Below are 115,343 nucleotides of genomic sequence, written 5' to 3'. Positions count from 1 at the left end.
GTTCGTTGTGGATTCCATGACGGGTCAGGATGCGGTGAATACAGCGAAAGCATTCAACGATACTTTGAACTTTGATGGTGTTGTTTTAACGAAATTAGACGGTGATACGCGTGGTGGAGCTGCGTTGACAATCCGTTCCGTAGTTGAAAAGCCTATTAAATTCATTTCTACCGGTGAAAAAATGGAAGCGCTGGATCTTTTCTATCCGGAAAGGATGGCAGACAGAATTCTGGGAATGGGAGACGTTGTTTCCCTAGTGGAAAGAGCACAGGAGCAGTTTGACGAAGAAGAAGCTAAAAAACTTCATAAAAAAATTGCCAAAAATGAATTTGGTTTCGATGATTTCCTGAAACAGATCAACCAGATCAAAAAAATGGGAAATATGAAGGATTTGATGGGCATGATTCCCGGGGTTGGAAAAGCAATTAAAGATGTGGAAATCAGTGACGATGCATTCAAGCATATCGAAGCGATCATCTACTCCATGACTCCGGAAGAAAGAAGAAAACCTTCGATCATCAATACCCAGAGAAAAAACAGGATTGCCAAAGGTGCCGGAAGAAAAATTGAAGATGTAAACCAGCTGATGAAGCAGTTTGACCAGATGGGTAAAATGATGAAGATGATGCAGGGACCTCAGGGAAAACAGATGATGCAGATGATGAGCAAAATGCCGAATATGCCTGGAATGGGCGGAATGTTCGGTAAATAAACACAAATCAAATCACTTAAAATATTTTTATGGAAGTCTATGAAAAACAAGGCGGTAATTATAACCAGCCTTACAGATCAGAGAAAAAAGTAGCTGCCGGTATTCTTGCTATCCTTTTGGGCGGACTGGCTATTCATAAATTTTACCTCGGGTATACAAAAACAGGAATTATTCAATTAATTTTAAGTGTTATAACATGCGGTACCGTTGGCGGACTTATCGGTTTAATTGAAGGGATAATTTACCTTACGAAATCTGATGAGGAATTTGACAGAACCTATGTTCAGAACCAGAAAGAATGGTTTTAAATTTTAATGATCATATAAAATCCGGCTCAAATAAATTTGAGCCGGATTTTTTTAGCACTTTGCCAAAGTTTTTAATCTTTGGCAAAGTTTTTATTTATCAGATTTCTGAGCTTTAGCTTTAATGAAATAAGAGAAACCAACGTTTACCCCGAAAGTATTACTTGTAGTTTTATAATCAATTCCGGAATAGGTTTCTTTATTATAGAACTGATCAAAACCAAGACCTAAATTAATCCCTAAAGATTGAGTGGCCATATAAGTAACTCCTGCCTTCGCTTTCCAGGCAAGACCATCCGTTGTTGTATCACCTGACCAAAGCAAAGGATCTGCAATAGCGTTGGAAATATTGAATTTTGTTTTAGTAGATGCATATCCGATCCCCGCTCCTACAAAAGGGAAAAACTTGCTGTCTGTATTAAAATAATAAGTGGCAGTCGGCATAACGGAAAATGTGGATAAAGTTACTTTACTTCCATCGCTTTTGGTAGTATTTGTATTAAAACCCAGATCAATTCCTACAGCCAATCCGTCGATAACAAAATATCCAACAGAAGGAGTAACTGAAAATGAGCTGACTTTAGTTTCGTCATATTTCGTTCCGTTAACCTTCGTATTGGTGTTAATATTGTTGAAACCCATGCCTGTGTTTCCGCTGATAACCCAGTCTCCTTTAGTCATTTGAGCATTTGCTAATCCAAAAAGTGCAACAGCACCTGCCAGTAATAGTTTTTTCATGATTTTTAATTTAAAAAGTTTATGTTAATTTATTAATTCTATTTAGCAAAAATATATTTTACCCCGAAGGTAACCGAAGATAAATTCAGCCCGAAATTGAATGTATCCGTTCCATTTTCATGATCTTTAATCTTCATGTTGTTGTAACCAAATTCTCCGATGGTAGCCTCAATTGTCCAGTTTTTACTGATAAAATAATCTACGCCCGGCTTTACATTTACACCGAAAGAAGTATATTTTTGTTCAAGTGATATACTTTCAGAATAGTAATATCCATATGTATAACTCACATATTCTAATTGTGTATCTAATGTGCGTTTTCCAATCTGGATGGGAACTTCCAGATGTCCGAAGAAATAAAGATTATCGGATAGCATCCAGTATTTCCTGATAAATGGAGCAGCCGTAAAAGCATTCATTTTAACAACAGACCGATACCTTGTTGATTCTGATGAGATCGGGCTGACTATAAAATCTACATATTCTCTCCTATTTCCGGAATATCCGATTCCTGCTCCTACTGCAACGTTAGGCGCAATAAAGATTCCCATTGTAGGGGTGACACTAAAATCCTGGTTTTTAATTTCCGTATTGTTATTTTTTTCCTGAGAAAAACCTGCCTGACCAGACAGATAAAGCGTCCCTGTTTTGATTTGAGCGCCAGAAAGCCCGAAAAGCGCAACGGCTCCGGCTAAGAGTAATTTTTTCATGGTTCTTTTTAGTATATCACTAGGAAAAGCCCTAAGCAAAAGCTTAGGACTTTAGAGTATATATGTTTTGTTTATTATTTAGCAAAAACATATTTAACACCGAAAGTAACTGAAGATAAGTTTAATCCGAAGTTAAAGTTATCAGTGCTTTTGTCAAGATCTTTATACTTGAAGTTGTTGTATCCGAATTCTCCGATTGTAGCTTCAATAGACCAGTTTTTGTTCAAGAAATAATCAACACCTGGCTTGATGTTTACTCCGATTGAAGTGAAATCAGATTCAGTATTGAACTGAGATGCTGTACCGCTGTATTCAGCTTTATCTTTACCAAATGCCATTGGAACTTCCAACTGACCGAAGATGTATAATTTTTCACCTACAGTCCAGTATTTTCTTACGAATGGAGCTACTACGAAGGCATCAGTTGAAAGTTTAGTTTCAACACTAGTTAATGCATTTGTAGTAGTTTCAGAACTGTTTGCATAACCTACCCCTAAACCAACAGCTACATTATTTCCTACGAAATAACCAACAGTAGGTACCACTGTGAAATCTTCTATTTTAGCGTCTGTATTGTTGTTCTGAGTTGAAGAATAACCTACCTGTCCTGATAAGTATGTTGTTCCTTTAGCAATTTGAGCATTAGATAAACCGAAAAGTGCAATAGCACCTGCTAATAATACTTTTTTCATTTTTTTAAAAATTTAATACTTTCTGAGGGCAAATTTACAGTGGCACCCGTTAATATTAAAATTTGTTAATGTGATTAATATCATTGCTTATTTTTGGTTTTTTACAGCTATAAATTGTAATAATAGAAGAGGTTTGAAGTTTTCACAATTATATGAATAAAAAAACTCCAATTTTTCAATTGGAGTTAAATATGATTGATTTTAAAAAATTTACTTAAGGAAGAAATTCGCTCCGAAATTAATAGCTCCGAAGTTGAATCTGTCATTCCCTCTCCAGTAAGGATCCTTATATTTACTTCCGATATTCTGGAATCCAAGATACAGTTCTGTATTTTTCATCTGATATCCCACTCTTGGTGCAACATAGAATCCACTGTTGATATAATCTTTTGTAGAGATAGCCGCTCCAAGATCCAACCCTACAAAAAGAGGAACTTTGCTAAAGGTATATTTCCCGGAAGCTGCAATTGGAATAAAACCGAAATCATCCACATTATTTTTCCCGAAAAAATGAGAATATCCTGTAGTAGCCCCAATATCAAGTCCCTTGATAATATTCCACATATACGCTGCGTCAATACCAATTGTTACGCTCGATGCATCTGCAGCATCCCCAAGCGGAGCACCGATATGACCTCCGAGTCTGAAACCTTCCTGCGCCTGCGCAACACCACCTAAAAGTGCAAAAGCACCCAGTAATAATAGTTTTTTCATTTTAATAAGTTTAAATATTTAATATTTGAATGATTATTCACCAAAAATGTGGTATATAAAACCATAAAAAAGCGGAACAAATTTTGTACCGCTTTATGTTTTTAAGTAAATAATCTTTCTTAGTTACCTCCGAATTTAAAACCTACACCAACCTGGAAAAAGCTGTTTGTTAATTTTTCCCCGTCAGAAGTATTTTTAGCAAGATTAGAAACACCCAAATTGTATCTTGCATCAAAGAACAACCCGTTTTCCAACATAAATTCAGCGCCAAGGAAAGGAGCAATATTTAAAGTATTCATTTGATCTTTGATATCAATTTCATCACTGCTGTTGATTTCAAATCCGGGAATAATCCCTCCTAATCCTAAGTCAGCAGAATATTTTTGTTTAGCCGAAAGAATAACTCCGAAACTTGCACCTGCAGAAATAGAAAATCCTTCAGTAATAAAATATTTAGCAGAAACAGGGATCATCAAAGTATGATAAGTCTGTTTTGCTTTTACATTGAAAAAGTTTGTAGGATCATCAGGATCAACTTCAGCAACTTCTAATTTCCCTCCAAGCGGAGAATATAAAACTTCTCCTTGTAAACCAAATTTGTCACTTATTTTATACTCTGCAATTCCTCCAATGTAAAAAGTGTGTACAGGATCTGATGTTTCAGAATCTGAGTTGTCTTTAAGTTTAACTGTTGAGTAAGAGTAACCGGCTTTAGGACCAAACCTGAATTCCTGAGCTTTTGCGCTCATCCCGATAACAGCAACTGCTGTCAGAAGTAAAAATTTCTTCATTTCGTTAATAGTTTTTTAAGTAATTCGGCACAAAAATACTCTTTTTTTTTAAAATTCCAACATTTGTGAATTTTATTTTAAATTAAAAAAAATACAGGAAATATAACTTCCTGTATAATAATATTTTGATCGAAAAATCTCACAAAAGATTAGTCGTTTCTCTGCCTTTTTTCTTCATCATTGTAAGCTAAGATGATCTTTTTAACCACCGGGTGCCTTACCACATCTTCTTCAGTAAGATGCACAAATCCTATTTCTTTCACTCCTTTCAGAATACGCATTGCTTCTTTAAGACCAGACTGTTGCTTTGGCGGAAGGTCAACCTGGCTTGGGTCTCCTGTAATAATGAACTTAGCATTCATTCCCATTCTGGTTAAAAACATTTTCATCTGAGAATGCGTGGTGTTCTGTGCTTCATCCAGGATAACGAAGGCGTCATCAAGCGTTCTCCCTCTCATAAATGCCAAAGGAGCTACTTCAATTACTTTTTTTTCAATAAATCCTTCCAGTTTTTCGTGAGGAATCATGTCCCGGAGTGCATCGTATAAAGGCTGTAAGTACGGATCCAGCTTTTCCTTAAGATCTCCCGGCAGGAAACCCAGGCTTTCCCCCGCTTCCACAGCAGGTCTTGTAAGAACAATTCTTTTAACAGCCTTATCTCTCAATGCTTTTGCAGCCAATGCGACACTGGTATACGTTTTACCCGTTCCTGCCGGCCCGATGGCAAAAACCATATCTTTTTTTTCGGTTTCTTTCACCAGCTTTTTGAGATTGGTGGTTTTCGCCTTAATGATTTTTCCGTTTACGCCTTTTACGATGATATCCTGATCGAAAACAAGCTGCTTTTCGTTTTCGTCTTTTATATTGAGAATATTTTCAACATCTTTCAGGGTTATAGAATTATTTTTTGAAATATAATTTACAATATCATCCAGTTTCTGCTTGAAGATATCTAGCGCTTCCTGGTTTCCCATAGCGAAGATAAAGTGATCCCTTCCGGTGATTTTAAGGGTCGGAAATGTTGATTTTATTAAATTGAAATATTGGTTATTAACTCCATAGAAGATTTTCGCATCGATATCCTCCAAATCATATGTTAACTCAAACATGCAGTATTTTTATTAATTTTAGATTTTAAATGTAAAGCTTTTTTCGGAAATTTATATCAAATTCTTTTCCACAATCATTCGGGCATTCTTTTTATTTTAAATAAATTTGCATTTCTACTATTCTATAAACAATCAATGTCAATTATTACACTTACTTCAGATTTCGGAAATTTGGATTACAGGGTTGCCGCTGTAAAAGGCAGCATTCTTTCTCTGAATCAGAAAGTTAATATTATTGATATTACCCATGACATTCAGGCTTTCAACCTTGTTCAGACTTCGTACATCGTAAGAAATGCTTACAAGCACTTTCCGAACAACACGGTTCATATACTTTCCGTGGACAGTTTTCATAACAAATCAAGAAAAAATATACTTTATAAAGCAGACGGACATTACTTTATTGCTGCCGACAACGGACTTTTAAGCCTTGTCTTTTTTGATATTAAACCCGAAGCTATCTATGAAATCACTTTGAATAACAGGTTTGATGATATTGTGAACTTTACGTCAACAGATGTTTTTGTTCCCGCGGCAGTACATCTTGCCAACGGCGGACTGCCGGAAGTCATCGGGAGAAAGATTGATTCTGCCAAACAGCTTCTTTTTCCGAAACCTGTTTTTAATGAATCTGAAAAAATGATTATCGGCGAAGTTACCTATATTGATAATTTCGGAAATATAATATCAAATATTAGCAAAGATTTCTTTGAAAGTTCAGGCAAAGGATATGAAAATTTCACGATAAAATTCAGAAATTTAAGTCTTTCACGTATATTTTTAAGTCATACCGAGGTAGTTTCAGATTGGGAAAGAGAGACCGAATTTCACGGTCAATCTGCAGCAATTTTCAATGACAGCCAGCTTTTGGAGTTAACCATCTACAAAGGAAGCAAGAAAAACGGCGCCAAGTCTTTGTTCGGACTGAATGTAGGAGAGAATATTTACATCGAATTTTTCTAAAATTTAATATTTCATAAAAAAATCGATTTTTTTTATATATTTGTCAAAATCTAAAAATTAAAAATGGCAGAGTACAAATTATTGCTTCCTTCTATGGGAGAAGGTGTGATGGAAGCCACCATTATTACCTGGTTATTCAGTGAAGGAGATCATGTGAAAGAAGATGATTCCGTAGTGGAGATTGCAACTGACAAAGTAGATTCAGACGTTCCGACACCGGTTTCGGGGAAAATCGTTAAGATTTTAAAACAGAAAGACGAGGTTGCAAAAGTAGGCGAAGCTATTGCTATTTTAGAAATTGAAGGTGAAGGAGGAAACACTGCTGCTGAAGATACAGCTACTGAAACTTCTGCGCCGGCTCCGGATGCGGAAACTTTAAAAACCATTGAAGAACCGCTAAAAACATCTGCTTCTACAGAGTTTTCGGGAGACCTTTATCTTTCCCCGCTTGTAAAATCAATTGCACAACAGGAAAGTATTTCTGAAACCGAGCTGAAATCCATCAAAGGAAGCGGTTTGGAAGGAAGAATTACCAAAGAAGATATTTTAGCATACGTTAAAAACAGAGGAAACCAACCGGCTCAACAAGCTGCTCCGGTACAACAGGCTGCTCCTGCTGCACAACCTGTGGCAACATCAGCCCCGGCTTCTACTATTACTGCTGCGGCAGGTGATGAGATCATTCCGATGGACAGAATGAGAAAAATCATTGCGGAAAACATGGTGAAAGCCAAACAAATTGCTCCGCATGTAACTTCTTTCATCGAAACAGATGTAACCAACGTTGTAAAATGGAGAAATAAAAATAAATCTCTTTTCGAAAAACGTGAAGGCGAAAAGCTTACCTTCATGCCGATTTTCGTAAGAGCAGTCGTAAAAGCGATCCAGGATTTCCCAATGATCAATGTTTCGGTAAATGGTGAAAACATTATCAAAAAGAAAAACATCAACATCGGTATGGCAACTGCATTACCGGACGGAAACCTTATTGTTCCTGTAATCAAAAATGCAGATCAACTGTCTCTTTCCGGATTGGCAAAGGCGATTAACGACTTAGCTTACAGAGCAAGAAATAAAAAATTAAGACCTGAAGATACCCAGGGTGCAACCTATACGATCTCCAACGTAGGAAGTTTCGGTAACCTGATGGGAACACCAATTATTCCTCAGCCGCAGGTAGCTATTTTAGCAATCGGAGCGATTGTTAAAAAGCCAGCTGTTCTTGAAACGCCTGACGGAGATGTAATTGCGATCAGAAATTTAATGTTTATGTCTCACTCTTACGACCACAGAGTGGTAGACGGTTCTCTTGGAGGAATGATGCTGAAGCATGTTCATGATTACCTTGAAAACTGGGACCTGAACACAGAAATCTAATTATAAAGATGATTGATAAGTTATAATTGATGTAAGATTATCAAAATATCTTTTACAAATACAGACCTTCGGAAAAATCCGGAGGTTTTTTGATAATCTTAACTTCGGCTATTTTAAAACAAATGTTATTTTCATCAGTTTTAAAACTGATCATTGAGCATTTTACGGAAATACATTCTATTTCTCACCAATCTCTTGTATATTACAAATAATTTAAATACTTTTGCACCTCGAAATAATTAACAAATTTATTTAACATTATGAACAATTACGAAACTGTTTTCATTTTAACTCCCGTTCTATCTGAAGCTCAGGTGGAGGAAGCAGTGAACAAGTATGTAGATCTTATCAAAGAAAAGAACTGCGAAATCGTTGCTAAAGAAAACTGGGGATTAAAAAAATTAGCTTACCCGATCCAATTGAAAAAGAACGGATTTTACACTTTAATTGAATTTAAAGGTGAAGGTTCTGTAGTAGCTGATCTAGAATTAGCATTCAAGCGTGACGAGAGAGTAATCCGTTACCTTACTACAAAACTAGACAAACACGCTGTTGACTACGCTGTAACTAGAAGAGCAAAAGTAAAAGCAGCTAAAGCTTAATTATTAACCCTATTTTTTAAAAAAGACAAGACATGGCAATAGACGAAATGGCTAAACAAGCCTCAGCTGGAGGAGAATCTGAAGTAAAATTCCTTACTCCGCTTGATATCAATACAAAATCTGAAAAGAAATATTGTAGATTCAAAAAATACGGAATTAAGCACGTTGATTACAAAGATGCTGATTTCTTATTACAGTTTGTAAACGAACAAGGTAAAATCTTACCAAGAAGATACACAGGAACTTCTTTAAAATATCAGAGAAAAGTTTCTGCTGCAATCAAAAGAGCAAGACACCTTGCCTTACTACCATACGTAGCTGACTTATTGAAATAAAAAATTGCAATTAGCCATTAGCTTCAGCTTTTGGCTTTTTGTTGCTGAATACATAATTAATTCTAACTTGATTTTAGATTTCAGATCTCAGACAAAAGACATTAAGTCTAATTTCTAATATCTCACTTCTAACATCTAAAAAAAGGACAACAACAATGGACATTATCCTAAAAAAAGACGTAGAAAATTTAGGTCTTGAATTCGACACCGTAAGCGTAAAGCCAGGTTATGCTAGAAACTTCTTAATTCCTCAGGGATACGCGCTTTTAGCAACGCCTAAAAACAAAGCAGCTCTTGAAGCTACTTTGGAAGCCAGAAAAGAAGAAGAAGCTAAATTAATCGCTGCTGCAAACGCTGTAGTTGAACAATTGAAAAAAACTTCTATTACGATTCCTGCAAAAGTAGGTTCTGGTGATAAATTATTTGGATCTATCAACAATGCAGATCTTTCTGCAGCGCTTGAAAAAGCTGGAGTTTCTGTTGAGAAGAAATACATCAAAATCCCAGGAAACACAATTAAAAGAACTGGTAAAGTAACTGCTAACATCAGACTACACAGAAATGTAGAATACAATTTCGAATTCGATATCGTATCTGATGCACCGGTTGAAGCTGCTCCTAAAAAGGAAGAAACTAAATCTGAAGAAGCTTAATCTACAAGACTTTTTACAATACAAAACCACTTCAAATTGAAGTGGTTTTTTTAATAGATAAATTCGTGAATTAAGTTTACGACTTTGGGGCCCATTGCTTAAAAAACGCTTTTACTTTTTCAAGGCTGTACCCTTTACCTTCTTCAAAAACGTCACTCTGCTGAACATGGATCATTTTGCCGTTTTTATCAAGAATAATAAACACCGGATACCCAAATTTTTCACCGGGATTTCCATAGGCTGCAAAAACTTTTTCATTTTTGTTATCAGGGGAATAATTGAGGTGATAATATTCGTAGTTTTTGTCAACAATTGATTTCAGCTCCGGTGTTGTTTGTACAAACTGATTGAATCTGAGACACCAGATGCACCAGTTACCACCTGCCTGAATCATGATATTCTTTTTCTCCTTTTTGGCTTTGGCAATAAGATTCTGAATATCTTTTTCAGCATCAGCTTTCGGATCATAGGGCTTCGGCAGTTTTGCCTTCTCTTCCGCAGCCTTTTTTTTAGCGTCAAGCTCAGAATGATCTGGTTTCACCAACAGTGCCTTTTCATCATTCTTTCTTTCTTCTGTTGGCTTTACATTTTGGGAAAAAGCAAAAAAACTGATCCCCAAAAATCCTATTAATGATAATTTTTTCATATTGTAAAATTAAAAAAATATGAGTATTTGCAAGCAAAAATACAACCATATTTTTATTATCCGTAAATTTGCATGTTTTATGAATTTTCTGATCAAAATATTAAACTTAATTTCCAAGCTTCCTCTGAAAATATTATATATTTTTTCAGATATTATGTTCTTTCTGAATTATTATTTAGTAGGCTACCGGAAAAATGTTATTACTAAAAATCTTAAAAACTCCTTTCCTGAAAAATCTGAAAAGGAAATAACAGAAATAAGAAAAAAATTCTACCGCAATTTTTCCGATTATTTGGTAGAGACCATTAAATCTTTTGGTATTTCAGAAACGGAATCAAGAGTAAGGATGCAGCATATTAACCAGGAAGTTTTTCATGAAGCAAAACAAGAAGGTAAAAACATCATCTTACTGGCGGGACATGTATTCAACTGGGAATGGATCAATGCTTTGGCGAAAATAATTCCTCAGGATCACTGCCATCCCGTGTATAGAAAAGTAAACAGTGATTTCTGGGAAAACCAGATGAAAAATGTCCGCAACAAATTCGGGAATGAAGCACTTGAAGCAAAAGAAGTAATCCTTAATATTGTACGATCCAAGAACGATGGAAGCTCAGCATATATGTTTGTAGCGGACCAGACTCCGCATTTTGCCCATATCACCTACGGTTTAGAATTCCTTAATCAGAGAACACCTGTCTTTACTGGCTATGACAGACTGGCAACAAAAATGGATCTTGCGTTTATTTATTGCGAGATGAAGAAGGTGAAACGAGGATTCTATCAGGTGAATTACCACAGAATCTATCCGGATGGAGAAAAATTTGTTGAACATGAGGTGGTAAAAAAATTCCATAAGTTGCTGGAAAATACGATTAACAAACGTCCGGACAATTATCTCTGGTCACACAGAAAATGGAAATACCAGGATTCTATCAAAAATTTTGATTCAGATAAAAAACAAGATTGATGCAAAAAAAATTAGCGGTTGTCATATTAAACTGGAACGGAAAATCATGGTTGGAAAAATTTCTTCCAAGCGTAGTGCGTTTCTCTCCTCAATCTGATATTTATGTGATCGACAATCTTTCAACAGATAATTCTATTGATTTTTTACTGAATTATTTTCCAGAAGTAAAGATTATTAGAAACGATAAAAATTACGGTTTTGCGGGCGGATATAACGAAGGTTTAAAGCATATCGACAACGAAATATACTGCCTTCTGAATTCTGATGTGGAAGTGACTGAAAACTGGACAGGGCCTGCAATTGAATTGCTGGAAAAAAATCCCGAAATAGCAGCAGTACAGCCGAAAATTTTATCCTATGACAGAAAAAATTATTTTGAATTTGCAGGTGCTGCGGGTGGACTGATTGATAATTTAGGATATCCTTACTGCAGGGGAAGAGTTTTCGACGATATTGAACAAGATCATGGACAGTATAATGATGAAGCTGAAATTTTCTGGGCTTCGGGATGCTGTTTATTTATCCGTTCTAAAGATTTTTGGCAACAAAATGGTTTTGACGAGCGATTTTTTGCCCATCAGGAAGAAATCGATCTCTGCTGGAGACTGATCAATGCAGGGAAAAAAATTTTTTATACCGGAAAATCTGAAGTTTTTCATGTTGGCGGTGGAACTTTGAATAAGCAAAGTGCAAAAAAAACGTTTCTTAATATGAGGAATAACCTTGTAATGCTGCTTAAAAATTTACCATTACCACAATTAATCGCCGTAATATTTTCAAGGCTTTGTCTTGACGGACTGGCTGCGGTATATTTTGGTTACAAATACGGAATCTCTCATTTTTGGGCAGTAGGAAGAGCGCATTTTGCATTCTACACTTATATTCCCGGAACATGGAAAAGACGGCAGAAGAATCAAAAACATCAATTTTATCAATCTAAATGGTTGATTTTTAAACATTTTTTGAAATGAAAACAACTTCATTATTCTTATTATTTTTACTTTTCTTTCAGCATGCATTTTCGCAGAAAAATGAATGGTCTGCTATTGATAAAAGTTACAGTATCAAAACAATATCAGAAAAAAGTGTAGAATCTTTAAAAGATACGGATCCCGTAAATGTTAAAATATTTTCATTTCGTGACATTGTCGATAATCTCGATCCTGAAAAAGAAAAGCCGGCCTCCGAAAAGAATCTTTCTTTTAAAGATATTCGTGATAAAGTTGATAAAAAAGGCAAAGTTAATTTCAAAAAAGGTTCTGTTTATCTGGTAAGGCTTAAGGAAGGAATTAATGCCGGAAGATTCCGCATTACCATTACTAAAAATGCAGACAAAAAAACAGCAGAGCTTCTAAATAGATACCTCACTGAAAATATTACGCACGGAAGCATTTTAAAAGAGACTATTGATACACCGGAAAGTAAAAATATTACTACAGGATTTATTATTACGCTAAGTGATAACGATGGTGTTGATATCAACAGCTTAAAACAAAAATACAGCCATATTATTAGCGATATCACGAAAGTTGCCACGAACAAAAGCACACTGTTTTTTAAAATAACCACATAATAATTATGGATTTTTGTGCCATAGATTTTGAAACCGCTACGCATGAGAGAAATTCTGCATGTGAGCTTGGTGTTTGTATTGTTCAGGATTCAAAAATTGTGGAAACAAAGACATGGCTCATTAAACCTCCGAGCTTCCCTTATTTTAATCCGTTTAATATAGATGTACACGGAATTGTACCGGACGACGTAAAAGATGCTCCTACTTTTGATGAAATCTGGTATGAAGCGGAGGAAATGATGTATGGAACACTAATGATTGCCCATAATGCAGGATTCGATGCTGGTGTGTTACGTGGATGCCTGAATCATTACGGCATGTTTGCGCCTAAATTAAATTATTTGTGCAGCATACAGCTTGCAAAGAAATCATGGAATTATTTACCTAGATATGGGTTAAAACATTTGGCAGAATATCATCAGCTAAGCTTTAATCATCACAGAGCTGGCGATGATGCAGAAGTATGTGCAAAGATAGCTTTACTGGCTTTCGAAAAGCTGTTTCTAAGCACTAATGAAGAAATTGCAGATTATATGAAATTAAAGATTAAAAAACTTTAATTTTCTTTTCAAGTAAATAGAATCTAATTCCGGAATACAGAACAAATTTCCATATTACGGAATTTTAGTTACTTAAAACTTCCGATAAGAGATTAAATTTCGGAATATCAATTTCAAAATTTTCCTGGGTTTCCATATTTCTTACAAGATATTTTCCACTCATATTTCCTACTCCGGAACGAAGCATTACATTGGAAAAATAGGCGAAATTTTCACTGACAGCAATCTCCGGGGTTAATCCTATAACACCGTCTCCGATGATTTCCGTATAGCCGAATCCCACATCAAAGATCAGCCATTTTCGCTTTAAAATCTTTATCGGGAAGCTTCCGTCATTTTCGATCGTAATGTTATACTTAAAAACATATCTGTTTTCAGATGGATAACTGTTTTTGCTATCATATTCAGGTACTACTGAAACTTTGATATTGGAGGTCATTTTAGAGAACATCATCTTGGTATTTTCTTAAAATATACAAAAATCTCGCCCTTTTTGGGCGAGATTGAAATTTATAATGTATAATTTATTTTATACTTATAAGCCCAGGCCTTTTCTTTCGTCCCCGTTCATTAGAATTCCTACCGGATTGTCGATGGCTTCTTTTACCGCAACAAGGAATCCAACAGACTCTTTTCCATCGATTATTCTGTGGTCATAAGACATTGCTACATACATCATCGGACGGATTACGACCTGCCCATCAACTGCAACCGGTCTTTGAATGATATTGTGCATTCCAAGAATCGCAGATTGCGGCGGGTTGATAATCGGGGTAGACAGCATAGAACCGAATGTACCACCATTGGTAATGGTGAATGTACCCCCCGTCATTTCGTCTACGGTAATCTTTCCGTCTCTTACTTTGGTAGCAAGATCTTTGATGTTGGCTTCAACGCTTGCAAAAGACATATTTTCGGCATTTCTCAATACCGGAACCATTAATCCTTTAGGACCTGAAACGGCAATCGAAATATCGCAGAAATCATAGTTTACTTTGAAATCTCCGTCGATGGATGCATTTACATCCGGATACATCTGCAATGCTCTTGTAACCGCTTTCGTGAAGAAAGACATGAAACCCAATCCTACTCCGTGTCTCTGAGCAAATTCTTCTTTATATAATTTTCTTAATCTAAAGATTTCAGACATGTCAACTTCGTTGAAAGTCGTTAACATTGCTGTTTCATTTTTAACAGAAACTAATCTCTGCGCTATTTTTCTTCTAAGAACTGAAAGTTTAGTTGTTGTTGTAGATCTGGAACCTGTAGCGGTAACCGGATTTCCTCCCAATGCAGGAACTGCAGCCAATTCAGCATCTGATTTTGTAATTCTGCCATCTCTTCCGCTTCCTGAAACCTGTGAAGCGTCCATTCCTTTTTCATCAAGGATTTTTTTAGCGGCAGGAGACGGAGCGCCCGTTGCATAGGTTTGCGTTGCAGCAGCCACCGGTTGAGCAGCAGCTTGTGGAGCCGGAGCTTCCTGTTTCGCTGGTTCAGCAGCTTTCGGAGATTCTTCCTGCTTTGGAGCTTCAGCAGCTGGAGCAGCACTTCCTGAAGGTTTTGCGGCATCCCTATCGATTAAGCAAACCACTTGTCCTACCTGTACCACATCCCCTTCTTCAGCTTTTAAAGTAATTACACCGCTTTCTTCAGCAGGCAATTCCAACGTTGCTTTGTCTGAGTCTACCTCCGCGATGGGTTGATCTTTCTCTACATAATCACCATCTTTTACAAGCCAGGTTGCAATTTCAACTTCTGTAATTGATTCGCCCGGTGAAGGAACTTTCATTTCTAAAACTGACATATCGTATTTTTTATTTTTTTATTTATTATTTTTTAGATTTTAAGAGAACAGACGATAGATCATAAACTTTTTGAATCTCAGCTTTACGCTTGTACATCTTACTTCTAACATCTCACCTCTCACTTTATTAAAATTAAGCGGTTACAGGTCTTTTTACCGGAGCATCATTTCTGTCGAATACCCTGTTGATTACTGCATTCTGGTTTTTCTCAAACATCTTGTGGCTTCCTGGAGCCGGAGCACCGCTTGGAACCGGAGCAACTACCTGGATTCCCGTATCTCTGAAGTTTCTTAAGATATAAGACCATGCTCCCATGTTTTCAGGTTCTTCTTGAGCCCATACGATTTCTTTTCTGTTTGAATATTTTTCGAAGATGGCTTCAATAGCATCATTCTGTAAAGGATAAAGCTGCTCAAATCTTACCAAGGCAATATTTTCAGCATTTAACTCTTCTTTTTTAGCCAATAATTCGAAGTATAATTTTCCTGAACAAAGCACTAATTTTTCAACTTTTTTAGGGTCTGCATTAGGATCGTCTAAAATCGGCTGGAAACTTCCGTTTGCAAAATCTTCAAGCGGAGAAACTACTTTCGGATGTCTTAATAATGATTTCGGACTCATTACGATTAACGGCTTTCTGAATGACCATTTCAACTGTCTTCTTAGCAAGTGGAAATAGTTCGCAGGAGAAGTAATATTGGCTACTACCATATTTTCATTTGCACAAAGCGTAAGGAATCTTTCCAGTCTTGCGGAAGAGTGTTCCGCTCCCTGACCTTCCGAACCGTGCGGCAACAACATTACCAAACCATCCTGAATTTTCCATTTTTCTTCTGCAGCAGCCAGATATTGGTCTACAATAATCTGGGCACCGTTTACGAAATCTCCGAACTGAGCTTCCCAAATGGTTAATGTGTTAGGAGAAGCCATCGCATATCCATAATCAAAACCTAAAACCCCGTATTCTGAAAGGTGAGAATTGTAAACATCAAATCTGCTTTCTGAAACGTGTCTTAACGGAATATATTCTTCTTCTGTATCTTCAGTCTTTACTACGGCATGTCTGTGTGAGAAAGTTCCTCTCTCTACATCTTCCCCGGAAATTCTTACGTTGTGTCCTTCCACCAAAAGTGTTGCATAAGCCAGCCATTCTCCCAACGCCCAGTCTAAAGAATCTGCTTCGATGGCTTTAATCCTGTTTTCAAAAAGCCTAGTGATTTTATTTATAAACTTCTTATCAGCAGGAAGCGTAGACATTTTAACAGCCAGCTCTTTCAGCTTTTCAAGATTGTATTTTGTATCAACAGCCTCCTGTACTGCGCCTCTTTTAGCAATTGGGTAATTCGTCCAGTCGTCTGCCATGAAAACATCCATTACGTTTTTCTCAATTTCTTTGGATGCATCGAAATCTTTGTCTAAAAGTGCTTTGAATTCCGTTTCCATTTTAGCGATAACATCATTTGAAGTCACGCTGTCCTTCAACAATTTATCTTTATAGATTTCTCTTGGATTCGGATGTTTTGAAATAAGTTTATAAAGGTTCGGCTGCGTAAATCTTGGCTCATCTCCTTCGTTGTGACCGTATTTTCTGTATCCTAATAAATCGATGTAAACATCTTTACCGAATTTTGCTCTGAAATCAGCAGCAAAATGGATCGCATGAACCACAGCTTCTGCATCATCCGCATTTACGTGCATTACAGGAGATTCGGTAACTTTTGCGATATCCGTACAATAGGTTGAAGATCTTGCATCCATGTAATTTGTTGTGAAAGAAACCTGATTATTAACAACGATATGAACCGTACCACCCGTTCTGTAACCTTCCAGTGTCATCATCTGGGCAACTTCGTAAGCAATACCCTGTCCGGCAATAGCACCGTCACCGTGGATTACGATCGGTAAAATTTTAGAATAATCTCCTTTGTATTTATCATCTACTTTTGCACGGCAGATCCCTTCTACAAGAGCAGCAACCGTTTCAAGGTGAGACGGGTTCGGGGTAAGGTTGATGGATACTTCCTCTCCTGAAGCTGTTTTGATTTTTTTAGATGAACCTAAATGGTATTTTACATCTCCTGAAAATACGTCTTCTTCAAATTCTTTTCCTTCAAATTCAGAAAAGATCTGTTTGTATGATTTCCCGAAAATGTTGGTAAGGACATTCAGTCTTCCTCTGTGTGCCATTCCTAAAACAACCTCATCAACGCCCAGCTGTGAAGATCTTGAAATCAACTGATCCAATGCAGGAATCAATGTTTCACCGCCTTCAAGAGAAAACCTTTTTTGTCCGACAAATTTTGTGTGAAGATAATTTTCAAATGCTACAGCCTGATTTAATTTCAATAAAATCTCAGTTTTTTCATTTGCTGAAAGGCTTGGATGGTTTTCGTTAACCTGAATCCATTTTTTAATGAAATCTTTTTCCTCAACATTGTTGATGTGCATATACTCTACCCCGATAGAATCACAATAGATATTCTCAAGGTGAGTGATGAGCTCTTGTAACGTTGCAGGACCTTTCATTCCTGTTTCAACGGCACAGTTGAATTTTGTATTAAGATCTGACTTATCGAGACCGAAATTTTCGATATCTAAAGTTGGGGTATAATGTCTTCTTTCTCTAACAGGGTTTGTCTTCGTAAACAGATGTCCTCTCGTTCTGTACGCTTCGATAAGGTTTACCACCTTAAATTCTTTTTTGATGTGCTCAGGAACTTCACCATTTGATGCAGCCTGTGCTGCCTGCTGTACTACCGGAGCAGAAGCAGCCGGAGCCTGTGTGTATTGAATATAATCATCATCTCCGTAATTCTCCAATGCAAAATCGAAGCCCTGAAAAAAGGCCTTCCATGATGGTTCTAAAGAATCGGGAAATTTTAAATACTGTTGGTATAAATCCTCAATTAACTGAGAATGAGCTGCGTTTAGGAATGAAAATCTGTCCATTATTACAGTTTATCTGTTATTAAAATTTGTTTGTAGAATTAAACTCCAAATTTAATAAAAAAAACCGACTTGGAACAGCCTGTAACTATTAAAAAAACTATAAAAGAAATAAATTTAATGAATTTACTTAAATACTGATAATGAGAGTTTCATATTCACATCTCCATCCTCTACCGGGCGCTCCAAAAACGTCTGCCGGATATCACCAAAACGCATCTCCTCTTTTTTGGCTTTCTGAATCAGCTGCTGGATTGCTTTTACTCTCCCCGCATAATTTCCTTTGTAATACATGATGTAGTTTTGGGTAGGACCCTGTGTCCTGAAACTGAAGTTGTTATCCGTAAGCCCAAATTTTTTAGACAAAGGAATTCCAAGAAAATAAGAAACTTCCTTATCTTTATAATTATCAGCATCTGTGATCAGAACAGGAAAACCGAATTCATCCTCTTTTTTGCCCAGATCCATTGTGGTGTAATTATAGATTTTATTATAATTCATCACAATATTTCTGTACAGCGCATCTTTTTTGTTGGAAGTGCTTACGTTGATTCCTAAGAGAAGTTTTTCTTCCTCATTTTCAACCATCAGGCTGTCATATTTTATAGCTGCCATCTGGTTGTCCTTCTCAACCTTATTGCCTAAAACATTGTTGAGCTTCACCATGCTTTTATCAATATTTTCTGCAAAACGGTCTTCTGTCCAGAAGTTTTCAACGCGTCTCAAAACAGACAGTTTAGGAGTATGTACAATCCAGGTGATTTTTGTTTTTTCTGCGGCAATGGCTTTAAATTTTACATCAACCACAGTAGGACTTTCATTGTTGTCTTCAAAAAGCTGATAACGCAGCGTTCTGTTTGGGTTTTCATAACGCAGAAACATTTCTCCGTTTGTATCATTTTTCGGGTCCGTATAACTTATGGAACTTCCCTGCCCTTCATAGGGTGTATAATAATCAATATCGACGGAACTTGAACTTGTAAAAAAATTATTCCAGCGTGTAAAGTTCTGTAGATTATTAAACTGATTAAAAACTTTTTCTACCGGATAATTGATCTCTTTTTCTATTTTAAAATCTTTGCTTTCATCCACAAAATAATACATGGAAGCCGCATAAGCCCCGATCAGTAATAAAACAATAGCTGCTATGATTTTAAAAAAACGCATCGTACAAATGTATTGAAAATAACAAAAGTGACCAATATGATGATCACTCTGTTTTTAATTTATTTTTGACAAAGTTCAACTGTATGTTTAACTTTTTCAATCTTTTTACCCAATATGAGTTCCAGGTGTAAGAACCGCACCTTTTTTCACTACAATAATTCCGTCCTGAACGGAATACGTACCGTAATCTCCGTCACTGATATGTTTTCCTCCTATGATCCGCACGTTGTCGCCAATGTGGCAGTTTTTATCTAAAATTGCTTTTTCAATATAGCAGTATTTTCCAATTCCCATATTAGGCTGCCCATTTCTGTCATTGTTGATAATTTCTGTAGGATCCTGATAAAAATCGGCACCCATTACATAAGAATTTACAATGGTACTTCCTTTATCGATTCTAGTTCTGTTTCCGATTACGGAGTTTTCAATTTTATCTGCCATGATAATACATCCGTCTCCGAATACTGCTTTGCTTACATACGAACCGTTGATTTTAGACGGCGGGAGCATTCTCGCTCTTGTATAAATCGGTGATGAAGAGAAAAGATTGAACTGAGGAAAATCCTGACAAAGATCCAGATTTGCTTCGTAGAAAGATTCAATGGTTCCGATATCTGTCCAGTATCCTTCGTACTGATAGCTTAGGGTAGTATATTTCCCGATAGAATTAGGAATAATATCTTTTCCGAAATCATCTCCCGCCCCTTCATCAAACATTTTTTTAAGAATGGATTTGGTAAAAATATAAATTCCCATTGAAGCCAGAAATTCTTTTCCTGCATGTTTATTTTCTTCCGAAACTTCGGATTTTAAACCGTCTAAGATATCATATCCCGGCTTTTCAACGAAAGAGGTGATATTACCCTCGTCATCCGAGCTCAAAATTCCAAAACCTGTAGCATCCTTGGCGTTTACCGGAATGGTTGCAATAGTGACATCGCCACCTTTTTCGATATGGAAATCCAGCATTTCCTTGAAATCCATCTGGTAAAGCTGGTCTCCTGAAAGAATCAAGATATAATCATAATCATATTTTTCCAAATGTTTCATTGACTGGCGTACCGCATCAGCCGTTCCCTGATACCAGTTTTCATTCTCAACATTTTGTTCTGCAGCAAGAATATCTACAAAACCTTTGCTGAAAATATCGAAATGGTAAGAGTTTTTAATGTGTGAATTTAAAGAAGCTGAATTAAATTGCGTTAAAACCAGGATTTTATTCATTCCTGAATTTAAACAGTTTGAAATAGGAATATCTACCAATCTGTATTTTCCGGCGATGGGAACAGCCGGTTTAGATCTTGTGTACGTTAGCGGGAACAGTCTTGTTCCTCTACCTCCTCCTAAAACAATGGAAATTACATTGCGATTCATAGTCTATTTTGCGTTTTATTTTATTAAGTTAACTTTTCTGTTTTTGATGTCTACATTTACCGTAAAGGCAATTGTTGAATGATCTTTGTATATATTTACTTTATAAAAATCCGGTCTGTCAAGTTCCTCTGCATCTTTTTCCACATTATCAATTTCTATCTGATGACTGACGAGTTCTTTTCTGAACATTTGATTGGTGATTAAAACATCCATTATATCAACTTGTTTCATCAAAGCTTTTTGAATATCATTTTCATATTTTTCTTTCCAGTTTTTACCATACTTTTTCTGGAGTGCAAGATCTGTTTTTTCATTTTCGGCTCTTACACTGTCCATCAATTCTTGTGTTACGGTACAACCTGCAACGTTCTCATATTTAATTTTCCATTGAGATGAAATCAAATCTTTCAGCTTATCTCTTTCAACATTTGGAAATCCATAAGTTAAAAATCTATAATATCCGTCTTCATGAACCATGGTACCCTCTTTTTTGGTACAGGATAGAATAATCACGAATACAAATACAGAAAACAGTTTTTTCAAATTTTAGTTTTTATATAAAGCTATATATTTTTCCGCTGATTTTTCCCATGAAAAATCAAAATTCATATTGGCATCAATAAGGTTTTCCATGACATCTTTTTGATTGTAAAGCATTAATGCCCTGTTCATGGCGTGAATAACATCGTCTACTCCGGGATAAGTAAAATTGATCCCTGCTCCGCCGGTGGAAATATCTGTTACCGTGTCTCTCAATCCTCCAGTGTATCGTACAATCGGTACTGTTCCGTATCTCATGGAATACATTTGGTTAAGACCGCATGGTTCTACCCTTGAAGGCATCAGCAAAAAATCCGCCGAAGCATATATTTTATGCGAAAGATGTTCCTTATATCCTAAATCCAAAGCAAAATTGGTGTAGGTATAATCGTATTCTTTAAGCTTATTTTCAATATAACTGTTACCGGATCCTAAAACCATGATATTGAGTGCACCGTAGCTTTGTTTAATGCTTTTCCAGACAATATCCGGAATAAGATCTGCACCTTTTTCTGTGGCAAACCTTCCGATGAAGGCAAATAAAGGAAGTTCCGGCTTCAGCCCGTATTCTCTGCAAAGTTTTTCCTTGCCTTTCTTTTTCTGTTCTACAGCGTTTTTAATGTTAAAGTTAAAATCCAGCATCGGATCAGTTTCCGGGTTCCATACTTCGGTATCAATTCCGTTGATAATTCCGTATGCCTTACCAAATTCATCCCTTATAAGACTTTCAAGTCCGCGGAAGCTTATGTACAGCTCTTCAAGATAACCCTGCGAAACCGTTGTAAAAGCGTTGGCGCATTTAATCATGCTTGCTAAAGGGTTGATCAGCCCGTTCCAGTCCATTAACCCCCATTTATACTGATCAAAAGACGGAAGATACCTCGCCATTTCCCAGCTCATCATTCCCTGATATTCGCCGTTATGAATGGTTGCTATGGTTTTTACGCCTTTCAGAGGCGAAAATTCGGGACAATATTCAATCATAAAAGGAACCAGCCCCGTATGATAATCATGACAATGTAAAACATCCGGACGGATATTCATCGCACTTAACCAATGAAGAACACCATGCTGAAAACCTATAAACTGAAAGTTTTCATCCTGATAGCCGTAAGGATTGTCCCTGTCTAAAAGTCCCGGGATTTTTACCATATAAAGTTCGAAGCCCAAAACATCTGATTTCTCCTTTAAAACCTGAACCTGCAGCATATTTCCTCCCTGGTGAATATAGCCATCAAAAACTATGTCAAACTCATGATCATAGACAAAAGATTTGTTGTACCAGGGCATAACAACCTTCGCATCAATATCTTTAATTTTATTCTGATACTTCGGCAAAGCGCCTACTACATCCGCCAGACCGCCTACTTTGGCTACCGGATAACATTCCGTACTTAGATGGTAAATTATCATTTTTATCTTATCTTTTGTGATGTTTAATTCTATTTTGTTTGAATTTTTTATCTTGCCTTTTTAAAACAATCCCTGCCAGCGGAGGAAGATTAAGGCTTATGGATTTCTGATGTCCCAAATATTCTTCATACTGTTCATTAAAAATATCGGCTTTCACGCCGCTTCCTGCATATTGTTCATCATCGGAATTTAGAATCACTTCCCAATGACTAGCTGCGGTTACACCAATTTTGTAATCAATAACTCTTGGAGTGAGGTTAAGAATTACCATATATGAATCATCTTTCCGCTGACCTTTTCTCAGATAAATATAAACCGAATTATCAACATCATCTGCCTGTATCCATTCAAAGCCTTCCGGCGAAAACTGGTTTTCGTAAAAAGCCGTTTCATTCCTGTATAGATGGTTAAGATCTTTTACCAGTTTCTGCAATCCATTATGAACGGGATATACAAGCAAATGCCAGTCCAGACTTTTTTTGAAATTCCATTCATTGGTCTGCCCGAACTCATCGCCCATAAATAAAAGTTTGGCTCCAGGGTGGGTAAACATATACACATACAGTGCCCGGAGATTGGCAAATTTCTGCCATTCATCACCAAACATCTTGTAAATCAGGCTTGATTTGCCATGTACCACCTCATCGTGAGACAGAGGCATCATATAATTTTCATTATACATGTACATGGAAGCAAAAGTGAGTTTATGATGATAAAATTTTCTGTCAATAGGATCTTTTTTAAAATAATCCAGTGTATCATGCATCCAGCCCATCATCCATTTCATCCCGAAACCTACGCCTCCATTATGCACGGGTTTGGTAAGCATGGGGAAATCCGAACTCTCTTCTGCAATAGTAATGATCGTATCACCAAACTCTTTGTACACTGCCGTATTGAATTCCTGTAAGAAGGTTTTTGCTTCGAGATTTACATTTCCTCCATAGATATTGGGTTCCCATTCGCCTTCATTTCTGGAATAATCAAGATGAAGCATGGAAGTAACCGCATCTACCCGAAGTCCGTCTGCATGATAACGTTCCAGCCAAAACATAGCGTTTGAAATTAAAAAGGATTTTACTTCATTTCTTCCGTAGTTGAAAATGTAGGATTTCCAGTCGGGATGAAACCCTTTTCTCGGGTCTTCATGCTCGTAAAGATAAGAACCGTCAAATCGGTGCAATCCGTTGGCATCCCCCGGAAAATGGGAAGGAACCCAATCCAGAATTACCCCGATATCATTGCGGTGGAGTTCATCAATCAGGAACATCAGATCCTGAGGCGATCCGAAACGTGAAGTGGCTGCAAAAAAACCTGTAATCTGATAGCCCCAGCTCGGGTCATACGGATATTCCATGATAGGCATAAATTCTACATGCGTGAATTCCATTTTTTTGATATAAGGAACAAGCTTTTTTGCTATATCGCGATAATTTAAAAACTTTTCAGGGTCATCTTCATTCCTCATCCAGGAACCAATATGCAGCTCATAAACGGAAAGCGGTGCTTTAAGAGTATTTTTTTTCCAGCGTTTCCCCATCCATTCTTTGTCATCCCATTCATACCATGTGGTTGAAAACAATGATGCAGCCTGAATATTCTGTTCCCAGCTTAATGCATACGGATCACTTTTTTCAAGAATTTCTCCTCCGGCAGTTTCTATGGCATATTTATACAAGGTTCCCCAGGTAAGACCGGCAATAAAACCCTCCCAGATTCCGGAGCCGTCCCATCTGGGAAAAAGAATATGATCTTTGGAATTCCAGTTGTTGAAATTTCCAATCACGGAAACTTTTTTGGCATTAGGAGCCCAGACCGAAAAGTAAACGCCGGGTATTCCGTCTTTTTCAGCAGAATGTGCCCCAAATTTATCATACAGCTTATAATGTTTACCTTCTTTGAAAAGATAAATATCATGATCCGTAAAAAGGGTATATGTCTTAACCGAATTCATCACGGTTTTAGTTTAAATTTTATTATTTTTCTGAAAGTACTAAAAAAATCAGAAAGAAAGGTTAATTATTGTTGAATAAATTATTATGTTTAATTGCCCGTCATTACTAGTTTCTATCAAATATAGAGCTTTTTGGGGAGTATAATATCATTTTAAAAATAATTTGCCATAAAAAGATTTTATTATAAATTTATCTTTGAATTGTTAAACACACCTGGATGAGATTTGAACTCCGTACCGAAGAACATGATGAAAGAAATATTTACATTACCGGAAACTTCAATGGCTGGAATCCGAAAGATGAACAGTATAGACTTGATCAGCTGGATCCCGAAACCTATTCCATTGAAATAAAAGATGAATATCTGCCTGGATTAATTGAATATAAATTCACCAAAGGCGGTTGGGAAAATGTGGAGCTTGATCCATACGGAAATATTACACCCAACAGAAAAATTAAAAAATCCGAGGGTACAGCTTCTGATTTTGTAGAAAAGTGGCGACTCAATTGGGGACCTTTTAAAAAAGAGTTTTTTCCTATTGCAGAAGTTATTTCCGAAGCTTTTTATATCCCGCAGCTGGATCGCCGCCGAAAAATATGGGCACTTCTTCCCTACGATTATTATATTTCAGATAAAAACTATCCGGTTCTTTATCTTCAGGATGCCCAGAATCTTTTTAATGAAGGAAGTGATTACGGAAACTGGGAAATCGATAAAAAACTTTCCCTGCTTACAGAATACGGACGCGGTGACATCATCATTATTGCCATTGAACACGGAAGTGAAGACCGGATAAAGGAATATATTTTTGACAACGATCATGTGGCAAATGGCTCCGAGGGAAAGAAATACATCCGTTTCATTACCGATACGCTTAAACCTTTTGTTGATGGGCATTACCGTACTAAAAAAGACCGGGAAAATACTGGAATCGGCGGAAGTTCTCTTGGTGCTCTGATCAGTATTTACAGCGGCTTTCTTTATCCTGAAGTATATTCCAAACTGCTGATTTTTTCACCCTCACTCTGGGTAGAGCCTAATAATAATTTCCCGATAATGAATTTCAGGACTCCTTTTACAATGAAGATCTATTTATACGGCGGGGGTAAGGAAGGTTCTAAAATGGTGAAAAGAATCCATATTTTCGAGGAGTATCTCAAACAGTGGGAAAAGAAAAATCTTTTTGATTTCGAATTCAGGACAAGCATTAATCCGGAAGGCACCCATAGTGAATTTTACTGGTCTCAGGAATTCCCAAGAGCTATCGAATGGCTCTACTATAATAGCAAAGAAAATCCTGCAGAAGTAAAGTCCCAACAAAAAAGCATTAAAAATTAAATTATGAAGCTAGTCAACAAAAAAATAAAAAATTACACTCAGATATTCCATTTTTTTACAGAAGAAGAATGGGCCAGAACCTCTAAAAATTTCAATAAAAATATTAATGCTTTTTTCACGGGTAAAAAACATGAAGTATTTATTAATGTTCAGGAAGAAGGAGTTGCTTATTTTATCGGTCTAGGGAAATCAGACTCACCGGTTTTTGAAATTCAGCAGGTTGCTGTTAAATTTTCTCAGACCTATAAAGAAAAGCTGATGGCAGTTCCAACGCTTGCTGTGGCAGATTTTATGACAGAAAAACAGTTTGAGGAATTTGTAAAAGGACTTCTTTTGGGTACCTACCGTTATCCTTTTGAGAAAACCCATGTCTTCTGGAATCCGAAATTTGAGCTTCATTTTGAAAATTTAAGCCAGAAAAAACTGGATGGTATCAGCCGGAAATCGGAAGCTTTGAGCAATGGACAAATTGCATGTCAGGAATGGCTCAATAAACCGGCAAACCTTAAAAAACCTGAAATTTTCAGTCTTTATTTAAAAACAATATCTAAAAAATACAATCTTAAATACACTTCATTCAACAGGAAAAAATGTGAAGAGCTGGGACTGGGAGCATATCTTTCGGTGAATCAGGGAAGTGCTTATGACGCCGCTTTTACGATTGTTGAATATAAAACGGAGGTTAAAAATGCTAAAACATTCGGGTTAGTAGGAAAATGTGTGCTTTTCGACACGGGCGGAATTTCCCTAAAAAATCCTGACAATATGCACTATATGAAATCGGACATGGGTGGCGCAACAGCTGTTTTAGGAGCCTTAATATATGCAGCAGAAATGCAGCTTCCCGTGAATATCATTGCTATTCTTCCTATTACTGACAACGCGATTTCAGAGAATGCTTTCTTACCAAGCGATATCATTACAGCCTACAACGGAAAAACCATCGAAGTTCTGAATACCGACGCAGAAGGGAGAATGATTCTTGCAGACGGACTTTCATACTTATCAAGAAACTATAAAACAGATATTCTTATTGATCTTGCGACATTAACGGGAAGTTCGGTACGAATGTTTGGTGATACTTGCGGAGCCTTATTCTCCAACAATGAAGAACTGAAAAACCTCCTGATCAAAACCGGTGACAAAACCAACCAGCGTCTTTGGAACCTTCCGCTTTGGGATATCTGGAAAGATGACATCCGTTCTGATGTGGCTGATCTTAAAAACATATCCATGAAACCTATTGGAGACTGTATTATTGCCGCCAAATTTCTCGAGCAATTCATTGAAAACCACCCTAAATGGGCACATCTTGATATTGCCGGCGTTGCTTTCGGAAATGTAGGATACGCTAAAGAGAAAGCAGCTACCGGCTTTGGAGTACAGTTACTGGCAGATTTAATTGAAAATTATCACTAAAAATTAGTTTATTACAAAAATTCTCTGTATAATTGATACCGTATTTTCAAAAATTCATTTTATTTTAATCTTTAACATAAAATAAACAATTAAATATTATTTTTATTTTTGAAAATTCATCAAAAACTAAAAAACATTGTATGGAGAAGAAAACAATAGTATGTATTTCATGCTATTACAAGGGGTATGACTTCATGGATGAGATGAAAAACCTCGGTAATAAGGTAATTTTGGTGACCTCGGAAAACCTGAAAGAAAAAAACTGGCCATGGCATGCTATCGATGAGGTGTTTTATATGCCTGAAATAAAACCTTCCGTATGGAACCTTGAACATCTTATCCAGGGCTTTTCCTACCTTATGCAGACGAGAAAAGTTGATGCCGTGGTTGCCCTTGATGATTATGATGTAGAAAAAGCAGCCCTGATCCGTGAAACATTCCGTATTCCCGGGATGGGTCAGACTACACACCGATATTTCAGAGACAAATTGGCGATGAGACAGAAAGCAAAAGATTCAGGAATTAATGTTCCCGAATTTACAGCTGTTTTCAATAATGATGAGGTAAACAATTTCGCAGATACAGTTTCTCCTCCATGGGTATTAAAGCCCCGCTCCGAAGCCTCCGCATCCGGCATCAAAAAAATTGCTTCCAAAGAAGAACTGTGGGAAGAACTCAATAACCTTGGCGAAGAAAGGCATTTATTTTTATTGGAAAGTTTTAAGCCAGGAGATGTATATCATGTGGACAGCCTTACTTTTAATAAAGAAACAGTTTTTACTTCCGCTTCCAAATATTTAGCCCCTCCAATGCAGGTTTCTCATGAGGGCGGTGTTTTCAGAACAAAAACCCTGGGAAGATATTCCGATGAATTTAAAGCTCTTGAAGCTGCCAATATAAAAGTTCTCTCAAGCTTTGGACTGATGCACGGTGCAACCCATACAGAATTTATCAAAAGCAATGAAGACGGCAAATATTATTTTCTGGAAACTTCTTCACGTGTGGGAGGCGCTCATATTCCGGATCTGGTGGAAGCTTCAAGTAACATCAACATCTGGAGGGAATGGGCCAGAATTGAAAACGCATTGCTGAAAGGAAATCACTATGAAGTTTCAAAACCGACAGGGCATTATTCAGGATTAATTATCGCTCTAATCAAAGAAAAAGACCCGGATTACCGCCAGTTCGACACTCCGGAAACCGTAAAATTCCTCCCCATTGAACATCACGTAGGAATTGTTTATAAATCAAACGATCCAATCGTTATTCAGGAAAGACTTGATAGTGCTGCAGAGAAAATCCTTGCCGAAATGCTGAATATTCTTCCTCCTAAAAGTAAACCGACAAGCTGATGAATTGGTTAGAGAGGTGAGAAGTTGGAAGTGAGAAGTTAGAAGTTAGAAGTTAGAAGTTAGAAGTTAACAAAATACTGATAATCAGTTATCAATTTTAAATCATCATTCATAATAACATGCCGCAAATAGAACATACAGACTACTATTCACATATATTAGGAACAATCATTAAAGTAGAGGTCACCGGACATTACGGTTACCCAATTATTATGTTTCCTACTTCACAGGGTCTTTATACGCAAAACCACGATTTTCAACTAAACGGAAGCATCAACTGGTTTGTGGAGCAGGGAAAAGTTAAGCTTTATAATCTACAGACCATAGACAGCTGGAGTTTTTATGATGATAGTATTTCGCCTCACCAGAGAATTAAAAATTATGAAAGATACGTCCAGTTCCTGATTCAGGAATTCGTGCCTTATATTCAAAAAATTCATAAAACCCATCGCGTTGCTGTTGCAGGTGCAAGCTTTGGAGGCTATCATGCCGCCAATTTTGCTTTCAGATTTCCGGGTGTTGTTTCGCATTTGTTCTGCCTTTCGGGAGCTTTCAGTATCCGGAATTTTATGGATGGATATTCCGATGATCTGGTATACTTTAATTGTCCGAGAGAATTTGTAAAGAATGATGAAGCCTGGAAATACAAACATATGCACATTGTCCTGAGTACTTCCGACCAGGATATCTGCAGGGATAAAAACATTGAAATGGCAGAAATCCTGCGTTTAAAAGGAATTGATTTCTGGTATGACGAAAGAAAATGGATCAACCACGACTGGCCTCTATGGAGAATGGTTTTCCCAACATTTATCGGAGCATTTTTCTCCTAAAATTTAAAATACAGATTAACAAATATTAAAAAAAATACATTATGGTTAAAAAAGTTGGAATACTATTCGGAATGGAAGATACATTTCCATGGGCGTTTATTGATAAGGTAAATGAACTTGGAAAAGGCGAAATTGTTGCAGAACCGGTAAGTATTGATAAACTTGAACAAGGAACAGATTACGGATATGCCGTAATTATTGACAGAATTTCCCAGGATGTTCCGTTTTACAGAGCTTATCTTAAAAATGCTGCGTTAAATGGTACCTATGTGATCAATAACCCGTTTTGGTGGAGTGCCGATGAAAAGTTTTTCAATAATGCGCTGATGACAAAACTCGGAATTCCTCTTCCCAAGACGGTCCTGCTTCCCTCTTATGAAAGGCCGGAAAACACTTCGGAAACTTCTTTTAGAAATTTAAAATTCCCTCACGACTGGGATTATATTTTTAATTATGTAGGATTCCCTGCTTATATGAAACCTCACGATGGCGGAGGCTGGAGAAATGTGTACCGTGTAGAAAGTCCGGAAGATCTTTGGGCAAAACATTCAGAAACGGAACAGCTGGTAATGATGGTACAGGAAGAAATTATTTTCGATGATTATTACAGAGTATATTGTCTGGGCAAAAAATATGTTCACATTATGCCTTATGAGCCCAGAAACGCCCATCACTTACGATATGCAACAACGCATAAAACCCAAGGTGAAGAGCTGGAAAAGCTATTGAAAACCATTCATGATTATACCATTACCATGAATAAAGCCTTGGGTTACGATTTTAATACCGTTGAATTTGCCGTACGGGATGGAATTCCGTATGCCATCGACTTCTGCAACCCGGCTCCGGATGCAGACAGAAATTCTGTGGGTGAAGAAAACTTTGCATGGATTGTTGAACATGCCGCAAAGCTTGCCGTTGAAAAAGCCAAAGAATATGTTCCGGGTAAACCGAATATTTCCTGGGGAACTTTTGTAAAAAATTCTGTACAATAAAAACATTCAAATAAAACACGAAAAAAAATGCATCAATTTACTATCGGGATAGAAGAAGAATATCAAATCATTGATGTTGAGAGCCGCGATCTGGTTTCTCATGTTTCGAAAATTATCGAAGGCGGAAAAGCGGTTTTAAGTGAAAACTTAAAACACGAAATGCACGAATCCATGATTGAAATGGAAACAGGAATCTGCCAGAATATCCAGGAAGCTAAGGCAGAATTAACCAACCTGAGAAGACATCTTATCAAAACAGCTCACGAACAGGGACTTCGCGTTTCCGGAGGCGGAACACACCCTTTTTCAAACTGGGAACATAATACCATCACGAACGGTGAACGATACATCAAAATCGTTGATGATATGGGCGATGTAGCGCGTGGAAATCTTATTTTCGGGCTGCATGTTCATATCGGAATTCCCAACCGTGAAGAAGGCGTAAGAATCCAGAATGTGATGCGGTATTTTCTTCCGCACGTTTATGCGCTGTCTACCAATTCACCATTCTGGATCGGCAGAAATACCGGTTTCAAATCATACAGACAGGAAATTTTCGTAAAGTTCCCAAGAACCGGGATTCCAAGCTTTTTCAATTCTCTGGCGGAGTTTGACAGCTATGTCGATCTTTTGGTAAAAACAGGAACCATCGACAACGCCAAGAAAATATGGTGGGATCTTCGGGTTCATCCGTTCTATCCTACTATTGAATTCAGGATATGCGATATGCCCTTAAGAATAGACGAAACCGTTTGCTTAGCTGCCATTATGCAGGCTCTGGTAGCAAAAATCTACAAACTTCACCAGCAGAATTTAAGTTTCAGAAGCTACAGAAGATTATTGCTGAATGAAAACAAATGGCGGGCCTCCAAAAGTGGAATTGAAGCGCATCTTATCGATTTCGGGAAAGAAGAATCCGTACCGTATCCGGATCTTCTGAAAGAACTTCTTGAATTTATTGATGATGTAGTAGACGAACTGGGATGCCGAAAAGAAGTGGAATATGCCTGGACGATTCTTGAAAACGGAACCGGCGCAGACCGCCAGTTAAAAATATTCAATGAAACCGGCGATCTTACCAAAGTTGTTGATTATATGATCTCTGAAACCGAATACGGCATCACCCACGGAGAAGTTTTACATTCAAATATTTGATACATTTGTATAAAATTTAAGATAAAAATGGATGATATTCGAATTGCTTTGCTTGATATGAACAACAATCAGGTGAATCAGGGATTTAAAAATATTAAAGAAATTTCTGAATCATTCAGGCAGAGCTGCAAAGGTGAAAACGTAAGCATTACAACATTCGATGTGAGGTTTAAAAATGAAATTCCCGATATTGAAGATTTCGACATATTTATTTCTTCGGGAGGTCCCGGAAACCCACACCGTGAAGGGTTTGAATGGGAAGATCAATTCAGTCATTTTTTAGATTCGATTTTCAGTCACAACCGGATCAGTCAGGATAAGAAATACCTTTTCCTGATCTGCCACTCTTTTCAGCTGGCAAGCATTCACTGGAAGCTGGGCAATATCTGTAAACGAAAGTCATATTCTTTCGGAGTAATGCCCGTTCATAAAACAGAAGAAGGGGAAGAGGAATTTTTATTTAAAAATCTTCCGGATCCTTTCTACGCTGTGGATTCCCGTGCCTATCAGTTTATAGAGCCGGATTATGATCGGTTTGAAGAAATGGGAATGAAAATTACGGCGATCGAAAAATTCCGTCCTCATATTGATCTGGAAAGAGCGGTAATGGCAGTAAGGTTTTCTGAAGAGATCTTTGGGACACAGTTTCACCCTGAAGCCAATCCCGAAGGAATGATTGAAAACCTGAAAGACGAAAAAAACAAACTGGCCATGATTGAGAATTTCGGAATGGAAAAGTATCTGGAAACCATCGACAGGATTGATGACGAAGATAAAATTGTACTCACGCAGTCTCAGATCTTACCGAGATTTTTGGATTTTGCGAAACAAAATATTATCAGCAGAGCAAATGTTCTGATTTAGCAAACCATATTTAAATATAATAACATAATCGGGCGCTAGTGTCCGATTTTTTTAAATCACAACGAAAAAAGATTATGATTTCACAATACAGAAAAAAGTTTAATCAGGAGTTTTCTCAGGAAAAATATAATCAGGTTAAAGAATATTTAAAACAGAAAAGCGGACTAGACCCGGTCTTCAGAATTTCTGAAAGCCCTTTGTTTCTTACCAAAGATTTTGAAGCTAAGCTGATTGATGCAAGCAACAGCATTATTGACCAGATAAAAGCGCTGCCTCCGGATCTATTACAAAAGGCTGTACCTGATAATTGCAGAGTACCCAATGATACGGAAAAACCTCATTTCTTCACCATCGACTTCGGAATTTGTAAAAATGAAAACGGAGAAGCAGAACCGCAATTGATTGAACTTCAAGCCTTCCCCTCTTTATATGCTTTTCAAAGAGTATTTGAAAATGCTTTCTGTGAAATTTATCCATTTCTTTCTGAATTAAGACATACAATCTCTCCTGAAGATTTTAAAAATCATCTCAAAGATCTTATTGTTGGAGACGAAAACCCTCAAAATGTGGTGCTGCTGGAAATTTATCCCGAAAAGCAGAAAACAGCTATTGATTTTGTCCTGACAGAGCAATTACTGGGTATAAAAACGGTCTGCCTCACCAAAGTAAAAAAGAACGGGAGAAAATTATATTATGAGAATAATGGCGGATTAACCGAAATTAAACGGATTTACAACCGTGTTATTTTTGATGAGTTAGACCGGATTCCTGATCTCAAAACGGAATTTGATTTCCGTGAAGACATTGATGTAAAATGGATTACCCACCCCAATTGGTTTTTTAAAATTTCTAAATTTTTACTTCCGCTTTTGCAGCATCAATTTGTTCCGAAAAGCTATTTCCTGCATGAATTTCCGGAGACTGAAGATTTGAAAAATTTTGTTTTAAAACCGCTGTTTTCTTTTGCCGGAAGCGGAGTTAATTTAAATCCTACGAAAGAAATTACGGATACCATTGAAGATAAGCAAAACTACATTCTGCAGAGAAAAGTAGAATATGCCCCTATTTTTGAAGATATCAACGGAGATTTTTCAAAAGCAGAGATCCGTTTGTTGTATATCTGGCACGAAAACAGCGACCGTCCTATTTTAATGGAAAATCTGGCAAGAATGACCAAAGCAGCAATGGTGAATGTCGATTTTAATAAGAAAGATGCCATCTGGATCGGAAGCTCGAATGCCTTTTTTGCGGAGGAATAGTTTTATACAACTTAGAATTTTCAACACTACAGAGCTGTAGAAATATAAATATTCAGAATTTAATGTAAAATTTTCGGCGGCATCGAAGATGCCGCCGAAAATTTTTAAGAAAGCCGAAACTTTAAAATAGCATTATAACATTTTATCGTCTTCCATTAATTCCCTGGTCTGATAATCCTGAACCAGATCAATCGCATTGGAAATTACATCGCTTAAAGCGGTGATAAAAGTACCTTCTTCCGCCATACCCATCGCATGCTTCAGGGCTTCAATTTCTTTAGGAATAATTTCATAGCTTACATCTTTACCCGAAGACTGCATTCCCTCAATGATAAGTCCGTTGATTTCATCCTCCGTACGTCCACGGAGATGCTTCTCATTTCGGATGATGATATGATCGAACATTCTTCCAGCAATCTTTCCGCACTCTTTAATATCACTGTCCCTTCTGTCTCCTACTCCTGAAATAATCCCTATTTTTTTCGTTGCCTCTACATTTTTAAGATAATCTTCAATCGCTTCATAGCCGGATGGATTATGTGCAAAATCAATCAGCACTTTGAAATTTTTAAATTTGAATACATTCAACCGTCCCGGTGTAAGCTGGGCACTTGGAATGAAAGTCCGTAAAGAATTGGAAATATCCTCAATTCCGAATCCGTATAAATAGCAGGCGAGACTCGCCGCCAATACGTTTTCGATCATAAATTTAGCTTTGCCTTCCATGGTAATCGGGAAATCTTTTGCTTTTCCGATTCTTATTTTCCAGTCTCCTTTTTTGATGGTAACAAAACCTTCTTCATAAACGCAGGTGATTTTTCCTTCTTTGGCAAATTTCTGGATATGCGGATTATTTTCATTCATGCTGAAAATGGCAACACGACTGTCCAGATCATTAACAATCTTCATGGAATATTCATTATCTGCATTTAGGATACTCCATCCGTTTTTCTTTACGCTGTCAAGCACTACTCTTTTTACACGGGTAAGATCTTTCAGGTTGTGGATGTCATTCATCCCGAGATGATCTTCTTCAATATTGGTTAAAACTCCGATATCACATTGCGAAAATCCAAGTCCGGAACGTAAAATTCCGCCGCGTGCCGTTTCAAGCACGGCAAACTCTACAGTAGGATCTTTCAAAATAAATTCTGCTGATAACGGGCCTGTAGTATCCCCTTTGGTAAGCATGGTATTTTGGATGTAAATTCCGTCCGAAGTAGTAAATCCTACCCTGTATCCATTACTTTTTACAATATGGGAAATCAGTCTTGTGGTAGTCGTTTTACCATTGGTTCCCGTAACCGCAATAATTGGAATCGTAAACGGTTTCCCCGGAGGATACAGCATATCTACCACGGGAGCGGCAACATTTCTCGGAAGCCCTTCACTTGGTGCAAGATGCATTCTAAACCCCGGTGCGGCGTTCACCTCAATAATTGCACCCCCGCTTTCTTTTAAAGGCTGGGTAAGATTTTCAGCCATGATATCAATTCCACAAACATCAAGACCGATTATTTTCGAGATTCTTTCTGCCATGGTAATGTTTTCAGGATGTATCATATCCGTAACATCAATCGAAGTACCTCCTGTTGAAAGATTTGCTGTAGACTTCAGATAAACAACCTCACCTTTCTGTGGAATTGTTTCCAAAGTATAGTTCATTTTCTCCAAAAGTTCGGTAGTATCTTTATCGACATTAATTTCGGTTAAAACATTTTCGTGCCCATACCCTCTTCTCGGATCTTCGTTTTCTTTATCTATCAGTTGCTGAAGATTCAACTCACCATCCCCGACAACATGGGCGGGAACTCTTCTTGCTGCAGCCACCATTTTATTATTAATGACCAATACTCTGAAATCATAACCGGTAATATATTTTTCTACAATAACTTTTTTAGAATATTTTTGGGCATGTTCCAGTCCGATTTTGGCAGATTCCCAATCATTGACATTTATAGATGATCCCTTACCGTGATTTCCGTCCAATGGTTTAATCACCACCGGATAACCGATTTTCCGTACAACACTGTCAAGTCCTTCTTCATCTGTAACCAGATCTCCCATCGGTACGGGAATCGCAGCATCATGCAGCATTCTTTTGGTAAGCTCTTTATTGCAGGCAATATCTACGGCGATGGAACTTGTTTTTCCGGTGATGGTTGCCTGGAATCTCTGCTGGTTCACCCCATATCCAAGCTGTACCAAAGAGTTTGTCCCTAAACGGATCCACGGGATTTTTCTGGAAACCGCTTCTTCTACAATACTTCCCGTGGAAGGTCCCAGACGAACCCTTTCACGGATTTCTTTAAGTTTCTGGATACAGGCATTAAGATCATATTCTTCCCCATTAATCAAAGCTTCTGCTATTTTTACAGATTCTTCCGCAGCATAAATTCCTGCATTTTCTTCAATATAATTAAAAACGACATTATAAACTCCGGGTGTTTTGGTCTCCCGTGTTCTTCCAAAGCCCACTTCCATTCCGGCCAGCGTCTGAATTTCCAGGGCAATGTGTTCAATAACGTGGCCCATCCATGTTCCCGTTTCAACACGATGAAAAAAACCTCCTTCCACACCTTCGGAACATCTGTGCGAAAATAAAGAAGGCAATAACTTTTCTATTCTTTCTCTAAATCCGTCAATTTTATTCGTAGGAAAATTTTCCATCTCTTCCAGATCCAACCTCATCTGTATCAGCTTCTTTCGTCTGATACTCCAAATATTCGGGCCGCGCAATGCCTGTATTTTTTCAATTTTCATAGTCTATTTGCATTTTTAATAGTTAACAATAACTGCATTTAAAATCAAAGATAATGCAAAACCCTAAACAAAACTATACCACGTTTGAATATTTATTAAAAATAATCATTCTTTGGTATTCATTCTAAAATCCTCAAAATCAATTTTATGTACCCTGAAATTTTTTCAGCTGTTAATATTTTTTTAAATTTGCACCCTATGACGAAACCTGTTGGAAAATTAATTGTAATTGGTGGTGCAGTAAACAAAGGAAGTTTTGCAGAAACCGATTTTGATCAGAATATAGAAAAAAACCTGAATTTTTTTGAGCGAGGAATACTTAGAAAAATCATCAACGAGTCTAAGCATAAGGAAAATTCCGTTATTGAAATTATTACCACAGCCTCGCAGATTCCCCAAATTGTAGGCTCAGAATATAAAAAAGCTTTTGAATTTTTAGGAGCAAAAAATGTAAATATACTGGATATTCACAATCGTGAAGAAGCCAATTCCGATGCCATTGTCGCAAGGGCAAATGCTGCAGATGTGGTGATGTTTACAGGTGGAGATCAGCTTCGTCTGACATCCATTCTGGGCGGAACAAGATTTCACGATACCATTTTACTGAAATACCAGGAACAGGATTTTATTTATTCCGGAACTTCTGCAGGAGCTGCCGCAGCTTCCGAAAATATGATCTACCAGGGAAGCAGTTCTGAAGCCCTTCTAAAAGGCGAAATTAAAACCACACAGGGACTCGGACTGATTGATAATGTCATTATTGATACGCACTTTGTACAGAGAGGAAGAATAGGACGACTGTTCCAGGCGGTGGTCAATAATCCGAGAACATTGGGAATTGGTCTTGGAGAAGATACCGGACTTTTCATTTATAACGACGTCATGACGGCCGTAGGTTCCGGACTGGTAATTCTGGTTGACGGAAGATTCATCAAGGATACCAATCTAACCAACATCAACCTCGGAGAACCGATTTCTATTGATAACCTTACCGTGCATGTAATGTCCATGAATGATCATTATGACCTTACAACAAAGGTACTGACGATAGAAAATTCGCAATTCAATCCTATTCCGCAGGAAAAATAGAAAATCATATTTTTCAACGAATATTAATTATCATTCGCAACATCATAACCGGATTTGAAAAATTTGGTTATCTTGTCTCCACAAAATAATTTATAATGAAAGTAATCATTCACGGTGGATTCTTTTCAGAAAGCGATCAGAGTCATGAAGTAAAAACTGCCAAGCAGGAATCTCTGAAAAACATTGCAAAACGGGCTTTTGAATTTTTACAAAGCAATCCCGCCTTTGATACTGCTGCTTTTGCCGTTTCTTTATTAGAAGATGATGAGCTGTATAATGCCGGTACCGGCTCCCAGATCCAAAGCGACGGAATCATCAGGATGAGTGCTGCGATCATGGATGGTGAGACCCAGAAATTAAGCGGTGTGATCAATATCCAGGATGTAAAAAATCCTGTTTTTGTAGCGAAGGAACTGATGAATGAAGACGACAGGGTTTTAGGTGGAAGCGGTGCTAAAAAATATGCAGCTGCTCATGGTTTTGAAAATTATTCTACCGAAATCCCGAAAAGAAGACAGGAATATGAAGAAAAATTACATAACGGCGGAAAAGGAACGGTCGGTTGCGTAGTGATCGATAAAAACGGAAAATTAGCCGTTGCTACCTCTACCGGAGGAAAAGGATTTGAAATCCCCGGCAGAATTTCGGACTCTGCAACGGTAGCCGGAAATTATGCCAATTCTTTCTGTGCTGTGAGCTGTACAGGTGTGGGTGAAGATATTGTAAGTAATGCTACGGCAGCAAAGATTGTCACAAGAGTAACCGATGGAATGTCTCTTAACGAAGCTTTTGATAAAACTTTCGAGGAACTGAAACTTATTGACGGCTTTGCAGGTGCTATTGCCATTGATAAAGATGGAAATCTTGCCCACAGAGACTCTCACCCTACTATGGTTTTTGCAAGTTTTGACGGTGAAAATTTAGAAACCTTCCATTAATTTTAACATTATTTTATAGCTCTGATATTTCTTTTGGCACGTATTTTACATAGTTATTAATAACAAATTTTAATATTAATACTTAAAAAATAGAAATCATGGGAAATAAAACAAAAGGTTTATTGGCACTGGTTGGACTTGGAGCTCTGGCGTACTGGAAATATAAAAACTCAAGTCCTGAGCAACAACAAATGGTAAAAGATAAATTCAATAATGCAAAGGACAACCTAAACAAATGGGGGAATGATATTAAAGACAGAGCCAACAATGTTGCTTCCCAGGTTCAGGAAAAAGCGGATGAATTTAAAAACAAAGCACAGGATACTGTAAATAATGCGCAGGAAACCGTAAGCTAAAAATAGTTATTTAACATTCATATATTCAGAAAGTCATCGTAGTTTGTATTACGATGACTTTTTTTTGCCTCAACGGCGAAAACCAAAGGCAGTTTATTACCAAATTTCGAAATCCTCCACTTCCCTTTTTCAAATTCTTCAACATGCCTTAAACATGGATACGGAGACCAGTCGAATTCTTTAAATTGATGTATTATCAAATGATTATCAATAAGACTTTGTAATACTTCGGCTAAAGAATGATTCCACATTACATATTCCTGAACAATATTTGCAGAAGGATCTGCGTAAGTTCCTTCATACGTTTCTACAATAGGCTTTTCATTAAAATAATTGTATTTTATCCCTTCAAAATCATCATCAAACATCCAGACAGCAGGATGAAATTCTGCCATGATAAATTTTCCGTCAGGTTTTAGAAAACGAGAAATGACTTTTGCCCAGCGGTCAAGATCAGGAAGCCAGCCTATCGTTCCGTAACTGGTAAAAACGATGTCAAATTTTTCATCAAGGACATTGGGAAGATTGTACAGATCTGTACAGATAAATTTCGTGTCTGCCTCACATTTTTGTGCAAGTAGCTTTGCTTCGGCAATTGCTCTGTCTGATAAATCTATACCTGTTACTTTGGCTCCAAGTCTTGACAAAGAGATGGAATCCTGACCAAAATGGCATTGCAGATGCAGAACAGATTTATCTTTTATATCTCCTAAAAGTTCCAGCTCGATAGAATTCAGCGAAGTTCTGCCTTTTAAAAATTCGTCCACAAAATAAAAATCAGATTTCAAATGGGGCTCTACTTTGGCGTTCCACGAATTTCTGTTGATTTCCAAATAGTTTTCCATTAGGTTAATTTTTCCTCTAAATATAAAAATTTAATTATTCTTTCTCAATAACAATGGAAGTATACACACTGTAAAGCTTCCAGCCTAATGACTCATATAGCTTTTTGCCTTCTTCAGTGGCCACTAAAAAGTTCATAGAAAACCCTTCCGAAAGGGCTATTTTTTCAAGCTCTTTCATTAAGAGACTTGCCAGCCCTTTTCTTCGGTGGTCTTTTTCCGTTGAAATCCTGTCGTACACAGCAAGATCATCAACAAAAACAATACGTCCCGATGAAGCCACCTCATTATTTCTCATGATATGTACAACAAAAGTAGAATCATATTGCTGGTATTCAAATCGGTATTCGTAGGGTAAATTTTTATCGGTAAATTTCATTATTGAAGTGCAGTACATCATGTAGCCCTGCGGCTGCACTATCCATCTGTCCGGAATTTTATTTTTAAATTCATCAAAAGAAGCGCACACTTTCAGGAAAATCCAGGGTTCATTAATTGTTTCGGCAAGTTCGATAAAATCACCATTACATTCCGGGAACACATACCGTGTTTTTTGCTTTTCATAGCCTACATTCACCATAAATCCTGACTTATATTGCTCCGGCAAAGGTAATTGCCTGGATAATGACCATGCTGTAAGCCATTTTTTAATGATATCTGGTGAAATTCCTCCGTTCATTACAGTAGAGTTTATAACAAAGTCAGTAAATATCCCATCAGGGAACCTGATACCACAATAAGTGCACTGTTAATTTTTCTGTATCCAAAACTAATAACAAGGCATATCACAGCGATAAGGATCGTGCGCCAGTCGTTAACCGTTTCTATTCCCATGCTGATGCAGACAGAGACAATAATAGCAACAGAAGCTGCATTTACGGCATCCAGGAATACTGAAAAGATTTTCGAGTTTCTCATTTTCTTTACCAACGGATTTAGCAGAGCAACAAACAGGAATGAAGGTAAAAAAATTCCGAGGGTAGAAACAGCAGCTCCGGTCCATCCATTAATCTGATATCCGATAAATGTTACGGATGAAAAAACAGGTCCTGGAGTGAATTGCCCTACTGCAATAGCATCAATCAGCTGTTTCCGGTTCATCATTCCTGTGGTCACAAGTTCGGCATCCAGAAAGGCAAACAGTACATAACCGCTTCCGTAGAGAATTGAACCTACTTTCAGGAAAATCAGAAATAGTTTAAGGTTTAATGCAGATATAACATTATTGTCAGCATTTTGTAAGAAAACAACAGGAATAAGATTTTTCAGATCTCCGGATCGTCCGGAACGGATAAAAAACAGCAATACATAAAGAATTCCAGCACCAAAAAGAAGAAAAATTTCATTGTACCCTAATAAAGATCCCACCAAAACAAGCAATCCTAAAACAATAAGATCTATCGACTTAAAAGATTTTTCCGCTAAGGGAAAGATGGCCGATAAAATCACTGCAATGATCGCCGGCTTGATTCCGTAAACAAATGGCTGAATTTCCGGCAGGGCACCATATTTTTTATAAAGCCAGGCGAATATCCCGGTAATAAAAACTGCAGGAAGTATAAAACATACTCCTGCAGTTAGTAATCCTTTCCAGCCTGCTTTTTCTCTTCCGATGTGGATGGCCATTTCCGTACTGTTGGGTCCGGGAATTAAATTGGTGGCTCCTATCAGATCCAGAAAATGCTGCTGGGACATCCATTTTCTTTTGGTAACCACTTCATTCTGCATCATGGAAATATGAGCAGCGGGTCCTCCGAAACCTATTATTCCCAGCTTGAGAAAAAGTTTTGCTATTTCTTTTAAATCTTCTGTATTTTTCATGGCCTTACAGAATTCTCAGAATATATTAATTGTTTAAAAATTCCTCTAAAGAAACTGTTCTCTGTTCTCCGGCTTCAAGATCTTTATAGGTAACCTTTCCGTTCTTAATTTCTTCTTCTCCAAGGAAAACAAGATTTTTAATTCCTTTCTTTTCGGCGTAAGTAAACTGTTTTCCGATCTTCGCAGATTCAGGATACAGTTCTGCAGAAATTCCCTTTTCTCTGAGCTGTTTGATCAATTTTAAAGCTTCCAGCGTTTCATCACCTCCGAAATTGGCAAACAGATATTCTACTTTTGAAGTAGCTTCTTCAGGGAACAATCCCAATTCTTCCATGACAAGATAAATCCTGTCTAACCCGAAAGAAATCCCTATTCCCGGAATATTTTTAACGCCGAAAACTTCCGTGAGGTTATCATATCTTCCGCCGCCGCCGATAGATCCCATCTGAACTTCATCTGCTTTTACCTCGAAAATCGCTCCGGTGTAATAATCCAATCCTCTGGCAAGCGTAATATCAAATACTAAATTCTGAATATCGACACCTAAATTTAATGATTGAGTAATCACAAATTCCAGTTCTTCAACACCCTTTAAACCGGTTTCGTTTCCGGCAAATTTCTCTTTCAACTGTAAAAGATTTTCCAATGCATCATCCGATTGTGTAAAGAGGAAATCCAGCTTTTCAATGGATTCTTGGGCAATTCCTCTTTCAAGAAGTTCTTTTACGACACCTTCTTTCCCTATTTTGTCTAATTTGTCAAGAGCCACCGTAAAGTCAATTAATTTATCGGTAATTCCTGCAAACTCCGCAAGACCGGAAAGAATCTTCCTGTTATTGATGTGAATGGTTACAGAAACTCCTAATTCTGAAAATGATTTTAAATACAACTGAACCAGATCTACTTCCTGCAAAAGGCTTTCGCTTCCCACCACATCAGCATCACACTGGTAAAACTCCCTGAACCTTCCTTTTTGAGGACGGTCTGCTCGCCAAACCGGCTGAATCTGGTAACGTTTGAATGGAAACGTAAGCTGGTTGTGGTTCATCGCCACAAATCTTGCAAAAGGTACGGTAAGATCATAACGCAGGGCTTTATCTGAAATCTGTGAAGTTAATTTCTGATGGTTTTTATCTTCCCAGTCCTGTTGATTTACTTTTGAAGTATAATCTCCAGAATTTAAAATTTTAAAAATAAGGCGGTCTCCTTCTTCTCCATACTTTCCCGTTAATGTCGAAAGATTTTCAAAGCTTGGGGTTTCCAATGGCTGGAACCCGAATAATTCAAAGTTTTTCTGTAAAATATTGATGATGTATCTTCTTCTTGCCACTTCCGATGCGGTAAAATCTCTCGTCCCTTTTGCTAAACCTGGTTTCATTTTATAATTGATAAATGATGATTAATGTATAAGTGTTGCAAAAATAAGGAATTGAACTGACTTTAAAACTAAAATCCAAAGCTGAAAAAACAATCTTCTTCAGCTTGGGATGCATTCATCATTTGTGTTCTTGTATTCTATCAGATACTATCTAAAATTTCAAGGATCTCTTCACCGTAATTTTCTATCTTATGCTTTCCGAATCCTTTAATATCCAGCAGTTCTTCTTTCCGTGCCGGCTTATATTTAGCAACGGACATAAGCTCTTTATTCGTAGCAATAAAATAACCCGGCAGATTCTGTTCTTTTGCTTTGTCGGATCTCCATTCTTTCAGGGCGGAGAGAATTTTTTCTTCATCGGAGCTCAGCGCTTCATTTTCTGCTGCATATTTGACATTTTTCGATTCTTTCACCTTAGTTACAGTCATATCTAATGCTTCAAAATATAAGAACACCGACCAGTAATTTTCGTCATTTACAAAAGCGGTTTCTGCTTTTACAATCTGATGTTTTCCGAGAAATTCATCCAGCATATGCTGATCATGATGTAAAAACTCCTGATCCAGCCGGACTTTAAAAACTTTTACTTTCATCGCCTGTGTTTTTTTACTGCTATTTCCCTCCCAGAAGCAGAATTTCATCTACCCTAACTTCCGTGATATAGCGTTTAACCCCGTCTTTATCATCATACGATCTATACGTAAGCTTTCCTTCGATGGCAATTTCTTTTCCTTTCGTAACATATTTCTGGAAAATTTCAGCGGTTTTACCAAAAGCAATGAGATTGTGCCATTGTGTTTCTTCCACTTTTTCGCCTTTTGCATTCGTATAGTAATCACTTGTTGCAAGAGATACGACTGCTTTACTGTTTCCGTTTTCGAAGTTTACCATTTCTACTTCCTTTCCTGTGTAACCAATCAATGTTACTTTGTTTCTTAGTGACATAATTTTGTTGTTATTTAGATTAATATTCAGATTCGGGACGTTCACTGTTTTCCCGGATCTCTGTTGCAAAGATTGGGGAAAGCTGAAATCCAAGTCGGTACCAAACTGTTTAAATTCGTTTGTAGTCGTTTGAAAACGAATAATGTAAAATATCATTCTTTTTATCCGTTTGAAAACGGATAATTTCCATACCTTTGAGTGTATATGAAAAAAGCAATTAAAAGGACATTCAGAGTATCAAAATACGTGATTTACCGGGAAACGCTTGTTGATTACAAGGAACATTTCTGGTCTTTCCTGGGTGCCTTTTTTGGAATCGGGATTATTGCTTTTATCCAGTCGCATTCAGTATCCGCTACAGAGAATATTTTTCTGATCGGATCTTTCGGTGCATCGAGTGTTTTGATTTACGGAGCGATTCAGAGTCCGCTGGCGCAGCCGAGAAATCTGGTAGGAGGCCATGTCATTTCAGCTTTGGTTGGCGTTACAGTGTATAAGATTGTTCCTGATATTATCTGGCTTTCGGCTCCTCTTGCCGTTGCTTTCTCGATTGTTCTGATGCAGTATACCAAAACCCTTCATCCGCCCGGCGGCGCTACCGCACTGATTGCAGTGAGTTCTACGGGAAAAATTCCTGAGCTTGGATATTTGTATGTATTGTCTCCGGTACTTTCCGGATGTATCATTTTATTACTTACAGCACTTTTTTTCAATAATATAACATCCAACAGAAGTTATCCTGCACACAGCAGGTTCAAGAAACTATTAAAGAAAAAACATGCTCATCCACACAAATTGAAAAAATAAAAATTATGAATTGTCTTGAATGCGGCGAAAAAATCATCGGGAGATCCGACAAAAAATTTTGTAATGATGCCTGCCGAAACGCGTATAACAACAAACAGAATAAGGATTCTAACAACCTGATGCGTAATGTTAATAACAAACTTCGCAAAAACTACAGAATCCTTTCCGAAGTAAATACGGACGGAAAAGCAAAAGTACCCCGATCGAAACTTGATGGCTTAGGTTTTGATTTTGACTACTTTACCAATCTGAAAATCTATAAAAATGGTTCTGAATATAAATTTATATACGACTATGGCTATAAACTTTTGGATGATGATTTTGTTTTAATCGTTAAAAATCAGTCATAACAGAAACATATTATTCATGAAAAATATTATTCTGATCACCGGAGCCGGCGGACTTATTGCCCGCGAACTTGCCAAAAGGCTTGAAAAAAATTACACGGTTCGTTTCTTAACAAGAAAGAAAAAGCACGATAATGAATTCGAGTGGAATATTAAAAATAAAACGATTGATGATGCGGCATTTGAAGGAGTTTCACACATCATTCACCTTGCGGGAGCCAACATTTCTAAAAAACGTTGGACTGATGAACGAAAGAAAGAGCTGATTTCAAGCAGAATTGATTCTGCCGATTTAATAGCAAAAACACTTCAGGAGAAAAAAATCAAACTGAAATCTTTTATTTCTGCTTCGGGAATCAATTATTACGGAACCAAAACTACTGACACCATTTTTACAGAAAATGACGGACCGGGAAATGACTTTTTAAGTGAAGTAGTGGTATTGTGGGAGCGTGCTGCCGATGAGTTTAAAGAATATAATCTTGCGGAAAGAGTGGTAAAAATCCGTACTGCGGTAGTTCTTTCCGAAAAGGACGGTGCACTTAAAAAAATGCTGCCAACTATTGAGATGGGAATTGGTTCTCCTCTTGGAAGCGGAAAACAATATATGCCGTGGGTTCATATTGATGATATTTGTTCGATTTATGAGTTTGCGTTGAAAAACCCGGATGTGGATGGTGCTTTCAATGCTGTTTCGCCGCAGCACACTACCAACGAGAATTTAACAAAAAAAATTGCTGAGGTTCTGAAGAAACCGCTCTTCATGCCAAATGTTCCTGGATTTATTTTAAAATTGATCTTTGGCGAACTGGCCGATGCATTGCTGGAAGGTTCCAGGGCTTCTGCCGAGAAAATTCAAAAAGCAGGTTTTAAGTTTACGTTCCCCGATCTGAAAAATGCTTTAGAAAATTTATTAAAAAAATAATTACCAAGATTATACAATCTATGCAAGATACAAACGTTCAGATAGAAAAGACCGAAATATTATCAGACAACTGGTATACCTTAAAGAAGGTAACTTTCAGCATTCAGAAAAAAGACGGCAGCTTTCAGCAGCAGAGCCGGGAAGCGTATGACCGGGGAAACGGTGCGGCCATTTTATTGTATGACAAAAGTACGGGAAATGTAATCCTTACCCGACAGTTCAGACTGCCTTCTTATCTCAATGGAAATGAAACGGGAATGATGATTGAAGTGTGCGCCGGACTTCTGGACAATGATAATCCGGAAGACTGTATCAAACGCGAAACCGAAGAAGAAACCGGCTATAAAATTTCTCATGTGGAGAAGATTTTTGAGGCGTATATGTCACCGGGTGCTGTTACGGAAATTCTTCATTTTTTTATTGGTGAATATTCAAAAGAAATGAAAATAAATGACGGCGGCGGACTTGATGATGAAGGCGAAGATATTGAAGTGCTGGAGCTTTCTTTCGAGGAAGCCTTACAAATGATTGAAACCGGAGCGATTAAAGATGCCAAAACCATTATGCTCCTGCAATATCTGCGACTTAAAAACATTCTTTAAATCTTAACTAAAAATTAGTAAACATCATGAAATTATTATACACAGTAAGCCTTACATTACTTTTATCAGCTTCTGTTTTTGCACAGAAAACTGAAAAACCCGGACCTAAAGATAAGGCAGCTATCCAACATTTTAAAAACGACTATAAAAAGAAAAATTATAAAAAGTTTTCGGGAGATGTTGTGGTGAAAGATAACCAGATACTGTTTGATAACAAGGTTATTTTTTACGATAAATCCGACAAAATTACGAAAGCCATTCTTGAGGAAGGACTTATTTATCCGCAGCTTCTAACCGAATTCCAGGTTGATAAGTTTGAAAACGAAGACAGCGACAGAACCCAGAAAAGATTTGCCAAACTGCAAAAAAACTGGAAGATTGCTTTTGATGTAAATAATATAAAGCTTTATAATGCTTCCGAGCTTGTTTTTTTAAGCAATGATGAAAAAGTAAAACGCTTCAAAATATTGTGTAAAGATCCCAAGTTTCCCAATACAATGGTCTATTATGTTGAACTGACGAATAAAAATGCAATGAAAGACACTCCGCTTCAGGATTTTATAAAGAATGCTAAAGTGACGCATATTTTTCAAAAGACGGAGTAATTGATTTAATTTAAATGAACTCTGACAATCTTGTAGATTACTTTAATGCTGTATGTGAATTCAGACAGTTAAACCCTGTAATGAAAAACATGCCTTTAAGAACAAATGATCCTGCAATGATCCCCATCAGAGATGTTATGAATGGCTTTAAAAAACATGTACAGCAGCAATATCAGGAAATCAATAATGTTCCATTTACCGTAGAAGTTTCCCGAGGAATCATGAATCTTCCAAATGTTTTATACGCCTGCATTCTTCCTCCCGGTCAGATGGTTCGCAACGGAATTTATACCGCAATATGCTTTGATATAATGGGGCGAGGTGCATTAGTTGGCTGTGTGGAGTCTAAAGTAACGTCTAAAGGTTTAAAAACGGTACAGCGCAAAACTGGTTCAGCATTATTATTTATTGATGTGGATGGAACCACTAAAAGAACCAAATACAACAATGTTTTCGTTAATCCGGAGGAGTTTTATTATCCTTTGGATGATTCAGAAATATTAAATAAACATATTCATGAATCTATGAAACTATCATTATTATTGTTGGATCTGTAGTTCAACTTATCAGATTATCAGATTGAATTAATAAAAATTAATATTATTCATCAAAACAAATTAATAATGAATAAGTTATATTCCAATTAAATAGCTTAATTTTGCACACCGAAAAAAGGATCCAACCATAATGAAAAAATTAGGCGAATACAGAAAGCTTCTTGAAGTTGATAAAAATGTGACACTGAAGGAACTGAAAACGATTTACAGGAATACGATGAAAGATACGCATCCTGATAAATTCATCAATGATGAAGTCGGAAAACTGGAAGCGGAAGAGAAAAGCAAGTCGGTGATTGAAGCCTATCATTTTCTGGTGAGCATCAATCCGGAAACTCAGGAAAAATATAAGGAAGAATATACAGAAACTACCACTACTTCCAACATCCAGGATTTCTATCTTGAAAAATCCATATTGACCATTCAGCATTTGAACGGTAACATTTATGAATACTTAGGTGTTCCGAGAAATACCTATATCAAAATGGTAAATGCAGATTCGCCAAGCCGTTTTGCAAGAAGACACATTTATGGCAGCTTCGTGTACCGAAAGGCAGGCGAAGTGATGGCAGATTAATTTTAGGATTTAATAATATATAAAGCTTTCGGATTTTCGGAAGCTTTTTTTGGGGATAAATCCTAACCTTAACGCAAAGAATTGCAACGTTTTTTTTAAATTATAGAAAATATTTTTTGTTCGCAAAGACGTATCACTCAGCAATTGAGCATTGATGTTTTATTATTTTTTCACCTTATTACCAACTTCACAGATTGCTTCTTCGCTTCGCTCATCGCAATGACAAAAAAGCGTACCATTTCTGATACGCTTTTTCGGTTAATTAAAGGTTGTTTATATTAGTCTAAATGTTTAGGCGTATAACCGTCTTCACTAAGTTCTCTGTGATCATAATCCGCTTTCATTTCAGCTTCATAATCTACTTTTTCATGTTTGCCCATTCTTCTAAGAATTGAATCAAATAAAGAGTACACCACCGGTACAATGATGAGGGTAAGGAATAGAGAAGATGTTAAACCACCGATAACTACCCATGCCAAACCTTTGTTCATTTCCGCTCCTGCTCCGGTTGCCAATGCGATCGGCAACATCCCGAAGATCATCGCAATCGTTGTCATCAAAATCGGACGGAGACGGGCATGGTTGGCCTGAATCAAAGCATCGTGGGTGTTGGCACCTGCCGCTTTTCTTGCGTTGGTAAAGTCGACGATCAGGATCGCGTTCTTCGCAACGAGACCAATCAACATGATCATCCCCAACATGGTGAAAATGTTCAGTGAATTGGCTGTTAAGGCAAGAATTACCATTACCCCGATCATCGCCAACGGAATAGAGAACAATACCACAAACGGATACACGAAACTGTCATACAAGGAAACCATTACCAGATAAACCAATACGATAGCCGCCAATAAAGCGATTCCTAACGTACCGAAACCTTCCTGCTGGTTTTCCATATCCCCGCTCCAGATGTAATCTACTCCTGCAGGTTTGTTTTTGCCATCCATGAACTGGTTGGCCCATTCGTTGGCAACATCCCCTACCGGTCTACCCACTGCTTTTGCTCTCACTTTTACAGAAGGCGATTTATCTCTACGTTCAAGCAAACTCGGTCCTGAACCCATTTTAACATCGGCAAACTGGCTTAGACGGATCTGCTGTCCCTGCGGGTTGGTAAACATTAAGTTTCTCACATCATCAATAGACTGTCTGTTGGCATCAGCGAAACGGATATTGATATCATATTCGTATTCTCCGGCTCTGAATTTTCCGTCTGTATTCCCGTTGAATGCAGTCTGCATCGTCTGTCCTACGCTGGAAAGATTTAGCCCTAAAGAAGCCATTTTATCTCTATCGATATTCACCTGCACTTCAGGATTTCCGGTGTCGGTAGATAATTCTGCATCCACCGCTCCCGGTACTTTTTTAAGAAGAGCTAAAATTCGGGTTGCTTCTTTTACTGCTGTTTCGTTATCCGGCGCGGTTACCACCATTTCGATCGGTGCATTTTCAGCTCCTAAAATCCCGATTGGCGCGGTTTTAAATTCAACGCCCGTAAATTTCTCTTCTAACGCTCTTTTTATTTTGGCAGCTTTGATGTTGGTACTTTCAGAACGTTCGGACTTATCCGTTAAGTTTACCTGAACCTCCGATTGGTACGTTGTAGCCTGTGCCCCACCAAAACCGGTTGACTGCTGCCCTACTGTCGTAATAAGATCTACAACATCTTTATCATTTCTTAAAAACTTCTCAACATCTAAGGTTAACTGGTTGGTTTTTTCAACCGTAGCATCTTTAGGCAATTCCATCTGAACAAGGAACTGTCCTCTGTCAATCGGCGGGAAGAATTCACCTCCAATAAATCCGAATGCCACCAGCATGAAAGAAGCAATCAAAACAACAAATGTAATCACCACGGTAGAAATTCTTCTTAAGGTTGTTTTCAGACACCATTCCAAAATTCCTGTGATCCAGTGTGTAAATTTATCGATCATTCCTTCAAACCAAAGGATGAACTTTTCGAACCAGTTTTTACCTGTTAAATGTTCCAGCTTACCGAATCTCGAAGATAACCACGGAATAATGGTAAATGAAGCCAGCAATGATAACAATGTAGCAATTACTACCGTGACGCAGAACTGTGCCAAAATATTAGCTACCAACCCAGAACTCATCGCAATCGGGAGGAATACTACGACGATTACCAATGTAATTGCAGCAACCGTAAACCCGATCTCCGAAGCACCATCATACGCTGCACGGATCTTGCTTTTCCCCATCTCCATGTGACGGTAAATATTCTCCAGTACTACGATCGCATCATCCACCAGGATACCTACCACGAGCGAAAGCCCAAGTAAGCTCATCAGGTTCAGCGTGTAACCCATAAAATAAATTCCGATAAAAGTGGCAATCAGAGAAGCCGGGATCGAAACCATTACGATGAATGCATTCCGGATACTGTGAAGGAATAATAACATCACAATCGCCACGAGCACAATTGCCAGGAACAAGTCGAAAATAACGTGGTTGGCAGATTCCAGCGTAAATTCTGTAGTATCATTTACCACTTTTACTTTTACACCTTGCATTTTATAGGTTTCTTCTACCGTTTGAATGGTTTTCTGAACACTTTCGGAAACCGTTACGGCATTCGCATCAGATTGTTTTTTCACCTGCATTAAGATGGTTGGGAACTGATTGAATCTCGCTACTTTTTCAACATCTTTCTGGGAATCAAAAACCGTTGCAATATCTGATAAACGAACCTGTGCCCCGTTTTTATTGGAAACCACGAGGTTGTTCATTTCCTCCACCGATCTGTATTTTCCTGATAATCTGATCGTAGATTTTGTAGCTCTTGTTTTAATACTCCCTGTAGGGAAATCAAGGTTTGAAGAAAGGATTGCCTGCTGTACATCTCCGATTGAAAGTCCGTACCCCTGCAATTTCTTTTCATCAAGATTCACCTGGATCTCTCTTTCCTGTCCGCCCACAAGATCAACCTGTGCCACACCGTTTACCCGGGAGAAAATCGGTTCTATTTTTTTATCTAAAAGATCATAGAGATCTTTATTGTTTAATTTGTCTGATGAAACACTCATCGTGATGATCGGTAAATCATCAAGAGAGAATTTATTCAGGGAAGGCGCATCCACATCATCCGGAAGATCGGCTAAGATCGCATTTACCTTTCTCTGGGCATCATTTAAGGCATAATCTACATCGGCTCCGTTATTCAGCTGTACCATGATCACGGATAAGCTTTCATAGGAAGAAGATTCTACTTTTTTCACGTTCTCCAAAGAACCAACGGCATCCTCTATCTTTCGGGTAACGGAAGTCTCTACCTCTGCAGGCGAAGCTCCGGGATATACCGTAGAAATCGTTACCATATTGGTTTCGAACTTTGGAATCAATTCGTATCCCAGAAGCGTGTAACTGAGGATACCTCCCAACGTAAGGATCGTAAATAATACGATTACCAGCGATGGTCTTTTAATCGATATTTCTGCTAATTTCATAGGTCTTCTACTTTACGATATTTACTTTAGACCCGTTATCTAAATTGATCTGTCCGCTGGTAACCACCTGTTCGCCGCCGTTCAGTCCGCTCAAAACCTGAACTTTATCCCCGAACACTTTACCAACTGTCACTTTGATCAATTTTGCAGTTCCATTCTGAACAATAAATAATTGTCCTGAACTTACTCCGTTTACAAAGGCTTCTGCAGGAACAGTAAGCATGTTTTGGGTTTCTGCGCCATTATTAGTTTTAAATGTTGCTGTTGCATACATCCCTGCTTTCAGGTTTCCTTTGTTCTGAACTTCAATTTCAACAGGGAAATTTAAAGATGCATCACTTTTAGGAGCAATGAAAGTAATTCTGCCTGAAAAAGAATCTTCCGGAAGAACATTTACTTTAATAGGAACTTCCTGCCCGATCTGAATTTTCCCGATCTGGCTTTCATCCACTAAAACGGAAAGTTTTAATGAATTGATGTTTACAATTTCAAATAGTGGTGTACCCGGAGAAACCACCATTCCCGGCTCTACCATCTTTTTGTTGATGGTACCGCTGATTCCTGCGCGTACACTGGTATCGTTTATTTTTACTCCTTGCGCACGAACTGCTGCCTGCGCATTTTTAAGCTGCAATCTTGAGTTATCAAGCTGCTGTTTGGTAACACCTCCGGTTTTAAAGGCATTTTCATAACGCTGATTATCAATAATTGCATTCTGCAAATTGTTTTGTGCCTGGGTAACATCTACTTCGATGGCATCTTTTTTAATGGTTGCCAAGACCTGTCCGGCCCCTACTCTGGCTCCTTCTTTTACCAAAACACTTACAATTCTTCCGGAAATTTCAGAAGACTGGTTGGATTCCTGCTTTGGAATAAACGTTCCGTTGGCAGAATAATCCGTATCTATATTTTCTCTGGAAACGGTAACCACATTCACATTGATTTTGTCTACCTGCTTGGCTACTTCTTTTACTTCCTGAGTCTGCTTTTCTTTATTGCCTGCAATTTTGTACGCCGCTAAACCGACCAGTACAGCTGCCACGATAATATATATTAGAGTTTTTTTCATTGTAGTTTATTATGGGTTTTGTAATGTGTTTAATTGTCCTTTTGCTTTAATTAATTTAATTTCAGCCTGCTTGTAGTCTAATAAAGCGTTTGCATAATTCTGCTTAGCCTGAGTAAGGGCATTTTCAGCATCCAGCACTTCGGTAAGTGTGGCAAGCCCATACTGATAATTGGATTGTGTATTTTTCTGAACTCTTTCTGCAAGGCCTACATTATCCTTCGTACTTTCGATATTGATGATGGCATTTTCCATATTGCTGATGGCATTTTTATAATCAAGATCGAGACTTTCTCTGGTATTGTTAATATCCTGATCAAGATCCTGAATATCGATTTCAGCCTGCTGAATCTGTGCTCTTGTAGATCCTCCTGAGAAAATCGGAATTTTAATCGCCAGACCTATAGATGCATAATCACTCCAGTTGGTTCCCTGTGCACTTCCCGTAAAATACGGAAACTTGTTGCCCAGACCCTGCCATCCGTAATTTGCCTGAAGACCAACCGTAGGATACAGTAAAGCTTCAGTCGCTTTTTTATTGTATTGTAAAAGTTCTTTTTGCTTGTTCAATACTTTAAGTTCTGAACGGGTTTCCAAATTAGCAGCAGTATTTAATAGCGCTGTATTCGGTTCAATGGTTTTTTCTTCCAGTTCAATAGGTGTACTGATTGGGATTCCCATATAAAATTTCAGTGCATTTTTTGAAACCTCCACCGCATTGACAAGCTGTTGTTTATTTGAACCGATATTGGTAAGCTGAACATTGGTACGGTCAAGATCGATAGATTTTGCCAGCCCGTTATCTACAAGACTTTTGATTACATTTCTTACTCTTTCCGTATTGGCATAGCTGGCTTCTACGGTTTTAAGGTTTTCTTCCTGAACAAATACCTGATAATAAGCTGTCGCTACATTTTCAATGATCTGTTCATTGGTCAGTTCAGAATTAAGCAAATAGAATTCTCTTGTAGACTTAGCTGCTTTTAATCCTGTAAAAACCCTTTGATCAAAAATATTCTGATACAATGACACGGAATTGACCGACTGCCATTTTGTACCGAAGGTTACGGGAACCAATTGTCCCGGCATTCCGATAATCTCACCGGGAAGCACAGAGGTCTGAAGAATCGGATTAAAAGTATTGCTGATGTTGGCACTGATCTGCGGAAGGGCTCCGGCTCTGGCCTCATCAATCTTGTATTCAGCTTTTTTCACCTGTAAAGCAGCTTTTTTAGCTTCCGCCTTATTTTGGAGTGCCTGTTTGATGGCCTCCTGGAGGGAAACCTGCTGCTGTGCAGATAGTGATGAAAAGCCGAAAATCATAAATGCAGCGGCTATTCCTATCTTTAGCTTTTGTGCAGTTATTCGTTTTCTTTTCATAATTTTATACTTCGTTTATTTTTTTTAATGTAATTGCTGTTGCTATAGTTTTTATTTCTAAAAGACGATTCATTTCTTAAAATACTTTAACATTTTTAATTTTTAAACAACATATTTAAAATGATATCTTTTCTATCTGAAATAATCTTATCGAATTCTACTTCATCAATCATCAGGTTTTCCATTAGTAAAGGTCTTACAGCACTTGGAAATACCAACAATGAAATCATATTGAGAACAAATTGAATAGGCGCCATTTTTTCAATATTTCCCAGCTCCATTTCTGCTTCTACTTCTTTATAGAGCTTTTTCAGTTCGTCTTCTTCGATGTCTTTTTTGTGGCAGTTTCCCTTATTAATCTGCGAAACGATGTAGGTTTCGAGGTATGGATACTGAAGGCTTGTAGACAGACTTCCTTCGATAAACTGGCCAATCTTTTCCTTGAATGGCAAATCGGAATTCATAATGATTTCAGATTTTTCATGTTCCACTTTCTGCGCTTCATCAAAAATGATCTGGATCAGATTATCTCTTGAACGGAAATAATAGTTGATCAGCGTTCTATTGACACCGGCTTCATCGGCAATCTCTTGTGTGGTGACATCAAACTTCCCTTTCACAAAGAATAAATTCTTTGCGGTTTGCTTAATTAATTCCTGTGTTTGATCTTTTTTTGGTTGATTTGACATTTTTGTTAAACAAATTTGTGCAAATATAAATCAATCAAATGTTTTGACAAAATTGTTAAACAAAATAATTAAGGAAATTAATTATGATATGCATCATGTTTTATGGAAATTCATCAAAATGTATAAATACCGTAAATCAAAAGCATCAAGAATACAAATCTTATTCTCTCCGTAATTACACAAGCTCTTATTGTTGGTGAGAGAAAATCGCTTTTTAAAATGGCTGATAAAACCATTGCAACGGTACAAAAGATAGAAACTTATATTACCACCGACCCAGAATTTACACCATTCTATATGGATAAAACTGACTTTCTGAAGGAGGAAATGGCTTTTAGAGGATTAAAATCTTAGCCAATTTAGCAGAACAGTTAACCTCTGACTTAGATGATACCATAATGCTTGCATGAAGTGAGGCAGTTGTAGCTTCCATGATGTACTATGGAAAAACGAATAGCATCAACAAAAAAACTGACAATTTGACTCTTTTAGCATTTATTTTGATATTAAAAAAATCTTTTTTGTATTTAAAAGATTTTCTTATTGTTGCTTTTTATATCTAGCCAGAAGCTAAAAGAATATAAATAATAATATCAATGTATATACTACATTGATTAAAATAGTTTAAAAGACATTATAAAATAGTAAGTTAGAAATTATATTTCAAGCCGCCTATAATGTAACCATGTAGAGCTGTAGTTGAAGCTTCTTCTATTCCCAACTGGTTCGTATAGCCGTTTATATATTGAAAGGAATTAAGATTTAATATATTATTATAGTGCAAATTGTATTCAAAGTTTGAATTCTCTTTTCTATACGAAACTTGGCCGCCAATTAAAAAATTTCTAATTGTATTTTGTTCAGTTTTCTGAATAAAATATTCTCCTAATACATTTCCGATCCATTGTTTTTTTATAATCATTCTGATGCCCAAAGACAATTTTACATTATCTTGTTTAGCACTCGTACTGTAAAAACTTTGATCAAACAGTCCTTTTGTATAGGTATATCCTAAATCAAACTGTACAGGTTTATTTTTAAAGTTGGTTGAAATCTTTTGAGAAATTTCGAAGTTTTTAATGGTTGAAGTATTTTCATTCCCATTTATAAAATTGAAATTTTTAACTATAGCACTTGTTAATTTTGTTTTAAATATAAAGTTTTTACTAAATCGCCTGTTACCTGTCAATAAAAATAACAAACGATCATTATACGTTGCTGTCGTATTTTCTATTCCTGTAAATGTACCATAATTGATGGTATTTGTGGTGAAATTAGGTTTGGTTTTATCGTACATCAGCATAAGAAAAAGACTATTCCCTTTTTCAAAATTGAACCTATGCCAGGTAAATTTATAGGTTTTTATATTGCTTAAAACACTAGGTATTAGACTTGCATTTTGGAAATAAGATAAATCTTTAGTATAAAAAAGATTATTCTGCAACATTTTCAACGTGGGCAATTCATATCTGGAGTTATACTCTAGCTCAAAATCATTACTACTTAGGTTGAATCTTATATTAATTCTTTTTTCAAGGTAATGTTCTGCATAATTATTAACATTGAGAAAATGTGAACTTAAAGCAGCTGATACATCAAATTTTCCTATTTGCTTGTGTAAGTTAAGATCATTAATGTAATGGTAAATTTTTAAGCCTCTTCTTTCAGTGCTTTGTGATATCCATTCTATAAGTTTTGAATCATCACTTTTATAAGAAAAACCAGAACGAAAATTAAAATTAATAAACTTATTTTTATTCTTTACATAAAAATCAAATGTATATCGATTTGACTGAATTGTATAATTTTGAAATAACAAATTGCTATTTGTCTGGAATAGATTCTGATCAGAATATATATTAAGATCGTCTGAATATTTCTGATTTATTTGGCTGAAAGCGAGGACAAGTTTTGAATTATTTGAACCCTTATTCCAAGATAGAAAATTGCTAAATGTAGTGTTTTTTATCAAATCATCAATTTCGTAAAAGTTATTGTTTTCGGAATAGCGATTTGTATTCTGACTAAAATTATCTCTTGTAGGATTGTAACCAAAGTTATAGTATAGGAAACTGTTATCAGAAAAACTACTTTTGATTTTAATTTGGGTTGTTCCTAAAAAACCTTTATTATTTTCTGATTTCTGTTCAAAGAAACTAAAATCCTGAGGTTGTCCTTCAAATGCAGTTCTTTTTGTAGCAGCGAATTTTTCAAGCTGTGCATTATTGAAAATAGAAAAAGCGGTAATAATGAAATTCTTTTTTGATTTGGAATATTGCAATGCGGCAAACTGATTGTTTTTAGATTGCACTCTTCCATCGTTATTAAGAAATGTAGGAATATCTATATTATTGTTATTACCGGTATTATCTATATCTTCCTGCGTATTCATTTCATAAAAATCCGTAAAGCTGATAGGGTCTTTAGCAATATTATTGAAGTCTGTTATAAGGGCTAAATTTCCTAACTTCCCGAATCGGAATAAATTTGCATGATTTAAATATGAGTTTTTAGTACCATAGTTGCCATCTATATTCCCAGTAATTTTTCCTTTATACTCATCTTTCAACTTCAGATTAAGGGCTGTTGAACGGTTTCCGTTAATGGTGGTGTAGTTTTGCCAAAGATCAATCCCTTCAATCATTTCAGCCGAAATGTTCTGGGTTGCTATTTTATGATTCTTACCAAAAAACTCGTTCCCCTCCACTAAAACCTGTCCTACCGCCTTTCCCTTATAAGTTACTTTTCCGTTTTCATTAATGTCTAACCCTGGAAGTTTTTTAATGAGGTCTTCTGTTGTTCTCTCTGTTCCGTCTCTTACTGCTTTTAGGTTAAAAGCAATGGTATCCTCTTTGGCAGTAGCAATTTTAGGACGAGATTTTATTTCTACGGTTTGTATGGTGGTGATCTGTGTTTCTAAGACAATACTGTAATTTGTTTTTTCTGCTGTATTAATTTCGACGATTTTTGTTTTATAGAATAAGGATGTAAATTTTAACGAAAAAATTCCTTTTTCTAAAGCTTTGAAAGTACAGATGCCCTTATCATCTGTTTTTAGGAAGTCTATGGTTTTTCCATCTTTTAAAAGTTGTACATTGACTTCTGAGATAGGGCTTCCGTCTATTTCTTTCACTTCAATATTGATATTTTGTGAAAAAGAATAACTGAAAAAAAACAGGATAATAAGGGTTAAAAATTTAAAATCCATCATAAGTTAATGTCTATGTACATAACCATTTCATAAAATCTTTCACTATAAAACTCACTATTGATGAAATACAATAATTATTGCAATTAGAGATGAATATTGTTTTCGGTCTTTTTTACCTTTTTGCTTTCTTCTATAAACTCACCCATTTTTTTAAAGAACTCTTCCTCATTTAGCACCTTAATTTTAGGATTTAAATTTTCAAAGTCTTCTTTTTTTGCTTCATTACTTACCTTGGTAGCATAAACAATGTATTCGGGAGATTCTATTTTTAGAACTAAACCAGGCAGATTACCATATGCATAAGGACCTGCACTTACAGGAATATCCTCTGTATACCATACTTTTGTGAGAACCCCGCTATCTGATGTAAGTTCTGCTAACTTACATTTATATTTTTCGATATACTCCGTATCATCTTTATACTCTATTTTAGAAAATTTTGGGATATAATTATAATAATATTCATCTCCATGAAAACTAAAATATTGATAAAAACCTTTATCACCTTTTATATGATATATCTTCGTTTGTATATCTTTATATTCAGTTTTTGGTCGTATGGTTGTGTGTTCATCGACTTTTTTACTTTCCTCCTCGTGAGTAATAGATGTCCTGGGAATACTTTTGTAAAAAGTATTTCCATCTAAAACATATAGTATTTCTTTTGTAGGCTTTTTTAATTCTTCTATTACTTTATTTTTAAATACATCAGAGGATTCAGCTGGTAATGAACCATTTAAATCTTCTTTTATGATACGGTCATATTCTACTTTTAAATTTTGAGCCTTAACAAAATTCATAAGCAATAATAAAAATGAAAAAAAAATTATTTGCTTCATATTTTGATTATAAGTTAGTAAAGCGTCTAAAATAAATAGACGCTTTGTTAATGCATTTTAATGAAATATGATATTAACAGCCATACCAATATGTTGTTACATCCCAATAGTGTTCTACAACCATATAGGTTTGCCCCATAATTGACACTGTAGATATTTCTGTTTTCGGAGTTATAACAGTAGTATGACAAATACCTTTGATTTTCTCAGCTTCTTCCAAAGAGTTTACGCGAATGGTTTTAGACTTTACAACTCTTTCTGTGCTTTTAGAAAAGTTTTGAACCGGTGTGCTGCTTTTAGCAAATCCCAAAGTTGTTCCTGCAACTAATACAGCTGCGAGTAAAAATTTTTTCATAAAATGAATTTTTCGTTTAATTAAAAGTTTAATACACTATAAAAAACATTTGTGCACTCGTGTTTTTTCTAGTAGCTAAACTACATAAATCACCCCAAGCTGAAAAATACTTTTGATAAAAATATTTTTACTTTTATTAAAAAAATATATACTTTTGAGGAAATTAAATATAAATGACAGAAATGGAGAAAATTATTGAGAAAATTGCCCAACATAGGAGTAAAAAAGGCTATACTTTTGAAAATATGGCTCACGAACTAAACATTACTCCGGCTGCCTATCGTAAAATAGAAACGGGAGAAACCAAATTAAGTGTAGAAAGACTGATGAAAATATCTGAAATTCTCAATGAAGATTTATCTAACTTTTTGGATATTAGTACAAAAAGTACAATTAATACACAAGCTAATCAAGGTGATGGATATGGCTATGTGGAAACCATTAATAATGACTATAAAGATGTTATCAAAGATTTAAAAGAAGCATACGATAAAATTATTAAGTCTAAGGATGAGCAAATTCTTTTACTAAAAGAGCAGATTACTTTTTTAAAGGAGAAATAAACAAAAGAGCAGATAATTCTGCTCTTTTTATTTTATAATAACTTGATTTTATCTTCTAAAATATCAATAATCTTATCCTTATACAGTCCGCCAATGGCTTTTTTGAAATTCTTCTTGCTCATCTGCAGTTCATCTTTGATCTCTTCGGGAGTAGACTGATCTGAAATGTACAGCAAGCCGTAATTTTCTTCCAGCTTATCCAGAATTTTCTTTTTAAATTCATCAATATTCTCAAATCCTTCAGGCTGCAATGATACATCTATTTTTCCGTCTTCACGAATGGCTTTGATATAACCGGTTTCTTCGGATAATGGATATAGCTTTTTGAAAACATCTGAACTGTAAATAAGACCGATGTATTTTTTATTGATGACTACATTCCAGCCCAATTCGCTTTCGTTCATCATGATAAGATCAACTTTATCTCCTTTTTTAAACGGCAGATCCTGGTATTGCGGATTTCTCTTAAATTTTGTGGTTCCTGTGATAAGATCCAGGTCTTCATCAACATAAATATAAACCAGGTACCTTTTGCCTTCTACAATTTTTGTCTTCTGCTGCTTGTACGGAATGAAAAGATCTTTAATAATTCCCCAATCCATAAAAGCCCCGCTAGGAAGACTCTGTACACAGCTCATTACGGCAAACTCTCCTACCTCCGCCAATGGAATTTCTGTAGTAGCTTTCAGTTTGCTGTCATCCTGATATACGAAAACTTCTACTTCATCATCTATTTCTTTATCTTCCTGAATGAAAATTTTCGGTAAAAAAGCTTTTTCGCCCGATTCATCCGTTAAGATCCATCCTGAATTATTTTTATCTGAAATTGTTAAAGTCTGAGTTTTTCCGAGTTGCATTGATGATAAAATTAGTCGGTAAAGGTACGGAAATATAAGCCGAACTTGCAAAAATGAAAAATGAACAAAAAAAGAGGAAAAACTTCCCTCTTTTAATTATTTAAATCAAATGTTTTATAATTTCGAAATATAATCCATCAGTTCCTTTCTGCTACTTTCAAAATCCAATGCTTCTCCAACAATAAAATACTTTTGCTTGTCTACGCATTTCGGAAATAAAGATTTGGCTAAAGCCAGTTTATTTTTATCAAAACTAAGGTCTTTCACCAGAATACTGATCTGTTCGGAGGTAAACATTGCATGACGGCCCTGCTGATTGATAAATACCAGTTTTTTGTCATCAAACCACGCCCTGTTCTTCATTGTATCCATAAACTCCTGGAATGTCTGGTTGTCCATTACATTAGGATAATTTATATTTCCGCTGTTTCCGTAAGGATTGTTCCAGAGGTCATTCCAGCTGTTGAAGCCGTAAGACTGCACGGGATAAGAATCCAGCAAAAATAACCCTTCATTGGTGAAAAAGTCAAGCACAAGCCTGCTGTTGTTTCTTACATTCAGCGTAGTTCTGTACAATAAATAGCCGCTTTCATAGATGGAGATAGGCATTCGTCCTGCCGGCAGATCAAAAAACCTGAATTTCCCTGAGTTGTTGGAGATAAACTGATCGCCGATTTCCACGCTGAAAAATCCCTGCTCGGGAATCCTGAGAAAAACTTCGGAGTACCCGTATTCCTGATTCCATCGGTATTGTGGATTCTTTGTCCTGAAACCATTATTTGCCGGGTTCCCCTGATTTCTGAAACCTGAATTATTTTTATTCTTTACATCCGATTTTTTATTATTCACAGATCCGATTTCGGTTTTGGAAGCTTCATTTTTAAGGAGTTCTCCTGCTTTCCCTGCTTCCTGCGCAAATAAACTGGTTGTAAAGAGAAGCAAAACACTTATACATATACTTTTCATAACACTTGTATTAATAAAAAAGAGAGACTAATGTCTCTCCTAATTTACAAATATTTTTAAATGATTGAATTTTTTAATTCAATATTACATGTGAATCGGTCTTTTTGCCGTAGCATCCAAAGCCGCTTCTTTGATTGCTTCTGCATACGTAGGGTGTGCGTGGGAACTTCTTGCAATATCTTCTGCACTTGCACGGAATTCCATGGCGATAACTCCTTCAGCAATTAAATCTGCAGCTCTTGCACCTACAATGTGCATTCCTAACACCTCATCCGTTTTTTCGTCGGCGATGATTTTAACCAAACCATCTACATCACCGCTTGCGCGGCTTCTTCCTAAAGCTCTCATCGGGAATGATCCTACTTTGTAAGCTACTCCTTCTTCTTTCAGCTGCTCTTCCGTTTTACCGACTCCGGCAACTTCCGGCCATGTATAAACAACTCCCGGAATTAAGTTATAATTGATGTGCGGCTTTTGTCCTGCTAATGTTTCAGCAACAAAAACTCCTTCTTCCTCCGCTTTATGAGCCAGCATTGCGCCTTTGATCACATCTCCGATGGCGTAAATGTTGGCAACATTTGTCTGAAGGTGATCGTTTACTTTCACTCTTCCTCTTTCGTCAAGCTCAACACCTGCTTTTTCTAGTCCAAGTCCGTCTGTGTAAGGTCTTCTTCCTACAGAAACCAGGCAGTAATCTCCTTCAACCGTTACTTCTTCTCCTTTTTTATCTTTGGCTGTGATTTTTACAGTATCTCCATTTCTTTCCACTGCTGAAACTGCTGTAGAAAGCATGAATTTCATGCCCTGCTTTTTAAGAACTTTCGTTAATTCCTTGCTTAAAGCACCATCCATTCCAGGAATGATTTTATCCATAAATTCAACAACGGTAACCTGGGCGCCCAATCTCAAATAAACCGAACCTAATTCAAGACCAATTACTCCACCTCCGATTACCACGAGATGTTTAGGAATTTCTTTAAGGTTTAACGCTTCCGTGGAAGTAATTACTCTTTCTTTATCAATCGTGATGAAAGGTAAAGAAGATGGCTTGGAACCTGTAGCAATAATGGTATATTTAGATTCGATCATTTCTGTAGAACCGTCATTCTTCGTTACTTTGATCTGGGTTGCAGATTCGAAGCTTCCGACTCCTTCAAAAACAGTGATTTTGTTCTTATTCATCAGGTAGCTGATTCCGTCCCTATTTTGCTTGATTACCTCATTTTTACGCTCGATCATTCTTGTGATATCAGCCTGAGGTTCGTTGATTATAATCCCGTGACCTGCAAAATTATGCTTGGCATTCTCGAAATGCTCAGAGCTGTCTAACAATGCTTTTGATGGAATACAACCCACATTAAGACAAGTTCCTCCCAAGGTAGGGTATTTTTCAATAATTGCTGTTGTGAAACCTAATTGTGCAGCACGGATTGCAGCAACATAACCACCAGGACCGGAACCGATTACGGTAACATCGAATTGACTCATGTTATTTTATGAATTTGTTTATTATTAACTTTCTTATGCTTACAAATTTAACGATAAATTACCACGTGAGAAAGTGAGATTGGTCAAATTTTGGGATGGATGTGGGAAGATGGGTGATGGAAGTTTAAAATATTCGCATTTTTTTAAAACTAAACATTCTGCCTGATCTTCCAGCTTCAGGCTTCAGGCTTCCAGCCTATTTAAGAATCCACATTCAACTTTCCTTTCCCGATCATCCCCACAGAATCGAAATAAGAACCTCCGAAAACATACCATTCAAGACTTTCCAGATATTCTACAGCATTTTCGGGGGTAATTTGAGGCCTGTCTTTTTTAGAAACAATTCCTCTGTACCATCTTCCTGATTTGGAGTAATGCTCAAATTCAACCAAGTAATGAATCCATATTCTCTGGCAAAGTTTACACTGCTGAATGCTTACTTCCGCATGTCTTCCGTTGGTGTGATATATACCCAATTCGGAACTTCTGTACTCTGTATAATTTGAGGTAGGTTTTTCGCAGGCACATCCTATTTGCTGGATTTTATTCATGGAATTAAATATAGTTTGGATAAAATTTAAAAGCACCAAAAGTATAAAATAAACTGCATAAGAACAATACAACAGAATCATTTCACCATGCTCAACAGTACCTTTTCATAGGCATCCAGGATAATATTTTTAGAAAACCTGGATTTGATGGAACTTTTAATCAAATCCTCATCATGAGTTTTATGAATAATATTTAAAATCTTCTGCGAAAAATCTTCATAATTTTCGATATCGGAAACTTCACCGTTGATTTCGTTTTGTATGATTTCGTTGATTCCGCCCGGACAATTATTGGCCAGGGAATAGGTTCCGCACGCTCCCGCTTCCAGCAGTACATTGGGAAAACCTTCGTAGCGTGAAGAGAGAATAAAAAGATCGGCATATTTCAGGAATTCATAAGGATTTTCCTGTCTGCCGTGAAAAATAATGTGTTCCAATCCCAGGAAATCCTTCATCTGATGAAGCATTTCACGGTCTTTTCCCTCTCCCAAAATATGCAGGAGAATATTTTCATTTTTCAGTCGTGAAAAAACTTTCAGCAAATTATCAAAACCCTTTCTCGCCGATAAATTTCCGATAGCCACTACATTTTTATAGTTTAATTTAAAGCTTTCAGGTTTTTGTGCGGAAGCAAGCTTTGATTCTATAAAATCAAAATCTACTGGATTATTGATTTTAACAACTTTCTGTGATTTTATGCTGAAATTTTTGAAAAGATCCCGCATCATATCATCACTCTGCGCAATGATCTTATCGTAATTATTGTAGAAATTATAGAAGAATTTTATTTCCTTTCTCGTGACATGTTGGGAGACCACATTGGTTTCTCTGGCGATAAATTTCGTTTTTGGAAAAAGCTTGATAAATAATGATAAATACGCATTTACTTCTCCAAAACCGGAAAAAACGATATCTGGTTTTCTTCGGTAAATCTCTCTGAGAATAGGTTTCAGAGAATGTCTTATTCTTTCGGTATTGATGTCAATGATTTCCACATCTTTATTAAGAAATTTCAGATATCCTCCCTGTTTGCGTAAAAGCAAAATCTTAGGCTCGAAACGATCCCGTGAAAGATGATTCGCAATGGTGGTAACGATCCTTTCTGCACCCCCGGTTTCAAGATCCGGCAGAATAAATATGACAGAAATCTTTTTCATCTATGTAAAATTAGTAAAAAGTTTTCTTAACCTTTGATCTAACTTATAATAAATAATTTAATTTATACAAAGAGCATATCTAAATATTTCTAAATAAAAGTTTACAGCTCTTTCTTCGTTTTCTAAATTAAATAAACTTTGTTTATTCTTAAATTTAACATTAAGAATTTAAGCTAGTTAAATTGTTTCTAATTAAGAGATCAATAAATTGATTTGTATTAAGCTTTTTAAGCTAAAGAGGCTTAATTCCTTAATGGTAAAGATAAATTATAATTTAAACAGGCTATCCATACTTGTTTCTAAAATAAAAAGAAACTCTTCCTGGGAAGAATTTCTTTCATTATAATTTTATTATCGTTTAAAATTAATTTAGTTGGCAACATCGCTGATGAATTTTATTCGCAACATTCTTACCTCTTCATCCGAAAGTTCATCCCCAAATTCGTCCAGCAGCACTTTCATGCTGTCACTTTCAGATTCATTCATGAACTCCATAAAACCATCGACAATATCTTCATCAAAATTATCTTCAATATAATAATCGATATTCAGCTTGGTTCCCTGATAGACAATCCGTTCCATTTCTTTCAATAATTCATCCATCGAAAGATTTTTAGCTCTGGCAATATCTTCAAGATCAATCTTTTTATCCGTACTCTGAATGATGAAAACTTTATGGCTGGATTTATTGGCTACCTGCTTCAGTACCATATCCTGAGTGCGCTCAATGTTATTATCTTCTACATATTTGCTAATAAAATCCGCAAACTCTTTGCCGTATTTTCTTGCCTTGCCTTCACCAACACCATAGATCTTACCAATTTCTTCAACCGTTATAGGATATTGCACGGTCATATCTTCCAGACTCGGATCCATAAAAACCGTGTAAGGCGGAATTCCGTGCTTTTTGGCCACTTTTTTCCTTAGTTCTTTTAACTGATTGAATAAATTCTGGTCCAACCCTCCGGCAGACTGCATCTGAACCTGGTCACTTTCGGCTTTTGTCTGCGTAAGATCAAATTCCCTGTCTTCAGCGATCAGGAAAGAATGCTCCAGCTTTCCGTCCAAAACCAGTTTACCTTTTTCGGCAATCTTTAAAACACCATACGTTTCGATATCTTTCTGTAAAAAGTTCTGAACCGTCGCCTGTCTTAAAATCGTTTTCCAGTGATTATCTTTTTCCTCTTTTCCGAAACCGAAGTAAGAGCTTTGTTCCAGCTTATAGGATTTTGTAACAGCCGTTTCTTTTCCGGCAATTATGGAAATCAAATCTTTTGCTTTGAATTTCTCCCCTGTATCTTTGATCAGCTGCAGGACTTTTTTAAGATCCTCTGTAGCATCCTTTAATTTAGGAGGGTTTGAAGAATTGTCGCACATCTTCGCCCCGTCTCCGTTTACCGGATCAAAATTTTCCCCGAAATAGTATAAAATATATTGTCTCCTGCTCATGGAAGTTTCGGCGTATCCTACCACTTCATTAAGAAGCTGTAACCCGATTTCCCTTTCCGATACCGGCTTCTGAGCCAGGAATTTTTCCAGTTTTTCAATATCTTTGGGATCATAAAATGCCAGACAGTAGCCTTCTCCGCCGTCACGGCCTGCCCTCCCCGTTTCCTGATAATAGCTTTCCAGAGATTTCGGGAAATCATAGTGAATGACAAAACGTACATCCGGCTTATCGATTCCCATCCCGAATGCAATGGTAGCAACAATCACATCAACCTCTTCCATCAGGAACTTATCCTGATTGGCTACCCGCACTTTCTGATCAAGCCCGGCATGATAAGGTAAGGCGTTGATTCCGTTTACCTGAAGAAGCTGTGCAAACTCTTCCACTTTGCGACGGCTAAGGCAATATACAATCCCCGATTTTCCTTTATTCTGATTGATAAATTTTACAATTTCCTTATCTACATTTACTTTCGGGCGTACTTCATAGTAGAGGTTCGGTCTGTTGAAACTTTCTTTAAAGACCAGAGCATTCGTCATGCCCAACGTTTTCTGGATGTCATCCTGAACTTTTGGGGTAGCCGTTGCCGTGAGGGCTATTACCGGAACATCGGCAATTTTATCGATAATAGATTTCAGATTTCTGTATTCAGGTCTGAAATCGTGTCCCCACTCTGAAATACAGTGCGCTTCGTCTATGGCGAAAAATGATATTTTCACCTCTTTCAGAAAATCCAGATAATCTTCTTTGATAAGGGATTCCGGAGCCACATAAAGAAGTTTTGTTTTTCCGCTTTTTATATCGTCAAAAACCTGTTTGGTCTGTGTTTTGTTTAAAGATGAATTCAAAACATGGGCTACTCCGCTATCAGATGAAAGTCCGTTCACTGCATCCACCTGGTTTTTCATTAAAGCTATCAAAGGAGAAACCACGATGGCCGTACCTTCGGAAATAAGTGCCGGAAGCTGATAGCATAAGGATTTACCACCTCCGGTAGGCATTAAAACAAATATATCTTTTCCGTTCAGAAGGTTTTCAATAATTTGTTCCTGCTGGCCTTTAAAAGTAGAAAATCCGAAATATTTTTTCAATTCGCCTGATAAATTGGCTTTTTTTGCGCTCATCTAATTTTATTGCTAAATTTGCATCTAATCCAAAGTTATGAATTTTTCGCTTAAAATAAAAGCGAACGAATTTATAAAAAATTATATTTATAATAAAAATTCTTTTAGAAATAACGGTTTTTTAATTGATTTTTATATGCCTTATATACGTAAAATGGAAAGATCCGACATTATCTCAATAGCGAAGAGCACTTTAGAAATAGAAATTTCAGAACTTGAAAAACTGCGCAACCGGCTAAACGATGATTTTGCAAAAGCCGTGGAAATCATTAATTCGGCAAAAGGGAAACTGATCGTAGTAGGAATCGGGAAATCTGCCCATGTAGGCAACAAAATTGTAGCAACTCTGAATTCCACCGGAACACCTTCCCAGTTTTTGCATGCTTCGGAAGCCATTCACGGAGATCTTGGGGTGATCCAGAAACAAGACGTGGTGTTGTGTATTTCCAACTCCGGAAACTCCCCGGAAATTGTAAATCTTGTGCCTTACCTCAAAGAGTACTCATCAGCGCTGATCGGGATGACTGGTAATAAATCAAGCAGGCTTGCCGAGTTTTCAGAAATTATACTGGATACGCATGTCGATATGGAAGCCTGCCCCAATAAACTGGCGCCCACCAGCTCCACCACTTTACAGATGGCTTTGGGAGATGCGCTTGCCATCGCTTTAATGGAAATGAATAATTTTAAGGCTAATGATTTTGCTAAATTTCACCCGGGCGGAAGTCTTGGAAAAAACCTGATCTCGAAAGTAGACGACTTTTTGTCTTCGCAAAAACCTCAGGTAACGGAACATGATACCGTGAAAGACGTTATTATATCCATCAGCGGGTCACGTCACGGGATTACCGTTGTTACCAATAACGATGAGATTATCGGAGTGATTACGGACGGAGATTTGAGAAGAATGCTTTTGAAAGGCGATGACATCTCCAAAGTACTCGCCAAAGACATCATGTCTGCCAATCCTAAAACCATTGAAAGAACAGCGCTGGCAAAAGAGGCTATGAATATTTTAAAAGAAAATAATATCGGACAGCTTGTGGTGACGGAAAACGGAAAGTATTTCGGGATCATTGATCTTCATAAACTGCTGGACGAAGGGATTAATTAAGTTGGAAGCTGAGCGTCAAAGATTAAAAAGTATGATGAACCAATATTCAGCTCCGTCATCTACCATCCACATACCGAAACTTTTTCATACATTTGAAACCTTAAAAATACTATCCTGTGAGTGATAAAGACATGTCTTTTCTTGGACATATTGGAGAATTAAGAGGTCACCTCATCCGTTCGATTCTTGCCATCATTGTTGCGGCGGTTATTATCGGCTTTAATATCAACTGGATTATGGATCATATTTTTTTCGGTCCTACCAGAAACGATTTTGCCACCTTTGAAATCGTCAATCACTTTTCAAGAATGATTTTGGGTGAAGACAGCATTCACCTTCCTAAGGATTTCCCGGTACGTGCCAGCAAATTGTACCAGCAGTTCAACGTAATGATGGCAGTATCCCTGTTTGGCGGTATTGTTCTGGCTTTTCCTTACATCGTTTGGGAACTGTGGCGATTCATCAGTCCGGCCCTGCATCCCAATGAAAGAAAGAATTCTATTTTCATCATCAATTCCGTATGGATTTTGTTTATGACGGGTGTATTATGCGGCTATTTCCTGATTCTCCCGTTTGCCGTTAATTTCGGAGTGATCTTTAAAATTTCAGACATCATTATTCCGCTCTATGATTTAAGTGATTATACAACATTGTTTTTACAGGTGGTTTTGGGAATGGGAGTCATTTTCCTTTTTCCGGTTCTTATTTATTTCCTTACAAATATTGGGATATTAACCCCTATGTTTATGAAAACCTACCGTCGCCACGCTATTGTTCTTATCATGGTGGTCGCGGCGATCATTACTCCGGCAGACGTTCTGAGCATGCTGATGGCAGCATTTCCTTTGCTGCTGCTGTATGAATTCAGTATTATTATGTGTTCGTACACCTACAAAAAAGTACAGAAAGCGGCCAATAATTTGCCGGCTGTAAAAGATTAAAATTATTAAAACATTTGAAAATAATATCCCGTAGATTTTTTCTGCGGGATTTTTTCAGGAGCTTTTTCGCGCTTTCCGCTGCAATCTTTTTTTCAAAAAGGATTTTCGCTGCAATCACGGCTAGGATCTTTGTCTTACGGTTGTAATAGTTCTGAAATATATGTAAAGAATTGTAGCTGTATTTTAACCGCCCCGTCAGAAAATCTTCGATTTTTGCCACCCGTCCAGAGAGGGAATTCACAGCGGAAATAGCTGATTATTAAATTATAACTGCAAATCATGTAACAAAAATTAATTTTTCACGTCCTATCTATCGGATTTGTCATGGAAACAATGCCAGCATTGATTAATTCTTTATTTTAGTCTAATAATTTTTTGATTCAGATGAAAAAACTTTCATATACGCTTTTATTTGCTTCGGGATTGGTTTTCGGCCAGTTGTTCGAAAAAGGTAAAACTTTCACCAAACAGGACACCTTAAAAGGCTCGGATACAGAATTCAGGAACTTCTGGGATGTAAAGAAGTATGAGCTTTCCGTAGAACCGGATTTTGCTACAAAAAGCATTAAGGGAAATAATACAATCAGCTTTGAAATCACCAAAGATGTTAAAAATCCCATATTTCAGGTAGATCTTCAGCAGCCGATGAAAGCTGATAAAGTGGAAGCAAGCTTTCCCATTGCAGACTATAAGCAGGACGGCGATTTTATCTGGCTCAAAACCAATAAGGCATTCAAAAAAGGAGAAAAATATACGATTGATGTTAGCTATTCCGGAAGCCCGAGAATTGCAAAAAATGCACCCTGGGACGGAGGATGGGTATTTACCAAAGATGAAAATGGAAATCCGTGGATGAGCGTTGCCGATGAAGGCATTGGAGCGTCAATATGGCTTCCTACGAAAGATATCTGGAGTGATGAACCCGAAAACGGGGTCATCATGAAAATCATTACGCCGAAAGATCTGGTTGGTGTAGGAAACGGAAGGCTCATCAGTAAAAAAGCGGAAGGTGATAAAACCGCGTACACCTGGGAAGTGAAAAATCCAATCAATGCGTATTCTATTATTCCCAACATCGGAAAATATGTCAATTTTAAAGATACTTTTAATGGAGAAAAAGGTAAGCTGGATCTTGATTACTGGGTGATGGATTATAATATTGACAAGGCTAAAAAACAGTTTCAGCAGGTAAAACCGATGCTTTCTGCGTTTGAATACTGGTTTGGTCCGTATCCTTTTTATGAGGATTCTTACAAACTTGTAGAATCGCCGTATCTCGGTATGGAGCACCAAAGTAATGTAGCCTACGGAAACGGATATGCCAACGGCTATCTCGGGAATGATCTTTCTGGAACCGGCGTCGGATTAAACTGGGATTATATCATTATCCACGAAAGCGGGCATGAATGGTTTGCCAATAATATCACTGCAAAAGATCAGGCAGATATGTGGATTCATGAAGGATTTACCATGTATTCCGAAGTGCTTTTCACAGAAAAATTCATGAATAAAAAATCCGCGGACCTTTATATGCAGGGAATTCATAAAACGGTGAGCAACGATATTCCGATCATCGGCAAATACGGGGTAAGAAACGAAGGAAGCGGCGATATGTATCCTAAAGGAGCCAGTATGCTGCATACCATCCGACAGATCCTCAACGACGACGATAAATTCAGGCAGATTTTAAGAGGAATCAACAAAGACTTTTACCATCAGACGGTGACTACGCAACAGATTGAAAATTATATCTCCAAAAAATCAGGAATTGATTTTTCAAGTGTATTTAACCAATATCTGAGATCCGTAAAAGTTCCTGTTCTGGAGTACAGTCAAAATGGTGAAGAGCTGAAATTCCGTTATACTAATGCCGTAAAAAACCTGAAACTTCCTGTAAGAATAGACGGTGAACAAACGATAAACCCTACCGAGGAGTGGCAGACGGTGAAATTGAAGAGCGGCAGTCCCGTACAATTCAATAAAAATTATTATATCAGGTATAAAAAAATTCAATAACCATAAAAAGCATAAAGAAGGCAAATCTTCAACAAAGAATCTGCCTTTTTTTTATGAAAAATTTAACAACCCTGGTGTAACAAAATCGGATTTTATGCAACTATTTAACTATAATTTTAAACTCAATGAAAAAAATAGCACTTAGCTTAGGCGTTTTAACTGCGTTTCTGGTGAATGCCCAGTCGATTAAAACTACAATCGATCTTGTGAACGTTAAAGACGATAAAGTAGCCGTAACCATGGAATTTCCGAAAATGAAATCAGGTGATGTGAAGTTTCATTTTCCTAAAACGGTACCCGGGACCTATTCCGTAGACGATTACGGGAGATTTGTGGAAGGCATTAAATTCTTAGACAACAAAGGAAAAGAAATTGCATTTACAAAAGTTAATGACAATACCTATGCTCTAAAAAATGCACAGAATCTATCCAAAGTAACCTATCTGGTAAACGACAGTTTCGATGATGAAATGGATACTTCAAAGCACAAGGCTGTTTTCTCGCCATCCGGAACGGATATTGAAGCAGGCAAAGTTTACCTGATCAACACCCACGGATTTGTAGGATACATCGACAATATGCAGGATGTTCCTTATCAACTGGTCATTCAGAAGCCTGCCGATTTTTATGGGACAACGGCTTTGGTAGATCAGGATAAGTCGGACGCTACGGACACCTTTACGCTGGCCAATTATGCAAAAGTTACCGACTCCCCATTAATGTACACCAAACCGGATTATATCACCTTCAATGCAGGAGGCATGGATCTGGTATTGGGTGTGTACTCTCCTTCCGGAAAATATAAAGCGACAGATTTTAAAGATAATCTTGAAAAAATGGTGGTTGCCCAAAAGAAATTTCTGGGTGATATGAATACCAATAAAAAATACGCCATCATGCTGTATCTTGCCGGTGGAGACGGGCCGCAGATCAAAGGATTCGGAGCGCTGGAACATCATGAATCTACCAGTGTCGTGCTTCCTGAAATGATGCCGAAGGAAGCCATCGACAAAACCATTACCGACGTCGTTTCGCATGAGTTTTTCCATACGGTAAATCCGTTGAAAACGCATTCTGAAGAAATCCATTATTTTGATTATGCAGACCCGAAAATGTCTCAACACCTTTGGATGTATGAAGGCGGAACCGAATACTTCGCCAACCTTTTCCAGATCCAGGAAGGGCTGATTACAAGAGATGAATTCCTTCAGAGAATGAACGAAAAAATTACCAATTCAAAGAACTACAACGACACGATGCCGTTCACGGTGATGAGTAAAAATGTTCTTCTGGACGAATATAAGGACCAGTACAGAAATGTTTATGAAAAAGGAGCATTGTTGGCCATGTGTCTGGATATCGAGCTTAGAAAGCTTTCCAACGGGGAAATGGGATATCGTGATATGATCCGGAAACTGTCTCAGCGATTCGGTGAAAACAAGCCGTTTAAAGATGACAAGCTTATTGATGAACTGGTAGCCGTAACCGGATATCCTCAGGTAAGAGATTTCTATAACAAATATATTGCGGGAAGCCAGCCGACTCCTTATGCACAATACCTGAATATGGTGGGTGTTGAGCTGAAGAAGCAGGAAACGCCGCCGATTTTCTGGTTTATCAAAGATCCGAACCAGACAGGCTACGATGAAAAAACCAATACTTTTGTATTTGATGAGAGCTCTGCACTTTCACCTTTCGCAAAAAGTATCGGATTTAAAATTACTGATAAGATTGTAGCTCTGGACGGAAAAACAATCAATATCCAGAACGTTCAGGATTTTATTAATTATTCCAAAACGATTAAAGAAGGCCAGAATGTAACGGTAACGGTTCTTAGGGACAACGGCGGAAAATCTGAAAAGATTGATCTTAAAGGTAAAGCGGTTCTTGATAAAATGACCATTGAAAATTTACAGTTTAAAGCCAATCCGACACCGGAAGAAAAGAAGCTTCAGGATCAGTGGCTTACGGGAAAGAAATAATATAATGAAATAAGTAATAAATCAAGCGGGGAATTTTCTCCGCTTTTGTTTTTGAAATAAATCAGGTATTTTTTTAAGGAGCTTTTTCCCGCTTTCCGTTACAATCTTTTTGCTGCCACCGCGGTCAGGCTGAGCCTGACGGAGCCTGCAAAAAGGATTTTCTCTGCAATCGGGGCTAGGAGAAGTGAATCGCCAATTTCTGAGAGTTAATTGTGAATTTAACGATCAGAAGATTCACTTGTGAAGCAAAATTTACTATTCTCCATCCACAGGTTATAGTATTGTTTTTAAAACCACCCCGTCAAAAATTTCTAAGAAATTTTTGCCACCCCTCCGGAGGAGGGGAATTATGATGTACAATAGAATAACTGCAGTTTGTCATGCTGAAAGCATCTAAACTTCTATATCTGGATTCTGAAGAAAGGCTATAAAAATATAAATAAAAAGGTTCTCCGTTCACCAAACTTCAAAATTTATTACTTATTGTATAGGGCATTTATTATTGTATAGGTAAGATTTAAATAAATCCGTGTCATAATTACTATTCTTCAGAACATTAAAAACAGTATTAATTAAATGTCCTGATTTTTGATGATGACACAATTTGGCGACAGTAGAAAGATATTCATAATCACTGCTTTCTTTTTCAGCCATTGATTCTAAAAATGGTAGAAATTCTACCGAAGAAAATTTTTGAATAGCAAAATAAGAATCTTTCCCATAACTTTTAATCAACTCTATATCATCTGAATTTCTAAATCCAGCTAAATATTCTAGCAAGTATTTAGATTTGTATTCAAATAATATTTCTTTTACTTTATTATAATACCATTGATTTTTCGGAATTTTATGGGTAATGTTTTCAATTAAAGGAATATTTAATGGTTTTGAATTAAAAATATACGCTGTAAGATCCTTAATAAGGTTAATATTACGTTTATCATCAGTAATTTCATCAAAAAAAATGCTTTGGAGCGGATAAGATTCTAACGATAAACCTTCCAATTGATCCGTCTGATGAACTGTTTCCTTAAAAAGTTTTACTTTATTAATATTTTTTCTCTTATATATTTCCTGTAAAGCCTCATTTTTAATTCTGGGTTTAAATTCACTTTTATATATGTACACCAATTCATCGTCTTCTACTTTTAACTGAAATTGTTGCCTTACTTTTTGGAGCCGCTCAATTGTTTTAATATCTTCATCTGAAAAATGATCGAATGGAAGTTTTTCAAAAATATGATCTATTGTATCTGTAAGAATTAAAATCTCGTTTCTAATTTGTGAATTAACACTGTAAAAAAGTTAAAAACAATAATACCACCAATATTCTTTTTATCATGCTTTCTTAACTGTAATTCTAAAAGTCGTTCCTTTTCCCACTTCAGTCTGGGCAATTTTGATATCGCCTTTATGGTATTCCTGTACTACCCTTCTTGCAAGTGACAAGCCTAACCCCCAACCGCGTTTTTTAGTAGAATATCCGGGTTTGAAAGCATTCAGTGCCTGCTGTTTTGTCATTCCGCTTCCGGTATCCTGAACTTCTACTATAATATTTTTATTTCTCTCGATTACCGAAATGGAAAGCGAACCTTCCCCTTTCATGGCATCAACGGCATTTTTCACCAGGTTTTCAATAACCCAGCTCATTAGGATCTTATTGTGCGGTACGGAAATGGTATAATTCGGAAGATGCAGTCCGAAATTGATTTTCCGGGAAATCCTTGTTTTTAAATAATCATAATTCTCCTGAATGGTTGCGTTAAAATCCGTATCATTCAGCTCGGGAACAGAACCGATCTTGGAAAACCTTTCCGAAATGGTTTTTAATCGTTCAATATCTTTTTCGATTTCATGAATACCTTCCGATTCGGGATCATCCAGCTTCATGATTTCCATCCAGCCGATCATTGATGATAAAGGAGTTCCGATCTGGTGCGCGGTTTCTTTGGCAAGTCCGGCCCAAAGATAGCCCTCATCCGTTTTCTTAATGGTCCTGAAAAACCAGAACGAAAACAGGAAATAACACAAAATAAAAAAGCCAAGAATGTAGGGAGAATACCTGAGATTATTCAGCAATGGAGAATTATCATAAAAAACGATCTGTTTATCTCCTTTTGCAATTTCAATTACAATAGGAGGATAGCTCTTGCCCATTTTCTTTGCTAAAGCAACAATCTGACCGGAATTATTTTCTACGTCTTTAGGCAGATTCTTATGTTCAATCACATTATCATTTTCATCTAAAATGATAACCGGAATGGTTGTATTTGAACTGTAAATCTGTAAAAGCAATGCCTGAACTTCTAAATTAGGATTATCCACTTCCTGCTGAAATTTTAAGGCGCTTACCAAAATATCAACCCTTTTAATCTCTTCCTTACGGAGAAAATTGATAAGAATGGTGGAGGCGATCACAATAGTCAGGACAACAATAGTCATCAGGACAAAAATGATCCAGTTATTAAGTCTGGCAAATATTGATTTTCTCAAAGCAGATTATTTTAAAACATTCAGGATTTTCTGCAGCTCTGCGCTTCCGCTTCCCTGATAATTATTGATGATGATGGAAAATACGTATTTTTTTCCGTCTCTGGAAGTATGAAATCCTGCAAAAGATTTAGTGTCTCTCATGGTTCCGCTTTTCATTTTCATTCCGTTATCCTGAGTTGGAAATCCATCATAATAAGATTCGAACCAGGGTTGTTTTTTAGCATAAATCAATGCCTGTACTTCGGCTCTTGCGGCTACGTAATTTTGTGGGGAAAGTCCGCTTCCGTCGGCAAAATTAATCATGTTGGGATTAATTCCTTTCGACTTCCAGAATTCTTTCAGGAACGCTACACCGCTTTTAAAATTTGGATTTCCTTTTTTCTCTTTGCCTAATGTTTTAATTAATGTTTCCCCGTAAAGATTGATGCTCTTTCTTAAAAACCAATAGATGATCTTATCCATTGTTGGAGATTCGTAGGTGAAAATTGTGTTATTTTTAGAAAAGCTTACTGTTTTTTTACCTTCGATTTCCAATTGGGAATTGGTAACTGTTTTACCGGAAAGTTCGATTCCTTCCTGCTGCAGCCATTGCTTTATCTCTACACCAAGCTGTAACGGAGGATTGGGTGTAGCTCCTGATACCGTTACTGTTTTGGAAGGCAGTGTTCCGTTTATCAAAGCCACATTGGAATGTGGTGCTGTAAAAATCAGGCTTTGGTCTGAGGTTCCGCCCACCTTCACATCATTAAGCCATTGTACACCTTCCAAAGGATAAGAAAAACTTTTGAATTCATTTCCGCTGATATTGATATCAAACTGGTTTTCGCGCCAATTGACGCCCCAGACTCCGGCTCCGTAATAGTTTCCAAGATCATCCCACGGCCAGCCTCCGGGAATTGTCTGGTGGTCAAAATAAGAATCATCAATTACAAGATCCCCTGAAATTTTTGTGATGCCGGCTTTTTTTATGGCTTCAATGAGTTTTTGTTTAAAATTTTCCGGTTTATAAGCATCATAACGCCAACTTCCAAGCGTCGGATCGCCTGTGGAGGTAATAATGAAGTCTCCTTTTAAATTTCCCCCGGAAATACTTCCCGAATAACCAGCTGTTGTTCTATAAGTATAGTTTTTGCCTAATACTTCAAGAGCCGCTGCGGCAGTAAATATTTTCTGAGTAGAAGCTGTAGACAGTCCTTTGTTTCCCTGATAGTCATAAATAAAATTTCCGCTTTCGTCCGCCACGTAAAATGATAAGTTTGACGAAATGGCTGCTGAAGAATTCATCAGATTTTTTGTAGCTTCATCCAGTTTCTGGGATAGGTCCTGGGCGAAAATGAACTGCACGGATAAAGTAAGGACAGCTAATGTTTTTCTCATTGCATTTTTGGTTTCTAAGTTATTGATGCTTCGACAAGCTAAGCATGACATGCTTAATATGATAGATTTATATAAAGTCTATAAAAGCACTTTACTGAATAGGAGTATATCATATTCTCTTCATTCAAATATAATTAAAAATAAAATTACAATTGCGTTCCAGGTTCAATCTCATAAGTTTCTTTTCCTTTTTCAAAAATCCTGGTAAGTTCTGTACCTTCAACGGTAATTCTGTCTCCAATTTTTCTGATCCAGTTTCCTTCACGGAGCCCGATTACTTTTAGGTCGTTTTGGGTAAGAAATTCTTTAATTCTGGTTTCTCTTGTTTCGCCGTTGTGCTTAAGTTCAGGATTCGGATCCAGATAATGCGGATTGATGTTGAACGGTACCAATCCCATACATTCAAAGCTTGATGGATAAACAATCGGCATATCGTTGGTGGTTTTCATGTTCTGTCCGCCGATGTTGCTTCCGGCGCTGCATCCCAAATAAGGTTTTCCGGTTTCTACATTATTTTTCAATACTGACATCAGATTCTCTTCATGTAAGGTTTTCACCAATAGAAAAGTATTTCCGCCTCCGGTAAAGAATCCTTTTGCATTGTTTAACGCTGCTGCTTTATCAGCAAACTCATGAAGTCCTCTTACTTTAATGTTGATTTTTTCAAAGAAAGAGCGTGCTTTTTGTGTATAATCATCGTGTGAAATTCCTCCCGGTCTGGCAAAGGGAATAAAAATAATTTCATCAATTCCTTGAAAAAGGTTAATGATTTCTTCTTTTAAATATCCCAGATATTCTCCGCCAAAAAGTGTAGAAGTTGATGCTAATATGATATTCATCGGTATTAATGTCATTAAAACGGTTAAAGTGACAAAGATAGTTTATATGTCATGAATCTAAAATTAATATAAAACCTCTAATTAACCCGTTAATTTTTTCAAAAAAAGCTTAAAGCTTCTAAAATATTAACTTTTATGGAACCATTATTGAATTTTAATATTTGCAATTGAAAAATATTAGAATTATGAAAATGACTAAAATGAATATCAGAACCCTTCTTTTAGGTGTAATGCTGACAGGAGGTTTAAGTTTTGTGAGCGCACAAACTACTCAAACAGACAGTACATCAGGTACTGCTAATACAACTGCAACCGCAACAGCAAGTACTGCTCAGGCGTCTAATCCAACTATTGAAGCACTTAAAAAACAAATAGAAGCCAACCCAAAAGATGCAGAGGCATTAGCTAAATTAGCGGGAGCATATCAGGAAGCTTCAGATTGGACTAATGCGATAGATACGTGGAAGAAGATATCGGTCCTTTTACCGGACTGGGCTCCATCATATTACAGTCAGGCCTACGCTTATCAAAATGCTAAAGATGATGCGAATGCCAAACTGGCATATGAAAAATATATAGCTGCCGTAAAGCCTGAAGAGGTGGAACAGAATAAAAAGAATCTTGCTTACGCTTATTTTTACGTAGCATTTTCGGAGCAACAATCTGATCCCGCCAAAGCGAAAGAACACATTGCAAAATCATTGCAGTATGACCCAACCAACCAGGATGCAATTAAGCTGAGCCAAGCTTTAAATTCATAGTTATAATGTAAATCCGGAGAATTTAATTTTCTCCGGATTATTTTTTACCGGCCTATTTTCCTTCCGAAAAAATCAGTTTCTCCTTTTAAATAGCTGACGATTTTCTCAATATTCCTTTTAATTGCCACCTCGGTTTTAAGGTTATTGATGTATCGAATTAATTCCAGTTTTGCGGAAGGAATCAGGTTTTCAAAATTCTTTACTGCGACAGGATCTTCCCGGATTGCTTTATCGAGTTGGGGATGGACGGTTATTGTCCGGTCGGAATCGTCAAATTCCACGAAAATTTCGATTATTTCGCCAATTCTCTTCGGTGAATCTTTCAGCATCGCCAGATTAATATACAACCTCCACTCTCCCAGATATTTCATTAAATTTTGCCTGAAAGGGTTCCCATTTACCATTCCTCTTACAGGAATCGGGCTTTTGCATTTTCCTGCAGCCTGAAATATATCTTGAAGGATACTTTCAGGAACAAAAACGAAAGGGTTGATCCCAATAATTTCAAGACTGGCTATAAATGGATTATTTTGCATATTTTAAAGATACATTTTTAATGTTTGTTATTCAAACGATATAGTGAATTGCTATTATGCCTTCAGTCTAGCCTCGATTGTAGCGATTGTTTGAGCTCATTTTAATAAGTTTCGGCGCGGCGGCTCCGCCGCGCCGAAACTTATTAAAATAGCGAGTGCGGAAAGCGAGAAAAAGCTTCCAAAAAAATAAAAGTATAGCTTTTCGATGTAATCAAATTGCTCCTAAAATATAATAAAAATACAATTCGACGGAGTCAAAAAGCTTCCAAAAAAAATAAAAGTATAGCTTTCGATGTAATCAAATTGCTCCTTAAAAAATCATATATACAATTCGACGGAGTCTCAAAAAACCTCAACTAAAATGTGATAATTAAATTTCGATATTAATCTGATTAAAACAATTAAAATTTTCCACTCGGAATGGAATGTTTATCTTTGTAATAAATAAATCTGTAAAGACATGAAATTTTTTATTGACACTGCTAATTTAGAGCAAATTAAAGAAGCTAAAGATTTGGGAATTCTTGACGGCGTTACTACCAATCCTTCATTAATGGCAAAAGAAGGAATTCAGGGTGCTGAAGCGATCAGAAATCATTATAAAGCAATTTGCGAAATTGTTGATGGAGATATTTCTGCGGAAGTGCTTTCTACAACTTATGAGGAAATGATTAAGGAAGGCGATGAATTGGCAGCCATCCATCCGAATATCGTGGTTAAAATCCCGATGATTAAAGACGGAATCAAAGCATTAAAATATTTTTCTGATAAAGGGATCAAAACCAACTGTACGCTGATTTTTTCTCCTGGGCAGGCACTTTTGGCAGCAAAAGCAGGTGCTACCTACGTTTCTCCTTTCCTGGGAAGACTTGATGATATTTCAACAGACGGATTAAATTTAATCCAGGAAATCAGATTGATTTTTGATAATTATATGTATGAAACTGAAATTTTAGCCGCTTCAATCCGTCATTCTATGCATATTGTAGACTGTGCAAAGATTGGTGCTGATGTAATCACTTCGCCGCTTCCTCCGATCTTGAGCCTTCTTAAGCATCCGCTTACGGATAACGGACTGGCTCAGTTTATTGCAGATTCTCAGAAACTGGCTTAAAATATATTATAATAAAATATTTTCGGCGCGGAAACTTTGTTTCCGCGCCGAAAATATTATTGTTCAATATTCTTTACAGGCTTACAGGGATTCCCCACTGCCACAACATTTTCCGGAATATTTTTAGTAACAACACTTCCTGCACCGATTACTGCATTATTTCCGATTGAAACTCCGGGAAGCACAACTACATTTCCGCCGAACCAAACATTATCGCCTACTTGTATCGGATGTGCTGTTTCCAGTCCTTTATTGCGCTGCTCTGCATTGATGGGATGACTGGCGGTGTAAAAGCTGCAATTGGGTCCGATAAATACATTGTCGCCAAAAATCACTTTAGCACAGTCCAGAATGACGAGATTGTGGTTGGCGTAAAAGTTTTCGCCTGCTTCGATATTATAGCCATAGTCGCACCAGAAACTGGGTTCTATACATATGTTTTCTCCTGTTTTCGCCAGTATGTTTTTCAATAGTGACGTTCTGCCTTCCGCGTCGGAATTTTTAAGCTGATTATATTTTCCGCAGAGATCTTTGGCTGCTGTTCTTTCCTGTATCAGTTCCTGGTCATAATTGGCATTGTACAAAAGCCCTGCCGCACATTTTTCTTTTTCTGTCATGATTTTAATGATGATTATTGGTGTAGAAATAAAGATAATAAAAAGAAAGCAGGATGGAAAATAGATTCCAGCCTGCTTTAAAAAAACAATTTGTAATTATAAATTTTAAACTTCTCAACTACAATTAATCGTAATTATTTTAAGATATTTCTATTTTACCAAATCCGGTTCGATAGGATTGTTGTTTTTTGCCAGAGATTCTTTGGTTCTTTTTTCCATTTCCCGGAATACCTGATTCGGGTCTGAAATCTCTTTGCCGTCCTGTGTTCTTACTTTGAAACTTACTCTTGTATTGTCGCCCCCGTTTCTCATCATCATTTCCCTCATATTTTTAGAAGGATCATTTACATAATCTTTCCATAATTTTTTATATTGTGATGTTGAAACTTCAAGTTCTTTTCCTCCAAGTCCCATGATTCTTACATTTCCAGGGACTTCCATATCTTCTGAAGCAATGGGAGCTGCTATTTTTTTATTTCCTATAAGCGTCATAATATGTGAACCTGTGGAATCTTCGAGCTTCACAATAAGACCCGGAAGCCCATAAAATTTGTAAGGTCCGTCCTGAAAGGGAATATCGGTGCTGAACCATGCGATCCATTCTCTTCCACCATAACTTGTGGTTGCCTTTTGAGCGTTATACTCACCTATTTTTTGCTTTTCGGGAAGTATTTTCCATTCCGGTTTCTGGTCTTCTTTTACTTTATACTGATCCATGGAAATCCTTGTAAAAAGGTAGGTCTTAAAATCGGGATAGCTTTTTGTTACTTTATAGCCAACCTGTCCCTGGTTGTCCCTTCTGCTGATGTTGATGTTTCCGCCACCGCTTTTGATCTGCTTCTGCACTTCAGCCATAGATGTGGAATCTGCTACAAACCGGTCTCTGCTATAGTAACTAGAGCCTTTCTGATCAATATCCAGCAGCATCATTTCTTTTTTAACATCTTCTTTATTATTGGAATCGGGAATGAATTTATATTCGTAGAAAAAACGGTTGATCTGCGCACCGGCTGCAAAACTTATGAACAGAAAAAGAAAACTGATGTTTTTCATAGTTTATATGGTTTTAAAAAAAGCTCTGTCAATATTTTGTAGTCATTATTAACAGAGCTGATTGGAACTTTTATTTTTTTGTCTCGATTTTTATCTCTCCGGTTGTTTTTCCGTCCGTATTTTTCTTGTTTATATTCACACTTTTAATAGATTCCGGTTTCAGAGCTTCCATTTGTCCTTTTGTAGATTCTTTACCATCAATATAAATTTTCATATTTTCTATACCTTCTGCATTTTTAAATCCTGAAGCAATAATAGAGGTACCATTGTTGCTGATCTTGATGTTATCTGCATTTAATCTGAACGTATGCTTGTCGGGAACAGATCTGAAAGTATTGCTGTAAATAAAAGGTCTTCTTCCTCCTTCCAGTGCTCTTCTCTCTGCTTCCAGTTTGGCTCTTTCACCTTCCAGTTTTGCTCTTTTCTCTTCCAGTCTTGCACGTTCTTTATCAAGCTTAGCCCTTTTTTTGGCTGTTGCGGCAGATTCTTTAGTTTTTCCCGATGATCTTAAAACCATATCCGCTTCTGGAGACCACTTGATATCACCTGTTCCTTTAAATTTATATACTTTTACCTTCGGAGCGTCCGGCGGTGCGGGAACATCAGGAAATTCAATATTCATTTCCGGAATTTCAGGCATGTCAAATTCAAATTCATATTTTAAATCTTTAACCTCCTTCAATACATCTTTAAATTCTTTGGAGTTAAAATATTCGTCAAACTTCATATCTTTTCCATCGATTTTAATGACCATTGCAGAATTAAGAAAATCTTTAGAACTTGCTATTTTTCCTATTTCACCGGATAGTTTTCCGATCTCTTCAAGATTCTTATTGTATTCTGCCGTTTCAGGCTTAAAATTTTTCAGAGCCTCCGTTCTTTCCTGAATCTTTTTGCTCAGTTCGGCAATTTTTCTGTCATCTTCTGCTTTTCTATAGACTTTCGGAGTAACAATAGCTTTAGTTTCAGATGATTTTGGAGAAATGGTATCTTTAACAATAATTTTATTTTCTTCTTTGATTTGAGAAACCGCTTTCTCAATCTCTATATTCGTTGCTTTAATTTCCTGGTTTTTAGCATTTACCAGATACGTAAAAGCTACTGAAAATACAACCGGCAACGCAAAAATTCTTCGCGCATACCCGAATTTTGTTTTAGGTTTTTGTAACATTTTTAATCGTTTTTTTAAATTGGAACTTAAAAACGGACTGGTGGCAGGCAACTGGTTTCCGGAAAAGTGGCTTGCTAAAAGCATCTGCGCAAATGCTTTGGTGTCCGATTGTTTTACGGCTTTTTTATCAGCCAGGTATTCGTGAATTAAACTAATTTCTTTTTTAATGAGATGAAAAAACGGATTGAACCAGAAAACAGATGTAATAATCTCCATAAAGATTTTATCGAATGAATGTTTCTGCTCGATGTGTACCATTTCGTGCTTTAAAATCTGCTTTCCGACGTCTGAATTCAACATAATTGAATTTTTCCAGAAAAGATTTTTAAAATACGAAAAGGGGGCCTCGCTAAGGTTAGTGTGGTAAAAGTTGATCCCGTCAAAACTTTCCTTATGAAACTGATTTTTTAACCGGTGGATTCTGAAAATCCCGTAGATGAATCTTCCTAAAAAATAGAAAGAAACCAGCCCCAAAGCTGAAAAAATAACTCTAAAATAAGTGTAATCATGGGTTGTATTTTTAGTATTAAAATTCTGTACCGTATCTATTAATTTATAAATATCATTACTCACCTCGATAGTAAAATCTTCTACTTTCACTAGCGGCAGCAGCAGTGATATAAGCATCGCAGACAAAAGATAAAATCTGTTGTAGTGATGAAATGTCTTGTCTTTTAAAGACAATTTATAATATAAAAAGATTACACCGGAACATAAAATAACTTTTCCAAAATATAGAAGTACAGTTTCCATAACCTATCAGTTTTTCTTTTTAAGTTCGTGCAGCAGCATCTCAAGATCTTCCACAGTCATTTCATTCTTTTCTACCAGAAATGAAACGGCACTTTTATAAGAACCTTTGAAATAATTTTTAACCAGACTTTTTATTGTTTTGCCGGAATACTGCTCTTTAGATACCAACGGAAAATACTCATGTTGCCTTCCGTACACATGATAATCAACAAATTCTTTTTCCTTCAACACTTTAAGAATTGTGGAAACAGTATTTGTGTGAGGTTTTGGTTCAGGAAAAAGATCGAGGACATCTTTCAGAAATCCTTTTTCGAGTTTCCATAAGTACTGCATTACCTGCTCTTCTGCTTTAGTTAACGTCTGAATTTTCATACATTTTTCGTTTATCATTGACTACGATACGATTCAATTTCAATATCACTAAGAAATTAGTTATACAAATGTAGAAATATTTTCCTCTCAAACACCTATTTTTTTAGTGATAAGAAATATAAAACCTTAAACAACTGAAAATCAGACATATATTTTTTATTAAAATTTGTTAAATTTTTAACAGCTACAAATTATCACCCGATTAATAATCAGAAAAAATAAAAAAATCCACATAAATTCTTAAAACTTGTTAAATTTTATTAAATAAAATTAAAATGAATTTGTCTTAACTCAGAAAATATATTTATTTTAGTGCTTTAAAAATTTCTCATGAAAAGATATAATTTGTTATTTGTACTATTGCTACTGATTTTTAATGTGACCAATGCCCAGAAAAAGGGTTCTCCTGCAGCAGATTTCAGTGCGATAGGTGAAGCGAAAACCAAGATTGAAAATACAGTTCCTTTAGTCATTAAACATTTAAAAGAAGTTAGCGAAAAAGAAAACGATCCTGCAATTCTTACCAACGGAACCACAGCTTTAGCCAAAGAATATGGAAAGGTAGAGCTGGAGTGGCGTCTTTACAGAGGAAACATGAACAATTGCATCCTCAACAACTCATCCAAAAAAGCTAAAAAATGTATGGAGTATCACAACTCGATGTTCAGAGGTACTCTTATCAACTACAACAACTATATTACCAACCTAACCAGGAAGAATGGTTATCTTGGAGTAGAAGGTGATACAAAATTTGAACTGAATCCTTCTGAAGTAACTACAAAACTTAGTGAATCCTATTTCAATGGAAATGACGCTGCCAACAGAATGAAAGGAACCCAGAAAAAAGAATTTTTAGGCCAGACTACAGCAGATGATAATGCACTTAAGCCTTTTAATCAGCTTATAGTAGAATAATCTACTTTAAACTGAAAATAATATTCCCGCTTTTACAGGCGGGATTTTTTTTGGCTTTGAATAAATTAGTGTATGGCATAATAATTAGTACCATTGTAATAAAATAATACGATAAAGATGAGCACATTAAAAAAAGGAGATATGGTACGATGGAATTCCAGCAATGGAGAAACTCACGGCGCCATCACAAAAGTACACACAAAAGATTTTGTATTTATGGATAAGCAGCGAAGAGCTTCCGAAGACGAACCGCAATATGAAGTAATGAGCGAAAAAACAGGAAAATCCGCTGTACACAAAGCATCAGCGTTAAAGAAAATGTAAGGCCGCAATTTGCGGCCTTTATTATTGTATTATTTTATTTTATCATAAATAAATTTGGTAACGATCGCTCCGAAGAGATAATAAGCAACCGTCATTACTTTTTTCTGATTATTCTCAGCAACCGGCTTATCATCAAGCCCAAGCTTTTCAGGAAGCGCAATTGCGCCAAGTCCCATCAGGACGCCGGAAGCTACATTAAAACCGGTAGTTGCCGTAGCGGCATAATACATTCCGTTTCCAATAACATCTCCTGCCAATGTTGCAGCATACAGCTGGTCATGATTGGTAACTTTCGCATCTACCTTGTCGAGAGCTTTATTTAAAGCTTCCTCTCCCACTTTATTAATCTCGGGAACATTATCGAAATTTTTTCTGATGGCTTCGTGCAGAAGGCTTAGCGCTACGGCACCGCCTAAACCTGCCAGGATTTTTTTATACATACTATTCTTATTTAAATGGTGTAGTAAACTACCTGCATAAATTAAGCCATTAAAAAAACAAAAAGTAACATATAAAATAAAAAAGAGTATCATCCGAAGATAATACTCTCTTTAGTAGCGGGAACCGGACTCGAACCGATGACCTTCGGGTTATGAGCCCGACGAGCTACCTACTGCTCCATCCCGCGGTGTATTTTTAAAACGCCACCACAGCGTTCTTAGTAGCGGGGACACGACTCGAACGTGCGACCTTCGGGTTATGAGCCCGACGAGCTACCTACTGCTCCACCCCGCGGTATATTTTTTGTAACGTTACCGACAACGTTAATCTTAGTAGCGGGAACCGGACTCGAACCGATGACCTTCGGGTTATGAGCCCGACGAGCTACCTACTGCTCCATCCCGCGATATTGGATTGCAAATATACGACAATTTTTTGAAAATCCTAATTTTTCTTTTAAATAAAGGACTTTCACCAAAACTATTTTAATATTTGTATCTTTGGACTATGGCAAAAATATTGAGAATTTATCCCGAAAACCCTCAGGAAAATCTTATGAATGAGGTGATTAAAACTTTAAATAATGGCGGACTGATCATTTATCCGTCAGACACGATCTATGCGCTGGGTTGTAATATTTTTGACATTAAAGCCATGGAAAAGCTCGCGCAGATGAAAAAAATGAAGCTAGAGAAAGCCCAGTTTTCAATAATCTGTAATGATTTGAGCCATCTTTCGGATTTTACGAGACCAATTGACACTTCTGTATTCAGGTTCCTGAAAAGCCATCTTCCTGGACCGTTTACTTTCATTCTGGATGCTAATAAAAGCCTGCCTTTGGCGTATAAGGGACATAAAACCATTGGCATCCGTGTTCCTGATCATCCGATTCCGCAGCTGATTGTTGAAAAATTAGGACATCCCATTGCTTCAACTTCTATTAAAGATGATGATGAAATCATTGAATATTCTACCGACCCGGAACTGATCGCCGAAAAATACGATCATCTGGTAGACATTGTCATTGATTCAGGATACGGAGATAATGTAGCTTCTACGATTGTAGACCTTACCTCCGGAGAACCTGAAGTGATCCGACAGGGTAAAGGAATTATTTAAAAAAACGATTTCAAATTATAAGTTTAAACGATTTATTATTTACTGATATTCATATATCCGTATTTTAACATTATGAAAATACTTACTTCACCTGCCAAATTAATGAATACCGAAAATACTACGGACCTGCTGAAAACAACAGTTCCGAAATTCATTGGTGATGCAGCTTACATACAGTCTTATCTCAAAGAAAAATCTCCGAAGTACCTTTCCGAGCTGATGGAAATTTCAACTAAACTGGCGGATGAAAACTGGGCAAGAAACCAAAATTGGAAGGCCAAACCTTCGGCAAAAGAATCTGCTCCGGCACTCTATGCTTTTACAGGTGAAGTCTACAGAGGTTTGGATGCCAAAACTCTCGATAAAAATGCGGTGGATTATCTGCAGAAAAATTACAGGATTCTTTCGGGATTATACGGACTGCTGAAGCCTTCGGATAAAGTGATGCTTTACCGCCTGGAAATGGGACGCCCATTTGAATTTGAACATTATAAAAATCTTTACGAATTTTGGAAAGAGAAAATTACAGACCAGCTGAATGCTGAAATGAAAAAGAATGAAATTCTTCTTAATCTCGCGAGCAATGAATATTTTAAAGTGGTTGACCGGAAAAAGCTGAATCATACCGTTATTGATTTTGATTTTTACGAATTAAAAGACGGAAAGCCAAAAACTATTGTGGTTTACACGAAGCATGCCAGAGGTCTTGTAGTAAGATTCTGTGCCGAAACCAACGCCAAAACGCTGAATGATGTTAAAGCATTCAATTATGATGGCTACAGAATCGATGAAGACAAATCTACCGACACCAAACTTGTTTTTACGAGATAAATGACGATTTCCGAATATAAAAAGTTTTTTAAATCTGAACTTTCCGAATTGTACAACGATTCCGAAACAGCTTTTTTAAGTTCAGTTTTTATTGAAAAAATTACAGGATTTAATTCTTTTTACCAAAGAAGATTCTCAGATCAGGAATTGTTGATGGATGATGAGCAAAAACTTTCTGATGCGCTTACCGAGTTAAAATCCGGAAAACCTTATCAGCATATTTTGGGTGAAACGGAATTCTACGGAATGACCTTTTTCGTCAATGAATATGTCCTGATTCCCCGCCCGGAAACGGAAGAGCTGTTGGAATTAGCCATCAAAAAAATTCACTATTCAGCATTATCGCTTAACAAGCTTAGAATCCTCGACATCGGAACCGGAAGCGGAATTATTCCTCTGGTGCTGAAGAAACACTTTCCGGATGCGGAAGTTTCATCAGTTGATTATTCCGAAAAAGCACTGGAAGTAGCAAAAAAGAACGCAGATTTTCATCAACTGAACATCAATTTCATTCATACCGATTACCTGAATTTCGATTTGAAAGAGGAATTTGATGTCATCATTTCCAATCCACCCTACATCGGGATTGATGAGCAGGATGAAATTGAAGATTCCGTGAAAGATTTTGAACCAATGATGGCGCTTTTTTCCCCTACTTCAGACGCTCTGATTTTTTACCGGAAAATTGCTGAGGATGCTCAGAAATATTTATCAGACAATGGATTATTGTTTCTGGAAATCAACCAGAAACTGGGACCTGAAACGCTGGAATTGTACAATAATGGTTTTAAAGAAGCAGCACTAATAAAAGATTTATCCGGAAATGACCGGTTTATTTTTGGGGGAAGAAAATAAGTAATACCATGAAACTCAAGATATAAGATACAATAAAGGAAAACAAAGGATTTCTCTATGACGTAGAATTGATTCCAGATAGGCTTTCAGATTAATTTTACAGTAAAATATTTTACAAGACTCTGCGTTATACACAAAACTAAACTGTGTATCTGCATGAGAAAAAGATTTTGCTTTATAGGAATTTTATTTGTTTCATTAACATCAGCCCAGGAATTTACCACTTATAAAAATGGACTTATCTATAATGAAAAAACAATGGATAAGCTTGGGAAAATTGTAGACTCCTTACATCTGAAATACAAGACTTGCGATCTTACAAAAGTTTTTTATTCAAATAAACAGGTAAAAGGTTGCGTTATCAAACTTAATTCGGGAAACATTGGCCAGGCGAAAAAAGATATGGACAGTAATATTTCTTTAGAAAATTTTATCCTGAAATATCCTGATGCCTCAGTAAAAAAAGACGTCCTTATTATCAAAACGAAGGCAAAGGATTATGATAAGAAAGACATCATTGTATATAATGAATTATCACTTAATGATGATTATGGTTTTTATATAGAAAAAGATTATAAAAAGTCCGCAGAATACCCTGAAAAAGGGACTTGGATCTATAACTACGAACCTAAAAGATCATATTCCGAAGAACATATTGAAGCCTTTTATTTTCCTGAAAATTTTAAAAGCATTCCTTTAGATCCGCAATATTCAAGACAAATTATTTACTCCGATTGTCTGATCGATACTTCAATTACGAAATTCAAAGAAAATGCTAAAAGCGAAAGGTTTAATGCATTGGTTTCGCTTCCTGAAAACTGGCAGAGTCTCCCTAAAAATAAAAAAGAAAAGCTTTTGGATGAGATGAGATCATCTGAGGCTGTAGGATCCTGCAGTAATGATTTCAGTCCAAGAGTTCAGGGGGTTAACATGGCGCTTTTATCAGCAGAAACTGCCCATTGGGAAATATTTTTACGCTCTCATCTCGATATTATGAATGATCGTTTTGAAAGAGTATCTGATGCAAGTTACGCATGGAAAGACCGCCAAACCTACATTAAAGAACTGGAAGAGCTGGATATTAATGTTCCTGATCTTTTACTGGGTATTTATTTCAGAATAGATAATGCGGAAAAAAACCATTATTACGGAGATATCGGAAGACTGGGAAGGGCTATTTCAGAATCGAAAGACAGAGTGCTTTTTCTTACCAAGATTCTTTCGATGATCGAGGATGAAAAACTGGATGATTATAATAGAGTTTTAGCCTATTTTCTATATATAAACTGTAATTATTACACCAAAAGCAAAACAGAGAAAAAATTTAATAATGCTAAAGTTACTAATGCAGTAAAAAAGCTTCCAAAATACCTGTCGGACAATATTAAAGTTGAAACAATATAAATAAAAAACCAATGAACAATTTCATTGGTTTTATATATTTAGTGTAATCTATCCTATCCTTTTACGCACAAAAATTTCATACGCAAGATAAATCAGCGGGAGCGACATAATTCCCAAATAAAGAGAGTTGGCGATCGCAGCCTGCGGCTGAACAGTAACAGCATACACCAGCCCAAAAAAGGCACCTCCCAAATGGGCAGCATGGCCAATATTATCATGTTGATTCGGATTCAGCATCATATAAACGGAATAGCTGAAATACACAAGCCCGAATACAAAACCCGGAATACCTATCGGAATAAAAAACATATAAATTTCAAGGTGAGGTATCATGGCGATAGAAGCAAATAAAATCCCTGAAACTCCGCCACTAGCACCGATTGCTGAATACCACGGTTGTCTCTGGTATACAAAAAGTGAAAATATATTTCCCAACAGAATTGATCCTAAATAAATAAGGATAAAGCCAAAATTACCAAATGCCTGCATCACCACCGGTCCGAAAAAGTAAAGCGTCATCATATTAAACAAAAGATGAAAAATATCGGCATGCAGAAATCCTGAAGAAAGCAGACGGATATATTCTTTTCTGTTGAGGATAGCTCCTACATTGAATTTATATTTTTCGAAATTACTGCTGCCGTTGGGTGCGACGAAGCTTATGATCGCAGTAATTGCTATAATGAGTATTAAAATATTCATATTTCTTAAATTTAATTATCGGAATTGTTTTCACTCTGAAAAAGATCACCAATCATGCCATCTTCATCCATTCCGGCTGTTGGCTCCGGGTCTTCGTATACTTCAGGTTCCTCTTCAGGCTCCGGAACAGTTATGTTAATGGTTTTTACCTTAAACTTAGTAAACTGGTTTCCGATCGCTTTAATCCCTTTAACAGCAATAAATTCATCAATATTTACGGTTTCGGGCTCTCTCTCTTTGCCTTTATCTTTTGCGAAAATAATTTCGGCAGTCGCACCATTGGCAACAATTACATTTTCGATAAATGATTTCGGGTGTTCCGAAGGCATAAATGTCTGTACATTCGGTGTATTTTCAAACAAGAACCGTTTAATAAAATAAATATCTTTTTCTCCGTCAAAATATATGCACGTTACCGGTTGATTCGGTCTCCACTTTTCCAGGACAAGATATTCATCGTCAAAACGGTTTCCGAGGTCAAACGAAACAAGCTTTGCTTCGCCATTCGTATTAATAGTCAGTATCTTATTATCTCCTTTAAAACTTCCCAGCAATGTACCGCGTCCGTCAGCATTTAATCTTCGTACCGTATCATCAAACCATATCTTTCTCGGTGCAAGTGTGGAAACACCTTCCTCTTTAAGATCAACCTTTTTCACCGAATACTTCGTTACCAGGTTTCCTTTGGAATCCCGCCCTTTGATGGCCAGCTCGGAAAAATCAACATCCATCTTATTCTTCCTGATTCTTGGATTCGGCTTTAATAGAACGGAAACCGTTTCTGCTTCTCCGTTTGGATTGGCGGAAAAATACAATACTTCCGAACCTTTTTTATCTGAAGCCAGAGGATAATCGGTATTTCTTGTAACCCCGGTTACAGAGAATCTTTTCATGTAATACGGACCTTCCCTGCCTTCGCGGTAGATCATATTATACACCGTTCTTTTATCGTTTTTCTTCCAGACAGCCACATGCAGAATATCTTTCCCGATAAACGTCTTTGCTTCCACTTTTACGACTTTCATGCTTCCGTCTTTTCTGAAAGTAATGATGTCGTCAATATCCGAGCAGTCGAACAGATACTGGTCTTTTTTAAGCGAAGTTCCGATAAAGCCTTCCTCAAAGTTGGCATAGAACTTTTCATTGGCCACCGCCACTTTCGTAGCATCGATGGTATCAAAAATCCTTAGCTCTGTTTTTCTCTGGCGGTCTTTTCCGTATTTTTTCTGAATATTCAGATAATAATCAATCGCATACTGAACAAGGTTATCCAAATGGTGCTTTACCATTTCGATTTTACCTTCAAGTGCCGCAATATTTTCTTTAAATTTATCTAAATCGAATCTTGAGATTCTCTTGATTCTGATTTCCGTTAATCTTAAAATATCTTCTTCAGTAACTGCTCTTAAAAGATGTCCCGTGTGAGGTTTTAATCCTTTGTCGATGGTCTTCAGCACTTCTTCCCATGTTTTCACTTCTTCAATATCATGATAGATCCTGTTTTCAATGAAAATTCTTTCGAGGGAAGAAAAATGCCAACTTTCCTGCAACTCATGAAGTTCGATTTCCAGTTCTTTTTTAAGCAATGAAACCGTATGATCGGTATTCATTTTTAAAATATCGGAAACATTCATGAACATTGGTTTATCTCCAACAATCACACAGGCATTCGGTGAAATCGTAACCTGACAATCCGTAAATGCATACAAAGCATCAATGGTTTTATCCGGAGAAACATCATTATGAAGATGAATCAGAATTTCAACTTTATCTGAAGTATTGTCCTCAATTTTTTTGATCTTGATTTTCCCTTTCTCATTGGCTTTAAGAATAGAATCAATGAGATCGCTTGTTGTCTTCGAATATGGAAGTTCCGTGATGATAAGCGTATGTTTGTCAAGCGGTGAAATTTTAGCCCTGGCTCTTACTTTACCGCCTCTCTGCCCGTCATTATATTCAGAAACATCCAGATACCCTGCCGTTAAAAAATCCGGGAACAGTTCGAACTTTTTCCCTTTCAGATAAGCAACGGAAGCGCTGATTAACTCATTAAAATTATGGGGAAGAATTTTAGTGGAAAGTCCGACTCCGATTCCTTCCACACCCTGTGCCAGAAGCAATGGGAATTTTACCGGAAGATCAATCGGTTCATTATTTCTGCCGTCATACGATTTTGCCCATTCGGTAGTTTTCGGATTAAAAACCACTTCCAGCGCAAAAGGCGTAAGGCGTGCCTCGATATATCTTGCCGCAGCTGCAGAGTCTCCGGTATAGATATTTCCCCAGTTTCCCTGGGTATCTATCAGCAGTTCTCTCTGCCCGATTCCCACCATGGCATCCGTAATGGAAGCATCACCGTGGGGATGGTACTTCATGGTATTTCCAACAATATTGGCTACTTTATTGTAACGTCCGTCTTCCAGCTCACGCATCGAATGCATGATTCTTCGCTGAACAGGTTTAAAACCATCATAAACCGACGGAATGGCCCGGTCTAAAATTACATAAGAAGCATAATCCAGAAACCAGTCTTTATAAAGGCCGGAAACTTTCTTCAGGCTTTCACCTTCGTGCGGGTGTTCTTCTGTCATTATTTATATATTAGCTCTGTTCTCTTTATTTGTTTTAGTCACTTTATTTAAGGAGAATCTCAAATCTGCAAGCTCTTTTCTTGTAAGATATGAAATCTCGTATTTTAATAGTGTAGTACCGCTGTTTTTACTTGAGATCGTTATATACAGTCTTTTCATAAAAAACATATTGATGATCTCAAATTTCAGCAGTTTATACTTTGGGAACTCGTCATTCAGAGGTTTTTGCAGAAAAGGAATTACATTTCTGTTTCTGAAATGTAGCGCTTCACCATCGCTGTCATATTCAAAAATCTGCCTTCCGTTGAGATAAAACAATAGTATTAAAAGCAATGGTATAACAATCAGCAGTAAACTTTCTTTCCCCAGGACGTTGAATTTGTTCTCTTCCAGAAAGTAAGCACCCACGCCGGCTGCCAGAAGCATGATAAGCAGTGTGTTGATAAAGCTGTATACCGAAGTTTTGTTACGGTTACTAAGTCTCATATTTTTGTGTTTTTGTGGTTTATCGATTTATTTTTTCATCTTCAATATCAACTTATACTTCTTTTTTATCAATATCAGGATCTTCTACAACGAGATTTTCCAAAATAAAAACCTGTCGGTCCGGTGTATTTTTACCCATATAAAATTCCAGCAGCTGGTCGATGGTCTGATCTTTTCCCACCACTACAGGCTCCAGGCGGATGTCTTTCCCGATAAAATGCTTGAATTCATCCGGGGAAATTTCACCCAGCCCTTTAAATCGTGTTATTTCAGGGTTTTTTCCTAATTCATTCAGCGCTTTAACTCTTTCCGCTTCAGAATAACAATATCTTGTTTCTTTTTTATTTCTTACTCTGAATAACGGGGTCTGAAGAATGTAAAGATGTCCGTTTTTGATAAGATCAGGGAAGAACTGTAAAAAGAACGTGATCATCAGCAAACGGATATGCATCCCGTCTACGTCAGCATCGGTTGCAATAATCACCTGGTTGTATCTTAAGTCTTCCAGACTTTCCTCAATATTCAGAGCAGCCTGAAGCAGATTGAATTCTTCATTTTCGTACACTACTTTTTTGGTCAGTCCGTAACAGTTAAGCGGTTTTCCTTTTAATGAAAATACGGCCTGTGTTTCCACATCCCTGGATTTGGTAATGGATCCGGACGCAGAATCCCCTTCTGTAATGAAGATCTGGGTTTCTCCTTTTCTTTCGTTTTTCTGATCATTGTAATGCTGTCTGCAGTCACGAAGCTTCTTGTTATGCAGAGAAACTTTTTTAGCCCGTTCTCTGGCCAGCTTCTGGATTCCGGAAAGTTCTTTTCTTTCTCTTTCGGAAATTAAAATTTTTCTTTGAATAGCTTCCGCAACTTCAGGATTTTTGTGTAAGAAATTGTCTAATTTGCTTTTCAGGAAATCGATCACGAAAGTTCTTACCGTTGGTCCGTTGGGTCCGATATCATTGGATCCCAGCTTTGTTTTGGTCTGGGATTCAAAAACGGGTTCTTCTACGTTAATGGAAATAGCAGCCACGATGGACTTTCTGACGTCGGAAGCATCGAAATTTTTATTGAAAAACTCACGGATGGTTTTTACATACGCTTCACGGAAGGCATTGAGATGCGTTCCTCCCTGTGTGGTATTCTGACCGTTAACGAAAGAGAAATACGTTTCCGTCTGGGACTTATCGGTGTGTGTTATCGCTACTTCAATATCATTATCCTTCAAGTGAACGATAGGATACAGCGTTTCATTTTCAAGCTCTTCTTCCAGCAAATCTTTCAATCCGTTTTCAGAATAAAAAGTTTCGCCGTTGAAAAATATTTTAAGACCGGGATTAAGGTATGCGTAATTCCGGAGCATTCTTTCGATATACTCTTTTCTGAATTTAAAATTCAGGAAAATATCGCCATCCGGAATGAATGATATTTCGGTTCCGTTCCGGTCTGAGGTATCTTTTTCATCGTAGTTTTCGGTGATCATCCCTTTGGAAAACTCAGCCATTTTCAATCTTCCGTCCCGAAAAGAACGAACACGAAAATATTCTGAAAGGGCATTCACGGCTTTTGTACCGACTCCGTTCAGACCTACGGATTTCTTGAAGGCCTTGCTGTCGTACTTTCCTCCGGTATTCATTTTAGAAACAGCATCCACCACTTTTCCGAGCGGAATACCCCGTCCGAAATCACGGATGGTAACTTTACCATCATCTACTTTTATTTCAATTCTTTTACCGGCTTTCATCCTGAACTCATCAATGGAGTTGTCCAGGATTTCTTTCAGTAAAATGTATATCCCATCATCTGCAGAAGAACCGTCTCCCAGCTTCCCGATATACATTCCGGGCCGCAAACGGATGTGTTCCTGCCAATCGAGGGTTCTGATATTATCTTCGGAATAGATTGGATTTATTTCTTGTGACATATGTTATTTCAGCAAACATACAAAAATACGAAATTGATGAAAAATATCCGAAGGTTTTGGATTATTTTTCACGAATATTTTGCTGAAAATATACGGTTTTCAGAACTAAAGACAAGTAATAATATTATTCCACAGAATCTGAAAGAATAAAGCAGCTTTAGCTAAAATTTCATCTGTAAAACTACGGTGAATTAATAAATTTTAAATAAGGCTAAGGTAAAAAGTAAGAAGTAAGATGTAAGATGTAAGAAGTAAGAAGTAAAAAAGTTATAGCAGACTAAAAAGTTAAATATCTAGCTTCTGTCATTCTGAAAGAACGAAGAATCTACAATCAAACTATTAAGATTTATACATTTCTGAACTTCGTACGCCAACATTCAGCTTACATTAAAAATGAAACTTTTAAGACAATCTCGAGCTACTTAAAGTTAAAAAGAAGTACTGGCAAGCTTTCACATTTAATCCTAAAAAAACAAACATTAATTATATGCCTGAAATTATTTAAATCCAATACAACTGTATTAAAAATTTTGAATTAAATTCGGTATTCTAAAAGACCTTGAATGATACAACTTCCTTTATCTAAACTTTCCAATGTAGGAACAACCATATTCAGCCAGATGACGCAGCTGGCCAATGAAAACGAAGCGATTAATCTGTCACAGGGATTTCCGGATTTTATGCCGGATCCTGAACTGTTAAACTACGTTGATCATTTTATCAAAAAAGGATTTAACCAGTATGCGCCAATGGGCGGAATGATCGGCTTAAAAGAAGAAATTGCCAAAAAAATTGAAAATGCTCATCAGGCGGTCTATCATCCGGATCTGGAAATCACTGTAACGGCAGGCGGAACACAGGCTATTTTTACTGCGATTGCCAGCTTTGTTAAAAAAGATGATGAGGTGATTATTTTTGAACCGGCTTACGATTGTTACGAGCCTACGGTAGAGCTTTTCGGAGGGATTGTAAAGCGCTTTGAAATGAAAGCCCCGGATTATGAAATCAACTGGAACTCCGTAAAGGATCTGGTGACCGATAAAACAAGAATGATTATCCTCAACAATCCGAACAATCCTGCGGGAAAAATTTTAAAAGAAAGAGACATTCAGGAGCTTATTACCATTGTTAAAGACACTTCCATTCTTATATTAAGTGACGAAGTATATGAAAATATTGTTTTTGACGGGAAACCGCATTTGAGCATCTGCCAATATCCCGAGCTGAAAGAAAGAAGCCTGCTGGTGGCTTCCTTCGGGAAATTATTTCACGTGACCGGCTGGAAGGTAGGCTATTGCGCCGCTCCTGAAAACCTGACTGCAGAATTCAGGAAAGTTCACCAGTTCAATGTGTTTTCGGTAAACACACCTGTTCAGCTTGCTTTAGCAGAATATATGAAGAATCCTGATCATTATAACGGTCTGAGTATATTTTTTCAGGAAAAACGCGATTTTCTGAGACTGGGACTTGCCAACACGGGATTTGAACTTCTGGATTGTGAAGGAACCTATTTCCAAGCTTTGAAATATGATAATATATCCGATAAAAGCGATATTGATTTTGCCCGTGAACTGACTATTTCCCACAAAGTAGCCAGTGTTCCTTTTTCCTCTTTTTATAAAAATAAACGAAATGAAAATGTGATCCGATTGTGTTTTGCCAAAAAGCAGGAAACTTTGGAAAAAGCATTGGAAAGTTTGGCTAAAATATAGATAAAAAGGTGGCTGAGGTTCTCGAAGCCACCCTTTTTTGTGATTCCGAGAACCACAACTACCTAATTTTGAGAATAATAGCCAGCGATAAACCTAAGGTTTTTACATTGAATTGTATTTACACATGAGTCACAGATGATTTTTTTGATTTGTTGAAAATATTCCAGAACATATTAGAGAAAAATCAAGATTTTTTAAACTTTTTATATGCTTTTTCAACCTCAAATATTCAGCTTCCTTATATAGGATGGATATCTTTTGTGACTTTTAATCCCGTCAAACCTTCGGTTTATGGTGGAATTATCCCACAGATCACACTGATTTCACAGGTAATGATGCTTCTAGAAACTTAACCACCGGATTTAGTTATAAAAACATTCCGCCGGAAGCTTCAATTCTTTGCCCGTTGATCCAGCCGGCATCTTCGGTACAAAGGAAAGCTACCACTCCGCCTATATCATCCGGCAGTCCTGCTCTTCCTAAAGCTGTATTATTAGCAACCATCGCATTGATATGCTCGTCATCTCTGGTTCTTCCTCCGCCAAAATCCGTTTCTATCGCTCCCGGAGCTACTACATTCACTTTAATTCTTCTTGGTCCCAGCTCTTTCGCCATGTATTTCGTCAGCATTTCAACGCCTGCTTTGATCGAACCGTACACGGAAGATCCCGGTAATGCAAATCTTGCCAATCCTGAAGAAATATTGATGATTCCTCCGTTATCATTCATAAACGGTAAAAATTTCTGTGTCAGGAAAAATACGCCTTTAAAATGAATATCCACCACATCATCCAACTGCTCTTCGGTTACATCGGGAATCGGGGCATACAATGCTGTTCCTGCATTATTGATCAGATAATCAATGTTTCTGCTTCCGGTATTTTCCTCAAGATGATCTCCTACCGTTTTTACAAAAGCATCAAAGCTTCCTGTATCTTTGGTATTGAGCTGATAGGCAATGGCTTTTCTTCCTAATGCCTGGATTTCGCTCACTACTTTGTCTGCTTCATCTTTGTTGCTGTTGTAAGTGATAATGACATCCAGTCCTTCCTGAGCGATTTTAATGGCTGAATTTCTTCCCAACCCACGGCTTCCGCCGGTAATTAATGCAATTTTTGTTCTTGCTTCCATTATGTTTTATTTTTTTGATGAAACAAAGTTCAGCTATTTCGGGGCTCGACTGTTTGCTTTAATCAAACTGAAATTTGCAAAATTCAAATCATGAACGAAATTCCATAGGCGCCAGTGAAGTTTTCTTTTTAAAGAAGTTGGAAAAATGGGCGATCTCTTCAAATCCCAATGCGTAAGAAATTTCTGAAATATTCCACCGGGTTTGTCTGAGCATAATTTTGGCTTCCTGTACAATTCTTTCTGCGATGATTTCCGTTGTGGTTTTTCCTGTGCTTTCTTTTAATTTTTTGTTTAAATAATTTACATGAACAGCCAATCTGTCGGCATAGTCTTTTGCGGTTTTCAGTTGTAGTCTCTGGTCTGAGGATTCAATAGGAAACTGTCTTTCCAGCAATTCGATAAAGAGGGAAACTACCCTTAGAGAAGCATCATTTGAGGTTGATAATTTTGAAGCCGGCTGCAATTTCTGTCCGTAGTGGATGAGCTCCAGCACATAATTCCGGATGAGATCATATTTGAAAATATAATCCGAATCTATTTCCTTTTTGATTTTGCGATAAAGCTGCTCTATTTCGTCCGCAAGATCATCATCAATTTCAAATAAAGGAATATTTCCCGGTTGGAAAATCGGAAGATCTTCGAGGGTATTGTATGATTTATCTTTAATAAAAAAGTCTTCGGTAAATACACAGAAGCTTCCCGACTGGTTGGTATCTTCAGGAACCCAGTGGTAGGGAACTTTCGGAGTAGCAAACAACAAAGCATTGTTTTTTATCTGAATGATCTTGTCTGCGTATTCTGCTCTGTTTCTTCCTCTGATCAGGCTTATCTTATAATATTTTCTTCTGTTATAGGGCATTTCGGAAGTGAGCTTCACCTTTTCTATAGTTTGCGCAATATCAAATACATTGAAATGTCCGATCTCTTTGTGCAGTCCTTTAGGAAAGATGCTTCCGATATCCGTTCCGAGCTTGGAAGTCATTTCCCGGTAAAAATCATCCAGTGAAGCATAGGAAATATGTGCTGTTTTTTCCATACTAAAATTTGTATAATTCAAATGTACGAAATATTAAGCTTGCTTAAACCTTTGTAATTTTAACTGCTAACTATTGAGCATTTTTCGCAAAAATGATTTAACTGCAACAGCAAAAGAAGCAAAAACTATCTTATTAATAAGGGCTTTAAAAGGGTAAAATTAAAGATTTTAATAGTGTCTTAAATATTAATTAACAGCGAAAAAATACAGCGGATAAGTTTCATAGTTAAAAGTTTCGGACATGAATGCAAAAAACGCTCCCAAAATCAATCGGAAGCGTTTTTCTATAATAACTAACTTTAATATTTTCTTATACGTTGAATCTGAAGTGCATGATATCACCATCTTTCACGATATACTCCTTTCCTTCTACGGAAAGTTTTCCGGCTTCCTTTACTTTTGCTTCGGAACCGTACTGCATATAATCGTCGTACTTAATGACTTCCGCACGGATAAAACCTTTTTCAAAATCAGTGTGGATCACTCCGGCAGCCTGAGGCGCTGTCCATCCCTGACCGATCGTCCAGGCTCTTACCTCCTTAACTCCTGCCGTAAAATAGGTCTGAAGCTTCAAAAGATCATATGCTTTTCTGATGAGACGGTTCACACCCGGCTCTGTAAGTTCCAGTTCTTCAAGGAAAATCTCTCTTTCTTCATAGGTTTCCAGTTCGTTGATATCTGCCTCAATCTGAGCAGCCAGCACTACTACTTCCGCTCCTTCATTTTTAGCCATTTCTTCAATCTTACCGATCCACTCGTTTCCGTTTTTAATGGAATTTTCATCCACATTACAAACATAAAGCACCGGTTTATTGGTCAACAGCTGAACTTCTCCGATGATTGTTTTAGTAAAATCATCCGTTGTAAATTCTCTGGCGTTTTTCCCGTCTTCCAAAAATTTCTGAAGGCTTTGCAAAGTTTCATACGTCAGAATATCTTCCTTCTTTCCGGATTTAATGAATTTCTTAGCTTTTTCAACCGCTTTTCCAACGGTTTCAAGGTCTTTCAGCTGAAGCTCGATGTCAATAATTTCTTTATCTCTTAACGGATCTACGGAACCTTCTACGTGTACAATGTTTCCGTTATCAAAACATCTTAATACGTGGATAATGGCTTCACACTCGCGGATATTGGCCAAAAACTGGTTTCCCAGCCCTTCTCCTTTGCTGGCACCTTTCACAAGACCTGCAATATCTACGATCTCTACAACCGCCGGCAAAACTCTTTCCGGTTTTACTATTTTTTCCAGCTCAAACAGTCTCTGGTCCGGTACGGAAACTGTCCCCAGGTTGGGTTCTATGGTACAGAAAGGATAGTTGGCCGATTGTGCTTTTGCGTTGCTCAGGCAGTTAAAAAGAGTTGATTTACCTACATTTGGTAAGCCTACGATTCCACATTTCATAACGTTAGATTCAAATTTAATGTTTAAAATTCAAGGTTTACTGTTTAGAGCTAAGTTTAAAGCTATATAGACAATTAACTTAAACCCGAAACCATCATCTTTGAATTATGAGTGTGCAAAGATAGTGAATTTGGCTCAGAATACTCATTGGTAATCTCTAATATTATTATTTCGCTACATGACAAGAAAAATAAGATGTCAAAATGATTTGTAATTATAACTAAAAAACCCTCTTTTCAGAGGGCTTTGCTTATCTTGGATTGGGTAGTATTATCTCCACAGGATAACATCCGCAAAAACAGTTCCATTCATCAAATGTTTCATCACATACTCCATTAGCTTCACATTTCCAAAAATATCCTACCGGACAAGCCGGAAGATCAGGACCAGCACCTTTTACCTGCTTTAATTGTTCTCTTGAGATTTTCTTAAGATTTTTCATAGTAATTAAATTTATTTTTAATTCGGTACTAAATATAAATAAATTCCCTAAATAATGAATAATTTTATAAACATAATTTTATAGAAATAAAACTATACTGAATAAAAAAATCTGCCGTGTACTGACAGATTTTAGTGTATTTACTTAGAGAAATTATTTAAGGATTGTCACCCGTTGCTTCCTGAGCAAGAGGGACATCGTTCGGTGCTTTCTCCAGAGTTTTATCAAGTGTGAATAATGATTCGTCAGTAGCACGGTCACCACCTGCAATTTTCAGCTTATCCATAAGGTTCATTGCAAGGGTTTCTTCTTCGATCTGTTCCTGAACAAACCACTGCATAAAGTTCCATGTAGCCCAGTCTTTTTCCTGAAGTGCCATATCTACGAGCCTATAGATGGAAGTAGTATTGTCTACTTCATGTTTGAAAACGCCTTCAAAACATGCGGTAAGAGATTCAGGATCGGCTGGTGGAGCAGGTATAGCTTCCACTTTCGGTTTACCTCCCCTGTTCAGGACATATTCCATAAATTTGATAGAATGGTTTCTTTCTTCCTGCGCGTGTCTGTAAAGGAAATTGGCAATTCCCTGGTATCCTTTATCATCCGCCCAGATTCCGTATGATAGAAAAACATGTGCTGCGTGGATTTCTTTATTCATCTGATCACTAAGCGCTTTTTCCATCGCTTCGGAAAGTCTGTTGGTATTCATAATTCATATTTTTTAGTGATTATGAATCAATACGATGCAAAAATGATTCCGAGAAGATTTGATCGGGGGCTATTGTTTTTGTGGTATTTATAACACTCTGAAATACTTTTATTTATGAATATAATTTATAGTTATTCTAAATTTCAGCTTCATTAAACGGTAGTTTTACTTAGAAATGCCTTATGATGTTTTGGAAAGTTTTTGACTCCGTCGAATTGTATTTTTATTATATTTTAGGAGCAATTTGATTACATCGAAAAGCTATACTTTTATTTTTTTTGGAAGCTTTTTCCCGCTTTCCGCACTCGCTATTTTTTAGGTTTCGGCGCGGCGGCTCCGCCGCGCCGAAACCTAAAAAATGAGCTCAAACATATGCTACAATCGAGGCTAGGGTAAAAGTCTTTTCATTCACCACATTAAATAAAATACTCATCTCCAGCTTTTATTGAACATTGATTTGTGCAGAAAAATTCACTTTATAAAACCACCCCGTCTTCTCCCATGGTCGAATCCACCCCTCCGGAGAAGGGGAATTTGTTTCCGTTAAGCAATTGGCAATTATATTTAAATCGTAGGTAAAGCCCCTCCATCCACTGAATAATTAACGCCTGTGATGTATTTTGCTTCCGGAGAGACAAGATAAGCGACAAGACTTGCAACTTCGTCAGATTCGGCCATCCTTCCCATCGGAACATTCAGTTTTTCCATCACTGATTGATAAGCTTCGTCCAGCGTAACGGAAGATGACTGCGCCATATTCTGAATGAATTCCAGCATCAGCGGTGTTTCTACCAGTCCGGGCGATACTACATTCACACGAATTCCGTGTGCGGCAACCTCATTGGCCAATGCTTTGCTGTAGGCATTCAGTGCTGCTTTTGCGGAAGAATATGACATGGTCATTTCCCAGATCGGCAGCTTTGCGGCTCCGGTAGAGATATTTACGATCGCTCCGCTTTTTTGTTCGATCATTACAGGTAACAACGCTTTGTTGATCCGTACAACCGACATAAAATTCGTCTGCCAGTCATTATTCCAATGCTCATCGGAAAGTGTACTGAAACCTCCGCCCGGACTTAAATTGGCTCCAGCATTATTAACGATAATATCTATTCTTCCGTATTTTTCCAGAATCTCCGCAGCAATAATTTTCGCACTTTCAGGCTCAGCAAGATCTGCCTGAATAAAATATTGTCCTTCTTTATTTTCTGCAGGAGCTTTACGGGCTGTTATTACCACCTGAATACCTGAATTGCTTAAACGATCAGCGATAGCTTTGCCAATTCCCTTTGTCCCTCCTGTTACCAGAGCAACCATCTCTTTTGATGAATGATTCATAATTTTTTGTTTAAATGAGTTGCAAAGTAAATCACAATACTTTACTTTTGCAAGTAGTTACACGAGTGTATAGTAATAACAAAAAGTAAAGGATTAAACATAATCAATGCGTTATGATTAAAAAAAATATACATCAGCCTGAAGAAAAATGTGCACTTCAGGAAATCTTAGGGGTAATAGGCGGAAAATGGTCGATGTCCATCATTTATGCATTATTTACAGGAAAAAAACGTTTCAGTGAATTGGAAAGGCTTATTCCCAACATCAGTACCCGGATGCTGGTGAAAGAGCTGAAGAACATGGAAGCCAACGGAATTGTGATAAGAGAAGTATTTGCAACGGTTCCCCCAACTGTTGAGTATACTTTAACAACAAAAGGCGAAAAATTGGAGCCTATTATTAACGAACTGCATAAATGGGGCGTGGAATACGTGATCTGATTCTTAAAAAAGATTTTTTTTTAACCAAAGATTTTTCAGGTGATTGTGTTGTAACCCTGTCATTCTGAATAAGCAAAGCGGAATGAAGAATCTTTTTATCTCCCGCAGATTCTCAGATGCCGCAGATCATTTGTGCTACGGTTTGTCATTCTGAAAGCAGCGAAGAATCTTAAACTTTTAAAGATTCTTCACTGCATTTTAAGACAGCTTTGTATTTATTTAATCTGTTTCGCGGTGTAATCACTTTCGTTTCCTAACCGGTCAATAGCTTTTATAGCTGCTGCATTTAGGGTTTTCCCGTCTTTAGACTTCGGAATTTCTTTTGAAAGCTGATCCAGCGTCAGGATTTCGGTTTCCCAAATACCATTATACTGCGTAAAAAGTACCCATTGGAAAACCTCCTTTATATTTTTCGTACTCCAGCTTATTTGTACAAAACTTCCGTTATCATTAATGAACAGGCTCGGTGTCTGTAAAGGTACCGCTTTCAGCCACGGTGTTTTCGGAACCAGGGCTTTCTCTTTATAAGGTCCGTTTTTCAATGTCGGAAGCATGCCCGGATTTTTGGTGAGCCCGGCAATACTCCAATGGATTTCGCCGGCATTATTTCCCAACACCTGTCTTGAAATATTAATCTGATTTTTAATTTCTGCAGGACGGTCAGAAGATCTTATTTCCACGGTATTCAATCCCGGCCAGAGATGACGGTTTAAGGTATTTTCTGATTTCCACCATTGCAATAAAGGTTCAAAAGGCTGCCCTTTTGATTCTACCGGCCAGTACAGCTGGGGCGAGAAATAATCTACCCAGCCTTTATTCAGCCATAATTTAGCATCCGCGTATAATTCGTCATACTGAGAGGATCCTACAATTCCCTGCGGATACCCCGGCTTCCAGATTCCGAACGGACTGATCCCGAACCGGACATAGCTTTTCTCAGCATGGATTTCCTTATAGATTCTTTCCACAAATTTGTTTACATTATCCCTTCGCCAATCTGCTCTGGATAGCGTCCCTCCGTTTCTTAGATATTCGTTCCAGCTTGCATTATCCGGAAAATCTGCGCCTTTGTTGTAAGTTGCATACGGATAAAAATAATCGTCAAAATGAACGGCATCAATATCATAGCGTTTTACAATATCTTTCACCACATTGGAAACGTGGCCCTGGGTTTTCGGATTGGCGGGATCAAACCAGTACATTCCGTTTTTCAATCTGATTACAATGTCTGAAAGTTTATTCACCATTGACAAACTGTTGGGCGTTCCTCCGTTGGAATGATGGGCACGGTAAGGGTTCAGCCAAACGTGAAGCTCAAGACCTCTTTTATGGGCTTCTTCAATCCAGAACTGCAGCGGATCATAATTAGGATAAGGCGCCATTCCCGTCTGCCCCGTCAGAAAGTAGGACCACGGTTCGATATTACTGGTATACAAAGCATCGCCGGAAGGTCTCACCTGGAAGATCACGGCATTGAAATTATTATCTTTCAGCATATTCAACATGCTGATTGCCTCTGCTTTCTGCTGATCAACGGAAAGGTTATTTCTTGAAGGCCAGTTGATATTGGCCACACTGGCAATCCAGACCCCGCGGAATTCTCTTTTAATCTCAGGGAGCACCGTCCTGAAGCTTTCATCGGGCGGAATTGAAGCTTCGGGTTTTGGGCCGGCTGGCGGTGAAGTTTTATTTTTAGCGGTGCTTTTTGAAGGTGTGGAAGCTTTTACTGCGTTATTCTGTGTGGAACAAGCCATGAATGATGTAAAAACTCCTGATAATATGATCAGTTTTAAGTAATTTATTCTCATATCTGCAAAACTACATTAATTTATTTTGTTGATTTAAGTTACGATAATAAAATTAGTTAAACGCTAAGAACGCAAAGATTTTTGACTACTAAACGTTTTTAAGTTGCAAAAAGAAATTTCGCCGATTCTAATAATAAATCATAAAATTGAGGCAAAGGCGTGTCACTCAACAAAGGTTAAAAGCTTTTGCTTTATCAGGAGATTGTCATGCTGGAAGCATCTTAATCATAATGTATTTTTTAAACGCAAAGCACGCAAAGTTTTTTTGACTACTAAATGTTTTTCAGGGCGCAAAGGCGTTCTACTTAGCTAAGAGCGCGAAGAGATAAAATGCTCCCGCTGATTTCACGGATGGCGCAGATCTTATTCTGTAAACTGTTTAAGCTTGTAAATATGCTGAGAGATTTTGCTTTATCAGGAGATTGTCATGCTGGAAGCATCTTAATCGTAATGTATTTTTTAAACGCAAAGCACGCAAAGTTTTTTTGACTACTAAATGTTTTTCAGGGCGCAAAGGCGTTCTACTTAGCTAAGAGCGCGAAGAGATAAAATGCTACAGAAAGCAAGCTGAGATTTTTATCTCCCGCTGATTTCACGGATGGTGCAGATCTTATTATTCTGTAAACTGATCAAAGCTTAATATTATGCTGAAACTTTTACTTCATCAAGGGATTGTTATGCCAGAGCATCTTGATATCGTAATGTATTTTTAAACGCAAAGCACGCGAAGGTTTTTTGACTACTAAATATTTTCAGGGCGCAAAGGCGTTCTACTTAGCTAAGAGCGCGAAGAGATAAAATGCTCTCGCTGATTTCACGGATGGTGCAGATTTATCATGAGGTATTATATAAACAAAAAAGCTCCGAAAATTCGGAGCTTTGATATTAGTGAAGTGGGATTAGGCTTTTGCTGCTCTTTCCACTTTTTTTCTTTCTTCTTCGGAAAGGAGTTTCTTTCTCATACGGATGAAATTCGGAGTTACCTCGATGGCTTCGTCAGCCTGGATGTATTCCATACATTCTTCCAACGAGAATAAGATTTTCGGAGCAACACCGGTATCTTTATCTTTACCTGCGGCTCTCATGTTGTTCAGCTGTTTTGCTTCAACGATGTTTACCACAAGGTCTCCCGGCTTGTTTTGCTCTCCTACAATCATTCCTGCATAGATTTCCTCTCCCGGATCTACGAAGAACTTACCTCTGTCCTGTAGTTTGTTGATGGAATATTCTGTAGCAGGTCCCTGTGTTTTACTGATCAACACTCCGTTGTTTCTTCCCGGAATGGCTCCTTTGAAAGGCTTATATTCCGTGAAACGGTGTGCCATAATCGCTTCTCCAGCCGTAGCCGTCAACATTTGTGAACGCAATCCGATCAGACCTCTTGAAGGAATTTCAAATTCCATGTGCTGCATCTCTCCTTTGGTTTCCATAATGTGAAGGTCTCCTTTTCTTTGGGTAGCCAAATCGATTACTCTTGAAGCATATTCTTCAGGAACGTCTACTACTAAAGATTCATAAGGCTCACAGCTTACGCCGTCGATTTCTTTAAGGATAACCTGTGGCTGACCGATTGTCATTTCATATCCTTCTCTTCTCATCGTTTCGATCAAAACCGATAAGTGAAGAATCCCTCTACCGAATACAAGGAAGGTGTTGGCATCATCCGTCTGCTGTACTCTTAACGCCAGGTTTTTCTCCAATTCTTTGGTTAATCTTTCTTTCAGGTGGTTAGAGGTTACATATTTACCGTCTTTCCCGAAGAAAGGTGAATTGTTGATGGAGAACGTCATGTTCAGTGTAGGCTCATCGATAGCCGTTCTTTCCAATGGCTCAGGGTTTTCAAGATCTACGAAAGAGTCTCCGATCTGGAAAGCATCGAAACCAACCACAGCACAGATATCACCTGCCTGAACTTCAGTTACTTTTTTCTTTCCTAATCCTTCGAAAACGTATAGTTCTTTAACTTTTCCTTTTGCAATTTTACCTTCTGCCTGAGCAAGACCAATCCATTGGGATTCTTTAAGCTCTCCTCTGGTTACTTTCCCGATAGCGATTCTTCCTAAGAAAGAAGAATAATCAAGAGAAGTGATCTGCATCTGAAGGTTTCCTTCCGTTACTTTCGGAGCCGGAACATATTCCAGAATCCCGTCAAGCAATGGTAAGATATCTTCCGTTTGTTCTAATGAGGTGTTGAACCATCCCTGTTTTGAAGATCCGTAGAATGTTGGGAAATCTAACTGCTCTTCGGTAGCGTCAAGGTTGAAGAACAGATCGAATACCTGATCGTGAACCTCATCCGGACGACAGTTCGGCTTATCCACTTTGTTGATGACAACCAATGGTCTCAATCCTAATTCCAGCGCTTTCTGAAGTACGAATCTGGTCTGTGGCATCGGTCCTTCAAAGGCATCCACCAACAGGATTACCCCGTCTGCCATTTTCAATACTCTTTCTACTTCTCCCCCGAAATCGGCGTGACCCGGTGTATCGATTACGTTAATTTTCGTGTCTTTATAAGTAACAGAAATATTCTTGGATAAGATGGTGATCCCTCTTTCTCTTTCAAGGTCGTTGTTATCCATAATTAACTCCCCACTCTCCTGATTTTCCCTGAAGATATTGGTAGCGTGGATGATCTTGTCAACCAGTGTGGTCTTCCCATGGTCAACGTGTGCGATGATCGCAATATTTCTAATGTTTTGCATAAAAGATTTTTACGGGTGCAAAAGTAGTGATTTTTAATGAAATACTTGCTAAATAGTTATGTTAATTAACAAATTCATAATGAGGATGTTTAATATTGATCGCAGTAATTCATGTCTGGAAATATCCGATTATTTTTTTTAATCCTGATTTTTAACGTTAAATTATCTTTGATTTACTTAAACAATTTTGAAATGCTTTTTAAACATTAAGAGTAGATAAGGGTTTAAGATGAATTAAGAAAATATCTGTGATATTTTGTAAGCCGAGACAGATTTACCCATTAAATTCAAAAAAAATCGCTTAAATAATACATAAAAACAGCCTGCATCAATACGATTAATCCGAACTTCAGTAAAAATGATGTTTTTGAAATTTTATGCCTGAAGAGGAGCATTCCCAGCAAAGCTCCTATGGTTCCGCCTAGGAAAGTCAGGGACAATAAAGCGGACTCCGGAATTCGCCGCTGATGTTGCACCGCTTTTCTTTTATCGATTCCGAAAATGATGAACGTGACGATGCTGATGACTGCTATTGCGTAAAACATTCGGCAAATCTAACACAAAAAAATGATCCGGAATTTTTACCTTTGCGGGAAATACCATCCATGACCGTACAGGATCTCGCAGGAAGTTATGCCATTCAGGGCAGCAATCAGGAGGAAGCAGGCAGCAGTTCCTACCAGGGAATCCTGACCTTATCCCTCGACGAAAACAACCGCATCACCGCCAAATGGCTCATCGGCCACCACGAACAGCACGGCACCGGCTTCTACAAAGACGGCATCTTAGTCATCAACTTCCACTACGAAGGTGACGACCAAAAGATCTACAAAGGCGTTGCCGTGTACCGCCGGATCAACCCGGATGTTCTGGACGGTTTCTGGTCTGAGAAGCACGGAGATCCGAGGTTTCTGGGGACTGAGTATTGTGTGAGGATTTTTGGTGGCGGGATGGTGAATTGATGGGTCATTGCGAGCAAAGCGAAGCAATCTCTGACAGCTATTTTAATTCATTCTGCTCTATCACCGGTAAATTTATCCCTATTTTATAAACTTTGTGATAGGCATTAATTTCATCCCATTGTAATTCACCTAGATTTAAATTATTCTTATGAATACCATTAATTGGTTTTGGATAAATAATTAGACATTCTATTTCTTCATTTAATTGAGGGGATTGATTTTTCACTTTTTTTAATCTCGCATACCCTGCGACCTGTCTTATATCATTATGAACCTGGCTGTAATTATAATGCAGTTTATATTTTGCATCCACTACAATTTTCTTTTTGTCACTGCAAATCAAAAAATCCAAAGCATTGCCATAGGTAGAGAACTGATAATTAAAGTCTTTTGCCTGAAGTTCAGGATTATCTTTTAACAATTGAGCATAGACGTACAGTTCAAACATCTTCGGCATATCAATCCAAAACGGAGGGGTAAAGATTTCTTCTTCAGTCGTCTTGGTAATATTATAAGAGAATCTTTTTAAAATTTGTTGACCAATGTTAATAGCTTCTTTGTATTCTTTGAAAAAAGGGTTATGCTTATAATTTTTGATGTCCTGAATATTGATCTCACTTCCAATATGTTCAAACGACGGCCGAATATAATTGATCAACCAAAAAATTTCATTTTCTTCCTTAAAATAAATCTTATTATTCTCTATGTAGTTGGTACAGAATATAAATACTTTATTCAAAAAACGATTTTCCAGTGAATCTTCTCCGAAAACCTGGTATTCGCAGACAGTGTTTGTCAGTCGGTTTTTAAAAACGTTCTGTCTGATCTGTTGTCCGACTAAAATTTTACCTTTAACCCTATTCCTAAGGTTATCCTGTTTTTTATAATATGATTTTTTTAGACCTTTTCTAACGATGTGTTTTAACAGATTAAGAAATCGAACCACCAAAAAAGGAGCCAGTAAATCCTGCTTTTGATTAATTAAAATCTCCTGATCTTCCCAATCTACAAAGAGTAATTTTCCTGTATGTTTTGATACTTCGGCATGAGACATGATCTGCATGAGCATTCCAATGACATCAACTTCTTTCTTTCCTGAAGAATTTTTAATTTCTTCTTCTACTTTTCCATTAAATTCTTCAATCTCTCTATCAGAAAAAGTGTCACTCTTTTTTGTAGCTTCTTCAAAAGATTCTACAACCTTATCGTTAAGCTTTGGCTCTACCTGAATATACCGGCTTTTATCAGTAGTGAACCAATCAATCCCTACAAAATAATCGGAAATAATCTTAACCTCGTTTTCGGTAACTGTATGTCTGAAACAAGGATAATCTTTTCCTCTTTCTTCTTTAAAAAAACGCGGCTTTATTTGTGATAAAGAAGATTTTTGAAAATAGTTTTTCCTTTCTTCATGTACTACATCATACCAATTTTCTGTAATCAGTAAACTATAATGAATATGTTCTTTCAGAATGATGCCCATTATTACTCAATTTTTAAACTGAATGTAGTTTCCAACTCGTTAATTTTTTTCAAAGCATCCGTTTTTAAAACTCCGTCTCTTACATATTCCAAAAGAATAGGTTTAATTTCGTAATTCCATCGTACTTTCATATCTGCTCCTTCTTCTGATTTATTGATAAAGTAAGAGTGTCCTAAAGCTACATCTTTGGGTTCAAATTCCTGAGAAATAAAATCTGATTTAGTCTTGTACTCATCTTTTGTGAAAAGTGCCTTTACAGCAGAAAACAGATCGGTATAAAATTCTCCGCCTTCCATTTCTGATGTTAAATCTTTCGGCATAACATCTACAAAAGCAAATCTTCTTCTGATGGCGTAATCAATATGCCCTACACTCCGGTCTGCGGTGTTCATGGTTCCGATGATGTAAAGGTTTGGCGGAAGAACAAGATTTTGAGACCCATCGACTTCATACATCGATTCAACTTTTTCTCCACGGTATTCTAATGCGTAAATTAATTCGCCTAAGACTGAAGATAGATTGGCGCGGTTGATTTCGTCTATTACTAAAACGAAATTTTTTAAATCTTCTTTATCAATTTTAGAGGGATTATTTGAAATAAATTTTTTGTATAAGTCTAAAAAATTTTGATAATATGTAGCATGCTGTCTTGTTAATGAGTTTAATAATTCATTTTTAACAATTTCCTGACGTGAATTTAAATTAAGCTCAATAATTTTTTTAAGCTGACTAAAATTCATATTGAGACCGTTTGCGTGTGCACTCCAATTATCTCCTTTGTATTTAAATCGATTATCCTCAACGGAAAATATATACACATTTTCAGATATATTAAATTTGCCGGAGAGATCCAACTGTTCAATAATAAAGTTTATGAATCTATCAAAATCGGTTTCAAGACTATTATTTGAAGTGATGCTTTGTGATTTCTTATAATTTTCTAAAGCATTCTTTGCAAATTTACCCAACGTTTTATTTTCAGCTTCATAGATTATTCCCTCTCCTTCAGGATTTGGTCTTGCCACAATTCCTCGTACAAAATCTTCATAGGTATAACTTGGATGAAACTGTATGATTTTGAACTGTTTGCTTTCTTGAAGTTCTTTTTCATTTAACCCTAAGATATTTTGTGCAATCTGTTTTGCTTCTCTTGTTTTTCCCGTCCCGGGAGGGCCTTGTAAAATGATTTGCTTTTTGTACTGCAGCAGTTCGATGGTCTTTTTCATGTTTTGATTTTTTTTGAATTCAATATTTGATATCATTGAAATTATTGGTGTCTGGCTACCAACGCTTGGGTAACCTGAAGAGAAATAATATTTAAAATGAGAAGATGGGATTGGCTCAATTTTATAAAATTTATTTACTAAATATACCCAGCTTGCTGATTTATCTCCATCCCTATATTCATCAAATGAATTTAGTTTCCATGTAATATTTTCATAATTATTTTCCCAATCTACTTTATTGTATTCCTGCGCTGATGTAGCAAAGTCAATGACTTCTGCTATATAAATTGCATTATTTTTTGAAGTGTAGAAAATTTTAAAAGAGCCGTTTTCATCAATACAATCTTTTAATAATTTAAAAGTTTTGGTTGTACCGTTAGGTTTCCTGTGATTCCATAAAATTATATAATCAGCACCGTTTAGATCATTAATAGCTCCTTCCTGCCATCCGGTTCCGTCTGGAGATATTAACCCAATGATGCTTTCTTTCCATTCAGGACTGATATCATAACTTAAACATGACAGTAAATGCGTATAGTTTACAGGATTTTTAACTTGTATAGATAACCCGGAAAAAAAATCAATAAAGTCCTGCTTAAATGTACTTTTATTATAGCTTTTTTTGAAAAGGTTTTCAGAAATCAGGCTGCGGTGATTTTCACTCAGCATGGTAAAATGATCTTCCGGGTGAAGAAGATATTCGATTGCATTTTTTACCGATCCTTCGGAAAGCTGTCCTTCAAATTTATAGGTAATCAGCTGCTCCAGCCAGTTATTCATTCGTACGAATGCTGAAGCCAGCACTCTTTTATCATCATACTGATTGAGCTCATTTTTTTTGTAAGCTTTTAAATCACAATAAGAAACTAGAGAGAATATTGTTTTCCCAAAGTCAGAAAATTCTTCGGAATCCTGAAATAACTTTTTAAGTTCTTCGTATTTCTTTTTATTAGCGATAAGAATCTGTTTCTCTTCTTCTCTTACTTCTAAGTCTAAAAATTTCTGCAGTTCATCTTTGGCTTTTTGAAAATAAAATTCATCAGAATTAATGATTGCCTGATTTCTTTCAGCTTTCAAATATTCTGAAATTTTGTTTTGTAAGTTTATGTCCATAAAATAAGCTATTAATTATATCATGCTAATCATACCTCATTCGCATTTTAATGAGGTAATAGAATTTTAAAAGCTTGATATATCTCAGATATCGACGATAAAAAATGTGAATTTATATATGGGTATCATACGTGGATGGTATATTAGTTTTGGCGAATATAATAAAATTCCAACTAAATCAGAGTATTTTTTTTACGGAAATAATCTGATTTAGTTGGAATCACTTTACTAAGTTAGTTATTCACCATCTGATTTTGATTTTTCACGAAGCTGCTTACTGTCAAACGATGTACACCCAAAATTCTCCCTATTGCTGAATAAGAAACTTTGCGATCTAACAAATCCTGAATTTTTCTTTCCTGTCCGGTTAGTTTAGTTTTTGCTGAACGACTTCCCTTAGGTCGTCCCAAAATGACACCTTCTGCTTTTTTCCTTGCCAAAGCCTCTTTAGTTCTTTGTGAAATAAGATTTCTTTCAATTTCAGCTGAAAGACCGAATGCAAATGCTAATACTTTAGAGCTGATGTCACTGCCAAGCCTATAATTATCTTTTATTGTCCACACCTGAATATCACGATTCATACATTCATTTAAAATTCCCATAATCATCAATAAATTTCTTCCCAATCTGGAAAGCTCTGAACAAATAAGAATATCTCCTTTCTTCATTTTTTTTAATAGTTTACCCAACTTTCTGTCATCAACGTTTTTTGCTCCGGAAATTGTTTCTTCAATCCATTTGTTGACAACAGTACCCTGTATTTCACAAAAATGATTAATTTCAAATCTTTGGTTTTCTACCGTCTGCTTGTCTGTACTTACTCTTATGTACCCGTAAATCATTATTTTTCTGTTTAAAATTATTAGTCAGTTTTGGTTTATTTTAAACCTATTCTGCATAAAATAAACCTATCCAATAAATATTGCAAGGAAATGAGCGATTATTTTAGACAAAATGCAGTACAAACCACATTTGCAAATTCTGAAAGTTGGGTAATACTTTCTTCTTTAGAACAACAAATCAAAGCGAAAATTGAGAAGATAGGAACTCCTTTAAAAGATTGGGATATCAATATAAGTAGAGGTATTATTACTGGGTTTAATGAAGCTTTTATAATTGATTCTTATACAAGAGAAAAATTAATAAATGAAGATCCAAATTCTGTTGAAATTATTCGACCTATTTTACGTGGCAGAGATATCAAAAAATACGGATATGATTTTGCAGATACGTATGTAATTTTAGCTTATTATGGAAGTTATAAGATTCTTGAGCAAAACTATCCGGCTATTTACAAACACCTTCTGACCTATGAAAAGCAATTAAAAAACCGCGGGCAATGTCGCTACACTTCTTCGGGAAAATTAAACAGCAATGAAGATTTTCCAGGTCAACATCATTGGCTAGAGCTTGATAACAATTTAACCTTGCAAAAATTGGAGGATTTTTATAAACAAAAAATCATGTATCCTAATATGACAAAATTTCTTCCGTTTTATCTAGATGATAAAGGATTTACTCAAAATGATAAAT

Annotated in this window: 106 protein-coding genes, 3 tRNA genes and 1 pseudogene (1 of these 110 running past the window's edge); 46 read left to right on the top strand and 64 right to left on the bottom strand. The window is 37.0% G+C overall.

All coding sequences use genetic code 11. The features are described from left to right. Together ffh and BUA76_RS15285 are read left to right on the top strand one after the other, a co-directional pair. Positions 1-712 carry the 3' portion of a signal recognition particle protein gene (ffh, locus tag BUA76_RS15290; protein WP_029293489.1) on the top strand. The gene continues 650 nt to the left of window position 1, outside the view, so the window shows 712 of its 1,362 coding nt (coding positions 651-1,362); its start codon lies off the left edge, out of view; the stop codon is at positions 710-712. A 29-nt stretch (positions 713-741) separates the two neighbouring features. Continuing rightward, the gene (locus BUA76_RS15285) at positions 742-1,020 is read left to right on the top strand and encodes a TM2 domain-containing protein (RefSeq protein ID WP_072885657.1); all 279 of its coding nucleotides are present in this window, start codon (positions 742-744) and stop codon (positions 1,018-1,020) included. Positions 1,021-1,110: 90 nt separating this feature from the next. Here BUA76_RS15285 and BUA76_RS15280 read toward each other — a convergent pair whose 3' ends face one another. The 6 genes from BUA76_RS15280 to BUA76_RS15255 all read right to left on the bottom strand — a co-directional run bounded on the left by BUA76_RS15280 (position 1,111) and on the right by BUA76_RS15255 (position 5,771). After that, positions 1,111-1,755, bottom strand: coding sequence for an OmpW family outer membrane protein (locus BUA76_RS15280; RefSeq protein ID WP_072885656.1), 645 nt, complete (start codon positions 1,753-1,755; stop codon positions 1,111-1,113). A 38-nt stretch (positions 1,756-1,793) separates the two neighbouring features. Further along, positions 1,794-2,465 carry an outer membrane protein gene (locus BUA76_RS15275; protein WP_072885655.1) on the bottom strand — a complete coding sequence of 224 codons (672 nt, stop codon included), beginning with the start codon at positions 2,463-2,465 and terminating at the stop codon, positions 1,794-1,796. A 74-nt stretch (positions 2,466-2,539) separates the two neighbouring features. Continuing rightward, complete coding sequence (locus BUA76_RS15270) at positions 2,540-3,157, bottom strand: outer membrane beta-barrel protein (RefSeq protein WP_072885654.1); 618 nt, start codon at positions 3,155-3,157, stop codon at positions 2,540-2,542. 210 nt (positions 3,158-3,367) lie between these two features. Continuing rightward, a complete protein-coding gene (locus BUA76_RS15265) occupies positions 3,368-3,871 on the bottom strand; it encodes a hypothetical protein (RefSeq protein WP_072885653.1) in 504 nt (167 codons plus the stop codon). 119 nt (positions 3,872-3,990) lie between these two features. Further along, entirely contained in the window at positions 3,991-4,662 is a 672-nt protein-coding gene (locus BUA76_RS15260) for a porin family protein (protein WP_072885652.1), read from the bottom strand. Between the two features lie 149 nt (positions 4,663-4,811). Continuing rightward, entirely contained in the window at positions 4,812-5,771 is a 960-nt protein-coding gene (locus tag BUA76_RS15255) for a PhoH family protein (protein WP_072885651.1), read from the bottom strand. Between the two features lie 135 nt (positions 5,772-5,906). Here BUA76_RS15255 and BUA76_RS15250 point away from each other — a divergent pair, with 135 nt between their 5' ends. The 5 genes from BUA76_RS15250 (at position 5,907) to rplI (ending at position 9,701) form a co-directional block, all read left to right on the top strand. Next, a complete protein-coding gene (locus BUA76_RS15250; protein WP_072885650.1) occupies positions 5,907-6,734 on the top strand; it encodes an SAM hydrolase/SAM-dependent halogenase family protein in 828 nt (275 codons plus the stop codon). 63 nt (positions 6,735-6,797) lie between these two features. After that, positions 6,798-8,111, top strand: coding sequence for a dihydrolipoamide acetyltransferase family protein (locus tag BUA76_RS15245; RefSeq protein ID WP_072885649.1), 1,314 nt, complete (start codon positions 6,798-6,800; stop codon positions 8,109-8,111). 260 nt (positions 8,112-8,371) lie between these two features. Next, positions 8,372-8,713: a 30S ribosomal protein S6 gene (gene rpsF, locus BUA76_RS15240; RefSeq protein WP_066434819.1), complete on the top strand. Its 342-nt coding sequence runs from the start codon at positions 8,372-8,374 to the stop codon at positions 8,711-8,713. Between the two features lie 32 nt (positions 8,714-8,745). Further along, on the top strand, positions 8,746-9,048 hold the full coding sequence (rpsR, locus tag BUA76_RS15235) for a 30S ribosomal protein S18 (RefSeq protein ID WP_002979091.1): 303 nt from the start codon (positions 8,746-8,748) through the stop codon (positions 9,046-9,048). Positions 9,049-9,203: 155 nt separating this feature from the next. Further along, entirely contained in the window at positions 9,204-9,701 is a 498-nt protein-coding gene (gene rplI, locus BUA76_RS15230) for a 50S ribosomal protein L9 (protein ID WP_072885648.1), read from the top strand. A 76-nt stretch (positions 9,702-9,777) separates the two neighbouring features. On the opposite strand, the gene BUA76_RS15225 is transcribed toward rplI, so the two are convergent. Further along, positions 9,778-10,347: a thioredoxin family protein gene (locus BUA76_RS15225; RefSeq protein WP_072885647.1), complete on the bottom strand. Its 570-nt coding sequence runs from the start codon at positions 10,345-10,347 to the stop codon at positions 9,778-9,780. 79 nt (positions 10,348-10,426) lie between these two features. Here BUA76_RS15225 and BUA76_RS15220 point away from each other — a divergent pair, with 79 nt between their 5' ends. The 4 genes from BUA76_RS15220 to BUA76_RS15205 are packed head-to-tail and all read left to right on the top strand — an operon-like array spanning position 10,427 to position 13,450. Continuing rightward, positions 10,427-11,317: a lysophospholipid acyltransferase family protein gene (locus tag BUA76_RS15220; protein WP_072885646.1), complete on the top strand. Its 891-nt coding sequence runs from the start codon at positions 10,427-10,429 to the stop codon at positions 11,315-11,317. Then, positions 11,317-12,288: a glycosyltransferase family 2 protein gene (locus tag BUA76_RS15215; protein ID WP_072885645.1), complete on the top strand. Its 972-nt coding sequence runs from the start codon at positions 11,317-11,319 to the stop codon at positions 12,286-12,288. Before BUA76_RS15220 ends, BUA76_RS15215 begins: the two co-directional genes overlap by 1 nt. Next, a complete protein-coding gene (locus BUA76_RS15210; protein WP_072885644.1) occupies positions 12,285-12,890 on the top strand; it encodes a hypothetical protein in 606 nt (201 codons plus the stop codon). Before BUA76_RS15215 ends, BUA76_RS15210 begins: the two co-directional genes overlap by 4 nt. 5 nt (positions 12,891-12,895) lie before the next feature. Next, entirely contained in the window at positions 12,896-13,450 is a 555-nt protein-coding gene (locus BUA76_RS15205; RefSeq protein WP_072885643.1) for a 3'-5' exonuclease, read from the top strand. Positions 13,451-13,514: 64 nt separating this feature from the next. On the opposite strand, the gene apaG is transcribed toward BUA76_RS15205, so the two are convergent. From apaG to glgB, 8 genes are all read right to left on the bottom strand, one after another. Further along, positions 13,515-13,904 carry a Co2+/Mg2+ efflux protein ApaG gene (gene apaG, locus BUA76_RS15200; protein WP_072885642.1) on the bottom strand — a complete coding sequence of 130 codons (390 nt, stop codon included), beginning with the start codon at positions 13,902-13,904 and terminating at the stop codon, positions 13,515-13,517. Between the two features lie 81 nt (positions 13,905-13,985). Further along, positions 13,986-15,254, bottom strand: a complete 1,269-nt coding sequence (odhB, locus tag BUA76_RS15195; protein WP_072885641.1) for a 2-oxoglutarate dehydrogenase complex dihydrolipoyllysine-residue succinyltransferase — start codon at positions 15,252-15,254, stop codon at positions 13,986-13,988. A gap of 133 nt (positions 15,255-15,387) precedes the next feature. Further along, entirely contained in the window at positions 15,388-18,204 is a 2,817-nt protein-coding gene (locus tag BUA76_RS15190) for a 2-oxoglutarate dehydrogenase E1 component (protein ID WP_072885640.1), read from the bottom strand. 123 nt (positions 18,205-18,327) lie between these two features. After that, positions 18,328-19,368: an SRPBCC domain-containing protein gene (locus tag BUA76_RS15185; RefSeq protein ID WP_072885639.1), complete on the bottom strand. Its 1,041-nt coding sequence runs from the start codon at positions 19,366-19,368 to the stop codon at positions 18,328-18,330. A gap of 105 nt (positions 19,369-19,473) precedes the next feature. After that, positions 19,474-20,742, bottom strand: coding sequence for a glucose-1-phosphate adenylyltransferase (locus tag BUA76_RS15180; RefSeq protein ID WP_072885638.1), 1,269 nt, complete (start codon positions 20,740-20,742; stop codon positions 19,474-19,476). Positions 20,743-20,757: 15 nt separating this feature from the next. Next, positions 20,758-21,285 carry an FEKKY domain-containing protein gene (locus BUA76_RS15175; RefSeq protein WP_072885637.1) on the bottom strand — a complete coding sequence of 176 codons (528 nt, stop codon included), beginning with the start codon at positions 21,283-21,285 and terminating at the stop codon, positions 20,758-20,760. Positions 21,286-21,288: 3 nt separating this feature from the next. After that, positions 21,289-22,695: a glycogen synthase gene (locus BUA76_RS15170; protein ID WP_072885636.1), complete on the bottom strand. Its 1,407-nt coding sequence runs from the start codon at positions 22,693-22,695 to the stop codon at positions 21,289-21,291. 7 nt (positions 22,696-22,702) lie between these two features. Beyond that, on the bottom strand, positions 22,703-24,649 hold the full coding sequence (glgB, locus tag BUA76_RS15165) for a 1,4-alpha-glucan branching protein GlgB (RefSeq protein ID WP_072885635.1): 1,947 nt from the start codon (positions 24,647-24,649) through the stop codon (positions 22,703-22,705). Between the two features lie 218 nt (positions 24,650-24,867). Between glgB and BUA76_RS15160 the strand changes: the two genes are divergently transcribed. From BUA76_RS15160 to BUA76_RS15125, 8 genes are all read left to right on the top strand, one after another. Then, positions 24,868-25,989 (top strand): alpha/beta hydrolase, encoded by a 1,122-nt coding sequence (locus BUA76_RS15160; RefSeq protein WP_072885634.1) that lies wholly within the window; start codon positions 24,868-24,870, stop codon positions 25,987-25,989. A gap of 3 nt (positions 25,990-25,992) precedes the next feature. Further along, entirely contained in the window at positions 25,993-27,408 is a 1,416-nt protein-coding gene (locus BUA76_RS15155) for a leucyl aminopeptidase family protein (protein WP_072885633.1), read from the top strand. Positions 27,409-27,548: 140 nt separating this feature from the next. Next, a complete protein-coding gene (locus BUA76_RS15150; RefSeq protein WP_072885632.1) occupies positions 27,549-28,760 on the top strand; it encodes an ATP-grasp domain-containing protein in 1,212 nt (403 codons plus the stop codon). Positions 28,761-28,879: 119 nt separating this feature from the next. Continuing rightward, positions 28,880-29,593, top strand: coding sequence for an alpha/beta hydrolase-fold protein (locus tag BUA76_RS15145; protein ID WP_072885631.1), 714 nt, complete (start codon positions 28,880-28,882; stop codon positions 29,591-29,593). 41 nt (positions 29,594-29,634) lie between these two features. Further along, positions 29,635-30,588, top strand: a complete 954-nt coding sequence (locus BUA76_RS15140) for an ATP-grasp domain-containing protein (protein WP_072885630.1) — start codon at positions 29,635-29,637, stop codon at positions 30,586-30,588. Positions 30,589-30,615: 27 nt separating this feature from the next. Then, entirely contained in the window at positions 30,616-31,743 is a 1,128-nt protein-coding gene (locus BUA76_RS15135; protein WP_072885629.1) for a carboxylate-amine ligase, read from the top strand. Between the two features lie 27 nt (positions 31,744-31,770). Next, the gene (locus tag BUA76_RS15130) at positions 31,771-32,607 is read left to right on the top strand and encodes a type 1 glutamine amidotransferase (protein WP_072885628.1); all 837 of its coding nucleotides are present in this window, start codon (positions 31,771-31,773) and stop codon (positions 32,605-32,607) included. A 74-nt stretch (positions 32,608-32,681) separates the two neighbouring features. Continuing rightward, positions 32,682-33,866, top strand: coding sequence for a hypothetical protein (locus BUA76_RS15125; RefSeq protein WP_072885627.1), 1,185 nt, complete (start codon positions 32,682-32,684; stop codon positions 33,864-33,866). A gap of 132 nt (positions 33,867-33,998) precedes the next feature. Here the strand turns inward: BUA76_RS15125 and cphA are convergent, their stop codons facing one another. Further along, positions 33,999-36,629: a cyanophycin synthetase gene (gene cphA / locus BUA76_RS15120; RefSeq protein WP_072885626.1), complete on the bottom strand. Its 2,631-nt coding sequence runs from the start codon at positions 36,627-36,629 to the stop codon at positions 33,999-34,001. A 198-nt stretch (positions 36,630-36,827) separates the two neighbouring features. On the opposite strand from cphA, the gene BUA76_RS15115 reads away from it, so the two are divergent. The 3 genes from BUA76_RS15115 to BUA76_RS15105 all read left to right on the top strand — a co-directional run bounded on the left by BUA76_RS15115 (position 36,828) and on the right by BUA76_RS15105 (position 39,012). Then, positions 36,828-37,718, top strand: coding sequence for a cyanophycinase (locus BUA76_RS15115; protein ID WP_072885670.1), 891 nt, complete (start codon positions 36,828-36,830; stop codon positions 37,716-37,718). A gap of 95 nt (positions 37,719-37,813) precedes the next feature. Next, complete coding sequence (locus BUA76_RS15110) at positions 37,814-38,656, top strand: isoaspartyl peptidase/L-asparaginase (RefSeq protein WP_072885625.1); 843 nt, start codon at positions 37,814-37,816, stop codon at positions 38,654-38,656. Positions 38,657-38,754: 98 nt separating this feature from the next. Further along, on the top strand, positions 38,755-39,012 hold the full coding sequence (locus tag BUA76_RS15105) for a YtxH domain-containing protein (protein WP_072885624.1): 258 nt from the start codon (positions 38,755-38,757) through the stop codon (positions 39,010-39,012). A gap of 17 nt (positions 39,013-39,029) precedes the next feature. Here BUA76_RS15105 and BUA76_RS15100 read toward each other — a convergent pair whose 3' ends face one another. From BUA76_RS15100 to BUA76_RS15075, 6 genes are all read right to left on the bottom strand, one after another. After that, complete coding sequence (locus BUA76_RS15100; protein WP_072885623.1) at positions 39,030-39,857, bottom strand: class I SAM-dependent methyltransferase; 828 nt, start codon at positions 39,855-39,857, stop codon at positions 39,030-39,032. 34 nt (positions 39,858-39,891) lie between these two features. Continuing rightward, a complete protein-coding gene (locus BUA76_RS15095; RefSeq protein WP_072885622.1) occupies positions 39,892-40,533 on the bottom strand; it encodes a GNAT family N-acetyltransferase in 642 nt (213 codons plus the stop codon). Between the two features lie 11 nt (positions 40,534-40,544). Next, positions 40,545-41,675 carry a chromate efflux transporter gene (chrA, locus tag BUA76_RS15090; RefSeq protein ID WP_072885621.1) on the bottom strand — a complete coding sequence of 377 codons (1,131 nt, stop codon included), beginning with the start codon at positions 41,673-41,675 and terminating at the stop codon, positions 40,545-40,547. 25 nt (positions 41,676-41,700) lie between these two features. After that, positions 41,701-43,053 carry a histidine--tRNA ligase gene (gene hisS, locus BUA76_RS15085; RefSeq protein ID WP_072885620.1) on the bottom strand — a complete coding sequence of 451 codons (1,353 nt, stop codon included), beginning with the start codon at positions 43,051-43,053 and terminating at the stop codon, positions 41,701-41,703. A 140-nt stretch (positions 43,054-43,193) separates the two neighbouring features. Further along, on the bottom strand, positions 43,194-43,646 hold the full coding sequence (locus BUA76_RS15080; RefSeq protein ID WP_072885669.1) for an HRDC domain-containing protein: 453 nt from the start codon (positions 43,644-43,646) through the stop codon (positions 43,194-43,196). A gap of 19 nt (positions 43,647-43,665) precedes the next feature. After that, positions 43,666-43,998, bottom strand: a complete 333-nt coding sequence (locus tag BUA76_RS15075; protein ID WP_072885668.1) for a single-stranded DNA-binding protein — start codon at positions 43,996-43,998, stop codon at positions 43,666-43,668. 204 nt (positions 43,999-44,202) lie between these two features. Between BUA76_RS15075 and BUA76_RS15070 the strand changes: the two genes are divergently transcribed. The 7 genes from BUA76_RS15070 to BUA76_RS15040 all read left to right on the top strand — a co-directional run bounded on the left by BUA76_RS15070 (position 44,203) and on the right by BUA76_RS15040 (position 48,418). Continuing rightward, positions 44,203-44,805: an HPP family protein gene (locus BUA76_RS15070; protein ID WP_072885619.1), complete on the top strand. Its 603-nt coding sequence runs from the start codon at positions 44,203-44,205 to the stop codon at positions 44,803-44,805. Positions 44,806-44,810: 5 nt separating this feature from the next. Continuing rightward, positions 44,811-45,155, top strand: a complete 345-nt coding sequence (locus BUA76_RS15065) for a hypothetical protein (protein ID WP_072885618.1) — start codon at positions 44,811-44,813, stop codon at positions 45,153-45,155. A 16-nt stretch (positions 45,156-45,171) separates the two neighbouring features. Next, positions 45,172-46,077 carry a TIGR01777 family oxidoreductase gene (locus tag BUA76_RS15060; RefSeq protein ID WP_072885617.1) on the top strand — a complete coding sequence of 302 codons (906 nt, stop codon included), beginning with the start codon at positions 45,172-45,174 and terminating at the stop codon, positions 46,075-46,077. Positions 46,078-46,097: 20 nt separating this feature from the next. Further along, positions 46,098-46,679: a GDP-mannose pyrophosphatase NudK gene (nudK, locus tag BUA76_RS15055; RefSeq protein WP_072885616.1), complete on the top strand. Its 582-nt coding sequence runs from the start codon at positions 46,098-46,100 to the stop codon at positions 46,677-46,679. A gap of 26 nt (positions 46,680-46,705) precedes the next feature. After that, on the top strand, positions 46,706-47,284 hold the full coding sequence (locus tag BUA76_RS15050) for a hypothetical protein (RefSeq protein ID WP_072885615.1): 579 nt from the start codon (positions 46,706-46,708) through the stop codon (positions 47,282-47,284). Positions 47,285-47,298: 14 nt separating this feature from the next. Beyond that, the gene (locus BUA76_RS15045; protein ID WP_072885614.1) at positions 47,299-47,841 is read left to right on the top strand and encodes a hypothetical protein; all 543 of its coding nucleotides are present in this window, start codon (positions 47,299-47,301) and stop codon (positions 47,839-47,841) included. 130 nt (positions 47,842-47,971) lie between these two features. Next, positions 47,972-48,418 carry a KTSC domain-containing protein gene (locus BUA76_RS15040; protein ID WP_072885613.1) on the top strand — a complete coding sequence of 149 codons (447 nt, stop codon included), beginning with the start codon at positions 47,972-47,974 and terminating at the stop codon, positions 48,416-48,418. Positions 48,419-48,696: 278 nt separating this feature from the next. Here BUA76_RS15040 and BUA76_RS15035 read toward each other — a convergent pair whose 3' ends face one another. From BUA76_RS15035 to BUA76_RS15005, 7 genes are all read right to left on the bottom strand, one after another. Further along, the gene (locus BUA76_RS15035; protein WP_072885612.1) at positions 48,697-51,882 is read right to left on the bottom strand and encodes an efflux RND transporter permease subunit; all 3,186 of its coding nucleotides are present in this window, start codon (positions 51,880-51,882) and stop codon (positions 48,697-48,699) included. 7 nt (positions 51,883-51,889) lie between these two features. After that, positions 51,890-52,951 carry an efflux RND transporter periplasmic adaptor subunit gene (locus tag BUA76_RS15030; RefSeq protein WP_072885611.1) on the bottom strand — a complete coding sequence of 354 codons (1,062 nt, stop codon included), beginning with the start codon at positions 52,949-52,951 and terminating at the stop codon, positions 51,890-51,892. 9 nt (positions 52,952-52,960) lie between these two features. After that, positions 52,961-54,328, bottom strand: coding sequence for a TolC family protein (locus tag BUA76_RS15025; protein ID WP_072885610.1), 1,368 nt, complete (start codon positions 54,326-54,328; stop codon positions 52,961-52,963). A gap of 95 nt (positions 54,329-54,423) precedes the next feature. Then, positions 54,424-55,017, bottom strand: coding sequence for a TetR/AcrR family transcriptional regulator (locus tag BUA76_RS15020; protein WP_072885609.1), 594 nt, complete (start codon positions 55,015-55,017; stop codon positions 54,424-54,426). Positions 55,018-55,666: 649 nt separating this feature from the next. Beyond that, entirely contained in the window at positions 55,667-58,228 is a 2,562-nt protein-coding gene (locus BUA76_RS15015) for a TonB-dependent receptor (protein ID WP_143149924.1), read from the bottom strand. 83 nt (positions 58,229-58,311) lie between these two features. Then, positions 58,312-59,067, bottom strand: a complete 756-nt coding sequence (locus BUA76_RS15010; protein WP_072885607.1) for a GLPGLI family protein — start codon at positions 59,065-59,067, stop codon at positions 58,312-58,314. Between the two features lie 73 nt (positions 59,068-59,140). Next, positions 59,141-59,422, bottom strand: coding sequence for a hypothetical protein (locus BUA76_RS15005; RefSeq protein WP_072885606.1), 282 nt, complete (start codon positions 59,420-59,422; stop codon positions 59,141-59,143). A gap of 182 nt (positions 59,423-59,604) precedes the next feature. Here BUA76_RS15005 and BUA76_RS15000 point away from each other — a divergent pair, with 182 nt between their 5' ends. Continuing rightward, entirely contained in the window at positions 59,605-59,985 is a 381-nt protein-coding gene (locus BUA76_RS15000; protein WP_072885667.1) for a helix-turn-helix domain-containing protein, read from the top strand. A 32-nt stretch (positions 59,986-60,017) separates the two neighbouring features. On the opposite strand, the gene BUA76_RS14995 is transcribed toward BUA76_RS15000, so the two are convergent. The 6 genes from BUA76_RS14995 to recQ all read right to left on the bottom strand — a co-directional run bounded on the left by BUA76_RS14995 (position 60,018) and on the right by recQ (position 67,578). After that, entirely contained in the window at positions 60,018-60,842 is an 825-nt protein-coding gene (locus BUA76_RS14995; RefSeq protein ID WP_072885605.1) for a CvfB family protein, read from the bottom strand. 114 nt (positions 60,843-60,956) lie between these two features. Further along, a complete protein-coding gene (locus BUA76_RS14990) occupies positions 60,957-61,808 on the bottom strand; it encodes a DUF4476 domain-containing protein (RefSeq protein WP_072885604.1) in 852 nt (283 codons plus the stop codon). Positions 61,809-61,892: 84 nt separating this feature from the next. After that, positions 61,893-63,296 carry a dihydrolipoyl dehydrogenase gene (gene lpdA / locus BUA76_RS14985; protein WP_072885603.1) on the bottom strand — a complete coding sequence of 468 codons (1,404 nt, stop codon included), beginning with the start codon at positions 63,294-63,296 and terminating at the stop codon, positions 61,893-61,895. A 200-nt stretch (positions 63,297-63,496) separates the two neighbouring features. Then, positions 63,497-63,847 (bottom strand): hypothetical protein, encoded by a 351-nt coding sequence (locus BUA76_RS14980; protein WP_072885602.1) that lies wholly within the window; start codon positions 63,845-63,847, stop codon positions 63,497-63,499. A 77-nt stretch (positions 63,848-63,924) separates the two neighbouring features. Beyond that, complete coding sequence (locus BUA76_RS14975) at positions 63,925-65,004, bottom strand: glycosyltransferase (protein WP_072885601.1); 1,080 nt, start codon at positions 65,002-65,004, stop codon at positions 63,925-63,927. A 369-nt stretch (positions 65,005-65,373) separates the two neighbouring features. Next, a complete protein-coding gene (recQ, locus tag BUA76_RS14970; RefSeq protein ID WP_072885600.1) occupies positions 65,374-67,578 on the bottom strand; it encodes a DNA helicase RecQ in 2,205 nt (734 codons plus the stop codon). Between the two features lie 154 nt (positions 67,579-67,732). Here recQ and BUA76_RS14965 point away from each other — a divergent pair, with 154 nt between their 5' ends. From BUA76_RS14965 to BUA76_RS14950, 4 genes are all read left to right on the top strand, one after another. After that, entirely contained in the window at positions 67,733-68,692 is a 960-nt protein-coding gene (locus BUA76_RS14965) for a KpsF/GutQ family sugar-phosphate isomerase (RefSeq protein WP_072885666.1), read from the top strand. A 131-nt stretch (positions 68,693-68,823) separates the two neighbouring features. Then, positions 68,824-69,633: a twin-arginine translocase subunit TatC gene (gene tatC, locus BUA76_RS14960; protein ID WP_072885599.1), complete on the top strand. Its 810-nt coding sequence runs from the start codon at positions 68,824-68,826 to the stop codon at positions 69,631-69,633. Between the two features lie 384 nt (positions 69,634-70,017). Further along, positions 70,018-71,649, top strand: coding sequence for a M1 family metallopeptidase (locus tag BUA76_RS14955; RefSeq protein WP_072885598.1), 1,632 nt, complete (start codon positions 70,018-70,020; stop codon positions 71,647-71,649). Between the two features lie 125 nt (positions 71,650-71,774). Continuing rightward, on the top strand, positions 71,775-73,631 hold the full coding sequence (locus BUA76_RS14950) for a M61 family metallopeptidase (protein WP_072885597.1): 1,857 nt from the start codon (positions 71,775-71,777) through the stop codon (positions 73,629-73,631). 480 nt (positions 73,632-74,111) lie between these two features. On the opposite strand, the gene BUA76_RS14945 is transcribed toward BUA76_RS14950, so the two are convergent. From BUA76_RS14945 to pepE, 4 genes are all read right to left on the bottom strand, one after another. Continuing rightward, complete coding sequence (locus BUA76_RS14945) at positions 74,112-74,759, bottom strand: hypothetical protein (RefSeq protein ID WP_072885596.1); 648 nt, start codon at positions 74,757-74,759, stop codon at positions 74,112-74,114. A 210-nt stretch (positions 74,760-74,969) separates the two neighbouring features. Next, positions 74,970-76,124, bottom strand: coding sequence for a sensor histidine kinase (locus BUA76_RS14940; RefSeq protein WP_228408494.1), 1,155 nt, complete (start codon positions 76,122-76,124; stop codon positions 74,970-74,972). A 6-nt stretch (positions 76,125-76,130) separates the two neighbouring features. Further along, the gene (dacB, locus tag BUA76_RS14935; protein WP_072885665.1) at positions 76,131-77,501 is read right to left on the bottom strand and encodes a D-alanyl-D-alanine carboxypeptidase/D-alanyl-D-alanine endopeptidase; all 1,371 of its coding nucleotides are present in this window, start codon (positions 77,499-77,501) and stop codon (positions 76,131-76,133) included. 146 nt (positions 77,502-77,647) lie between these two features. Next, positions 77,648-78,340, bottom strand: coding sequence for a dipeptidase PepE (gene pepE / locus BUA76_RS14930; RefSeq protein ID WP_072885594.1), 693 nt, complete (start codon positions 78,338-78,340; stop codon positions 77,648-77,650). Positions 78,341-78,525: 185 nt separating this feature from the next. Here pepE and BUA76_RS14925 point away from each other — a divergent pair, with 185 nt between their 5' ends. Further along, positions 78,526-79,101: a tetratricopeptide repeat protein gene (locus BUA76_RS14925; RefSeq protein WP_072885593.1), complete on the top strand. Its 576-nt coding sequence runs from the start codon at positions 78,526-78,528 to the stop codon at positions 79,099-79,101. A 44-nt stretch (positions 79,102-79,145) separates the two neighbouring features. Here the strand turns inward: BUA76_RS14925 and BUA76_RS14920 are convergent, their stop codons facing one another. Beyond that, entirely contained in the window at positions 79,146-79,637 is a 492-nt protein-coding gene (locus BUA76_RS14920) for a YdeI/OmpD-associated family protein (RefSeq protein WP_072885592.1), read from the bottom strand. A gap of 460 nt (positions 79,638-80,097) precedes the next feature. Here BUA76_RS14920 and fsa point away from each other — a divergent pair, with 460 nt between their 5' ends. Next, positions 80,098-80,751 (top strand): fructose-6-phosphate aldolase, encoded by a 654-nt coding sequence (fsa, locus tag BUA76_RS14915; protein WP_072885591.1) that lies wholly within the window; start codon positions 80,098-80,100, stop codon positions 80,749-80,751. 56 nt (positions 80,752-80,807) lie between these two features. Here fsa and BUA76_RS14910 read toward each other — a convergent pair whose 3' ends face one another. The 4 genes from BUA76_RS14910 to BUA76_RS14895 form a co-directional block, all read right to left on the bottom strand. After that, positions 80,808-81,368, bottom strand: coding sequence for a sugar O-acetyltransferase (locus BUA76_RS14910; RefSeq protein WP_072885590.1), 561 nt, complete (start codon positions 81,366-81,368; stop codon positions 80,808-80,810). 150 nt (positions 81,369-81,518) lie between these two features. Continuing rightward, positions 81,519-82,421 carry a GLPGLI family protein gene (locus tag BUA76_RS14905; protein ID WP_072885589.1) on the bottom strand — a complete coding sequence of 301 codons (903 nt, stop codon included), beginning with the start codon at positions 82,419-82,421 and terminating at the stop codon, positions 81,519-81,521. 70 nt (positions 82,422-82,491) lie between these two features. Next, positions 82,492-84,345, bottom strand: a complete 1,854-nt coding sequence (locus BUA76_RS14900; RefSeq protein ID WP_072885588.1) for a M56 family metallopeptidase — start codon at positions 84,343-84,345, stop codon at positions 82,492-82,494. Positions 84,346-84,351: 6 nt separating this feature from the next. Further along, a complete protein-coding gene (locus BUA76_RS14895; RefSeq protein ID WP_072885664.1) occupies positions 84,352-84,717 on the bottom strand; it encodes a BlaI/MecI/CopY family transcriptional regulator in 366 nt (121 codons plus the stop codon). A gap of 330 nt (positions 84,718-85,047) precedes the next feature. On the opposite strand from BUA76_RS14895, the gene BUA76_RS14890 reads away from it, so the two are divergent. Beyond that, positions 85,048-85,632: a hypothetical protein gene (locus tag BUA76_RS14890; protein WP_072885587.1), complete on the top strand. Its 585-nt coding sequence runs from the start codon at positions 85,048-85,050 to the stop codon at positions 85,630-85,632. A 117-nt stretch (positions 85,633-85,749) separates the two neighbouring features. Continuing rightward, complete coding sequence (locus tag BUA76_RS14885) at positions 85,750-85,956, top strand: hypervirulence associated TUDOR domain-containing protein (protein ID WP_072885586.1); 207 nt, start codon at positions 85,750-85,752, stop codon at positions 85,954-85,956. A gap of 29 nt (positions 85,957-85,985) precedes the next feature. On the opposite strand, the gene BUA76_RS14880 is transcribed toward BUA76_RS14885, so the two are convergent. The 4 genes from BUA76_RS14880 to BUA76_RS14865 all read right to left on the bottom strand — a co-directional run bounded on the left by BUA76_RS14880 (position 85,986) and on the right by BUA76_RS14865 (position 86,803). Beyond that, complete coding sequence (locus BUA76_RS14880) at positions 85,986-86,396, bottom strand: hypothetical protein (RefSeq protein WP_072885585.1); 411 nt, start codon at positions 86,394-86,396, stop codon at positions 85,986-85,988. Between the two features lie 115 nt (positions 86,397-86,511). Continuing rightward, positions 86,512-86,584, bottom strand: a tRNA-Met gene (locus tag BUA76_RS14875). A gap of 34 nt (positions 86,585-86,618) precedes the next feature. Beyond that, positions 86,619-86,691: transfer RNA gene (locus BUA76_RS14870), tRNA-Met, on the bottom strand. Between the two features lie 39 nt (positions 86,692-86,730). Next, a tRNA-Met gene (locus BUA76_RS14865) sits at positions 86,731-86,803 on the bottom strand. Positions 86,804-86,904: 101 nt separating this feature from the next. Between BUA76_RS14865 and BUA76_RS14860 the strand changes: the two genes are divergently transcribed. The 4 genes from BUA76_RS14860 (at position 86,905) to BUA76_RS14845 (ending at position 90,606) form a co-directional block, all read left to right on the top strand. Beyond that, the gene (locus tag BUA76_RS14860; RefSeq protein WP_072885584.1) at positions 86,905-87,516 is read left to right on the top strand and encodes an L-threonylcarbamoyladenylate synthase; all 612 of its coding nucleotides are present in this window, start codon (positions 86,905-86,907) and stop codon (positions 87,514-87,516) included. Between the two features lie 72 nt (positions 87,517-87,588). Beyond that, the gene (gene yaaA / locus BUA76_RS14855; RefSeq protein ID WP_072885583.1) at positions 87,589-88,347 is read left to right on the top strand and encodes a peroxide stress protein YaaA; all 759 of its coding nucleotides are present in this window, start codon (positions 87,589-87,591) and stop codon (positions 88,345-88,347) included. Next, entirely contained in the window at positions 88,348-89,202 is an 855-nt protein-coding gene (gene prmC / locus BUA76_RS14850) for a peptide chain release factor N(5)-glutamine methyltransferase (protein ID WP_072885582.1), read from the top strand. A gap of 156 nt (positions 89,203-89,358) precedes the next feature. Next, entirely contained in the window at positions 89,359-90,606 is a 1,248-nt protein-coding gene (locus BUA76_RS14845) for a hypothetical protein (RefSeq protein WP_072885581.1), read from the top strand. Positions 90,607-90,654: 48 nt separating this feature from the next. Here the strand turns inward: BUA76_RS14845 and BUA76_RS14840 are convergent, their stop codons facing one another. Genes BUA76_RS14840 through BUA76_RS14825 form a run of 4 tightly spaced genes read right to left on the bottom strand, consistent with a single transcriptional unit; the run spans position 90,655 to position 96,303 of the window. Continuing rightward, a complete protein-coding gene (locus BUA76_RS14840; RefSeq protein ID WP_072885580.1) occupies positions 90,655-91,308 on the bottom strand; it encodes a rhomboid family intramembrane serine protease in 654 nt (217 codons plus the stop codon). Between the two features lie 11 nt (positions 91,309-91,319). Next, the gene (locus BUA76_RS14835) at positions 91,320-93,899 is read right to left on the bottom strand and encodes a DNA gyrase/topoisomerase IV subunit A (RefSeq protein WP_072885579.1); all 2,580 of its coding nucleotides are present in this window, start codon (positions 93,897-93,899) and stop codon (positions 91,320-91,322) included. A 3-nt stretch (positions 93,900-93,902) separates the two neighbouring features. After that, positions 93,903-94,385, bottom strand: coding sequence for a hypothetical protein (locus tag BUA76_RS14830; protein WP_072885578.1), 483 nt, complete (start codon positions 94,383-94,385; stop codon positions 93,903-93,905). Positions 94,386-94,437: 52 nt separating this feature from the next. Further along, the gene (locus BUA76_RS14825; RefSeq protein ID WP_072885577.1) at positions 94,438-96,303 is read right to left on the bottom strand and encodes a DNA topoisomerase IV subunit B; all 1,866 of its coding nucleotides are present in this window, start codon (positions 96,301-96,303) and stop codon (positions 94,438-94,440) included. Positions 96,304-96,866: 563 nt separating this feature from the next. Between BUA76_RS14825 and BUA76_RS14820 the strand changes: the two genes are divergently transcribed. After that, positions 96,867-98,015, top strand: a complete 1,149-nt coding sequence (locus tag BUA76_RS14820) for a methionine aminotransferase (protein ID WP_072885576.1) — start codon at positions 96,867-96,869, stop codon at positions 98,013-98,015. Between the two features lie 366 nt (positions 98,016-98,381). On the opposite strand, the gene BUA76_RS14810 is transcribed toward BUA76_RS14820, so the two are convergent. From BUA76_RS14810 to BUA76_RS14785, 6 genes are all read right to left on the bottom strand, one after another. Further along, positions 98,382-99,146 (bottom strand): SDR family NAD(P)-dependent oxidoreductase, encoded by a 765-nt coding sequence (locus BUA76_RS14810; protein ID WP_072885574.1) that lies wholly within the window; start codon positions 99,144-99,146, stop codon positions 98,382-98,384. Positions 99,147-99,234: 88 nt separating this feature from the next. After that, complete coding sequence (locus BUA76_RS14805) at positions 99,235-100,182, bottom strand: helix-turn-helix domain-containing protein (RefSeq protein WP_072885573.1); 948 nt, start codon at positions 100,180-100,182, stop codon at positions 99,235-99,237. A gap of 310 nt (positions 100,183-100,492) precedes the next feature. Next, entirely contained in the window at positions 100,493-101,584 is a 1,092-nt protein-coding gene (ychF, locus tag BUA76_RS14800) for a redox-regulated ATPase YchF (protein WP_072885572.1), read from the bottom strand. Positions 101,585-101,834: 250 nt separating this feature from the next. Continuing rightward, complete coding sequence (locus tag BUA76_RS14795; protein ID WP_072885571.1) at positions 101,835-102,026, bottom strand: bacteriocin-like protein; 192 nt, start codon at positions 102,024-102,026, stop codon at positions 101,835-101,837. 157 nt (positions 102,027-102,183) lie between these two features. Continuing rightward, the gene (locus tag BUA76_RS14790) at positions 102,184-102,735 is read right to left on the bottom strand and encodes a ferritin (RefSeq protein WP_072885570.1); all 552 of its coding nucleotides are present in this window, start codon (positions 102,733-102,735) and stop codon (positions 102,184-102,186) included. A 564-nt stretch (positions 102,736-103,299) separates the two neighbouring features. Then, positions 103,300-104,073, bottom strand: a complete 774-nt coding sequence (locus tag BUA76_RS14785) for an SDR family oxidoreductase (RefSeq protein WP_072885569.1) — start codon at positions 104,071-104,073, stop codon at positions 103,300-103,302. A gap of 113 nt (positions 104,074-104,186) precedes the next feature. Between BUA76_RS14785 and BUA76_RS14780 the strand changes: the two genes are divergently transcribed. Continuing rightward, the gene (locus BUA76_RS14780; RefSeq protein WP_066435696.1) at positions 104,187-104,513 is read left to right on the top strand and encodes a winged helix-turn-helix transcriptional regulator; all 327 of its coding nucleotides are present in this window, start codon (positions 104,187-104,189) and stop codon (positions 104,511-104,513) included. 215 nt (positions 104,514-104,728) lie between these two features. Here the strand turns inward: BUA76_RS14780 and BUA76_RS14775 are convergent, their stop codons facing one another. From BUA76_RS14775 to BUA76_RS14765, 3 genes are all read right to left on the bottom strand, one after another. Continuing rightward, positions 104,729-106,321: a glycoside hydrolase family 10-like protein gene (locus BUA76_RS14775; RefSeq protein ID WP_072885568.1), complete on the bottom strand. Its 1,593-nt coding sequence runs from the start codon at positions 106,319-106,321 to the stop codon at positions 104,729-104,731. A gap of 899 nt (positions 106,322-107,220) precedes the next feature. Then, positions 107,221-109,026, bottom strand: coding sequence for a translational GTPase TypA (typA, locus tag BUA76_RS14770; RefSeq protein WP_072885567.1), 1,806 nt, complete (start codon positions 109,024-109,026; stop codon positions 107,221-107,223). A 287-nt stretch (positions 109,027-109,313) separates the two neighbouring features. Next, entirely contained in the window at positions 109,314-109,571 is a 258-nt protein-coding gene (locus tag BUA76_RS14765; protein ID WP_072885566.1) for a DUF1294 domain-containing protein, read from the bottom strand. A 60-nt stretch (positions 109,572-109,631) separates the two neighbouring features. Here BUA76_RS14765 and BUA76_RS14760 point away from each other — a divergent pair, with 60 nt between their 5' ends. Beyond that, the gene (locus BUA76_RS14760; RefSeq protein WP_072885565.1) at positions 109,632-109,988 is read left to right on the top strand and encodes a hypothetical protein; all 357 of its coding nucleotides are present in this window, start codon (positions 109,632-109,634) and stop codon (positions 109,986-109,988) included. Positions 109,989-110,025: 37 nt separating this feature from the next. On the opposite strand, the gene BUA76_RS14755 is transcribed toward BUA76_RS14760, so the two are convergent. The 3 genes from BUA76_RS14755 to BUA76_RS14745 form a co-directional block, all read right to left on the bottom strand. Beyond that, positions 110,026-111,471, bottom strand: a complete 1,446-nt coding sequence (locus BUA76_RS14755; protein ID WP_072885564.1) for a 5-methylcytosine restriction system specificity protein McrC — start codon at positions 111,469-111,471, stop codon at positions 110,026-110,028. 2 nt (positions 111,472-111,473) lie between these two features. Next, positions 111,474-113,810, bottom strand: coding sequence for an AAA family ATPase (locus BUA76_RS14750; RefSeq protein WP_072885563.1), 2,337 nt, complete (start codon positions 113,808-113,810; stop codon positions 111,474-111,476). A gap of 233 nt (positions 113,811-114,043) precedes the next feature. Beyond that, the gene (locus BUA76_RS14745) at positions 114,044-114,652 is read right to left on the bottom strand and encodes a master DNA invertase Mpi family serine-type recombinase (RefSeq protein WP_072885562.1); all 609 of its coding nucleotides are present in this window, start codon (positions 114,650-114,652) and stop codon (positions 114,044-114,046) included. A gap of 90 nt (positions 114,653-114,742) precedes the next feature. Between BUA76_RS14745 and BUA76_RS14740 the strand changes: the two are divergent. After that, a pseudogene (locus tag BUA76_RS14740) lies at positions 114,743-115,343 on the top strand (Eco57I restriction-modification methylase domain-containing protein); the annotation flags it as partial.

The sequence above is a fragment of the Chryseobacterium takakiae genome (assembly GCF_900129385.1).
GTDB classification, from domain to species: Bacteria; Bacteroidota; Bacteroidia; order Flavobacteriales; family Weeksellaceae; genus Chryseobacterium; species Chryseobacterium takakiae.
The sequence above is the reverse complement of the archived record's forward strand: the minus strand, read 5'-3'. Positions and strand labels throughout refer to the sequence as shown.

Excerpts from the sequence above, each read along its gene's own strand:
- yaaA (WP_072885583.1), top strand. The coding sequence starts at position 87,589 with ATGAAAATACTTACTTCACCTGCCAAATTAATGAATACCGAAAATACT.
- cphA (WP_072885626.1), bottom strand. The coding sequence starts at position 36,629 with ATGAAAATTGAAAAAATACAGGCATTGCGCGGCCCGAATATTTGGAGT.
- BUA76_RS15110 (WP_072885625.1), top strand. The coding sequence starts at position 37,814 with ATGAAAGTAATCATTCACGGTGGATTCTTTTCAGAAAGCGATCAGAGT.
- BUA76_RS14795 (WP_072885571.1), bottom strand. The coding sequence starts at position 102,026 with ATGAAAAATCTTAAGAAAATCTCAAGAGAACAATTAAAGCAGGTAAAA.
- BUA76_RS15280 (WP_072885656.1), bottom strand. The coding sequence starts at position 1,755 with ATGAAAAAACTATTACTGGCAGGTGCTGTTGCACTTTTTGGATTAGCA.
- BUA76_RS14905 (WP_072885589.1), bottom strand. The coding sequence starts at position 82,421 with ATGAAAAACATCAGTTTTCTTTTTCTGTTCATAAGTTTTGCAGCCGGT.
- recQ (WP_072885600.1), bottom strand. The coding sequence starts at position 67,578 with ATGAGCGCAAAAAAAGCCAATTTATCAGGCGAATTGAAAAAATATTTC.
- BUA76_RS14885 (WP_072885586.1), top strand. The coding sequence starts at position 85,750 with ATGAGCACATTAAAAAAAGGAGATATGGTACGATGGAATTCCAGCAAT.
- BUA76_RS14955 (WP_072885598.1), top strand. The coding sequence starts at position 70,018 with ATGAAAAAACTTTCATATACGCTTTTATTTGCTTCGGGATTGGTTTTC.
- dacB (WP_072885665.1), bottom strand. The coding sequence starts at position 77,501 with ATGAGAAAAACATTAGCTGTCCTTACTTTATCCGTGCAGTTCATTTTC.
- BUA76_RS15075 (WP_072885668.1), bottom strand. The coding sequence starts at position 43,998 with ATGTCACTAAGAAACAAAGTAACATTGATTGGTTACACAGGAAAGGAA.
- BUA76_RS15275 (WP_072885655.1), bottom strand. The coding sequence starts at position 2,465 with ATGAAAAAATTACTCTTAGCCGGAGCCGTTGCGCTTTTCGGGCTTTCT.
- BUA76_RS15040 (WP_072885613.1), top strand. The coding sequence starts at position 47,972 with ATGAAAAAATTAGGCGAATACAGAAAGCTTCTTGAAGTTGATAAAAAT.
- BUA76_RS15080 (WP_072885669.1), bottom strand. The coding sequence starts at position 43,646 with ATGAAAGTAAAAGTTTTTAAAGTCCGGCTGGATCAGGAGTTTTTACAT.
- BUA76_RS15035 (WP_072885612.1), bottom strand. The coding sequence starts at position 51,882 with ATGAAATTAGCAGAAATATCGATTAAAAGACCATCGCTGGTAATCGTA.
- lpdA (WP_072885603.1), bottom strand. The coding sequence starts at position 63,296 with ATGAGTCAATTCGATGTTACCGTAATCGGTTCCGGTCCTGGTGGTTAT.
- BUA76_RS14995 (WP_072885605.1), bottom strand. The coding sequence starts at position 60,842 with ATGCAACTCGGAAAAACTCAGACTTTAACAATTTCAGATAAAAATAAT.
- BUA76_RS15010 (WP_072885607.1), bottom strand. The coding sequence starts at position 59,067 with ATGAAGCAAATAATTTTTTTTTCATTTTTATTATTGCTTATGAATTTT.
- pepE (WP_072885594.1), bottom strand. The coding sequence starts at position 78,340 with ATGAATATCATATTAGCATCAACTTCTACACTTTTTGGCGGAGAATAT.
- hisS (WP_072885620.1), bottom strand. The coding sequence starts at position 43,053 with ATGAAACCAGGTTTAGCAAAAGGGACGAGAGATTTTACCGCATCGGAA.
- BUA76_RS15030 (WP_072885611.1), bottom strand. The coding sequence starts at position 52,951 with ATGAAAAAAACTCTAATATATATTATCGTGGCAGCTGTACTGGTCGGT.
- apaG (WP_072885642.1), bottom strand. The coding sequence starts at position 13,904 with ATGATGTTCTCTAAAATGACCTCCAATATCAAAGTTTCAGTAGTACCT.
- BUA76_RS14825 (WP_072885577.1), bottom strand. The coding sequence starts at position 96,303 with ATGTCACAAGAAATAAATCCAATCTATTCCGAAGATAATATCAGAACC.
- BUA76_RS15160 (WP_072885634.1), top strand. The coding sequence starts at position 24,868 with ATGAGATTTGAACTCCGTACCGAAGAACATGATGAAAGAAATATTTAC.
- BUA76_RS15260 (WP_072885652.1), bottom strand. The coding sequence starts at position 4,662 with ATGAAGAAATTTTTACTTCTGACAGCAGTTGCTGTTATCGGGATGAGC.
- BUA76_RS14790 (WP_072885570.1), bottom strand. The coding sequence starts at position 102,735 with ATGAATACCAACAGACTTTCCGAAGCGATGGAAAAAGCGCTTAGTGAT.
- BUA76_RS15025 (WP_072885610.1), bottom strand. The coding sequence starts at position 54,328 with ATGAAAAGAAAACGAATAACTGCACAAAAGCTAAAGATAGGAATAGCC.
- BUA76_RS15225 (WP_072885647.1), bottom strand. The coding sequence starts at position 10,347 with ATGAAAAAATTATCATTAATAGGATTTTTGGGGATCAGTTTTTTTGCT.
- BUA76_RS15145 (WP_072885631.1), top strand. The coding sequence starts at position 28,880 with ATGCCGCAAATAGAACATACAGACTACTATTCACATATATTAGGAACA.
- BUA76_RS15245 (WP_072885649.1), top strand. The coding sequence starts at position 6,798 with ATGGCAGAGTACAAATTATTGCTTCCTTCTATGGGAGAAGGTGTGATG.
- BUA76_RS15205 (WP_072885643.1), top strand. The coding sequence starts at position 12,896 with ATGGATTTTTGTGCCATAGATTTTGAAACCGCTACGCATGAGAGAAAT.
- BUA76_RS15020 (WP_072885609.1), bottom strand. The coding sequence starts at position 55,017 with ATGTCAAATCAACCAAAAAAAGATCAAACACAGGAATTAATTAAGCAA.
- BUA76_RS14775 (WP_072885568.1), bottom strand. The coding sequence starts at position 106,321 with ATGAGAATAAATTACTTAAAACTGATCATATTATCAGGAGTTTTTACA.
- BUA76_RS14845 (WP_072885581.1), top strand. The coding sequence starts at position 89,359 with ATGAGAAAAAGATTTTGCTTTATAGGAATTTTATTTGTTTCATTAACA.
- BUA76_RS15015 (WP_143149924.1), bottom strand. The coding sequence starts at position 58,228 with ATGATGGATTTTAAATTTTTAACCCTTATTATCCTGTTTTTTTTCAGT.
- BUA76_RS14860 (WP_072885584.1), top strand. The coding sequence starts at position 86,905 with ATGGCAAAAATATTGAGAATTTATCCCGAAAACCCTCAGGAAAATCTT.
- BUA76_RS14765 (WP_072885566.1), bottom strand. The coding sequence starts at position 109,571 with ATGTTTTACGCAATAGCAGTCATCAGCATCGTCACGTTCATCATTTTC.
- BUA76_RS15140 (WP_072885630.1), top strand. The coding sequence starts at position 29,635 with ATGGTTAAAAAAGTTGGAATACTATTCGGAATGGAAGATACATTTCCA.
- BUA76_RS15000 (WP_072885667.1), top strand. The coding sequence starts at position 59,605 with ATGGAGAAAATTATTGAGAAAATTGCCCAACATAGGAGTAAAAAAGGC.
- BUA76_RS14835 (WP_072885579.1), bottom strand. The coding sequence starts at position 93,899 with ATGACAGAAGAACACCCGCACGAAGGTGAAAGCCTGAAGAAAGTTTCC.
- BUA76_RS14980 (WP_072885602.1), bottom strand. The coding sequence starts at position 63,847 with ATGAATAAAATCCAGCAAATAGGATGTGCCTGCGAAAAACCTACCTCA.
- BUA76_RS14880 (WP_072885585.1), bottom strand. The coding sequence starts at position 86,396 with ATGTATAAAAAAATCCTGGCAGGTTTAGGCGGTGCCGTAGCGCTAAGC.
- BUA76_RS14785 (WP_072885569.1), bottom strand. The coding sequence starts at position 104,073 with ATGAATCATTCATCAAAAGAGATGGTTGCTCTGGTAACAGGAGGGACA.
- prmC (WP_072885582.1), top strand. The coding sequence starts at position 88,348 with ATGACGATTTCCGAATATAAAAAGTTTTTTAAATCTGAACTTTCCGAA.
- BUA76_RS14805 (WP_072885573.1), bottom strand. The coding sequence starts at position 100,182 with ATGGAAAAAACAGCACATATTTCCTATGCTTCACTGGATGATTTTTAC.
- BUA76_RS15265 (WP_072885653.1), bottom strand. The coding sequence starts at position 3,871 with ATGAAAAAACTATTATTACTGGGTGCTTTTGCACTTTTAGGTGGTGTT.
- BUA76_RS14900 (WP_072885588.1), bottom strand. The coding sequence starts at position 84,345 with ATGGAAACTGTACTTCTATATTTTGGAAAAGTTATTTTATGTTCCGGT.
- BUA76_RS14810 (WP_072885574.1), bottom strand. The coding sequence starts at position 99,146 with ATGGAAGCAAGAACAAAAATTGCATTAATTACCGGCGGAAGCCGTGGG.
- BUA76_RS14840 (WP_072885580.1), bottom strand. The coding sequence starts at position 91,308 with ATGAATATTTTAATACTCATTATAGCAATTACTGCGATCATAAGCTTC.
- BUA76_RS15215 (WP_072885645.1), top strand. The coding sequence starts at position 11,317 with ATGCAAAAAAAATTAGCGGTTGTCATATTAAACTGGAACGGAAAATCA.
- chrA (WP_072885621.1), bottom strand. The coding sequence starts at position 41,675 with ATGAAAAATACAGAAGATTTAAAAGAAATAGCAAAACTTTTTCTCAAG.
- BUA76_RS15210 (WP_072885644.1), top strand. The coding sequence starts at position 12,285 with ATGAAAACAACTTCATTATTCTTATTATTTTTACTTTTCTTTCAGCAT.
- BUA76_RS14895 (WP_072885664.1), bottom strand. The coding sequence starts at position 84,717 with ATGAAAATTCAGACGTTAACTAAAGCAGAAGAGCAGGTAATGCAGTAC.
- BUA76_RS15095 (WP_072885622.1), bottom strand. The coding sequence starts at position 40,533 with ATGAACGGAGGAATTTCACCAGATATCATTAAAAAATGGCTTACAGCA.
- BUA76_RS14755 (WP_072885564.1), bottom strand. The coding sequence starts at position 111,471 with ATGGGCATCATTCTGAAAGAACATATTCATTATAGTTTACTGATTACA.
- BUA76_RS15045 (WP_072885614.1), top strand. The coding sequence starts at position 47,299 with ATGAACTCTGACAATCTTGTAGATTACTTTAATGCTGTATGTGAATTC.
- BUA76_RS15185 (WP_072885639.1), bottom strand. The coding sequence starts at position 19,368 with ATGCGTTTTTTTAAAATCATAGCAGCTATTGTTTTATTACTGATCGGG.
- typA (WP_072885567.1), bottom strand. The coding sequence starts at position 109,026 with ATGCAAAACATTAGAAATATTGCGATCATCGCACACGTTGACCATGGG.
- BUA76_RS14830 (WP_072885578.1), bottom strand. The coding sequence starts at position 94,385 with ATGAGACTTAGTAACCGTAACAAAACTTCGGTATACAGCTTTATCAAC.
- BUA76_RS14925 (WP_072885593.1), top strand. The coding sequence starts at position 78,526 with ATGAAAATGACTAAAATGAATATCAGAACCCTTCTTTTAGGTGTAATG.
- BUA76_RS14750 (WP_072885563.1), bottom strand. The coding sequence starts at position 113,810 with ATGGACATAAACTTACAAAACAAAATTTCAGAATATTTGAAAGCTGAA.
- BUA76_RS15070 (WP_072885619.1), top strand. The coding sequence starts at position 44,203 with ATGAAAAAAGCAATTAAAAGGACATTCAGAGTATCAAAATACGTGATT.
- tatC (WP_072885599.1), top strand. The coding sequence starts at position 68,824 with ATGTCTTTTCTTGGACATATTGGAGAATTAAGAGGTCACCTCATCCGT.
- glgB (WP_072885635.1), bottom strand. The coding sequence starts at position 24,649 with ATGAATTCGGTTAAGACATATACCCTTTTTACGGATCATGATATTTAT.
- rpsF (WP_066434819.1), top strand. The coding sequence starts at position 8,372 with ATGAACAATTACGAAACTGTTTTCATTTTAACTCCCGTTCTATCTGAA.
- BUA76_RS15065 (WP_072885618.1), top strand. The coding sequence starts at position 44,811 with ATGAATTGTCTTGAATGCGGCGAAAAAATCATCGGGAGATCCGACAAA.
- BUA76_RS14910 (WP_072885590.1), bottom strand. The coding sequence starts at position 81,368 with ATGACAGAAAAAGAAAAATGTGCGGCAGGGCTTTTGTACAATGCCAAT.
- BUA76_RS14975 (WP_072885601.1), bottom strand. The coding sequence starts at position 65,004 with ATGAAAAAGATTTCTGTCATATTTATTCTGCCGGATCTTGAAACCGGG.
- BUA76_RS15050 (WP_072885615.1), top strand. The coding sequence starts at position 46,706 with ATGAAATTATTATACACAGTAAGCCTTACATTACTTTTATCAGCTTCT.
- BUA76_RS14745 (WP_072885562.1), bottom strand. The coding sequence starts at position 114,652 with ATGATTTACGGGTACATAAGAGTAAGTACAGACAAGCAGACGGTAGAA.
- BUA76_RS14760 (WP_072885565.1), top strand. The coding sequence starts at position 109,632 with ATGACCGTACAGGATCTCGCAGGAAGTTATGCCATTCAGGGCAGCAAT.
- BUA76_RS15125 (WP_072885627.1), top strand. The coding sequence starts at position 32,682 with ATGATTTCACAATACAGAAAAAAGTTTAATCAGGAGTTTTCTCAGGAA.
- BUA76_RS15155 (WP_072885633.1), top strand. The coding sequence starts at position 25,993 with ATGAAGCTAGTCAACAAAAAAATAAAAAATTACACTCAGATATTCCAT.
- BUA76_RS15100 (WP_072885623.1), bottom strand. The coding sequence starts at position 39,857 with ATGGAAAACTATTTGGAAATCAACAGAAATTCGTGGAACGCCAAAGTA.
- rplI (WP_072885648.1), top strand. The coding sequence starts at position 9,204 with ATGGACATTATCCTAAAAAAAGACGTAGAAAATTTAGGTCTTGAATTC.
- ychF (WP_072885572.1), bottom strand. The coding sequence starts at position 101,584 with ATGAAATGTGGAATCGTAGGCTTACCAAATGTAGGTAAATCAACTCTT.
- BUA76_RS14965 (WP_072885666.1), top strand. The coding sequence starts at position 67,733 with ATGGAAAGATCCGACATTATCTCAATAGCGAAGAGCACTTTAGAAATA.
- BUA76_RS15180 (WP_072885638.1), bottom strand. The coding sequence starts at position 20,742 with ATGAATCGCAATGTAATTTCCATTGTTTTAGGAGGAGGTAGAGGAACA.
- BUA76_RS15135 (WP_072885629.1), top strand. The coding sequence starts at position 30,616 with ATGCATCAATTTACTATCGGGATAGAAGAAGAATATCAAATCATTGAT.
- BUA76_RS15190 (WP_072885640.1), bottom strand. The coding sequence starts at position 18,204 with ATGGACAGATTTTCATTCCTAAACGCAGCTCATTCTCAGTTAATTGAG.
- BUA76_RS15170 (WP_072885636.1), bottom strand. The coding sequence starts at position 22,695 with ATGATAATTTACCATCTAAGTACGGAATGTTATCCGGTAGCCAAAGTA.
- BUA76_RS14890 (WP_072885587.1), top strand. The coding sequence starts at position 85,048 with ATGAAAAGATATAATTTGTTATTTGTACTATTGCTACTGATTTTTAAT.
- BUA76_RS14780 (WP_066435696.1), top strand. The coding sequence starts at position 104,187 with ATGATTAAAAAAAATATACATCAGCCTGAAGAAAAATGTGCACTTCAG.
- BUA76_RS15105 (WP_072885624.1), top strand. The coding sequence starts at position 38,755 with ATGGGAAATAAAACAAAAGGTTTATTGGCACTGGTTGGACTTGGAGCT.
- rpsR (WP_002979091.1), top strand. The coding sequence starts at position 8,746 with ATGGCAATAGACGAAATGGCTAAACAAGCCTCAGCTGGAGGAGAATCT.
- BUA76_RS15270 (WP_072885654.1), bottom strand. The coding sequence starts at position 3,157 with ATGAAAAAAGTATTATTAGCAGGTGCTATTGCACTTTTCGGTTTATCT.
- BUA76_RS15220 (WP_072885646.1), top strand. The coding sequence starts at position 10,427 with ATGAATTTTCTGATCAAAATATTAAACTTAATTTCCAAGCTTCCTCTG.
- BUA76_RS15115 (WP_072885670.1), top strand. The coding sequence starts at position 36,828 with ATGACGAAACCTGTTGGAAAATTAATTGTAATTGGTGGTGCAGTAAAC.
- odhB (WP_072885641.1), bottom strand. The coding sequence starts at position 15,254 with ATGTCAGTTTTAGAAATGAAAGTTCCTTCACCGGGCGAATCAATTACA.
- nudK (WP_072885616.1), top strand. The coding sequence starts at position 46,098 with ATGCAAGATACAAACGTTCAGATAGAAAAGACCGAAATATTATCAGAC.
- BUA76_RS15285 (WP_072885657.1), top strand. The coding sequence starts at position 742 with ATGGAAGTCTATGAAAAACAAGGCGGTAATTATAACCAGCCTTACAGA.
- BUA76_RS15130 (WP_072885628.1), top strand. The coding sequence starts at position 31,771 with ATGGATGATATTCGAATTGCTTTGCTTGATATGAACAACAATCAGGTG.
- BUA76_RS14920 (WP_072885592.1), bottom strand. The coding sequence starts at position 79,637 with ATGCAAAATAATCCATTTATAGCCAGTCTTGAAATTATTGGGATCAAC.
- fsa (WP_072885591.1), top strand. The coding sequence starts at position 80,098 with ATGAAATTTTTTATTGACACTGCTAATTTAGAGCAAATTAAAGAAGCT.
- BUA76_RS15005 (WP_072885606.1), bottom strand. The coding sequence starts at position 59,422 with ATGAAAAAATTTTTACTCGCAGCTGTATTAGTTGCAGGAACAACTTTG.
- BUA76_RS14820 (WP_072885576.1), top strand. The coding sequence starts at position 96,867 with ATGATACAACTTCCTTTATCTAAACTTTCCAATGTAGGAACAACCATA.
- BUA76_RS15250 (WP_072885650.1), top strand. The coding sequence starts at position 5,907 with ATGTCAATTATTACACTTACTTCAGATTTCGGAAATTTGGATTACAGG.
- BUA76_RS15255 (WP_072885651.1), bottom strand. The coding sequence starts at position 5,771 with ATGTTTGAGTTAACATATGATTTGGAGGATATCGATGCGAAAATCTTC.
- BUA76_RS14950 (WP_072885597.1), top strand. The coding sequence starts at position 71,775 with ATGAAAAAAATAGCACTTAGCTTAGGCGTTTTAACTGCGTTTCTGGTG.
- BUA76_RS15060 (WP_072885617.1), top strand. The coding sequence starts at position 45,172 with ATGAAAAATATTATTCTGATCACCGGAGCCGGCGGACTTATTGCCCGC.
- BUA76_RS14990 (WP_072885604.1), bottom strand. The coding sequence starts at position 61,808 with ATGAAAAGTATATGTATAAGTGTTTTGCTTCTCTTTACAACCAGTTTA.
- BUA76_RS15150 (WP_072885632.1), top strand. The coding sequence starts at position 27,549 with ATGGAGAAGAAAACAATAGTATGTATTTCATGCTATTACAAGGGGTAT.